The organism is Microbulbifer variabilis (assembly GCF_052467165.1).
The window spans coordinates 2,609,286-2,724,628 of the sequence record NZ_CP174301.1 but is presented as its reverse complement, the minus strand read 5'-3'; the positions used below and the strand labels follow the sequence as shown (position 1 = coordinate 2,724,628).

At 47.4% G+C, this 115,343-nt stretch carries 99 protein-coding genes, 4 pseudogenes and 1 riboswitch (1 of these 104 only partly in view); of the genes and pseudogenes, 45 read left to right on the top strand and 58 right to left on the bottom strand.

Going from position 1 to position 115,343, the window contains the following annotated elements; translation table 11 throughout:
- Window positions 1–253: 253 nt before the first annotated feature.
- Window positions 254–436, bottom strand: coding sequence for a hypothetical protein (locus tag ACJJIP_RS12060; RefSeq protein WP_444945214.1), 183 nt, complete (start codon window positions 434–436; stop codon window positions 254–256).
- A gap of 18 nt (window positions 437–454) precedes the next feature.
- Here ACJJIP_RS12060 and ACJJIP_RS12055 point away from each other — a divergent pair, with 18 nt between their 5' ends.
- The 3 genes from ACJJIP_RS12055 to ACJJIP_RS12045 all read left to right on the top strand — a co-directional run bounded on the left by ACJJIP_RS12055 (window position 455) and on the right by ACJJIP_RS12045 (window position 5,379).
- Window positions 455–1,933: an arylsulfatase gene (locus tag ACJJIP_RS12055; protein ID WP_444945213.1), complete on the top strand. Its 1,479-nt coding sequence runs from the start codon at window positions 455–457 to the stop codon at window positions 1,931–1,933.
- 34 nt (window positions 1,934–1,967) lie between these two features.
- A complete protein-coding gene (locus ACJJIP_RS12050) occupies window positions 1,968–2,294 on the top strand; it encodes a VOC family protein (RefSeq protein ID WP_444945212.1) in 327 nt (108 codons plus the stop codon).
- Between the two features lie 229 nt (window positions 2,295–2,523).
- Window positions 2,524–5,379 carry a zinc dependent phospholipase C family protein gene (locus ACJJIP_RS12045; protein ID WP_444945211.1) on the top strand — a complete coding sequence of 952 codons (2,856 nt, stop codon included), beginning with the start codon at window positions 2,524–2,526 and terminating at the stop codon, window positions 5,377–5,379.
- 458 nt (window positions 5,380–5,837) lie between these two features.
- On the opposite strand, the gene ACJJIP_RS12040 is transcribed toward ACJJIP_RS12045, so the two are convergent.
- Window positions 5,838–6,395, bottom strand: a complete 558-nt coding sequence (locus ACJJIP_RS12040; RefSeq protein WP_444945210.1) for a hypothetical protein — start codon at window positions 6,393–6,395, stop codon at window positions 5,838–5,840.
- A gap of 448 nt (window positions 6,396–6,843) precedes the next feature.
- On the opposite strand from ACJJIP_RS12040, the gene ACJJIP_RS12035 reads away from it, so the two are divergent.
- From ACJJIP_RS12035 to ACJJIP_RS12020, 4 genes are all read left to right on the top strand, one after another.
- Window positions 6,844–9,810: a DUF3857 domain-containing transglutaminase family protein gene (locus ACJJIP_RS12035; RefSeq protein ID WP_444945209.1), complete on the top strand. Its 2,967-nt coding sequence runs from the start codon at window positions 6,844–6,846 to the stop codon at window positions 9,808–9,810.
- A gap of 109 nt (window positions 9,811–9,919) precedes the next feature.
- Window positions 9,920–10,300 (top strand): SpoIIAA family protein, encoded by a 381-nt coding sequence (locus tag ACJJIP_RS12030; RefSeq protein ID WP_020415040.1) that lies wholly within the window; start codon window positions 9,920–9,922, stop codon window positions 10,298–10,300.
- A 39-nt stretch (window positions 10,301–10,339) separates the two neighbouring features.
- Window positions 10,340–10,687 (top strand): hypothetical protein, encoded by a 348-nt coding sequence (locus ACJJIP_RS12025; RefSeq protein WP_444945208.1) that lies wholly within the window; start codon window positions 10,340–10,342, stop codon window positions 10,685–10,687.
- Between the two features lie 68 nt (window positions 10,688–10,755).
- On the top strand, window positions 10,756–11,211 hold the full coding sequence (locus tag ACJJIP_RS12020; protein WP_020415042.1) for a GyrI-like domain-containing protein: 456 nt from the start codon (window positions 10,756–10,758) through the stop codon (window positions 11,209–11,211).
- Between the two features lie 20 nt (window positions 11,212–11,231).
- Here the strand turns inward: ACJJIP_RS12020 and ACJJIP_RS12015 are convergent, their stop codons facing one another.
- Complete coding sequence (locus ACJJIP_RS12015; protein WP_353375192.1) at window positions 11,232–13,202, bottom strand: DUF3604 domain-containing protein; 1,971 nt, start codon at window positions 13,200–13,202, stop codon at window positions 11,232–11,234.
- A gap of 283 nt (window positions 13,203–13,485) precedes the next feature.
- On the opposite strand from ACJJIP_RS12015, the gene ACJJIP_RS12010 reads away from it, so the two are divergent.
- Entirely contained in the window at window positions 13,486–15,165 is a 1,680-nt protein-coding gene (locus tag ACJJIP_RS12010; RefSeq protein WP_444901766.1) for an NAD-dependent malic enzyme, read from the top strand.
- 48 nt (window positions 15,166–15,213) lie between these two features.
- Here ACJJIP_RS12010 and ACJJIP_RS12005 read toward each other — a convergent pair whose 3' ends face one another.
- The gene (locus ACJJIP_RS12005; RefSeq protein ID WP_444945207.1) at window positions 15,214–16,518 is read right to left on the bottom strand and encodes a patatin-like phospholipase family protein; all 1,305 of its coding nucleotides are present in this window, start codon (window positions 16,516–16,518) and stop codon (window positions 15,214–15,216) included.
- Window positions 16,519–16,876: 358 nt separating this feature from the next.
- Between ACJJIP_RS12005 and ACJJIP_RS12000 the strand changes: the two genes are divergently transcribed.
- A complete protein-coding gene (locus tag ACJJIP_RS12000) occupies window positions 16,877–17,419 on the top strand; it encodes a hypothetical protein (RefSeq protein ID WP_444945206.1) in 543 nt (180 codons plus the stop codon).
- 378 nt (window positions 17,420–17,797) lie between these two features.
- Here ACJJIP_RS12000 and ACJJIP_RS11995 read toward each other — a convergent pair whose 3' ends face one another.
- The 3 genes from ACJJIP_RS11995 to ACJJIP_RS11985 form a co-directional block, all read right to left on the bottom strand.
- Window positions 17,798–18,526 (bottom strand): siderophore-interacting protein, encoded by a 729-nt coding sequence (locus ACJJIP_RS11995; protein WP_020415048.1) that lies wholly within the window; start codon window positions 18,524–18,526, stop codon window positions 17,798–17,800.
- 14 nt (window positions 18,527–18,540) lie between these two features.
- Window positions 18,541–18,978 (bottom strand): MarR family winged helix-turn-helix transcriptional regulator, encoded by a 438-nt coding sequence (locus tag ACJJIP_RS11990; RefSeq protein WP_020415049.1) that lies wholly within the window; start codon window positions 18,976–18,978, stop codon window positions 18,541–18,543.
- Window positions 18,979–19,206: 228 nt separating this feature from the next.
- Window positions 19,207–20,925 carry a hypothetical protein gene (locus ACJJIP_RS11985; protein WP_444945205.1) on the bottom strand — a complete coding sequence of 573 codons (1,719 nt, stop codon included), beginning with the start codon at window positions 20,923–20,925 and terminating at the stop codon, window positions 19,207–19,209.
- Between the two features lie 545 nt (window positions 20,926–21,470).
- Between ACJJIP_RS11985 and ACJJIP_RS11980 the strand changes: the two genes are divergently transcribed.
- Window positions 21,471–21,866: a hypothetical protein gene (locus ACJJIP_RS11980; RefSeq protein WP_444945204.1), complete on the top strand. Its 396-nt coding sequence runs from the start codon at window positions 21,471–21,473 to the stop codon at window positions 21,864–21,866.
- Window positions 21,867–21,890: 24 nt separating this feature from the next.
- Here ACJJIP_RS11980 and ACJJIP_RS11975 read toward each other — a convergent pair whose 3' ends face one another.
- The 7 genes from ACJJIP_RS11975 to ACJJIP_RS11945 all read right to left on the bottom strand — a co-directional run bounded on the left by ACJJIP_RS11975 (window position 21,891) and on the right by ACJJIP_RS11945 (window position 30,597).
- Complete coding sequence (locus ACJJIP_RS11975) at window positions 21,891–23,270, bottom strand: hypothetical protein (RefSeq protein WP_444945203.1); 1,380 nt, start codon at window positions 23,268–23,270, stop codon at window positions 21,891–21,893.
- 8 nt (window positions 23,271–23,278) lie between these two features.
- Window positions 23,279–23,659 carry a hypothetical protein gene (locus tag ACJJIP_RS11970; RefSeq protein ID WP_020415053.1) on the bottom strand — a complete coding sequence of 127 codons (381 nt, stop codon included), beginning with the start codon at window positions 23,657–23,659 and terminating at the stop codon, window positions 23,279–23,281.
- 13 nt (window positions 23,660–23,672) lie between these two features.
- Window positions 23,673–25,250, bottom strand: coding sequence for a hypothetical protein (locus ACJJIP_RS11965; protein ID WP_444945202.1), 1,578 nt, complete (start codon window positions 25,248–25,250; stop codon window positions 23,673–23,675).
- A 544-nt stretch (window positions 25,251–25,794) separates the two neighbouring features.
- Window positions 25,795–26,061 carry a hypothetical protein gene (locus ACJJIP_RS11960; protein ID WP_020415056.1) on the bottom strand — a complete coding sequence of 89 codons (267 nt, stop codon included), beginning with the start codon at window positions 26,059–26,061 and terminating at the stop codon, window positions 25,795–25,797.
- Between the two features lie 899 nt (window positions 26,062–26,960).
- Window positions 26,961–27,149, bottom strand: a complete 189-nt coding sequence (csrA, locus tag ACJJIP_RS11955; protein ID WP_444945201.1) for a carbon storage regulator CsrA — start codon at window positions 27,147–27,149, stop codon at window positions 26,961–26,963.
- 962 nt (window positions 27,150–28,111) lie between these two features.
- The gene (gene greB / locus ACJJIP_RS11950) at window positions 28,112–28,612 is read right to left on the bottom strand and encodes a transcription elongation factor GreB (RefSeq protein ID WP_020415058.1); all 501 of its coding nucleotides are present in this window, start codon (window positions 28,610–28,612) and stop codon (window positions 28,112–28,114) included.
- 38 nt (window positions 28,613–28,650) lie between these two features.
- Window positions 28,651–30,597 carry a S9 family peptidase gene (locus ACJJIP_RS11945; RefSeq protein WP_444945200.1) on the bottom strand — a complete coding sequence of 649 codons (1,947 nt, stop codon included), beginning with the start codon at window positions 30,595–30,597 and terminating at the stop codon, window positions 28,651–28,653.
- Window positions 30,598–30,883: 286 nt separating this feature from the next.
- Here ACJJIP_RS11945 and ACJJIP_RS11940 point away from each other — a divergent pair, with 286 nt between their 5' ends.
- On the top strand, window positions 30,884–31,738 hold the full coding sequence (locus tag ACJJIP_RS11940; RefSeq protein ID WP_020415060.1) for a beta-keto acid cleavage family enzyme: 855 nt from the start codon (window positions 30,884–30,886) through the stop codon (window positions 31,736–31,738).
- Window positions 31,739–31,919: 181 nt separating this feature from the next.
- A complete protein-coding gene (locus ACJJIP_RS11935) occupies window positions 31,920–33,392 on the top strand; it encodes an alanine/glycine:cation symporter family protein (RefSeq protein WP_020415061.1) in 1,473 nt (490 codons plus the stop codon).
- Between the two features lie 202 nt (window positions 33,393–33,594).
- Here the strand turns inward: ACJJIP_RS11935 and ACJJIP_RS11930 are convergent, their stop codons facing one another.
- Both ACJJIP_RS11930 and ACJJIP_RS11925 read right to left on the bottom strand, forming a co-directional pair.
- On the bottom strand, window positions 33,595–35,631 hold the full coding sequence (locus ACJJIP_RS11930; RefSeq protein ID WP_444945199.1) for an acyl-CoA synthetase: 2,037 nt from the start codon (window positions 35,629–35,631) through the stop codon (window positions 33,595–33,597).
- A gap of 82 nt (window positions 35,632–35,713) precedes the next feature.
- Complete coding sequence (locus ACJJIP_RS11925; protein WP_282950848.1) at window positions 35,714–36,094, bottom strand: tautomerase family protein; 381 nt, start codon at window positions 36,092–36,094, stop codon at window positions 35,714–35,716.
- Between the two features lie 665 nt (window positions 36,095–36,759).
- Here ACJJIP_RS11925 and ACJJIP_RS11920 point away from each other — a divergent pair.
- Window positions 36,760–37,191, top strand: coding sequence for a winged helix-turn-helix transcriptional regulator (locus tag ACJJIP_RS11920; RefSeq protein WP_020415065.1), 432 nt, complete (start codon window positions 36,760–36,762; stop codon window positions 37,189–37,191).
- A gap of 132 nt (window positions 37,192–37,323) precedes the next feature.
- Here ACJJIP_RS11920 and ACJJIP_RS11915 read toward each other — a convergent pair whose 3' ends face one another.
- A complete protein-coding gene (locus ACJJIP_RS11915; RefSeq protein ID WP_444945198.1) occupies window positions 37,324–37,698 on the bottom strand; it encodes a SirB2 family protein in 375 nt (124 codons plus the stop codon).
- Between the two features lie 340 nt (window positions 37,699–38,038).
- Window positions 38,039–39,457 (bottom strand): CAP domain-containing protein, encoded by a 1,419-nt coding sequence (locus tag ACJJIP_RS11910; protein WP_444945197.1) that lies wholly within the window; start codon window positions 39,455–39,457, stop codon window positions 38,039–38,041.
- Window positions 39,458–39,730: 273 nt separating this feature from the next.
- Here ACJJIP_RS11910 and ACJJIP_RS11905 point away from each other — a divergent pair, with 273 nt between their 5' ends.
- Window positions 39,731–39,868, top strand: coding sequence for a winged helix-turn-helix transcriptional regulator (locus tag ACJJIP_RS11905; RefSeq protein ID WP_169337142.1), 138 nt, complete (start codon window positions 39,731–39,733; stop codon window positions 39,866–39,868).
- A 428-nt stretch (window positions 39,869–40,296) separates the two neighbouring features.
- On the opposite strand, the gene ACJJIP_RS11900 is transcribed toward ACJJIP_RS11905, so the two are convergent.
- Window positions 40,297–41,322: an alpha/beta fold hydrolase gene (locus ACJJIP_RS11900; protein WP_444945196.1), complete on the bottom strand. Its 1,026-nt coding sequence runs from the start codon at window positions 41,320–41,322 to the stop codon at window positions 40,297–40,299.
- A gap of 291 nt (window positions 41,323–41,613) precedes the next feature.
- Window positions 41,614–41,778, bottom strand: coding sequence for a serine hydrolase (locus ACJJIP_RS11895; RefSeq protein WP_444945195.1), 165 nt, complete (start codon window positions 41,776–41,778; stop codon window positions 41,614–41,616).
- 355 nt (window positions 41,779–42,133) lie between these two features.
- On the opposite strand from ACJJIP_RS11895, the gene ACJJIP_RS11890 reads away from it, so the two are divergent.
- From ACJJIP_RS11890 to ACJJIP_RS11880, 3 genes are all read left to right on the top strand, one after another.
- On the top strand, window positions 42,134–43,141 hold the full coding sequence (locus ACJJIP_RS11890; RefSeq protein WP_444945194.1) for a zinc-dependent alcohol dehydrogenase family protein: 1,008 nt from the start codon (window positions 42,134–42,136) through the stop codon (window positions 43,139–43,141).
- A gap of 358 nt (window positions 43,142–43,499) precedes the next feature.
- A complete protein-coding gene (locus tag ACJJIP_RS11885) occupies window positions 43,500–44,441 on the top strand; it encodes an antibiotic biosynthesis monooxygenase (protein ID WP_020415072.1) in 942 nt (313 codons plus the stop codon).
- A gap of 126 nt (window positions 44,442–44,567) precedes the next feature.
- Window positions 44,568–45,518, top strand: a complete 951-nt coding sequence (locus ACJJIP_RS11880; protein ID WP_444945193.1) for a DUF5996 family protein — start codon at window positions 44,568–44,570, stop codon at window positions 45,516–45,518.
- Between the two features lie 165 nt (window positions 45,519–45,683).
- On the opposite strand, the pseudogene ACJJIP_RS11875 reads toward ACJJIP_RS11880, so the two are convergent.
- From ACJJIP_RS11875 to ACJJIP_RS11860, 4 genes and pseudogenes are all read right to left on the bottom strand, one after another.
- Window positions 45,684–46,416, bottom strand: a pseudogene (locus ACJJIP_RS11875) (IS3 family transposase); the annotation flags it as partial.
- 303 nt (window positions 46,417–46,719) lie between these two features.
- Window positions 46,720–47,421, bottom strand: coding sequence for a hypothetical protein (locus ACJJIP_RS11870; RefSeq protein ID WP_444945192.1), 702 nt, complete (start codon window positions 47,419–47,421; stop codon window positions 46,720–46,722).
- A gap of 24 nt (window positions 47,422–47,445) precedes the next feature.
- On the bottom strand, window positions 47,446–48,123 hold the full coding sequence (locus tag ACJJIP_RS11865) for a hypothetical protein (protein WP_444945191.1): 678 nt from the start codon (window positions 48,121–48,123) through the stop codon (window positions 47,446–47,448).
- Window positions 48,124–48,755: 632 nt separating this feature from the next.
- Window positions 48,756–48,845: a transposase gene (locus ACJJIP_RS11860; RefSeq protein ID WP_169337143.1), complete on the bottom strand. Its 90-nt coding sequence runs from the start codon at window positions 48,843–48,845 to the stop codon at window positions 48,756–48,758.
- Between ACJJIP_RS11860 and ACJJIP_RS11855 the strand changes: the two genes are divergently transcribed.
- Entirely contained in the window at window positions 48,810–48,959 is a 150-nt protein-coding gene (locus ACJJIP_RS11855) for a hypothetical protein (protein ID WP_444946944.1), read from the top strand. The genes ACJJIP_RS11860 and ACJJIP_RS11855 overlap by 36 nt on opposite strands.
- On the opposite strand, the gene ACJJIP_RS11850 is transcribed toward ACJJIP_RS11855, so the two are convergent.
- The 17 genes and pseudogenes from ACJJIP_RS11850 to ACJJIP_RS11770 all read right to left on the bottom strand — a co-directional run bounded on the left by ACJJIP_RS11850 (window position 48,900) and on the right by ACJJIP_RS11770 (window position 62,714).
- Entirely contained in the window at window positions 48,900–49,055 is a 156-nt protein-coding gene (locus ACJJIP_RS11850) for a hypothetical protein (protein WP_157533701.1), read from the bottom strand. The genes ACJJIP_RS11855 and ACJJIP_RS11850 overlap by 60 nt on opposite strands.
- A gap of 22 nt (window positions 49,056–49,077) precedes the next feature.
- Window positions 49,078–49,683, bottom strand: a complete 606-nt coding sequence (locus tag ACJJIP_RS11845; RefSeq protein WP_282950838.1) for a hypothetical protein — start codon at window positions 49,681–49,683, stop codon at window positions 49,078–49,080.
- A 483-nt stretch (window positions 49,684–50,166) separates the two neighbouring features.
- Entirely contained in the window at window positions 50,167–50,658 is a 492-nt protein-coding gene (locus ACJJIP_RS11840; protein WP_444945190.1) for an IS66 family transposase, read from the bottom strand.
- Window positions 50,645–51,262: pseudogene (locus ACJJIP_RS11835) on the bottom strand (IS66 family transposase). The gene ACJJIP_RS11840 and the pseudogene ACJJIP_RS11835 overlap by 14 nt, the downstream one beginning before the upstream one ends.
- Window positions 51,263–51,578: 316 nt before the next feature.
- Window positions 51,579–51,833 (bottom strand): annotated as a pseudogene (gene tnpB, locus ACJJIP_RS11830) (IS66 family insertion sequence element accessory protein TnpB); the annotation flags it as partial.
- A gap of 206 nt (window positions 51,834–52,039) precedes the next feature.
- Window positions 52,040–52,159, bottom strand: a pseudogene (gene tnpA / locus ACJJIP_RS11825) (IS66 family insertion sequence element accessory protein TnpA); the annotation flags it as partial.
- A gap of 156 nt (window positions 52,160–52,315) precedes the next feature.
- Complete coding sequence (locus ACJJIP_RS11820) at window positions 52,316–53,239, bottom strand: haloalkane dehalogenase (protein WP_444945189.1); 924 nt, start codon at window positions 53,237–53,239, stop codon at window positions 52,316–52,318.
- Window positions 53,240–53,514: 275 nt separating this feature from the next.
- Complete coding sequence (locus ACJJIP_RS11815; RefSeq protein WP_444945188.1) at window positions 53,515–54,231, bottom strand: hypothetical protein; 717 nt, start codon at window positions 54,229–54,231, stop codon at window positions 53,515–53,517.
- A gap of 33 nt (window positions 54,232–54,264) precedes the next feature.
- Window positions 54,265–54,927, bottom strand: coding sequence for a class I SAM-dependent methyltransferase (locus ACJJIP_RS11810; RefSeq protein WP_282950834.1), 663 nt, complete (start codon window positions 54,925–54,927; stop codon window positions 54,265–54,267).
- Window positions 54,928–55,324: 397 nt separating this feature from the next.
- Window positions 55,325–55,768 carry a YtoQ family protein gene (locus ACJJIP_RS11805; RefSeq protein WP_020415087.1) on the bottom strand — a complete coding sequence of 148 codons (444 nt, stop codon included), beginning with the start codon at window positions 55,766–55,768 and terminating at the stop codon, window positions 55,325–55,327.
- Between the two features lie 186 nt (window positions 55,769–55,954).
- Complete coding sequence (locus tag ACJJIP_RS11800) at window positions 55,955–56,410, bottom strand: nuclear transport factor 2 family protein (RefSeq protein ID WP_282950833.1); 456 nt, start codon at window positions 56,408–56,410, stop codon at window positions 55,955–55,957.
- Between the two features lie 102 nt (window positions 56,411–56,512).
- On the bottom strand, window positions 56,513–57,391 hold the full coding sequence (locus tag ACJJIP_RS11795) for a choline kinase family protein (RefSeq protein ID WP_353375214.1): 879 nt from the start codon (window positions 57,389–57,391) through the stop codon (window positions 56,513–56,515).
- 28 nt (window positions 57,392–57,419) lie between these two features.
- Window positions 57,420–58,085 carry a nicotinamide riboside transporter PnuC gene (gene pnuC, locus ACJJIP_RS11790; protein WP_353375215.1) on the bottom strand — a complete coding sequence of 222 codons (666 nt, stop codon included), beginning with the start codon at window positions 58,083–58,085 and terminating at the stop codon, window positions 57,420–57,422.
- A complete protein-coding gene (locus tag ACJJIP_RS11785) occupies window positions 58,078–58,341 on the bottom strand; it encodes a hypothetical protein (protein WP_444945187.1) in 264 nt (87 codons plus the stop codon). Before ACJJIP_RS11785 ends, pnuC begins: the two co-directional genes overlap by 8 nt.
- 60 nt (window positions 58,342–58,401) lie before the next feature.
- Complete coding sequence (locus ACJJIP_RS11780; RefSeq protein ID WP_444945186.1) at window positions 58,402–60,573, bottom strand: TonB-dependent receptor; 2,172 nt, start codon at window positions 60,571–60,573, stop codon at window positions 58,402–58,404.
- Window positions 60,574–60,630: 57 nt separating this feature from the next.
- A riboswitch (TPP riboswitch) is annotated at window positions 60,631–60,746 on the bottom strand.
- A 190-nt stretch (window positions 60,747–60,936) separates the two neighbouring features.
- Window positions 60,937–61,941, bottom strand: coding sequence for an MBL fold metallo-hydrolase (locus tag ACJJIP_RS11775; RefSeq protein WP_444945185.1), 1,005 nt, complete (start codon window positions 61,939–61,941; stop codon window positions 60,937–60,939).
- Window positions 61,942–62,000: 59 nt separating this feature from the next.
- Entirely contained in the window at window positions 62,001–62,714 is a 714-nt protein-coding gene (locus tag ACJJIP_RS11770) for an HD domain-containing protein (RefSeq protein ID WP_282950827.1), read from the bottom strand.
- A gap of 86 nt (window positions 62,715–62,800) precedes the next feature.
- On the opposite strand from ACJJIP_RS11770, the gene ACJJIP_RS11765 reads away from it, so the two are divergent.
- Window positions 62,801–63,394: a TetR/AcrR family transcriptional regulator gene (locus ACJJIP_RS11765; protein WP_444945184.1), complete on the top strand. Its 594-nt coding sequence runs from the start codon at window positions 62,801–62,803 to the stop codon at window positions 63,392–63,394.
- A gap of 1,322 nt (window positions 63,395–64,716) precedes the next feature.
- Window positions 64,717–65,850: an alpha/beta fold hydrolase gene (locus ACJJIP_RS11760; RefSeq protein ID WP_444945183.1), complete on the top strand. Its 1,134-nt coding sequence runs from the start codon at window positions 64,717–64,719 to the stop codon at window positions 65,848–65,850.
- A 184-nt stretch (window positions 65,851–66,034) separates the two neighbouring features.
- On the opposite strand, the gene ACJJIP_RS11755 is transcribed toward ACJJIP_RS11760, so the two are convergent.
- Window positions 66,035–66,367 carry a hypothetical protein gene (locus ACJJIP_RS11755; protein ID WP_020415097.1) on the bottom strand — a complete coding sequence of 111 codons (333 nt, stop codon included), beginning with the start codon at window positions 66,365–66,367 and terminating at the stop codon, window positions 66,035–66,037.
- 854 nt (window positions 66,368–67,221) lie between these two features.
- On the opposite strand from ACJJIP_RS11755, the gene ACJJIP_RS11750 reads away from it, so the two are divergent.
- Both ACJJIP_RS11750 and ACJJIP_RS11745 read left to right on the top strand, forming a co-directional pair.
- Window positions 67,222–68,124 carry a helix-turn-helix transcriptional regulator gene (locus tag ACJJIP_RS11750; RefSeq protein WP_353375221.1) on the top strand — a complete coding sequence of 301 codons (903 nt, stop codon included), beginning with the start codon at window positions 67,222–67,224 and terminating at the stop codon, window positions 68,122–68,124.
- Window positions 68,125–68,725: 601 nt separating this feature from the next.
- Window positions 68,726–70,495, top strand: coding sequence for a DUF885 domain-containing protein (locus ACJJIP_RS11745; protein ID WP_444945182.1), 1,770 nt, complete (start codon window positions 68,726–68,728; stop codon window positions 70,493–70,495).
- An 84-nt stretch (window positions 70,496–70,579) separates the two neighbouring features.
- On the opposite strand, the gene ACJJIP_RS11740 is transcribed toward ACJJIP_RS11745, so the two are convergent.
- From ACJJIP_RS11740 to ACJJIP_RS11715, 6 genes are all read right to left on the bottom strand, one after another.
- Window positions 70,580–71,743, bottom strand: coding sequence for an acyl-CoA dehydrogenase family protein (locus ACJJIP_RS11740; protein ID WP_252085684.1), 1,164 nt, complete (start codon window positions 71,741–71,743; stop codon window positions 70,580–70,582).
- Window positions 71,744–71,754: 11 nt separating this feature from the next.
- Window positions 71,755–73,794 carry an acetyl/propionyl/methylcrotonyl-CoA carboxylase subunit alpha gene (locus tag ACJJIP_RS11735; protein ID WP_444945181.1) on the bottom strand — a complete coding sequence of 680 codons (2,040 nt, stop codon included), beginning with the start codon at window positions 73,792–73,794 and terminating at the stop codon, window positions 71,755–71,757.
- Window positions 73,794–74,597, bottom strand: coding sequence for an enoyl-CoA hydratase/isomerase family protein (locus ACJJIP_RS11730; RefSeq protein WP_020415103.1), 804 nt, complete (start codon window positions 74,595–74,597; stop codon window positions 73,794–73,796). Before ACJJIP_RS11730 ends, ACJJIP_RS11735 begins: the two co-directional genes overlap by 1 nt.
- A 9-nt stretch (window positions 74,598–74,606) precedes the next feature.
- Window positions 74,607–75,773, bottom strand: coding sequence for an acyl-CoA dehydrogenase family protein (locus ACJJIP_RS11725; protein ID WP_444945180.1), 1,167 nt, complete (start codon window positions 75,771–75,773; stop codon window positions 74,607–74,609).
- Between the two features lie 81 nt (window positions 75,774–75,854).
- Complete coding sequence (locus tag ACJJIP_RS11720) at window positions 75,855–77,462, bottom strand: acyl-CoA carboxylase subunit beta (protein ID WP_444945179.1); 1,608 nt, start codon at window positions 77,460–77,462, stop codon at window positions 75,855–75,857.
- Window positions 77,462–78,355 carry an SDR family oxidoreductase gene (locus ACJJIP_RS11715; protein ID WP_444945178.1) on the bottom strand — a complete coding sequence of 298 codons (894 nt, stop codon included), beginning with the start codon at window positions 78,353–78,355 and terminating at the stop codon, window positions 77,462–77,464. Before ACJJIP_RS11715 ends, ACJJIP_RS11720 begins: the two co-directional genes overlap by 1 nt.
- Window positions 78,356–78,559: 204 nt before the next feature.
- Between ACJJIP_RS11715 and ACJJIP_RS11710 the strand changes: the two genes are divergently transcribed.
- Window positions 78,560–79,204: a TetR/AcrR family transcriptional regulator gene (locus ACJJIP_RS11710; protein ID WP_282950821.1), complete on the top strand. Its 645-nt coding sequence runs from the start codon at window positions 78,560–78,562 to the stop codon at window positions 79,202–79,204.
- A 180-nt stretch (window positions 79,205–79,384) separates the two neighbouring features.
- Entirely contained in the window at window positions 79,385–81,886 is a 2,502-nt protein-coding gene (locus ACJJIP_RS11705) for a hypothetical protein (RefSeq protein WP_444945177.1), read from the top strand.
- Here ACJJIP_RS11705 and yciH read toward each other — a convergent pair.
- A complete protein-coding gene (yciH, locus tag ACJJIP_RS11700) occupies window positions 81,883–82,206 on the bottom strand; it encodes a stress response translation initiation inhibitor YciH (protein WP_353375230.1) in 324 nt (107 codons plus the stop codon). The two genes, ACJJIP_RS11705 and yciH, sit on opposite strands and share 4 nt — an antisense overlap.
- A 187-nt stretch (window positions 82,207–82,393) precedes the next feature.
- Between yciH and ACJJIP_RS11695 the strand changes: the two genes are divergently transcribed.
- Window positions 82,394–83,227, top strand: a complete 834-nt coding sequence (locus ACJJIP_RS11695) for an ion transporter (protein WP_282950818.1) — start codon at window positions 82,394–82,396, stop codon at window positions 83,225–83,227.
- Window positions 83,228–83,360: 133 nt separating this feature from the next.
- Here the strand turns inward: ACJJIP_RS11695 and ACJJIP_RS11690 are convergent, their stop codons facing one another.
- Window positions 83,361–83,825 (bottom strand): PaaI family thioesterase, encoded by a 465-nt coding sequence (locus ACJJIP_RS11690; protein WP_353375231.1) that lies wholly within the window; start codon window positions 83,823–83,825, stop codon window positions 83,361–83,363.
- A gap of 110 nt (window positions 83,826–83,935) precedes the next feature.
- On the opposite strand from ACJJIP_RS11690, the gene ACJJIP_RS11685 reads away from it, so the two are divergent.
- From ACJJIP_RS11685 to ACJJIP_RS11640, 10 genes are all read left to right on the top strand, one after another.
- The gene (locus tag ACJJIP_RS11685; protein WP_020415112.1) at window positions 83,936–85,078 is read left to right on the top strand and encodes a serine hydrolase domain-containing protein; all 1,143 of its coding nucleotides are present in this window, start codon (window positions 83,936–83,938) and stop codon (window positions 85,076–85,078) included.
- Window positions 85,078–85,305: a SlyX family protein gene (locus ACJJIP_RS11680; RefSeq protein WP_444945176.1), complete on the top strand. Its 228-nt coding sequence runs from the start codon at window positions 85,078–85,080 to the stop codon at window positions 85,303–85,305. Before ACJJIP_RS11685 ends, ACJJIP_RS11680 begins: the two co-directional genes overlap by 1 nt.
- A 569-nt stretch (window positions 85,306–85,874) precedes the next feature.
- Window positions 85,875–86,522 (top strand): YiaD family glycine zipper/OmpA-like lipoprotein, encoded by a 648-nt coding sequence (locus ACJJIP_RS11675; RefSeq protein ID WP_020415114.1) that lies wholly within the window; start codon window positions 85,875–85,877, stop codon window positions 86,520–86,522.
- Between the two features lie 388 nt (window positions 86,523–86,910).
- On the top strand, window positions 86,911–87,996 hold the full coding sequence (locus ACJJIP_RS11670; protein ID WP_444945175.1) for a PQQ-dependent sugar dehydrogenase: 1,086 nt from the start codon (window positions 86,911–86,913) through the stop codon (window positions 87,994–87,996).
- Between the two features lie 345 nt (window positions 87,997–88,341).
- Window positions 88,342–88,806 (top strand): hypothetical protein, encoded by a 465-nt coding sequence (locus ACJJIP_RS11665; RefSeq protein WP_020415116.1) that lies wholly within the window; start codon window positions 88,342–88,344, stop codon window positions 88,804–88,806.
- Window positions 88,807–89,161: 355 nt separating this feature from the next.
- Entirely contained in the window at window positions 89,162–89,710 is a 549-nt protein-coding gene (locus tag ACJJIP_RS11660) for a hypothetical protein (RefSeq protein ID WP_444945174.1), read from the top strand.
- A 73-nt stretch (window positions 89,711–89,783) separates the two neighbouring features.
- On the top strand, window positions 89,784–90,152 hold the full coding sequence (locus tag ACJJIP_RS11655; protein ID WP_020415118.1) for a SpoIIAA family protein: 369 nt from the start codon (window positions 89,784–89,786) through the stop codon (window positions 90,150–90,152).
- Window positions 90,153–90,187: 35 nt separating this feature from the next.
- On the top strand, window positions 90,188–90,991 hold the full coding sequence (locus ACJJIP_RS11650; protein ID WP_020415119.1) for a class I SAM-dependent methyltransferase: 804 nt from the start codon (window positions 90,188–90,190) through the stop codon (window positions 90,989–90,991).
- A gap of 297 nt (window positions 90,992–91,288) precedes the next feature.
- Window positions 91,289–92,662: a glutamate decarboxylase gene (gene gad, locus ACJJIP_RS11645; RefSeq protein ID WP_353375235.1), complete on the top strand. Its 1,374-nt coding sequence runs from the start codon at window positions 91,289–91,291 to the stop codon at window positions 92,660–92,662.
- 719 nt (window positions 92,663–93,381) lie between these two features.
- Entirely contained in the window at window positions 93,382–94,125 is a 744-nt protein-coding gene (locus ACJJIP_RS11640; RefSeq protein ID WP_020415122.1) for a sporulation protein, read from the top strand.
- A 135-nt stretch (window positions 94,126–94,260) separates the two neighbouring features.
- On the opposite strand, the gene ACJJIP_RS11635 is transcribed toward ACJJIP_RS11640, so the two are convergent.
- On the bottom strand, window positions 94,261–94,995 hold the full coding sequence (locus ACJJIP_RS11635; RefSeq protein WP_444945173.1) for an SDR family oxidoreductase: 735 nt from the start codon (window positions 94,993–94,995) through the stop codon (window positions 94,261–94,263).
- Window positions 94,996–95,109: 114 nt separating this feature from the next.
- Here ACJJIP_RS11635 and ACJJIP_RS11630 point away from each other — a divergent pair, with 114 nt between their 5' ends.
- On the top strand, window positions 95,110–95,724 hold the full coding sequence (locus ACJJIP_RS11630) for a TetR/AcrR family transcriptional regulator (protein WP_444945172.1): 615 nt from the start codon (window positions 95,110–95,112) through the stop codon (window positions 95,722–95,724).
- Window positions 95,725–95,771: 47 nt separating this feature from the next.
- Here ACJJIP_RS11630 and ACJJIP_RS11625 read toward each other — a convergent pair whose 3' ends face one another.
- From ACJJIP_RS11625 to metH, 4 genes are all read right to left on the bottom strand, one after another.
- Entirely contained in the window at window positions 95,772–96,320 is a 549-nt protein-coding gene (locus tag ACJJIP_RS11625) for a DUF934 domain-containing protein (protein ID WP_444945171.1), read from the bottom strand.
- Entirely contained in the window at window positions 96,304–97,965 is a 1,662-nt protein-coding gene (locus tag ACJJIP_RS11620) for a nitrite/sulfite reductase (RefSeq protein WP_444945170.1), read from the bottom strand. Before ACJJIP_RS11620 ends, ACJJIP_RS11625 begins: the two co-directional genes overlap by 17 nt.
- A 510-nt stretch (window positions 97,966–98,475) precedes the next feature.
- Window positions 98,476–98,697 (bottom strand): DUF2970 domain-containing protein, encoded by a 222-nt coding sequence (locus tag ACJJIP_RS11615; RefSeq protein WP_020415128.1) that lies wholly within the window; start codon window positions 98,695–98,697, stop codon window positions 98,476–98,478.
- 4 nt (window positions 98,698–98,701) lie between these two features.
- Window positions 98,702–102,397: a methionine synthase gene (metH, locus tag ACJJIP_RS11610; protein ID WP_444945169.1), complete on the bottom strand. Its 3,696-nt coding sequence runs from the start codon at window positions 102,395–102,397 to the stop codon at window positions 98,702–98,704.
- A 393-nt stretch (window positions 102,398–102,790) separates the two neighbouring features.
- Between metH and ACJJIP_RS11605 the strand changes: the two genes are divergently transcribed.
- From ACJJIP_RS11605 to ACJJIP_RS11565, 9 genes are all read left to right on the top strand, one after another.
- Window positions 102,791–103,471, top strand: a complete 681-nt coding sequence (locus ACJJIP_RS11605; RefSeq protein WP_020415130.1) for a type 1 glutamine amidotransferase domain-containing protein — start codon at window positions 102,791–102,793, stop codon at window positions 103,469–103,471.
- A 118-nt stretch (window positions 103,472–103,589) separates the two neighbouring features.
- Entirely contained in the window at window positions 103,590–104,180 is a 591-nt protein-coding gene (gene nfuA, locus ACJJIP_RS11600) for a Fe-S biogenesis protein NfuA (RefSeq protein WP_020415131.1), read from the top strand.
- Between the two features lie 230 nt (window positions 104,181–104,410).
- On the top strand, window positions 104,411–105,268 hold the full coding sequence (locus ACJJIP_RS11595; protein WP_020415132.1) for a patatin-like phospholipase family protein: 858 nt from the start codon (window positions 104,411–104,413) through the stop codon (window positions 105,266–105,268).
- Window positions 105,269–105,298: 30 nt separating this feature from the next.
- Window positions 105,299–106,183, top strand: a complete 885-nt coding sequence (locus tag ACJJIP_RS11590) for a patatin-like phospholipase family protein (RefSeq protein WP_353375239.1) — start codon at window positions 105,299–105,301, stop codon at window positions 106,181–106,183.
- Window positions 106,176–107,051: a patatin-like phospholipase family protein gene (locus ACJJIP_RS11585; RefSeq protein WP_020415134.1), complete on the top strand. Its 876-nt coding sequence runs from the start codon at window positions 106,176–106,178 to the stop codon at window positions 107,049–107,051. The genes ACJJIP_RS11590 and ACJJIP_RS11585 overlap by 8 nt, the downstream gene beginning before the upstream one ends.
- Window positions 107,052–107,170: 119 nt before the next feature.
- Window positions 107,171–108,061 (top strand): patatin-like phospholipase family protein, encoded by an 891-nt coding sequence (locus ACJJIP_RS11580; RefSeq protein ID WP_444945168.1) that lies wholly within the window; start codon window positions 107,171–107,173, stop codon window positions 108,059–108,061.
- A 2-nt stretch (window positions 108,062–108,063) separates the two neighbouring features.
- Window positions 108,064–108,936 (top strand): patatin-like phospholipase family protein, encoded by an 873-nt coding sequence (locus ACJJIP_RS11575; RefSeq protein WP_444945167.1) that lies wholly within the window; start codon window positions 108,064–108,066, stop codon window positions 108,934–108,936.
- Between the two features lie 225 nt (window positions 108,937–109,161).
- On the top strand, window positions 109,162–110,037 hold the full coding sequence (locus tag ACJJIP_RS11570) for a patatin-like phospholipase family protein (protein ID WP_444945166.1): 876 nt from the start codon (window positions 109,162–109,164) through the stop codon (window positions 110,035–110,037).
- Complete coding sequence (locus ACJJIP_RS11565) at window positions 110,021–110,455, top strand: nuclear transport factor 2 family protein (protein ID WP_282950799.1); 435 nt, start codon at window positions 110,021–110,023, stop codon at window positions 110,453–110,455. Before ACJJIP_RS11570 ends, ACJJIP_RS11565 begins: the two co-directional genes overlap by 17 nt.
- 78 nt (window positions 110,456–110,533) lie before the next feature.
- Here the strand turns inward: ACJJIP_RS11565 and ACJJIP_RS11560 are convergent, their stop codons facing one another.
- From ACJJIP_RS11560 to ACJJIP_RS11550, 3 genes are all read right to left on the bottom strand, one after another.
- Window positions 110,534–111,544 (bottom strand): endo alpha-1,4 polygalactosaminidase, encoded by a 1,011-nt coding sequence (locus ACJJIP_RS11560; protein ID WP_040629218.1) that lies wholly within the window; start codon window positions 111,542–111,544, stop codon window positions 110,534–110,536.
- 213 nt (window positions 111,545–111,757) lie between these two features.
- On the bottom strand, window positions 111,758–114,322 hold the full coding sequence (gene hrpB / locus ACJJIP_RS11555) for an ATP-dependent helicase HrpB (protein WP_444945165.1): 2,565 nt from the start codon (window positions 114,320–114,322) through the stop codon (window positions 111,758–111,760).
- Window positions 114,323–114,423: 101 nt separating this feature from the next.
- A protein-coding gene (locus ACJJIP_RS11550) for an MFS transporter (protein WP_444945164.1) crosses the window boundary here: on the bottom strand, window positions 114,424–115,343 show its 3' portion. 652 nt of this gene lie beyond the right edge of the window; 920 of the gene's 1,572 nt are visible here — the last part of the coding sequence; its start codon lies beyond the right edge, outside the window; it ends in the stop codon at window positions 114,424–114,426.

Sequence of the window (115,343 nt, the reverse complement as noted above, 5' to 3'; positions counted from 1 at the left end):
TCAAATCTTTCGCCAGGGAAGCATATCGAGCAGTGTTGGTATAGCAGGCACCAATGGGTAAAGACTTGTCTAATCTTGCTGTATTACCCCTCAAAGAAAGTGCAAGATTTGAACTCTGGCACCAATAACAGGGGTCATATTCTGGATATCAGGCAAGGTACTTTTGTTTTGATATGAGCCCGCAAAGCGAGTGATGAGGTCCGTCATGTATTCACTTTTCCTGCTGTCGCGACGAGTAGCAGTGGCTATTGGTTTACTTTGCTGTCTTCAGTGGCAAGTTAATGCTCAGCCTCAGCCTCAGCCTCAGCCTCAGCCTCAGCCTCAGCCTCAGCCTCAGCCTCAGCCTCAGCCTCAGCCTCAGCCTCAGCCCCAACTCGGAGAACAAGAGCAACTTGAAAAACAACCGGAGAGCCCTGCTCAAGCTCAGTCCCAGCAAGGTAAACCCCAACCTCAAATGCCAGAAAAACCAAATATCCTGGTGATCTGGGGAGATGATATCGGTATCTGGAATATCAGCTTTAACAGTCGCGGCATGATGGGGTACGCGACCCCAAATATCGATCGGTTGGCAGTTGAAGGGTTGTCATTTACCGATTACTACGGCCAGCAATCTTGTACTGCTGGGCGTGCAGCTTTCCTGGCAGGCAACGTTCCGGTGCGAACTGGAATGACCAAAGTAGGACTCCCGGGAGCCAAAGAGGGATGGCAAAAGAGTGATGCGACAATCGCTACGGTGATGAAAAGCCTTGGATATGTTACAGGGCAGTTCGGCAAGAATCACCAAGGTGACCTGGATGAGCACCTGCCGACTAATCACGGCTTTGACGAATTTTTTGGAAATCTCTATCACCTCAATGCGGAGGAAGAGCCGGAAAATCGTGACTATCCCAAAGATCCAGAGTTCCGCAAAAAGTTTGGTCCTCGTGGAGTCATAAAGTCCTTCGCTAGGGGCACTATTGAAGATACCGGCCCACTGACCAAGAAACGGATGGAAACCATTGATGATGAGACTCTTGCTGCGGCCATAGACTTTATCGAGCGTGCTCACCAGGACGGAAAGCCATTCTTTGTGTGGTGGAATGCCACCCGAATGCACTTTCGCACTCATGTACGGGAGGAGCATACAAATCTGGCGGGCCCGAACAGTAATGAATATATGGACGGTATGGTGGAGCACGATATCCTGGTAGGGAAGTTACTCAGCCTGCTGGATCACCTGCAAATTGCCGATAATACCATCGTGTTCTATTCAACCGATAACGGTCCTCATTTCAATACATGGCCTGATGCAGCGACTACCCCCTTCCGCAGTGAAAAGAACTCAAACTGGGAGGGGGCCTATCGGGTCCCTGCCTTTGTACGCTGGCCGGGTAAATTCCCGGCAGGAACCACATTAACCGGTATTGTTTCACATGAAGACTGGTTGCCTACTCTGGCTGCTGCAGGTGGAAATCCCAATATTAAAGAGCAATTAAAGTCAGGGGTGGAGCTGGAAGGTCGGCAATATCGAAACTATGTCGATGGTTACAATATGATGGATTACTTCACCGGCAAGGCAAAGCTATCACCTCGCAAGGAATTTATCTATGTGAACGACGATGGACAGATAGTAGCCATGCGTTATGAACCCTGGAAGGCCATTTTCCTGGAAAACCGCGGAAAGGGTTTTGAAGTCTGGCGTGAACCTTTTACGGAATTGCGGGTTCCTCTTCTATTTAACCTGCGTCAGGACCCTTTCGAAAAAGCGCAGCATAACTCCAATACCTATAACGATTGGTTTATTGACAGAGCTTTTGTGCTGGTGCCGATGCAGCAGCTCGCTGCCAAATTCTTACAAACGATGAAGGAGTACCCTCCCAGTCAAGTACCGGGGTCTTTTAACCTGGATAAAGTACAAAAGCAACTCGAAGCGGGTGCCGCAGGAAGTAACTGACTTTTCCGAAAACACTCTGGCTAAAGAGCAAAGTATGAAAAAACTACATATAGCACTGTCCACTGATAGAATTGAGGAAACAGTACAAGATTATAGTACTCGCCTAAACTGCGCCCCATGCTCTTATGTTGCTGGTGAATATGCTTTATGGCGCACCGACTCACTGAACCTATCTGTCCGCAAAGACCCAAAGTGCAGACCTGGGACTCTTAGGCACTTGGGATGGGAAGATCCGGCTGCAACCGCTTTTACCCAAGAAAAGGATGTTAATGGTATCACTTGGGAGCACTTTAATGCTCAACAGCAGGCGGATGAAATTAATAATGCCTGGAGTAGTGCTAATTATCATCCAAACAAGTAATTAATTCACGAATTTGATTAGTATTTAAATTATATTAAGAATGTTGAAAATTTAAACCAAATTATTGCTGAATGTCTAATTAAACAGACCTACCCTATAAGTCTGTGTAAAATTTGTTCGCCTTATAAATTTTGTAGGCTATGGATAAAGGATGAACAGTTAATCTTTAACTATATATAAGATCTTAAGCTTGATACAATCCTTCTTTTATCATTAAGAAGTATATCGGATGTTTGCTAGAAAAAAGGGGATAGGGGGGCAGTTTGCCTGCCTTCTTTTGGGGTTGTTGGCAACTAATCAGAGCTGGGCTTTTAAGTTAAAGAGTCATGTATTTGTTGGTCAACAAGTAATCAATGATCTTGCTGATGATGGCAAGCTGACTTTTGAAATCAATAATAATTACTATGATATCGATGTTCCAGATGATGTTTCTTCAGCGATCCTGAAGAATCAGTCCGCTTATCTGCTTGGCAATATAGGGCCTGATGCTTCTCCCGATTTTGTAGTTGGGCAGACCAGCGTTCACCCTGGAGCACTGGATAAAAATGAGGCTGGTGATGCGATAGTTCAAGAGGATAGCACGCGTTATAACACAGACGATTGGCTAAAGTACTTGCTGACCCAGAAGGACACCTCTAATATAGGAAAAGCTTATATCTATGGATACCTCGGGCATGCCTCAGCGGATGTATTCGCTCACACCTATGTAAACCAGTACTCGGGTGATATTTTTGCTATTTTTGATGGTGAAAGTTTAAATGAAAAGCGCCATATAGCTCTTGAATCTTACATTGATTCTAGGGTGCCTGTGTTACGCGACTATCTGGGTAAAGCACTTGGTGAGCCCCACCAGAGAATTGACTTGAATGATGATGAACTGTTCGAGTTTCTTCGAGACAAGCTTATTTATGCGGATATCCCTACGGATCAATACGGGAAAAACCCGATGGCTTCTCACTTGGCTTCGATTTCGAAGTTTAGAGAACAGCTCTATCGGCAGGCAACAGATGCTGATGGCTATTGGCACGCCATTGATGTTTGGGTAGTTCAGTACTTGATCGAATATTATACTGGTTATAATGTGCCAGAATCACTTGCCAGTGATCTTGTAGATATTGGCAATGACCTTATCGATGAGGCCAATGTCGCAGTAGATAAGCTTCAGTCGATCAATAATAAAATCCTTAGTTATAAGCGGGACTTTGATGATTTTGGATTTTATTCGGTAACTTCTGCGCTGGATAAAGTTCAGTCTTCTCACTCTAATCTAACCAATAAGAAGCAAGAGCTTGAAAAGGCTTTATTAGACTGGCGTAGTGAGGTGGCTATTAATGGCTGCGAATTCGCAATTAAATCAATTGATCCCACTGGCTTGGTTGATAAGGCAATTGATCTTGATCCAATTGCTAATATGTTGGGCGTCGATAGTTTAGAGGACTTAATAAAGTTAGCTACGGATCCTGGAAGCTGGTTTAATGGTGATGGAGAGGATCATTGGTATCAAGATGCTCGAGGAATATCAGCGTATCAACTTCACTCTGATTTCTATTTAAATGAATGGGCTAATGACTTAAAAAATGAGATAGATAATATAGAGTTGACGCATCCAAGCGCCCAAGTGAGAAAGAAAAAGTATTTAAATCATTATAATTTTATGGTTGATGGTGTTACAAATGTTTTGGGGTTGGCGCGAAAGAATACTCAGGCACCATTTATTCCTATTGCAACAAGTAACATTTTTATCCCTATTGTCAATGATAAAAAATATGATTGGAGGGTTCGCCTAAGTATCGATCACAATGTTGTAGATCATTTTTGGGTTCGTGAGGCGGAATCAGAAAAAATGATAATCAGTATGCAGGCTGATAAGCTCATCTCAGATGATGTAGGTGTTTGCGAAAACCTGTCAAAGATGGTTTATTCGGCTGACTATGCAGCCCTTGATGCCATTCATAAACTTGAGGATGAAGTTAATGATTTGGCCGAAAAGAATATTAAGGACGTTAAGGCCGCTTACGAAAAAATGAAGGAGGCTGAGGATCACTTGTATGCGATTCAAGATGCTGCGGTGGATTTGATGCAGCTTCTGAATAGCAATATGAGTCCAATTCAATCAATATTCGAGATGTGGCAGTCGAGTGTTGATGTTGCAATGACAGAATATACTCGTACTACGGCTACCATGATGGTAAATACCATGAATAAAAATGCCAGTAGCGTGGATCCTTTGTCGGATTGGGTGTCGTGCTATGGTCCTACCTTCATCGGTGTACCGTCCCAGGCCTGTGATATCTGGAAGAACACCAGTGGTATGATCGATGCGCTCTCAGATGTTTTAGATATTCTTGAGAATGCTCCAATACCTGGAACCTTGGTTGATGCCAGAGAAGAGCTCCGAAAGGCAATTGATGGGTTAAAGGGGGAGGTAAAGGAGTATGCGATTGAAGAGGTGGAAGATGTGCTGCCCACCGAATTCAAGGAGTTACTCGACCTGCTTGATGCACCCATGACCGATACTGCGCTGAATACCTGGTATTCGAAAAATGAATCCAATACTCAGCATTTGGTTAAAATCCCAGATATGGCTTATCGAGTCACAGCAGAGATGCGCCTGGATGGTAATGGCGACTACAGTGTGAGTGAGTATCCGGTAGTAGCAAATGCCATTACTTTGGCGAAGCTAGCCTTGCTGGATACGGAGGGGCTGAAAGCATTAGCCAGGACTCAAGGTTTGAGCGAGTCTATTTTTAATGGGTTAAGCGCTGATAATCTTGTTGCTGGTGCCTTCAAAAGCATCGACGGTAATCATCAATGGATGTTGTGTGCACCACCGTTACCAAGATCTATTGGGAGTGAAGACAAATACCGTTTCTTTGATAACTTCTCTACATCATCAGGTTTTGTGCTATGGAAAGACTGGCGTGCAAAAAATGATTTGTTTGATGGTTTGTTTAAGGGACCGTTAACCGCTGGAGTAACCAATCCTACTGTGATAGGTTTTGATTGGATTCTTGATGCCGGCTCTTCTTACAGAACACTGAATGAGAGCTTCCCATATCCAGATCGTCAATGCGCCATGCCCTAATAAGGTTGACCTATTTTGTACCACCTTATTGGTGGGCCGAGGAGCGTAGGATAGAAAGGCCCCTAAGAGAATTTTTCTAATGGGGCCTTTCTATTAAATCTTATCTATTTTATTTAGGCAGGAATTGCCTGCCTAAATACCTTTAAAATTTTTTTCAAAAAGTACATTTATTTTCTTGTTAGCTCTAAGTGTATTGATAATCAGATCGATATAATTGGTTTGGCGCTAATTGCTAATAAAGTTTAGGAGCACTCTTATGTGAGTAATAGATGGGCAAAATTAGTAGTTTTTGAAGTGGTGCCAATTATCACTCTGACAAGTAGTGATTGTTGGCATTGAGTGCTAAATACGCAATAAATTCTATAATCCCTGCGCATTCAACTGACTTAGACTGCGAGACAAAATGTCCGCCCGGCAAACTGATAATCTCCAAGGACTCAAATAGAAAACTCAAAGTTTTAATTAACCTCTTTGACTACTAAATAGTCATTCACAGGGCGGATATAAACCGCAGCTATGCTGAATTTTCGAATTGGTGTGTCTATTTCTGTAATATTTGTAAATCGTTGTTTTAGTATATCTGTATTCGTTTGCTTCAATGACTGAAAAAGCTGCTGAAATTTTTCGTCTGTGTCATAACCATTGAAGCCTGAGAAGTTGACTATCAATCGGCTTACGAAATTGGGTTTCATAATCCAAACTGGCAGCCATTTAGAAAATCTGGATATGGCTGATGGTGGTGAGACAAAGCTAACAATAAAGACAATCTCTTTTACTCTATTCTCTGTTAATTGACATGGCTCATAGGCTAACCTGCCGGAATAGAACTCCGTAACCAGGAAAAGGATTTCTTCCTTTGTCAATTTTTCTAGTGATACTGCTTGTTCTGAGTAGTCTTGCCCTTCTAATTCTGGGAGAGAAATTGCCTCGTAATTTAGTGTCTTGGGGAGTGCTTTTATCAGGTCGTTAAATAAGATGTCAGTGCCATCCAGGCCAGGTAGAAATACAAGTTTCAAAGTCACCACCTCAGAATACTGAACTGTTTTTACCGATAGAAATATGTCTGGGCATTTCAGTTTAGGGTTGCTACTTATTAATAGGGATGCTTGTGTGCATATATAATCTGGATATATTCAATTTTTGAATAATTATTACAGTTGTGGGTGGTTTCGAGAAGTTAAAAAGTATATTTTTTAACTTAGAGATGATAAATTACGTGTCATTTGTTTTATTGCAAACATAAGAGGTCGACCATGTTGTTTAAGGTTTTTTCCGTATTCGATTGGAAATCGATAATACTTTAATCGAAGATGTCAACTTAAGTGGGTGGTATTTGGTATTTTAGTTCCAGGTGAGGCAGTATTTCAGGCTGCTTTTGAGTGGTAGTGAGAACAATAACTTTGAGTTGGTAGTAGATTTGTTGTCGTTTTTGTTGGTGAGTATTTTTACACTTTAAAAAGAAAGATGAATATTAGAATTGTTTCGTTAGTAAAAGTGGTTTTAATTGGTTGTTTGTTGAGTGGGGCTGGAAAAATTTGGGCTGAGGAGGAAGTTGCAACCTCACCTGTACCAGAATGGGTAACAAATGTAGTTATTCCTGAAGTAAGTAAGACTCCAAATGGCAAAATTCAGAATGGAGTTCATTACTTGCTGTTAGATACACAAGTTAAAGTGGGTGAGGAGAAGGCGCCGGATTATTTCTTCCGGATGGCTGAAAACATTATTAATCAAGAGGGAGTAGATGAGAGTTCGCAGATTAGCATTAACTATGATCCTGTCTATCAAAAAGTAGTTCTGCACTCTATTAATGTTATACGAAATGGAGAAGTGTTAAATAAAATCAATACAGCGCGTATGGATTACATACAGCGTGAAGAAGAAATGAGTGAATTGATTTATAGTGGCCAAATAACATTAAATATTCTTCTGGATGACATTAGGGTAGGGGATGTTGTAGAGTATAGCTATACTCGCTCGGGAATGAACCCTGTCTATCAAGGGCTATTTGCTTATAGTTTCAATCTTAACTGGTCTGTTCCATTAGAAAGTCATTTTCTTCGCATACTTTGGGAAAAGCCAAATCCTCTCCAGTACTCGATCGTAAATAGTGATTTAGAATTAAAACGACGGAATCTAGGTGATGCCAATGAGTTTATTTTACAGGATAGTAAAATTGACCCTTTGAAGTCTGATGATGATACCCCCTCCTGGTTTAGTCCATGGGGGGCTGTTTACTTTAGTGAGTCTGAGACATGGGAAGATGTTGGTATTTGGGGGAGAGGGTTGTATGAGGATGTATATCATATTAATGAAGATATCTCGAAGCTAGCAGATAATATAAAATCAAACTCATCAGATAAGGGTTCCCAGATATCGGCTGCACTAAAGTTTGTTCAGGATGAGGTGCGTTATTTAGGAATAGAGTTGGGGGAAAATTCGCATAAGCCCAGATTGGCGAGTGAGACATTAAGAAACCGCTATGGTGACTGTAAAGATAAAACCGTACTATTTCTTACTCTACTAAAAGAGTTAGGAGTTATAGGTTATCCTGCGTTAGTTAATACGGAGTCAAAGTTAAAGAATAAAATCCCTAGTGTCAGATCCTTTGATCATGTCATTACCTATTTTGAGTTTGAGGGTAAAGAGTACTGGGTAGACCCGACTAGAAGCTATCAGCATGGTGCTTTAGATACAATCCACCAACCAGACTATGGAAAAGCACTCGTACTAAGACCTGGCGTCGATAACTTAACAGAAATGCACCCGACTTTTGCAAAATTTGGTGTGTTTGTAAAGGATGAGTTCAATATTCCTACTGAAGGCTCTGTAGCATTTAAGTCAAAGACTGTTAATTATGGATGGAATGCTGAAAGACAAAGGCGAGGTTTGGCGAGTAATGGGCGAGACTCAATTCAGAATGGATATCTGGAATTTTTTGAAGGCTATTATCCTGGTATTGAAGTTGAAACTATAGTTGAATTTGAAGATGATCTTGAGAGGAATATTTTTTCTTATACCGAGCAATATAGGATTGAAGAGTTCTGGGAGAATAAGCCTGAAAGAGAGCGGTATGAAGTTGATTTTTATGCAAATATTGTCAGTTCGGCGATTTCAAAATATGATGATAGGAATAGGCGGCACCCTCTAGAATTATTGTATCCGGAGCTAATCGAGCAGATCATCGAAGTCAACTTTGAAGGGGATGATTGGTCCTTTGATAATGAGTTTTTTGAGGAAGATAACAAATTTTTCCACTTCAAGAATACCGTTGATTATCAGGAAGCCACTAAAAAACTGAGGTTAGAGTATTCATACCAAAGCAAGATTGATCATGTTAAGGCTGAAGATTACAAGTCTTACATTGAGGCAATTGAAAGGGTAGAAAATCACTTGAGCTATGGTGTCTACAAACGGTATACAAATTCTTCTATAGTAAATGAGGGCGAAGGGGGGTTGGTGTCTCAGTTGTCTGTCGCCACATTTATTTATATATATGCATCTTTCTATGTGCTGCTTATTTTTATGTGGCGTTATGAAAGATGGAAAAATCCAGTTAAACAAGACGCGATTTATTACCCAGTTTCTCTAGGTAAGTTGATAGCGATGTGGATTTTTACTTTTGGATTATTTGGTGTCTATTGGTTCTATAGGAATTTTAAGTATATTCGGGTACAGGAGAACAGCGCAATCATGCCGGTTGCCAGAGGGATATTTAACGAATTTTGGTATTTCCCCCTTTGGAACAATCTAAAAGAGGATAGCGTAAACCGTTTTGGTGTTTCTCACTTGCCTGGTAAAAAATTGGCAATCCTATTGGCTATAATCTTTCTAGTCTCGTCGATTTTAGGACATATTACAGATTACGTCTTGCTATCCTTGCTGATAAGTGCATTAGCTATATTGCCTCTAGCAAATTATATGATTTTTGTTAATGGTGCCAAATCATCTGCAGAGATAAATAATTCCCGTTGGGGTATTAGGCATGTTCTATTGATTTTACTTGGCCTACCTCTATATGTGATTCAAATAGGAGGCGAAGTTGGGTTGACTCCGAGCGAAGCGGTAATAGATGGCAGCGAAATTTCGGCTGATAACATTAAGTTTATGCAAAGACAGGGGATAATAAAACCAAAAGATGAAGTTGAATATTTTTATAGTGATGCCCTTTTATTTGTGAGAGATGATGGGAACGGCTTCACTCAACGTCATGTATTTTCTTATTGGAAAGAGGAAGGGGTATTACAGAAAGAAGTGGCGACTTATGACAAAGTAGAAGATATCCAGGTTGAATGGGGGGGCTTGGAGGATAATACCACGGTCACCATCCTTAGGAAGGATGGTAGTGACTTCATCCTCTATGTTTCTGGCGTAGATGGTAGGGATAAACTATTTGTCAATGCCCTGAAAGCACAATGGCAGTCTATTCAGTAATTATTTTTTAACGAAAAGGTGGTAGATAGCTTTAAGTTTAAGAGGCTGGCCGCTATCTATCCCGGTTTAAGGGTTCGGACATTGCTGACCTCAAATTAGGAATAAACAAATGATTACAACCATTGATATCGGTATACCTAATGCCCTTGCATTCAAAATATCTGGAGATATTACTGAAAGTGATATTTCTGAGGCATTTGACCAGATGAAAGCCCTTGGGGAGAAATATGAAAAGATCACAATTTACGAAGAAATAGAGTCATTCGATGGCCTGGAGTTTTCGGCAGTTGTAGAGAAGTTCAAGTACCTATTTGAGGTTGGCATCTCAAATATATGTGCCGTGGCGATTTTGACTGATAAAGAGTGGCTTAAGAAAGTTGTAGGTGTTGAGGATAAGCTGTTTCGAGGTATTGATATGAAGTGCTTTTCTCCAAACCAGCACACAGATGCGGTACATTTTTTAATGCAGTATGCACCTACTGATGATTAATTTATAGCTTAGTTTTCATTCTTGTAAGACGGTGAGTTTATGTCAGAGGCATTAGAATTGGCAAAATATTACTTTGACCTTTCAAATCAGAGTAATTTTGTCGAGATAGAAAATCTATTTGATCAGTCTTCCACATTCTGTGCGCGAGATGGCGCACTCTATCTGGGTGTGAAAGATATTATGGTGATGCAAAGGGTCCATCATGGCTCTTATAGCAAGTTAGAATGGATTGTAAATATAGTGGAGGAGGTTAAACCCGGCATTATTCGTTTTGATTTTGACTTTGAGGGCACTACTCAAGAGGGTGAAACTGTCAAAATGTCTGGCGTAGAGTTTGTAATTGTCGATAGGGGAATCATTCGACATATAGATGTTCGAAGCCAGTAAGATTGCGATCTACTGAGGTTCACGGTAGGTTGTTATGCTAACGATATTAATAATGAGGATAATCCGGAATGGCTATGGTTGTTGAGCAGATTGAAGGTTTTGATCTTGTGGGGCTTAGTACAAGAACCAAGAATGCCAATGAGGCAGATCCGGGCACTGCAAAGATTACCCCCCTTTGGGATAAGTTTGGCGCAGAAGCCGCACCAAAATTGCGTGGCACTCCCAAGGTGTATGGTGTGTATACCAACTATGAGTCAGACCACACGGGCTTGTTTGATGTCTTTGCCTGCTCCGACATGCTTTCTACGGAGATGTCAGAAGACTTTAAAACAGTTCATATAGAGCCAGGCAAGTACCTTGTATTTGGCGCACAGGGTGAGATGCCCCAGGCAGTTATCGATCTCTGGGGGGAAGTGTGGGGTCATTTCTCAGCACCGGACTGCCCTCATGAGCGAGCTTACACTACTGATTTTGAGCACTATGCAAGCCCTAACGAAGTTAAGATTGCTATTTCTATCAAATAGTAATGCAATCTTTTCGATGCTTACTGCGGCGAGTACCAGATTGGTGAGCTGAAGGCGCGCCCTTGCTGAATGAGGGGCACCTTCTCGTCCATATCAATGCCAAAACGCACCTTATCGTAGAGCGTCCAGCGAGGTGTCGGTATTTCAAGGGCGCGCAGATAGTAGACAGCGCTTTGCTTGGGGTTAAACTCCGGGTCTTTGAAAAGCCCAATCAGCTGGGGTTCGCCAATAGTGTTCGAGTATTTGGCTGTGTCCAGATCAACGGTGTTGCCTACAGGTGGAATCTTACCGGCACTGTCTATTTTGCGCCCACCGGACCACTTTACATTAAAGATCTTTTCCCTGGTGAGCCCGTTGTCATCCAGCCAACCTTTAATGATTTGTACTCGGTCTAAGTTAGCTCCTTGAGGGTCTTTCAATACAGCTACAAGAAAGGTCGCTTTTTGCTCCTCGGTGGCGGGAGGCAGCTTTTGCCCCATCGGTACCCCTTTTTTATAGCCATTCGCCACTATGTCTCCTTTGATATCTGCATCCGTATAGTCATAACCGCCAAAGAAGCGCACGGAAATCCGGGGACCTGTGGTGGCGAAGGTCTCCTTGCGGTTCATTGCATCCCAGATGGCTTCGCGGGTATTCTCTCTAGCCCATACACCAGTGATGCCCGAAGCGGCTTGCTCCCATCCAAAGTACTCGCCACCAACCCCTTTCAATAAGGGAAAGGCCCAGCGTTGTTTATTACTGGGTTCCAGGGTTTTGAACTTGCCGTAGAAATTATCCTGATCAGGAGTGGAGAGGCCTGTGTGAGTGTCTGTACCTGCATTGGCACCGTATTGAAAAGGGTTGGTGCCCAGGGCTTTCTCCAAGCGCAGTCCGGATTTGAGAGCCTCGCGCCAATACTCGTACTGTAAGGCACCGGGAGGTTTGGGTTTCAGGATTAGGTTACCGCGGTCCCAAAGGTCCCAATTAGCGAATTCATCCTCGGGAGAAAGGGCAGGGTGAGACTCACTCTGCCCTTTTACCTGAACAAGTTCATAGAGTGGCTCATAGCGCGCACGAAGCCGAGCCCACTCTGGAGTTAGGGGAGAGCCGTCAAACTGCTTCTCGATAAACATGCGCCCATTGGACATATTGCCGTTGTGTGGAATCGCTAATACTCGCCCACCAGTTTTATCCTCATAAGCCTTCATCCATTCCCAGAGTTTTACCGGGTTCTGGGTGTCGAAAGTAGTCAATGGCATCAGTGATTTGGTGCGATCGGCTCCATCGCGAAATATGACGTTGCGATGCAGGTTATCACCGCCATCGGCATTGACCGTCCACTCGAAAGCAATAAAAGTAGTGAACTCACCGGGTTTGTAATAGCGCTCTGCGGCGTCAACGGTTCTCTCCCAAGCGGTACGCATCCACTTGGGATCCATTACCTGTTTGGGGAGTTTGCCTTGGGACTGGAGAACAATGACCTCGCTCTTGGCATTATTGGTGGCTTCCTCGCTGCCGGAGGCGAGAGCATCGTGCCAGCGTTTAAGGGTGGGGTCGGACATCATCTCCGGGTTGCCAGCGACTATCTCACTAATAACGCCCATGCCGTCGGAGTGATCGGTGATCATAAACCAATCATAAGGTCGGTTTAATTTTGCTTTGAGTCCGCTGTTGGAAGTAACTTCCTTTCCCAGCGCAAACTGATAAGCATCGTCCGGGGTGAGTATTGCGCCGTCCAACCCCGCGTCGACAGACCAGCCAGTATGGACATGTGTATCGCCAAAATAGACATTGCGTGCGATACGTTTGTCAGAACTTTCCTGGGCCTCTATCTCTGCTTTGATCTCCGGTGCCATGGCGGTAAGCACCTCACGCTGATTTTTTTCCTGTGAGACTTGTTCGTTCTTTTTATTAGGTTGCTCCTCAACCTCACCATTATTTTTTCCGCAGCTATATAGGCCTGACGCGACTGACAGGGCGATCAGAATACTTTGCAGTTTTTTTATTTGCATGCCGGGCGCTCCATTGCCTGGGCAGAAAATGAGTGGCGCCGATATTGATTTCGGTACCGCCTCCTTAGGTGAAAATACAGCTAGCATAGTTGAGCGGCGTTTTTTTAGGGGCGGGTAGGCCGAAGGGTGGGTCTTGTTATATCGCGGAACAATGGATAGTCTTCCATGCCCCACTGGATTGGCAGGTTTGCGCACAATCCTGACCCGCATTAGTTAATTTAGTCAGATTGCAAAAGCTGAGCGCAATTTACTCCATCTGCCGTATCAGACTTAAAGCAGGTTTATGAGCAACAACGAAAAGCGTCCACTCTATATCCCCCACGCCGGTCCCTCCCTGTTGGAGATGCCACTGTTGAATAAAGGTAGTGCCTTCACTTTAGAGGAGAGACTTGAATTCAACCTGGCCGGGCTTCTGCCAAATAATGTCGAAACGATTGAGGAGCAGGCTCGGCGCGCTTATCTACAGTACCAGCAATGTAAGACGGGGCTGGACAAGCACATATATCTGCGAGGGATTCAGGACGATAATGAAACCCTGTTCTTTTACCTGATTGAGCATCATATTGATGAGATGCTGCCGATCATCTATACGCCCACCGTAGGGGCAGCCTGTGAGGAATTTTCTAACATTTACCGCAATCATCGCGGTCTGTTTGTCTCTTACCCAGACCGTGAATATATTGATGATATTTTGCGAAGCGCTACCAAGGAAAACGTCAAGGTTATCGTAGTGACCGATGGTGAGCGTATCCTCGGTCTTGGCGATCAGGGTATTGGTGGAATGGGTATTCCTATCGGAAAACTATCCCTGTACACCGCCTGTGGTGGTATCAGCCCGGCTTATACACTTCCCGTCACCCTGGATGTTGGCACCAATAATCGCACCCTCCTCGGCGACCCCATGTATATGGGCTGGCGTCATGAGCGCATTTCCCAAGAGGAATATGATGAGTTCTTAGAGCAGTTTATTGAGGCGGTAAAGCGTCGCTGGCCCAAGGTGCTGGTACAGTTTGAGGATTTTGCCCAGACCAATGCCATGCCACTGTTGCAACGCTACAGGGATCAAATCTGCTGTTTCAATGATGATATCCAAGGCACTGCCGCTGTCACTCTGGGGACCATTCTGGCCGCCTGCAAAACCTGGCAGGAGCCATTAACGGCCCAGCGGGTTCTGATTGTGGGTGCCGGTTCCGCCGGTTGTGGAATTGCCGAGCAGGTGGTGTCCGCCATGGTGCAGGCTGGCCTTAGCGATGCAGATGCGCGCTCGCGCATTTTTATGTTCGATCGCTATGGGTTGGTAACCTCTGATATGAAGGGGCTACACGATTTCCAGGCTGCACTGGCCCAGTCTCCGGATATCTTGGATGGGGCAGCCGAATCAGACCTGCAAAGCCTGATTAGCAAGGTAAAGCCGAGTATTCTTATTGGCGTATCCGGACAGGGTGGTTTATTTAACCAGCAGGTGATTGAGGCATTACAGAAGGGCCATGAGCGCCCGCTGGTGATGCCGCTGTCAAACCCCACCTCCCGCGCTGAAGCGACCCCTACAGAAATATATACCTGGACCAAGGGAGAGGCGCTGGTGGCTACCGGCAGCCCATTTGCCGCAGTGGAAATTGATGGGCATCACCACCCGGTGGCCCAATGCAATAATGTGTATATCTTCCCGGGTATTGGCCTTGGGGTGATTGCCGCGAATGCCACACGGGTTACCGACGGCATGTTGATGGCAGCCTCCAATGCTCTGGCAGAGCAGGCGCCAGTGGTGAAGCAGGGGGAGGGCGCGTTATTGCCACAATTGGATGATATTCGAGAGGTGAGCATTGATATCGCCAGGGCTGTGGCTGCCCAGGCACAGCTCGATGGAGTTGCGCCCAAAGTGAGCCATGAGCATCTGGAGAAATCTCTCAAGCGTAACTTTTGGCAGGCCGACTATCGCAGTTACCGCCGTCGTTCTTTCTGACCACTTAATAACAGCCCTGGCCGGGTAGTTCTACCCGGCTTTCTTCTTTTAAGCCAGTTGCTCCCCTGAGAAGAAGACTTCCGGTTGGCGCAGAACCAGATAATCCTCCCATTGGAAACCGCTGCTTAAGAACTCAATCGCAGCTCTAACGCCCGATAAGAACAAGTGCTCACAGTGTTTTCCTGGCATTGCGAAGTCCAGCCAGTGGGGGTGCTCACCGCTGGTCATCGGTTCTATAGCGATCTCTTTTACCAGTGTGTGGTACTCCGCATTCAGGCTTGCCCGCACATGGTTGTCGAGCATATTACGGCAGGTATTGATTAGCCCCATGGCAAAGCGCCCCACCTTGTCAGACCTGGGCTGGTAGTGGTCCACCTCCAGCTTGATACCAAAAGTGGGTAGCTTGGGAGTACCGACTGGCTTGTGGAAGATATCAAAGGGGAAGTTGGATACCAGGCCGCCATCAACAAACTGAATCTCTTTAGGGAAACCATTTTTAAAGAACAGCCGGGGATCGCCAATCCCTTTTATACTGCGCCAGTTCTCAGCCACTGAACTGCATTCATCCAGCTGGGGAATATCCTTCACAGTGTAAGGTTTGAAAAAGCCCGGCACAGACATGGAAGCCCGGACGAACTCGGCGGGATTCACCGCATCCGGGTTACTAAAATAGAGCGGTGCCTTGGCTGGGAATACGGCTCGTGTTTCAGTGGTAATATCCGCCGCAACCAAAGCGACTTCTGCATTGCCTACTATAGGATCGGGCTCCCCCCGGTAGTGAAGGGTGGGAAACTGATTGATACGCTGGTTGAGTTGTGCCGTATTGGTAATGCCCAGCTGGCGCAGTTCCTCTTGTAGCCATTGGGTAAAAGCATCGCCAGGATTGAGGCCTTTTTCTCGCAACAGTTGCTTGCAGGTTCGTAGAGAATCGAACGGATGCAGGGCCAGGCTACTAAAAAGCCCTTTGCCTTTAAGCAGGCGTTGTACTGTTTTGCGCGCAAAACGTTCGCCGTCTTCAAAGCTGGCAAAGTCCGCCTTAGCCATAATATCCAGTAACTTTGCACTCTTACATGAGCCCGGTGTGCCGGCAGCGGCTAAAAACAGCGCATTGATGGCACCTGCAGAAGTGCCCGCAACCTTGCGAAAGCGTATGCCAGCCTTCTCAAGGATATAGGTGTAGCCCACCAGGGCAATGCCAAGCATGCCACCGCCTTCCATTACCAGATCCACATACTGGAGCCCATCGGCATCCTGTACATCGCTAAAGGATTTACCTTCGATCGATTTCCGCGAATTTTGCCAAAGGGTATCCGCTTGGGAGATAGCACTGGTCACCCACGCTGTTTTACTCATTTGATCTTTCCCTGAAGTGGCGGTCGATTCCATACGAAAGTTAAAAATATTATCGGTTAAAAGAGTGGGGCAGGGTATCACCCAGAATCAAATTCGCCATAGCATCGAGCTTGTTTTTCGTGCCTTCCCACCGGGGCACTACTTGATTCATTTGTGGGCAATTTTTTGGAAAGTTGTTTTTAGTGATGGTGATTCAGCCGTTGGTCGACGTCAAGGGTAATTATGCTACCTTGGCTAAATAGCGACTGATAACTGGTCGTAACCCTTGGCGACTAGAAGTTATCTCAAACAATACTTATTGGTGATATGCAACTTGACGGTTTTATTGTTACTTTCAGGTCATATTTGAGGTCATTGAATGTTTCGATGGGTGATGTATTTAGCCGCATGTGTATTTCCTTTATTGGCTACTGCTGTGGGCTTGGCTGATGAAGCGCAAAATAAAGGAAAGTATCTTGGGGCCTTTAATGATCCGGTGGCTTATTGTCGAGTTGTGGTCAACGCAGATAACCCGGAAGAACCCTATATAGGCCCCGCAAAACCGCAGATGGTGTTAACGGGTATTTACCTGGCGGCTGGTATTTCTGCGGGCGCCCCGAGGGATTGGGTTGCGGGGGGCACCTTTTGGCGTTGTATGGATGGCGGAGTCTATGCGTGTTTTATCGGTGCCAATCTTCCCTGCAAGGAAAAGGCGAATACTTCGAAGGAGCCGAGTGAAGCGATTACTGCTTACTGTAAGAGCAACCCTGTATCTAAATCTATACCGGCAGTTGTAACTGGGCGGGTGACTATCTATGAATGGCACTGTGAGAATAGCGTTCCAGAAATTACCCGACAGGCGTTGCAAGTAGATAAGCGGGGCTTTATCGCGAATTACTGGTATCGGATGGATAGACCGTGATAAATAGATATCATCGATAGAGTGGCTTGTCTTATGCAAATTGAGAGCCACTGCCACCGAGGTGGAAAAAATGCAAAGCCATTGTGAAATGCGGCCAAACTATTTTGGCGCTCAAATAATTGGTGCCAGTGCCCAATAAGGCTTCAACGGTGGGGTGTTACTCCACGCTGCTCTTGAGGCCTTAAAAACCCACTAACCCCATTTCTTACCTGAAAATGGATTTGTTACTAGTGGATCGGAGAAAGAAAACGTTGGACCCGGGGCACGCTGTGAATACATCCCTGTGCGCTCGTAATCGGTATTCATGTTTTAAACGCTTCCTGTTCTTTCACTCTGCTTTTTTAGTAAGAAACAAGCCCACTAATTTCACTCTTAGATCTACTCGTTATCCAGTTTTTTTGCGAGTTTATGGCCTTCATCGGAGTCCCCAAGTTTCCAATAGCTGGAGATATAAATATGGGTTTTGGGGATTTCTTTTTCCTGCTTAAAGAATTTCCGTAACTGACGCATGCTATTAAATTCGCAAGCGGCCCAGACGGCGGCTTGACCTTGGGGCCAAGGCAGTGCCTGAATTTTAGGCAGGAGCATCTCTCCGGTGGGGAGGGGATTTACCACCCAGTGCAGTTGCAGGTTTTTTGGGTGTTTGAGTAGCTGAATATCAGATTCGCTTTGGACCTCTATCACCGCATATCCACTGGCCTCATCAGGTAATTGGGCCAGGTTAACGCTGATAGCGGGTAGGGCGGTCATATCTCCGACAAGCAGAAACCAGTCGGCCTCAAGGTTAACCAGCTTCTTAGGGCCTGGTCCTCCTATCTGAATACAGTCTCCAGGTTGTGCATTGGCCGCCCAATTTGAGGCCGGTCCTTGATTTTCATGCAAAGCGAAGTCGATATCGATTTCTGTCTGCCGTTGGTGCCTGATGGTATAGCTTCTCATTAGCGGGCGTTTACCTTCGCCCTTAGGGAAAACCAGTTTTACATAGGCACTTTCCTGGTCACTGGGAAAGGATTCAAACCCATCGCCGCCCAGAGTGATACGTAACATATGTTTTGAGATTTTTGTGGAGCGCAAAACGACCAGCTCTCGTGTGCGTTTTTCAGCCATAGTATTTAGGCTCCTTAATCTGAAGTAGAGTGTTCGGTCAGGTTCTCGATCATAACGCTGGCGATATGGGCAAAAGTTTTTAGTTCTTTTTCGCTCAGGTTGTGGGTCATTGCAGCGATAACTTCTGTTTCCAGGTTATTCACTTTTTCAAGAATTTTTTTTCCTGCTGCTGTGGGGGTAAGGAATTGACTACGGCGATCATCGGGGTTATCGGTTTTATTGATGAGTGCGGAATGAACCAACTCATTGAGTACCCGTGTAATTTGGGCCTTGTCCTGATTCATTCGCAGAGCGATTGACCGCGCGGTACTCTGCGGATATTTGCCTATTCCCTTGAGCACGCGAATATGATTTACCGGGAGGTCAATTTCTTGCTCCTGAATACGGGCTCGCAGCTGTCTTTTGTAGGCGTGGATCAGCTGGTGCAGGATTTCATTGGCTGGGTAGCTCACAGTGATACCGCATTAGATTGATTGACTTTGTCAACTTTATTTTAAATGGTTGATAGTGTCAACTAATCTGAATGGCATCGCGTTAGAGTCGAGAGAGGATTTTCCGTAGAAGGCAAAATTAGGGGGTGAAGTTCGCAGCAAGCCCGAGCCTTAGGGAGTAATATTTGCAAACTTAAAATCGGATAAAGAGGAGGGGGAACCCCTCCCCAGTAACAGTAGGAATCGCGTTTACCAGGTTAAGCTGATATCGGTTCCATCAAACTTTACGTCTGAGTCGTACACATATTTCAATGTGCCTTTCCAGAAGGAGCCGTGCCATTCCCAGTCGGCATCGTAGCTGACTTCATTAATCACCTTTTGGCTAAAGGCTTCAAAGCTACCGTAGCGCTCCTGGCTACCCATGATCACTACCCAGGTTTGTTCGTTCCAGTCGCAGGTAACGGTATTGGAGTCACCATTGCCACAAGGATAACGCACAGCGATATAGCCGTCGTCTTCCTTGCCGAACTTCCAGTTGCCGCTGCGCTTTTCCTCTTCAAACCCTTCCGGCCACTGCAGGGCTACGTTGGAGCCGCCGGAGTGGAACAGCTCAATTTCCGGGTAGGGGTTGTATTGTATTACGGCGACATTGTTTACCTGCTTAATCTTGGGCAGGTGGTCGTTTTGCATGGTGCTATTGCCATCGCCAACCTTCGCCCAGACTGATTGGGTGCCGGTGGTGGCGATCCAGGGGGTCTGCTGGTAGCCCTGACGACCACCCCAGTAGTTCTGAATGGAGTGCATCATCACACCACCATCCTTATACATGGAGAAGTTGGCACCGGAGAGCACCGAGCTGCGGCTGAAAACAGCTCCGGCCTTAGCGGCAGCGGGGGCAGCCGCTTCTGAAAGACCCAGGAATTGGTCAAAGGCCTTTAGCCCTTCATACCCTTCAAGCTGATATCTACTGGCGAACCAAGCGGTATCAGCGGCTACGTCGGGGTGGAAGTAGGCTCCCTGGCTCCAGTAGAAGGGCACACGTTCTTCGCGGGGGAAGTCGGCATAGAGACTGTTTCTGGCATCGCCGAGAGAGTGGCCTACCGAGTAATTCATATTCAGGTTTTTACCGAAATACTCAAAGACCTCATCGGTGATCTCCAGGCCAGAGGTAGCCAGCATTACACCTGCGGGGCTTGGTGTTCTTACTGACTCTTTGCCCAGGCCCGTTAACAGGTAGATGATGCGGTTGATGTTACCGCCGGAACCGTTCCTGCGATAGCCATCGTTACTGCGGCCTGCGGCTGAAAAAAGGATGCCCTGGTCGTTAGTGACCAGCAAGATGTCCTGTAGCAAGCGTTGCGCAGCTCCTGTGGCCAGTGTGCGGATTTCTGCATCTTCAGAGAAATCGACGAGGTTAAGTAGCGCCGATAAGGTGTAGGGGTAATAGACCGGGGAGTAAAACTCGTAGAAACCGTACTGGTTTTTGACTTCCAGGTAGCGCTTTAGGCGCTTATAAGTTCTGTCATCTGCAAAGGCACCGTACTTTTCCTGCAAAAGGTACTGGGCAGAGGTGTACATGATCATGTGGTTTTCAGAGGCAAAGACATGATCCCCAGTGCCGCCTTCCTTAAACCAGAAATGGTATCCATCCAGGGCGGCAAATAGTTCGTCTTTAATTTCCGGGCGGAAAAACAGAATGCGGATCAGCCTGGTGAGGGTGAAATCTGAATTTTTTTGTCCACCATTGCGCAAGACATCCAGGTTTTTGTTCAGTGCCTCCCAGTTGAGCTCATCGCCAGTGTATGCCTGCAGGACTACAGCGGTATCATTGGTGGAAGAAACCCCCTCTTCAATATATTGCAGTTGCCTATTTTGATAGGCGCTCTCATCAAAAGACTGCGCACTTGCAGAATGTATCGCCAATCCTAATAAAATCGGGTACAGCATTCCTACTACTGGTACTTTCATCAGTACTTGTTCCTATTTAGATGTTGATTTTTGGCGTTAAACACCATAAATGTACCACTTATGTATTACAGGAATTTATTGGACTAAACGATAGGTATTTTCTGTCGGCTTGGGTTGCGATTTCGACCACTTAGGCTCTTGGTTCTCACTTTTTAAAAATTTTCGTGGTCAGTTTTTTGGTCGTCTTAATTATTTATTTTTTATGTCATGCAGATGAATTTTTTTTAGCTGCTAATTGGTACAAAGTGGTATTCAAGATAAATTTGTTTTCTCGGGTAAGATAATGAGTAACCTTTTATTCGCTACGGTTTTAATTGTCAGTTTAGGTCTGGGATGAACAGCTTCGGGAAGGGAATGATTAGTTTAATAATCACTTCTTATTGGCGCCAGTTTAGTTTGTAATTGCTGTGCCAACCGATTTGGCATTTGGTGAAAAGTGCTCAGGTTTATAAGGTGGCAAAGCCTGGGGGATTAAAAATTTGCTATTTTGAGAAGAATGTTTTTACAAATAGCGATGTTCGCTTTCATGCATTCGAGAATAAAAAATGAAAAAATTACTAATCTTCTTTGCGGCTGGTTGTTTGGGCGCTGTAGCCAATAGTGTTGTGGTATGGCTGTTTGGGGACTTTGGAATAACCCCATTTCTTGGTGTGTCTATTACCCCAACTTTATCCGCTGAATGGCTCTATCCCAGGGTAGTTTGGGGGGGTATTTGGGGGCTTTTTTTTATTCTTCCCTTCTTGTCATCGAAGTTGTTGTTAAAAGGCAGCATCCTGAGCTTGCTCCCCACTGCGTTCCAGCTTTTTGTGGTTTTTCCTGTGATGGCTGGAAAAGGTATGGCTGGGCTTGAATTGGGTGCACTTACCCCGGTTTTTGTATTGTTTTTTAACTGGATATGGGGAGTTGTTACAGCGCTCACAATAAAATGGGCTCAATCATAAAGCCGATATATCTGGTTGCTGGGCTTAATTGACAAGTATTCTTTTAGCTGCGCCAAGGCCGCGACTGGTTGTCGTAGAGGGTCCATTAATCCAGTGATCAATAATCTGATGGGCAAAATCACGCCTCTGTGGCCCACTGCTGCCCTTGGTAAGTTCTCCTAGAACCCAGTGATTGTGTGCGATCCAGGTATCCCTGGCGACTGGGCGAATACTCTGGTCTGCCTCACAAAATAGCGGTAGGGATATGGTCAGGTCGCTGGTTTGGCGCAGGGTCTTTGAAGAGATACCTGGGTTTCCAAGTGTATTCCACCAGCGCCGGGCCGTATCCGGGTCGTGGCCAAATTTTTGCTTAAAAGATTTCGTAAATGGGCTGAGAAACGGCCAGCTACCGCCTTCCAAAATACGTTCAACTATCTCTTTAGTGCTTGCCCGATCACCGAAGTTCTCCGGGTCATAAAGTACGCGGTCTTTAGCGGCGGCATGGATAGGGCTGGTGGCGTCGGCGGTAACTATCGTTTCTGTAGGCAGGGCTGCTGCGGCAATGGGCAGCAAAGATGGAGCGCCAAGGCCCAGGCAGTGAAATCTTTGCAAACGCGTGTTGCGGTCTTGGTAGCCATCTGCAATACCTTTAAGTACTTGTGCCAGGCGCACGTAACGCCGTGGGACCGGACGGGCCAATTTGAAGGATGCCGTACCACTAACGTAAAAATCCGTTGCATTAAGGTCACCGCAAATACCCGCGAGCCCCATAGCTGCGGATGTTACTCCAGCTTCTGCGGCGAGTTGTCCGGCGTCGCGGGCCGTGTTGTAGTCCATCGCACTCAGTACCGCATATATCGCAAGCCCCTGGCAGAGTGGGTTTTCCGCTACTTTTTGCCAAAGCCTTAAGCTGCGACGGTTGCGTGAGGCAATGCGCTCCACTGTCCAGCCTGTGATCTCCCGTTCCAGGTCCAAGGCCACCAGGCAGGTGCTGGCGAAGTCTTCCTGGGCGATAAGGTCGGTGGGATTCATCAGCAGCTGACGTTCGATCAGCTGGAGGGTATCGATAGACTCGGATCGTCCAGTGCAGTCGGCAAGTACGGATTCTGCCAGTGCATCGGCTTTTTTACGTAGGCTTGGCGGGACCTCGCGACCGCGGGGGAGATGACCGAGCTTTCGGCGTAGAGTTTTGACCTCGCGGGTGATTTCCCTGGCTTTTTCAGAGAATTTCGCAATGACAGAATCGATTAACTGCTTTGTGCCGTTATCGGCAAAGAGTGGCAGGCCCCTGTTGCGCACCTCAACAGCCAGACGCAGGTTTGGGTTTGTAATACGATGGGCTGATAGCAAGTAGCCATCGGCTGAAATGAGATGACTGGCGAAGGCATCCAGAGTTTGACGGCGTAAGTTGGCAATAAAGTGCATCGAAGCAACTACCTGAGCGGTGCTCCCCCATGGAGCGCATGTGAGCAGGATTTCCACTCATCAAGCAGTCCATGCATGTCTTCCAGTTCCACTTCGAGTTCGAGCGCAACCTGCTCAAATATATCCCACGCGGCAAAAACATCGGGGTGAGTTTCGATACACTCGGCCACGGCATGATCCATTGGCTCGATAGGCATATCCATCTCATCTTTTTGATGCAGGTTGGGAAGGCTGGGAATGGCCGTCTCGAGACATTCAGCGCGCACAGACTCTTTGGCGGCGTGCCACTCGGCCTTTGCCAACTGCGCCATCGCCAGCAGTACCTCTAATTCCAGCAATTTGATTTCAACACTTTCCTGTTCCGACAAGCAGCCGTCATCCGGTGGCATGGTGCTTCTCCTGTTAACGTATCAGAGGGGTAAAGAGCAGCTCTGCAGCGCCCTGGGAAGTTTCATCGCTACTATCAGGGCTTTGAACTCCAAGGGACCAATAGAGATTTGCATTGCTCCGCCATGGCTGGAACCAACGGCTTGCCAGCCTCATAAATGCGATGTCAAAGCTGTTTTCGCCGATATCGGCAAGTGCGAGAGCGTCTACCTCTACACCAGGTCTCCCGCTTAACAGGCTTGAGCTTTTTCTGAATATGCCGCTGAGCCTACAAAAGGCCCCTTTGGTAACGCCGGCATGCGGTAAGTGAGAGAAGCGCACCACGGCATTTGCCTCGGCATCGCTGGAGGGGTCATGCAACTTAATGTGGCTTAATAGCATGCCGCCTTCCTGAGGAGGAGAGGTGACATTTTTTACGAAACCACGAACTTCAATAAACTCTCCGTCCAAGTGGTTACTGAGTTTGGCCAGCTCCACATTCTTACCATTGGGAAGTGCGGTACTAAACGACATTGAGGCAATATTCTTCTGCAGTTCCTTAATATCTTTTGGTATTTCCAAACCGCTCGTACTCGCGGCAAGTCTGTAGCAGGCCACATGGCTGGCAATGGCCTTGCGAGTAAGAAAGTGGGCATCAACGGCGATATCCCCAACCCGCTCAGCCAAGCCGCCGCTACCTCTCCCCAAGAGTTCTTGGATGACGTTATGCATAGCCGCCTGCGCTCCTATGAGTGCGGGCAAGTTCCGTTCTATTTCCCCTGCGAATAACAAGGAAATGTTTGTGATATTTTCCGGGTTGCCTATCAATACTGCGCTGTAAATCTGCTTTTGCCACCCCTCTATAAAATCTGTAAATTCCCTGGTGATGGCTTTAACTTCGCCTATGTCATCCGTTGAGAACCCAGGTTTATGCTCTCCTGTCGACACAGCGTTATTAAATTGTGCATGCACTAAAGCCAACAGGCCGCGACACAGGCACATCATTACCGCATCGGCACCACTTTCCAGGCCTGGGTTCAGGGGTTTATCTGTATTGGGCAGGTAAGCGTTCAGGAGGCTGATATTTTCCGTGTCGCCACTCGCCAGGCCTTCCATTGATGCCTGAATATCGGCCCTTATTCCTATGTCGGCCAACCTTGTACGCAATCGCTCCACAATACTGTTGGGGACTTCCGAGCCCACCATTTCTTCGGCTTTTGCCAAGAGTCTATCCAGGCGGCTATCGATATCCATTTGTTGAAGGCCATCTTCAAGGTTGGTCGCAAATTGGTCCCTGCTTTCACTGATAGCAATACCTCGTAATACGTATAGGAACTCCAGACCCATTCGATGATCGATTTGATTTAGTTCGGAAGCATTATCTGCGCGGCTTTGTAAATTGCGAAACTCTGCATATCCAAGCCCCAGGCATAGGCGAGCTTGCTGCTCAAGCTGGTTCCAAGAGAAAGTAAGAAGTGTTTTTTGAACAGCTATTGCTTCCCGAAATAATCTTTGGAGAGCGGGATTTTGAACCTTGTAAGCTGGCAGTAAATTAAACTGAGATCTTAGCAGGGATAAATAAGTCTTGCTGGGGTGCACATTGGGCTGTGGCATCCAGGTCTCCTTACGTCACAAACGGGGTTAGTTTCTCAGTCAAGAGAAGTAATAATAGTTAATCGTAAGGTTTCTGCCTCAAGCGTTCATCGCTTGAATAGTTTTCTTTTGAGCGCTTTTAAATCAAGGTGAACAATCGCTTAGCTATTATCTGTTGATAATAAACCTTGCTAAAGATCTGTTTTTGCGCCTTTGATGAACCATTGCCGTTCTAGCTTTTTAAGGGGGGTTTTGATTAACCATTTTATTAGGCAGGCGTTAATAGAGATGCCGAATACGGAAGTAATTTATTGCGATCTAAAAGCGCTTTGACTGTTCCGGCCTCTGTACCATCAGTTGACATAAGCAGAGTATCGGCACTCTGCTTAATTGGTTTGACCACAACGGTAAAGCAATAGTTAAAGATTAAAAAACAACAACTCAGGCGCCTGGAGAGTAAATTGAGAATAAGTCGGCTGATATCTTTCTTCCAGCCAGTATAAAAAATAACCACATATATTTGCTTGGTAATTGCACTATTTGTATAAACTTTAATAAGCTTGTTTTAGCTTGAACCTGAAGGCACCTTCTCTTCGATAGTTTCAATCGGCATCCAACCTAAGTACTGGTGCGCATTTTCGTAATGGTCCATTCCTACTTCCCAGGCAATAAGGGTGGCGCCCTCTGACTCTGTGGCAACTTTCCAAATTACCCTGACTAACCCACGATTTGTGGCATTTTCCGCTGTAGGAAGACAGTCTTGACAGCTAATCCATTGAGGTAACTTACTGTTCTGGCTGGGTTTACCAGCAAGGGAGATTTGGTTACTCAAAAGAAAGTTCCTCACCAAACAAATTTGAATTGTAAATAGTCTTATTGTTGCTTATTGAGGTGCCAATAAAGGTATCGATATACCCGCGGTATTGTTCACCTGACGGCAATCATAGCATATTTGATAGTGAGACTTGCTGGTCAACTATAGGCCTACGCAGCAATAATTTGGCTTCAAATGTGAACTGGTTAAATGAATTTTTTTATTTAGCAGGGTGTCTATTAACCTTCAGCCCATAAAAGTAGTTTTTTCTTTTAATTTTTCATAACCCTCAGGCCGGCCTGATTCTTATTGTTGCGTAGATTTAGGGTTGCCTGTGAGGCTATGAGATCATGTGATTATACTAACACTGTTTAATATTTTGGTGAGTTTCATAAGGGCTGTATTGTATTTTTTGGCAATTGTATAGACCAAAATATATTTTTTATTAAGAGTGCTGGCAGGTTCTATAATAGTTAATAGATAGGTTGTTATTAAAATTGTTGCGTATCTTGGGAATTCCTTACTCTAAAAGATCAGTAACCACCGCATGATAGGTGCTAATAATTTTGGCCCATGCTGATGTTATAGTATTTCAAGGATTTCTTCTTCGGAAATTGGTTGGGGTTTAATTAGATCTTGTCATCGGGCCAGAAGGGGCATGATCTCTTGAGAAAAACCGATACTTTACCAATATGAATATCTCGGATAAATTTTTAGTCGCGGCAATTATTGGTGCTGAAAGATTTAAATACTGAATTCTATGCAGGGATTTCTCAGAAAAATCCTAGGCACCTAGTGTTTGATAGAAAGTAAAAGCGGAGACTTACAATGCTCTCCCGAAAGACCAGTATATATGATCCCCGTATCGCCCTAATGGGCGATAAACTTTTTTAAACTGTATATAGACCATCTGATTCTCAGCGATTTCTATTTGTCTCTATCCGTTTCTTTTTGATCCGCAGATAAATTTCTTCGCGGTGAACGGAAATGGATTTGGGAGCATCCACTCCTACCTTTACCTGATCACCCTTCACTTCAAATACTGTGATCGAGACTTTTGTTCCAATTCTGATGTTTTCGCCAATTCGGCGGGTTAAAATTAACATGGTCATTCCCTGCTGAACTTAAACGATGGGTAGGCTTTCCACGTTGGGAAGGCTTAAAAAGTAATGTGTGAAGGGAATGTGGGGTGGTGCACGAGAACGGTAGGCGTAGAAGAAGAAAAGGCGGGCGCAACGCTCCCAGAGCCTGGGGAATCGCTCCAAGCTACTGAATGTTCTCCACTTTATTGAAGACGAGTGGGTTTCTAGCGTATTATCCATTCAGCCATTTTGATAGTTGGGTTATCAATTTGGTCAGCTGGCCCCTGGTGTTGACGCACCTTGGGTCAGCGCCTTTTACTTACTCTTACATCACGCTAGCGTTCTCCTTTGAAGGGTGGGGTTTCTAGGAAAATCTTAAGGCTTCTGACTCTCTGAGGCTTTTTAGATTATTGCCCACAGAGGTTTGCTAAATAAGCGCCTAAATCCTGATAAATATCCACCAATTCTACGCAGCTTTGACACTAAAACAAACTTAATAAAATCCAATAAGATTATTTTCGTGCCTATATTTGCCTGTTTATACTTGGATGTATTTTTATTCTTGATTGATTTAGGTGGCTTTCCGTACCGGTTCTCATCTTATAAATTGAATAATCCCTCCGCTTTTCCAGGTGCTCACTGATTGGTGAGATGAAATTCAGGGAAAAGTGTTCGGAGAAGTTATGGAGAAGTAGGTGGAGCCTTCAGGGCAGGCCGATAACTGCTTATTGTAGGCTTATCCCCGGTTTACTTTGGGTTTATTGTTTCTGGTGGGGTTAGCCTTTTTGGGGGTGTCCCGGCGTAGACAGGTGTGTGAGGAGTAGAAGGCCGTTTATAAATTCAGGAATAGGGTGGTTTATTTTTTAATTTGGACTGAAATAGAGCTTGATGTATTTTTTTATAGACAGTGAGTGAGCAGGAATAAAAGGGAAGGGATAGGTGGCCAGTGGCACTTACTTTCCCTCCTCAACAAATATGTAGAAGCGTTACTCTTCGTAACGGATTTCAGTGATATAGTAAGTCTGCCATTCTTCTCCTTGACGAATTTCTATCTCATCGTCGAGCTTTCGCCCCAGTAGGCTGCGTGCAACTGGGGAGTCCATTGAGATCAGGCCTGCTTTCACATCAAACTCATCTGGGCCGACGATTCGATAGCTAACAGCTTCGCCGTCCTCATCCTCAAGCGTCACCCAGGCCCCAAAAAATACTTTTTCTTTATCTTCTGGTACCCGATCTACTACGGTGATTTCCTCCAGGCGTTTAGTGAGAAAGCGCACGCGGCTGTCGATTTCACGCAGTCGTTTCTTGCCATAGATATAATCTGCGTTTTCGGAGCGGTCCCCTAACTTGGCTGCGTCACTGACAGCCTGGGTGACCCTGGGCCGTTCTTCCTCCCAGAGGTGTTTTACTTCGGCGCGCATTCGCTGCGCGCCCTCTGCGGTGATATAGCGGGAGCCGCGCGGACGCGGCGGTCTCCATCTTCCCATAGGTTTACTGGATGCCTCTTAACTGTAGGGATGCGCTGCTAAAGGTTTTCAATGGTGATTCCTGGGCCGGCTTCTGCCAGCGGAAACTTGAATATACGACTATAGAACTCGAGTTCGCCTTCAAGTGCCATCTTGATGCTGTCGCCACTCCTGAATCCGTGTCCTTCATTGGTGAAGGTGATATAAGAAACGGGAATGCCACGCTCTTTGAGGGCTTTTACCATGGTTTCTGCCTGGTTGGGCGGTACTACCTTATCTTCCATACCCTGAAAGAAGATTACCGGGCAGCTCAGCTGCTCCACATGATTGATGGGAGAGCGCTCATAATAAATATGCTCGGCAGATGGCCAGGGGCCCACCAGTTTATCCAGGTAGCGGGATTCAAATTTGTGTGTGTCTTTGGCAAGGCTGCTCAATTCACCGATGCCATAATGGCTGGCGCCGGCCTTAAAGGTGTCGTGATAGGTGAGTGCGGCGAGTACTGTATAACCGCCAGCACTGCCGCCTTTAATTAACAGCCGTTCAGGATCTGCCAGACCTCGGTCAACCAGGTACTCGGCACCTGCACAGACGTCCTCGACATCATAAATTCCCCATTTATCGGTGAGGCGATCTCGATATTCACGCCCATATCCTGTGCTGCCGGAATAGTTTACATCCAGAATGGCAAAGCCGCGGCTGGTCCAATATTGCACTTTTAAGTTGAGGCCTGCTGAAGTGGCACCTGTGGGGCCGCCATGGCTAAATACAATCAGTGGGGGCTTATCGCCTTCGGGGGCTGAGTAGCTGGGGTTGTGTGGAGGATAGTAAAAGCCATGGACGTCGCGGTCGTTTACCGTAAAGGTAATTGCCTGGGCGTTGGAGAAGAGATTGGTTGGCAAGGTGCGGCTGTTACTGCTGGCTATAGGTTCTAAAGTGCGCATAGCTGAGTCAAAAGTGACAACCGCTGGAAAACTGTCGGTGCCAGCGGCAATCATAATGGCTTTGCCATCTTCACAGTGCAGGCTTTCAATATCGCAATAGGGCTGTTCGATAGTGTGGTGCTTACCGGTGCGGGTATTCAGGGTGGCCAGATACCAGCGGCCGTTCTCTGTGTAAGTACACAGAATTTCTTCCTCGCTGATAAAACCGTAGGTAGACATGCCGAATACCCATTGGGGTGTGGCGAATTCTGCATTTTTTTCCCACAGGGGAGTTTCTTGCCCCAGCTGGTACAGGTTCCACCAGTTGTTGCGGTCAGAAACATAAACCAGCTCCCCCTGTGGGGACCATTGCGGTTGAAATATGGATTCGTTCTGCCCGCCGGCCACTTGCGTGACTCCGGTAACTACCCCTTGTGTATTCAAGTCGGCAAGGCACAGTTCGGTGGCATCCCAGGGGAGGTTGGGGTGATGCCAGCGCAGGAAGCTCAGCTTGCTGCCGTCGGCATTCAGGGCCGGGTTTGAATAAAAATCAGCACCTTCCTGTAATACTTCGGGAGTTGTATCCAGTGGTTTTTGCAGGTCGATCGCAATGATACGAGCACGCGCTTCAGCGCCTTGCTCGTGGCCGCTGTCGTCTTCCTCGATACAGATCAGGCGGTTTCTTTTTTTATCCAGAATTAAGTCTGCGTAGCGCGAGCTATTTTCTGGAGTAATGGCTTCGGGCAGGGTGCTGTCGAGTTTCATGCGGTAGATACGCTGGTCTTCCGCTAACACAAAGTAGAGCGTATCCCTACTCACCAGGTAGCTGCCGCCACCGTATTCGTGGGCTTTGGAGCGCACACTCACAGGGGCGGGAGTGAGGTCCTTGCGGCCATCTTTTGGGCAGTATTGCACCAGGACATTGCGGCCTTTCTCTAATGGTCGCGACTCCAGCCAGTAATAGCGCCCATCTACCAGAGTGGCTTCCCCTAGGCGCACACTGCCCTCTACAAGAAGTTCAGCGCTGATTGCAGATTTCCAGCTGCCATAGGGGGCGGTAATTGTCATGGGGACCTCGCTCATTGGTTAGTTATTTCCTTATTTGGTTTCTTGCATTCTGCCGGCCCTGTAAAGAGGGCACAAGGTGCCTTTCTAAGGGCAGATGCCTGTGATAGGCTGCAATAACCAAGCAAGCGCTTGGTGTGATCAATAACAATGATCAACTGATTTTTAGGGATACTGCCTTGAAGATCTTGTACCTAGTGACGGTGCAGATACTTCGAGAAAGGCAATCAATGGATTTTGAATAGATCCTTCGACTTGCCAGGTTGACCGCGGCCCAAATAAAGATAATTCAGGAGAGCCTGCGATGTCTGATGAAGTTGTAATTACTTGCGCCCTGACAGGGGTGCTCACCAACCCCCAGCAGCACCCGGTTCCGGTTACCCCAAAGGAAATGGCAATCTCTGCGCGGGAAGCCTTTGATGCCGGTGCTTCGGTTATGCATGTACATTTTCGTGCCCAGGAGCCGGGTAAGGGGCATCTGCCCAGCTGGGACCCGCAAGTGGCATTGGAAATAGCCGATGCAATTCGCGAAAAGTGTCCCGGTGTTATTTTAAATTTTTCCACTGGCACTATAGGCAGGGACCAGCGAGGCCCATTGGAGTGTGTACGCGCCGGCAAACCGGAAATTGCTGCCTGTAATGCTGGCAGCCTGAATTACCTGAAGGCGCGCTCTAATGGCACCTGGGCCTGGCCGCCCATGGTTTTTGATAACCCGGTAGACAAGGTGGAGGAGCTACTGGAAGTTTGCCGTGAGACAGGTACCCGGCCAGAGTTTGAGTGTTTTGATCTCGGTATTGTGCGCTCGGTGGGCATGTATGCAGATGTAGGTATGGTGGATAAGCCCAATTACAATCTGGTGATGGGGGTGGCTTCGGGAATGCCCGCAGACCCGGAACTGCTGGAGCTTATGCCGAAATATATGAAGCCAAATAGCCTGTGGCAGAGTACGGTGATCGGGCGTGAGGAAATCTGGCCCGTGCATCGCAAAACAGCGGAGCTGGGCGGGAACCTGCGCTCAGGGGTGGAAGATACCTTTTACCTGCCTGGAGGGGAGCGTACTAGCGGTAATGGCCAGCTGATTGAGGCGCTGGCTGTTATTGCGGAGGAGCGTGGCCGTAAAGTGGTATCTCCAGAGCGAGCGCGGGAAATTTTCTGTTAAGACCTTCCTATTTATGGTGATGCCGTGGCGGGTGAATTTTATGCTGCGGCAGGCCTTTCCTCTTTATTCCTTTGACTCCTGCTGAAAATCAATCTGCCTGGGGACTGCTAGTCTTATTACCAGCCTGGGTGTCGCCGGTACCATGGGTGAATAAAAAGTAAGCCGTCAAAGGGAGTGGTGGATGCAAGCGCTTCTGGACCAATTAATCAGGGTGATTGACTGGGCCAACCTGTTTCTATGGGGGGGAGTTGCCGGCATTTGGTGGTTGGGAATTTTGATCATGGCCTTATTGCCGGCCGGCCTCTACTTTTCCATTCGTACCCGCTTTATCCAGTTCAGGCACTTTGGCCATATGGTGAAGGTTATGGTGCGCGGTATCCATAAAGAGCATCCCGGTTCAATTTCTGCTTTTCAGGCATTTGCCACCAGTGCTGCGGCCCGTATTGGTACCGGGAGCCTTGCGGGCGTTGCGGTTGCCATTACTGCTGGGGGGCCGGGTGCCGTATTCTGGATGTGGATGGTGGGCTGGCTGGGGATGGCGACCAGTATGGTTGAAAATACCCTTGCTCAGGTTTACAAGGAAAAAGGGGAGCAGCCGGGAACGTTCCGCGGTGGGCCTGCTTACTACATCGAAAAGGGGCTCGGGCCAAACTGGAGGTGGTTATCAGTCACCTTTTCTATATTCCTGTTGATGTGTTACGGCTTTATTTTCAACTCAGTGCAGTCAAATGCCATGGCCCAGGCAATCAACGATGCCTGGGGAATTAACCCGCTGTTAGTAGGGTTTGTGGTGGCCTTGGTTGCGGCGATTATTGTGTTTGGTGGTATACGCTCTATCGCAAGCTTTGCGGGAATTGTAGTGCCCTTTATGGCGATCGCCTATCTGTTAGTGGCTCTGGCAATCTTGATCGTCAATATTGCCGAGTTACCAAAAGTACTCGCTACTATTTTGAAAAGTGCTTTCGGACTGACTGAGGCTGGCGCAGGTGTACTGGGGGCAGTGGTTTCCAATGGTATTAAGCGAGGACTATTTGCCAATGAGGCCGGGTTGGGGTCTTCGCCAAATGTTGGTGCTGCCGCCGATGTAAAGCATCCATTGGTGCAGGGTTATGTGCAAATGGCTTCGGTATTCCTGGATACTATTGTAATTTGTAGCTGTACGGCGGCGATTATTCTGGTTGCCGATGTTTATATGGTGGGGAATGTTGAAGGAGTAAAGCTGGCCCAGGACTCGTTAGCTAGTGAGGTGGGCTCCTGGGGAAGCGGATTTATTGCCTTTGCGCTGCTGTTCTTTGCGTTCACTTCGATTATTGGTAATTACTATTATGGTGAAACCAATATTTTTTATCTTTACCACACGCGCACCTCTATATTCTGTTATCGCATTGTTTTCCTGATATTTATCCTCTTTGGTGCCTGGGTTTCCTTCAGCGGCAGTGCTGAGAATTTTACCTTGCTTTGGCGCATGGCTGATGTGTCAATGGGATTTATGGCTTCGACAAATATCCTGGCTATTATTTTGCTTTCAGGCATTGCATTCAAAGTTCTAGCGGACTATGAAGAGCAATTAAATCGAGGAATTAAGGAGCCAGTTTTTGATGCCAGCAAGTATGATATTAAAGGGATTGACCATGAGGTGTGGGATAGAAAATAAGAATTTACATTATTAACATCTGTAAAAGATTTATATCCAGTAGAAATGATAATAACCACAAAAAATAAAGTAAATAATTTTGCTCAATATCATTGATAGTTCTTACTGGATAAGCAAAACCCTATTCCAATATTTCTAAATTCTATTTTAGTGAGTGGAAAGAGGGGCTATCTATTGAAAGTCCCTCCATTTTATTGGGATGTTAGACAATTTCGTATTTAAATGTATATGGAGCGAGCTGTTCAGAGAGATGGTTCTGGAGGTTTGAATTTCCCCGAGTGGAGACCCTGGCAATAGTTCCAAGTATTTTATCCTGCTCTACTTTTACCTCAGTATCAGCAGTGACAATATCTGTATCCTGGTTGAGCTGCCTGATAATACCCTCAACACATAAGCGGATTTCTTCCATCTCTAATGCAGGTTTGAAGATCTTGCCAACTGCAGTAGTGGGGAGCGCTGTGCGCAGTACAATTTTCTTTGGAATAGCTGCGCGTTCAGTAATGTTCTCCCTGGCGTAACTGGTAATTTCTTCCAGTAGGGTTTGGGCAGAGGAATTCATTACAATCTCATTCTCTTGGGTTGTGAGAGAATCGACGGCATCATCGGATAACATGACATAGGCGACGGGAATTTCTCCCGCATAAGCATCAGGAGTGCCTACCGCTGCCGCCATGGCAACAGATGGGTGCTGACAAAGGATTTCTTCGATCAGCTTGGGTTCAATATTATGCCCGCCGCGCACAATTAATTCCTTCTTGCGGCCGGTGAGCCAAAAGTACCCATCTTCATCCTGCCTGCCCAGGTCTCCGGTATTTAACCAGCGGCGCCCCTGGTCATCGTGGACCCAAATCCCCCTGTTGTGCTCAGGATTGAGATACCCATTAAATACATTGTCACCGTAAATAATCAGGCTCCCGATTTCATTTGTCCGGCTATAACGGGTGAAATTCCCTTGTTCATCCAGCTGCGCACTTTGAATCATTTGCTGCGGTAAACGTAGCCCTATAGAACCGACCTTTTTGGTTCCATATGGGGGAGTGATGCTGCTGGCACAGGTGCCCTCCGTTAAGCCATACCCCTCGACAATCTGTACACCAGTTATTCGCTCAAAAGCATTAAATACTTCTACGGGCATAGGGGCTGCACCGCACAGGGCCATCTGCAGAGAGGATATATCGCATTGATTTACTGGCTGTTGGAGTAGGGCGGAATAAACTGTAGGTACAGCGCTAAAACTATTCACTCGATATAGCTCGATGATCCTCCAAAAATTGGTAAACACACCTTCTCCCCTGTAGCCTTGGGGAGTCATTAATACAACTTCACAGCCATTGATAAAGGCTGCAAGTCCAGTCACTATTGCTGCATTTACATGAAACAACGGCAGTCCGCAAAGAATCACCTTTCCTGGATTCATAATATCGCCTGCGACAAGGCTAATACTTTTCGCGTTGGCTAATTCATTACCGTGGGTATGTGTTGCAATTTTGGGTAAGCCTGTTGTACCTCCGGTACAAAAAAGGGAGGCAATATCATCACTATTAATGCTGCGTTTGAAATTCAAACGGTTGGAATTCTGTTTTTTTATGGCCGCTTGAAATTGTATTCGTTGTTTTCCCTCCAGCGACTGCAATTGTCTGCGGTATTGATATTGTATGATTTTAGCTGCAAAACCTTTAAACCCGCGGGCGTGATAGGCGGGATCTACATGGAGAATGCTTTTAACTCCCGGCAGGTCGGTCAAAATACTCTCAATTTTTTCGAAAAGATCGGTGCCGGGGAAAGGGCTCAGGGTGACAATTGCTTTTGCTTGGCTATGCTGCAACAGCTCTTTTATCTGTTTGGCTTCCAGCAAGGGATTGATTGCCAATACTCTGGCTGATGCTTCTGCCCCCCATAAAACATAGTGTGTTTCGGGCAGGTTTGGCAGTATGTAGGCTACTGTATCGGTTTCTTCAATACCAATACTTCTAAATAAGTTAGCTGTTTGAATGATGCGCTCGGCCAGCACTTGATAGCTGATTTTTACCGGTTTTTCATAATCATGCCCAGTGAGAAAGAAAGAAACTGCAGTTTGCTGAGAGTAGCGTTCACAGGATGCCATTAATGCATCAAAGGTGTTGCCAGTAAACTTTTCCGAGATCTCTTTAAGGTGAGTAAAATCATAGCCTTCTGGTTGCTTGTCTGTTCCAAGGTAGGCTTCCAGAGCCTCGATGTCTTTCAAGGTTGAGGTGGACATAGTATGACTCCCTGTCTGCGGGCTAGCGCCTGGCAGTATTGTGTTATTCATTATTCTGGGGTGTGTGAAAGTCAGCTCAGACCTAGCCCAGTTGTCGGGCAAGCCACTCTTGCTCTTGCCCGGGCTCCGGCATCACAGCGCCTCCCTCGATAACCCAGCTTGCGGGAACATCAACAAGGTCTACCGAGCAGCGAGAGCGGGGGCAGCACAAAATCTGGGAAGCTGAGTTAACAAAGGCACTGGCCAACTCTGACTTGATTTTATCGCTACGGCCTGAGCGAATGGAACCCAGGATATGGACAATGTTTCTTGAGCGCAGGTGAACGCCTCGGCTGAATACAACTTGTACGAATTGTGCAGGTGCGCCGGTAATGGAGCAGTGCGCTTCGGTAATTGCGGATACCAATGCCTGTTGATCAGAGTCCAATAGTGGCCGTTTAGTGGAAATTGTGTATAGGGGCATTTTTATCTCCTATAAGTTGATGTGTGTTTTGAATTGCCCCGAGGCGCTTTTGGATTTCACTAAGCGTATTAGTGTCTTGCCAATAAATGCTAATTGCCTTAGCGGAGACATGCGCTTGCGATTTGTGCTTAGGAATTCTTTGCTGAGCGAATGGTCCGGGGCTGTAATGACGACCTCGTATGTATCTCTTCCTGTTACTGAACACCACTGGTCAAGCAGCCTGTATAAAAATGAGTGCCGTAAAGTATTGGTAGTTCCATCGGGTAGGGGGGCCATAAAGGTGGCCGCTGACGATTGCTTACCCTCCATAAATGCCTGATTAACTGGCACTTCCATCCATACAACCCTGGGTGCTACACGTGGGTTCATATGATCCTGATAAGCCAGATTAATGGTGAACTCCAGCTTCTGTTTTTCGTGGTTAGTTAAGGTCCCCTCGATAAAAGAGCACAAAACAATAGGTTTGAATCGCATTATCTGTCCATTAGGTTGCATTATGGAACTTATTAAGCGTCAATAAGTTCTAAAATGCAACTATTTGTTAATAGTGAAAGCGTATCAAGCAATAACTTTTAGTTATATCTGAGCCTATTGAGAGGTTCGGGAGAGTTTTGTAATGAAACTTCCTATGAGACTATGGCGCCCTGGGCTACTACAGGACTGTTATGAGAGAGAAGAAACCCGCTGTTCAATGTGCGATCGAAGAGGCGCTTTCTGTAATTGGGGATCGCTGGAGTCTGCTTATTGTTCGCGACGTACTGAGAGGGGTGAACCGGTTTGACTCACTGCAGGAGAGCCTGCAAATTTCCAGAAATATTCTTACCCAAAGATTAAATACCCTGGAAGAAGCTGGCATTCTGGTTAAGATCCCAATCAAACCCGGAGCGCGCCGCATGCTCTATAACGCAACCCCGAAGTGCTTTGCGCTGGTTCCTACTTTGGTTTCTCTGATCGACTGGAGTGCCCGCTGGTCTGAAAAGCCAGATACACGGTGGGCCCGTGTCATTGATAAAAGGACTGGGGAGCCTGTGACAGTGGATTTGGTTGGAAATGATGGTGAGCCGGTTTCCCTGTTGGACTTGGACTTAACGTACTAGGGGCTGTTCTCGCCAGGTCGGTTGCGGGTAACCTGATTGAACTGGTTGATAATTGCCACTGCTTCTACTGCATAGCATGGGGTTACAAGATTGCTATCTGCCGGGAGACGTGTACCCGGCAGGAAAGATTATTTAGAGGGAAGGCTTGTTTATTGCCAAATAGAAAATTAAAGCGGCCTGCACTACTGCCAGAACAATCGCAATAATACGGGTACGCTGCGTAGAAGACTGCTTTAAAGCAAAAAAACCGGCGATTATATAACCAAATACCAAGGCTATTTTCACCGCAAGCCAATGGTAAATGGCTGGATTCCAGCTGCCGATTACTACCAGTGCGATAGCCGCACTTAGCAGAACAGTGTCATTCACATGGGGTATCCAGCGCAATGGAGTTTGCCGCCATGCAGTATTTCTGCTGAGATCCAGGCTGCTACGTAGTAGAAAGAGAGTGATACTCAGAACTGCGGCAAAAACATGGGTATGTTTTATCAGGGTATAACTAACCATCGATAAGGCTACTTCATTTTCCCGAGGGTAACGTCCGGAAATTGTAATTTGGAACGTGCCTGTTGAATGAGCACACGCTAGTGATAGCAGATGGTAACGAGTAAACAGTCGACCCTGCAACTGGATTAGGGGCTTAAGTAAGCTCCGATTATACGGAACTTCGATACAAGGTAGCGATACGAAACGCTTACTCTGTTTAATACGAGGCACTTTTCGGGCCAAAGGAGGTACTGACTATTATGGGATATGAGTCGCAGTAGTCCAGACTTGGCCTGACAGAACATCTTTTGAAAAACCGATAACTGTCAGCTCAGGTATGAACTACTACATTTAAGGTATCCTAATCTAAGGAAACCTTAATAACTGAAAATTCAGAACTATTCTCTGCTAGATCAATGGCTTGAATATAGTAATCAATTTCAGAAATACCTTCGGGGATATTTTCATCAATAAACTCGGGTTTCCAGGTTCGACCTACGTAACCATTTAAATTTGGAAGCTGCCTATATATTGCATAATGGCCGATTCCATAATCATCCTGTGAATTCTCCCATTTAAAGTGTACAGCGCCGTTCAAAATTTCATAAGTGATGCCTGTTACATCAGAAGGCGGGGTAATGTCATCACTTTTATTACAAAGCTTTTCATATCGACCTAATCCATCGTGGCATTGATCAGGTTTGTCTTGAATTTGGCCGCTTGACAAAAATTCACTGCTCTTGCCTCCAACACACAAATTTTCATGGCATTGGTTGGTATCAAAATTTGCCCTGCATTTAGAGCATAATCCTAAATAGCCCTCATTAAATGGTTTTTTAGATGCATCCCTTTCTGGCCAATATGTGCACACAACCTGTATGGCGCCATCTTCATAGTTTGGGTTCCCAGTACCAGCTATTCCGGTATTGCAGTTGGCGACAGCGCAACCGATATATCGAGTTTCATTATTACAAACTTGAGCCCAATGACCACAATGTTCACCATAACAAGCATTGGTTTCCCAATCATAACTAGTATTTTCGTAATACCAATCAAACACTGCACCTTTCCAAGTTGAAATGTCGTAGTTGGAAGCAGGAGGGTTGTGTGTAAAGAGAGCAATATTTTCTGTGGCATATTTTCCACCTGCCAAACTCTCACTATTGTAGGAGGTTAAATGTCTAACAGAGTCATAGGCATCTCGAATACCTTGAGGCCCCCCGTAATGACCATTGTAACAACTGAGCGCTCGTTGTTTGGCCATTTCTTCAAGCGCAGGGTCCCAAAAAACTTTGATCATGTCTGAGGCTGACTCTGGTCCGTTCATTCCGCTACCTTCTCCACTAGCACACTTAGAGCGGTAGTCATTATGTGCATCCAGTAAAGCCTGTTTTTCTAACTGCGATAACTCATGAATGTAGTTATCGTCTCTCGGGTCAGGTTCTGGCTCTGGCTCTGGTTCTGGTTCTGGTTCTGGTTCTGGTTCTGGTTCTGGTTCTGGTTCTGGTTCTGGTTCTGGTTCTGGCTCTGGCTGTGGCTCTGGGTTAGTAGGGTTGTCTAAATCAGGAGTGGACTCACCACCCCCACCTCCACAGGCAGCAAGAAGCACACAAGCTAGTAAAAGGGGAGTGATCTTCTTTATGTTGAGTGAAATCGAAAATATTTTGGTTGAAATTTTCACAGGAATATCCATCCATACCACCCTTGGCGTTACAGGCTTAATTAAAAGGCCTTGGTAAATTCGATATATGATTTGCTTCTGCGTATTTTTTGAGGTCATGTAAAGACCCCTCTGTGGAAGAGCACAAAACAGTGGGTTTGGATCGCATCATCTGTCTCATGGGTTGCATTTTGGAACTAATTTAATGATCATAAGTTCCAAAATGCAACTAAAATTATTGAAAGTGGAAGGTATATCACAATATTTTTTTGGTTTTATATGGATCAATTGGGGAGACACAGGAAACTTTTGTAATGAAACTTCCTCTGAGGCTATGGCGCCCTGGGTTATCACAGGACTGTTGCGAGAGAGAAGAAATCCGCTTTTCAATGTGTGATTGAAGAGGCGCTTTCTGTAATTGGGGATCGCTGGAGTCTGCTTATTGTCTGTGATGCATTAAGAGGAGTAAATCGGTTTGATTCATTGCAAGAGACCCTGCAAGGTTCCAGAAATATTCTTACCCAAAGATGATATACCCTGGAAGAAGCTGACATTCTGGTTAAGATCCCAATCAAGCCCGGAGCGCACCGCTTGCTCTATATAACGCAACCCAGAAATGCTTTGCGCTGGTTCCTACTTTGGTTTCTCTGATCGACTGGAGTGAAAGGTCAAATACACAGTGGTCCCTTGTAATTGATGAAAGGATGGGGGAGCCTGTGACAGTGGATTTGGCTGGAAAAGATGATAAGCCGGTTACCCTGTTGGATCAGGACTTAAAGTGCTGGGGCCGTTACAGCCAGGTCGGTTGCGGGTGATCTGGTTGAATCCTATATTGTATTCAGACCTAAGGCTGCTATTAAGGGAGCTAAACTATTTCTGTACGGTACTTCACGAATTGAAACAGCAAATTCGGTCCATTCATAATTGAAGAAACAGCTGTAACTTTGTTTTCCGTTGTATCAATTGTTGGTGTCCAGGAATTCTAGAACCTCCTCCATCCATGTCTCCACATATACCGGCGCCATGGCATGCCCCATACCATCCACCCACAGCGTTTTTACATTTGGAATACGCGCAGCATATTTTTTGGCATGAGCGATATTCAAGAGTGGATCTTTATCGCCATGGATAACAAGTACAGGGACTTCCAGTTTTTCAAGACGCTGCAATCGTGAACCCGAGAGAGAGATAGCAGTGGCCTGTTGAGTGGGTAGTTGGGGGTCAAATCCCTTCCTGTGACGTAACTCGTAAAGAGTGGTGCGAGTGATATGCTCTACGTCAAAGCCCCCCTGTCCCTGGAGAAAGTGATAGGTGCTGGCCATAAGCCTAACCATGCCTTCCTCTGAGCCACTTAGCCCGTAGCGCAGGAATAACCGAAGCACACTGTATTTAAATGCGTGCTCCACGGGGAGTTCGGGATCATTTACGTAGCCTGAAGACATAATTGAACTGAGGCTTCTCAGGCGGGCAGGGTGATGCAGAGCCATTTCCTGGGCAATCATTCCGCCCATAGAGGCCCCCATCACATGGGCCTGCTGAATTCCCAGGGTATTCATAACCTCAATATTATCCTGCATCATGTCGCTGAGATCATAAGCGGTCTCTTTACTCCAGTTATGAACGCGGCTGGAAGCACCGCAACCACGGTTGTCTGTGAGTAACACTTGGTAGCCCGCGGCGAGCAGGGGTTCATAGACTTTGGGTGGCCAATATAATGAAGAGGAGCCCAGTCCATTGATTAATAGAACAGTCCCACGGACAGGTTGTTCCGCAGGGGCTTTGAGTTGATACCAGATATTGATGTCCCCGGAGCGTACGAAGCCGCTGTCGTCTGACGCCAGAGGGGGCAGTGGTTGGTTTAGGGTTCGTTGCAGGCGTTGCTCTATATCTTCGGGAAGCGGGGGAACAGTAATGACCCAAACGACGCAGGAGAGGCCTAAAAGTAATAACAGTGTGCCCACTGTTAAAGCGGTTTTTTTGATCAACGTAATCCTCCTGAGAGCACCTATCCGGTGCTGCTGTAAAGATAAATTACAAGGAGTATTGGTTGCTAGCTTCGCATAAGTAAGTCACCGGTGTCACTCAATCCTTACGACATTTGTCATTTATTTTTTCAACGACAGGACAGCGAATGGACTGCTAGCACTATTTATTTCTGTGCTATTGGAAATGTCATCGCACTTTTAGTGGGTTTGTTTAAGTTTGTACCGCACTGGTGCCCGCTAGACTGGCAACATCCTAATAAATCAGGTCAATTAGATCTGAGCCATCAAAGCCTAGTAGCCTTGAGGGTGGGGCCTGGATAAAAGGTTAGTTACCTGAGTGTGATCCATTTGCAGAGGTCCAAAGATATTTTCGTTCAAATATTCTACAAAGGATTTCTTGGTAACCTGTTCGAAAACAGCAGATTGGATATCGTGTCCACTATTGCTGAAATTCAAGGTGGGATGGGCTTTAGCAGTACTTTTACTGAGTCAGTATGTCCCAATGAATCATTATTTTATCTCACCTATTGAAAATTGTGAGGCTAATTCTCTGTTCAATAAGTTCTCGTTTTACATTTCGGCAAGAATTTAGAGGTATGGGGTTGATAGGCAAATATTAACCTTTTTAATGTGAACAATGTTTATGCACTCTCTGGGATTCCAATTATGTAGAGTAGCTCTAGCTTTCTCTTATTCACAGTCTCGATATCCTTGAACAATTGGCATTAGTAAGTAGACTGCCAACAGGCTTGGTGATAGCCATCACCCTGAACCACCAGAGAAAATATCAGTAAAAAAAGGATACGGCGACATGCTGAAAGCGGAATATCGTGAACGTGGCCCAGTGCCACAGGATGTAATTGAAGCTGTTTCATTTGATGTGCCCGAATTAGAGGATGGCCAGGTTCTGTTGGAAATGCTGGCTGCGCCAATCAACCCCTCTGATGTCCTCACTTTAACTGGGCAATATGGCATGCTGCCGCCGTTACCGGCTATTGGCGGCAACGAGGGTATTGCGAAAGTGATTAAGCAAGGACCTAATGTGAGTGGCCCTGCAATTGGCCAGACTGTTCTTCTGCCGGTGGGAAGTGGTACCTGGGCTACGCATATGGTTGCAGATGCCAAAGGACTAATCCCGCTGCCCAATGATGTAGATCCTGTGCAGCTATCCATGATCACCATCAACCCACCTACTGCTTATCTTTTGTTGAGCGAGTTTGTTGACCTCAAAGAAGGGGACTGGGTGATCCAGAACGCCGCCAATTCTGGTGTGGGGTCTTATCTCACCTCATTGGCGAAGCTCCGGGGTCTTAAAGTAGTGAATGTTGTACGCCGGGCCTCCCTGGTGGAGCCATTACTTGCTGCGGGGGCAGATGTGGTATTGGTAGACGGCGAGGTTGATGGAAAGAGCCTTGCGCAAAGAGTGGAAGCTGCCACCGATGGGGCTAAGATCCAGTTGGGAATTGATGCTGTTGGCGGGATGGCGACCGCCCGCCTGGGTGAGACGCTTTGTGAAGGTGCTACGTTGGTGAACTATGGTGCTCTCAGTGGTGAGCCTTGCCTGCTGGCTCCAGGCATTATTATATTCAAAGATATCACCGTGAGGGGCTTCTGGCTGGCCAAGTGGTTTGCTACCGCCTCTCCGGAGCGACAGAAAGAAGTGTTTGGAACTATTACTGGGCTAGTGGCAGAAGGAAAATTATCCGCTCCTGTTCATGAGACCTATCCAGTCAAGGATATCAAAGAGGCCGTAAGAGTTGCGGCGGCGGGAGAACGCAATGGTAAGGTGCTCTTAGTGGGGGAGAATCTACCCAATTAAATTTTAATAAAAGACCAGCGTGAGTCTGCAGATCACAAACGCCACAGATTTCTTGTGGCGTTTATTTACGAGATGATTTTTTTTGTTTAAGAGACATACTTATCTAGAACAGCTTTACGATGAATGTAAGACGTCCGGCTGTATACATTTAAGGCTTCTTGGCCGTTAGAGGACTCTTATCGCATGGCCCTTTAGCCTTGGCAATATTGCCCATTTTGCTTACCCTTACCCTTGCGTCACAATTCCTTGAGCTGAATAAGTTTATCGATTATTGAATAATGGGCACCTGCTTAGACGACAGGTACCCGGAAAGTTGTGATTTACCCCGTACTTCCTTGAATATCTTGGTAACTGGTTGGTGGCCAACTTTAAATCGAATGCCAGCGTAATCCTGTCCCAAAAGGTTCCTGCCTGCAGAAACTGTGACTACTGCCTATGGCATGAAAAGTTTTCTGATATAGCTCTTCATTGTGATGGGCTTATTGAAGCAAGCCTGATTGAGCCTATCGTAGGTGTTCAAGAAGAGTGGGTCCAACTATTTCAGTTCGAGGCTGTGGAACAGTTAAATATTTTTTTAAAGAAAGCTGACTTACGATCAGTCTTGTCTGCCTGTGAAGAGGAGTTTGGAGCAAAAATACAGCAGCAAGTGATTGTTAATACCAAGCAGATGACTGTTCCAGCCACTATTGTGGTCTTTGAGCGTGTTAAACCTGACCGTATTCGGGGCTATAAAAAGTGGCTTGGGAAGATTGGGGAGGCTGCAGAAAGTCATCCAGGATTTCTTGGAAGAGAACTTCTAAAACCCATTAAGGGGTTACAGGATGACTGGGTAATTATTATTCGATTTGATTCCGAGGAAAACCTCAATCTTTGGTTGTCATCTCCCATCCACAAAGTGCTTATGGAGGAAGCAGAGTCTTTTCTAGAGCGCGTACAATATAAAAAAATTGGGAGAGGTTTTGAGGATTGGCTTGCCCATGCCAGAGGTATAAAAAATAGTGCGTTGCCTCCCCAATGGAAAATGGCGATGCTCATTATTCTCGCGCTCTACCCAATTATTATGCTGATCTCAATTTGGATTCTGCCTTTAATGGAAAATTGGAAGTCAGCAATGTCACTTTTTGTTTCTAGTCTTATTAGTGTTTCAGTCCTGACTTGGGTGGCAATGCCGATTGTGACGAGGGTATTTAGTTTTTGGCTCTCTGGAGGGGAAGAGGTAAAGACAAAAACGACGATTATAGGGGCGTCTATCGTAGTCTTACTTTATTTGATGGCAATCCTTCTATTTGTATCGTTGTAAGAAGTGACAATACTCAAGCATATCTATTGTCCATGAAATCTACCTGGTTCTGCCAATATTCTCTGCCGGGTCTATAAAGTAACTTCAGAACTAAGATAAAACTTGGATTTTCAAGAGGACAAATTCGTGAAGAATCCTGTCAATCGCTCCAAAAGCACGGATTGGCCCGACATTTCATTTGCGCAATGGTCAGAAACGGCATCAACTTTACATATGTGGACCCAAATAGTAGGAAAAATTCGCTTGGTGCAGACCCCATGGACCAATCATTCCTGGCATGTGCCACTGTATGTAACAGCAAAGGGGTTGGATACTTCGCTGATTCCATACAATGGTAAGGCTTTTACTATAGAGTTTGACTTCGTCGACCATCAATTATTGATTATAGTCTCAGACGGTAATAGCCGCTCTATACCTTTGAAACCGCAATCTGTTGCTGCTTTTTATCGAAAGATAATGCACTCAATGAAAGACCTTGGACTTCCAGTAGCAATTTTTACCACCCCTAGTGAAGTCGCTGATGGAGTCCCCTTTGAAGAGGATGAAAAGCACTGCCATTATGATCGGGAATATGCCACTCGCTTCTGGCGGGCCCTGGTACAGATGGATCGAGTGTTTAAGGAATTCCGCTCTCGGTTTATTGGTAAGTGCAGCCCTGTTCATTTTTTCTGGGGAAGTTTTGATATGGCAGTAACCCGCTTCTCAGGAAGGGAAGCTCCGCCACATCCGGGTGGAGTACCTCATTTTCCCGACTGGGCTGCTCGTGAGGCCTACTCCCATGAGGTGAGTAGTGCAGGTTTTTGGCCCGGGGGAGGTGGTGTTGAAAGTGCATCTTTTTATTCTTATTGCTACCCTGCGCCAGAAAATTATTCTGCTCAGAAGGTGAAGCCTGCCTCTGCCTTTTATTCGGAAAAGCTGGGAGAGTTCATACTTTCATATGATGAGGTCAGGAATGCGAGTTCACCAGATGAATTGTTATTGGAATTTCTACAAAGTACCTATGAGGCAGCAGCTAACAGTGCTGCCTGGGATAGAAATGTGCTGGAAAAGGACTTTACACTTGAAATAAATGGGTGATTATTCCGGATTGTAGGCTGTGTTGATTTGGACTCACTGGAATATCACAGCATCTCCAGATGCTTGATTAGCGGAAGCAAGTCAATGCGCCGCTTAATAGCTGCCGAGAGTGCTATAGCCACTACACCAGTGTGATTGGCTTTTCATGGCAATACCGGTGAAAAGCAGAATGGTAGCCAGGTAACACCAGCTCGAACCAGCCCAGATATAGGTGATATCACCACACCAAACTTGATTGGGTTTTTCTACATTAAATCGACGATCAAATTTATTCGGTATATCTAAATGCTCGACTGTTGCTTTCTTATATCTATGGGCCAGGTTACTTACAAACCAAGCCGGCCTCATACATTAGCCTTCGGGCTTTAAAGCGTCCGATTGGAATTCCCTGCTCATAAAGTAAACCTACGATTGTACGACTACCTGCAGAGCTACGGCTGCGCTGAAAGAGCTCACTGATTTTGGAGCGAAGCTGCATTCTGGGCGTATCAACGACATCCTTCCGTTTCCTGTATTCGTAGTAGCATGATCGAGGTATTCCAAACGCTTTACAGACCTGTTCTACGGACTCATGCTCACTTAATCGGTCTATCAGCGCGTACAATTCATCTCGTCGGACATCAAAAGAGCGGTAACCTTTTTTAGTATCTCTTTCTCCCTTTCTAGGCGATTGATACGGACTTCAAGCTCCTGAATTTCCTGTTGCTCAGTGGTAAGTGCACTATTTACAGGTGCGTTACCCCCACGCTCTGACTCTAGCTGCTTCATCCAACGGCGGGGCCGTTGTACCAACATCCAGTGAGTGGGCCGATTCAGCTATTGAGTAACCTTGATCTACTACCAAACGAGCAGCATCTAATTTAAATTCAGGAGAAAAGGATCGACGTTGTCTACTCATTGAACGCCTCTATTTTCGGTGGCAACTTTACCACCTAAATTGGTGTCCGGGTTTAGTAAACCACTACAGACTACTTGCTGGTTTATATACGGCCTAAGCGCAAAACCCATAAGACACCCTCAATACATGCTCGGCTATCAATGGGCTTTGGGCCTCCCCTTCCTACGTTTTAGCTGGGGAATGCAGGGTTCAAATTTCCACTGGTCGTCGGTCAACTCTGACTTGAATCGGCTCACAACCACCCGTCTTTTTACTCTATGAGTGTGCGAGAATAGCCGATTGCAAGTTATGAAACAGCCTCTATTAATCTTCACTGATATTACACGGATCGACATGAAGATTCCATAAATCATAAACCCCTTGGGCTTGATCGAAGTCAATTAAATTAGGCCCCTGATCAAAATGGGTAATTGCGACAAAGGTGCGCAGGTTGGTTTCGATAGTGAACTCTCCGCCGCATTGACTGTTATCAAGATGTTGCTTGATATCAACCATTTGGTTGTCGAACGAATCGCTATAGGGGTAATCAGAGAATTCATGTCCTTCATAGATTGCTGAATCATTGACAGAAAAATACTGATCTGGAAATTCATGCCTTACCTGTGATAGCAAAAATCCATACTTTGTAATTACAAATGAGCCAGCAGCTGAAAACCCCGCATTCGTAAGCTGAGATTGATTGTCAACGACAATTTTATATTTGAGGTAGCAATTTTTTTCATCAAAATATTTTTCATTAGCATAATCGGCGTCGGATATGGCTGCTTGCATTTCTTTATTGGTGAAATCAATCCTTATCAAATCACCTTCGCCCGGAGCTCTTTGTTTTATCTCTATATTGCTATTTACGCAATCGCCCTCCTGGGCAATCAGTTCAATATTGTAGGGGTCTGAACCCCTTTGGTTATATTGATTGTCGTATGCTACGCTGGCATTCACGGCCCCTGAATTAAAACAGATCAGCGATATTACAAGTGTTACATACATTATATAGGCTTTAAGCATAATAAGTCTCCGTCTATTAATACATCAGGATTGTAAAGGTGGGGTGGGGTCGCATTCTTCAAAAGTCATTCTTGAGTGATCCACAAAAGCTTCGTTTATTTGAATAAAACCCGGTGAGTCGGGGGCATATTGAAACTCTGAATATATACTAGCCTCAATAGAGACAGGTTTGCCGCAATCGTCCTCATCTGGACTATCGCTTGGTGGATGTTTGGTTGCTAGAGTGACATCCAAGTCAAATGATTCTTCTCGTATTTCATTCTCTGGAGCTATCACGATAAGTTGTTCAGATTGGCTGAGCGAACTGTTGTTGTATCTAAGCCTGACCCGAGCTGCAGCAATCGAACTACTTTTAACGAGGTAGTTTCCTTTGACACTAAACTGCAATGACTTCAGACGAATGTTGTTTTTTGTAGGTAAGATCAAGACAAAGAAGTCTAATTCACAACTTTTCTTATCAGTAACTCCAACACTCTTTAATTCGTCAGTGAAGTTTACGTGCATATAGGGGAATCCCTCTGCATCGTTATCAATGACGATATCAGTAAACTGACAATCAAACTGTTGGTTTTGCAGTATTACTGCATAATTTACGTCTTTCAATGCTTCTTGTGCATTCGGTACGGATGTAAAACACAATATTGCAATAAAGGCGATCAATTTTTTCGGCGATAGTCGGTGCCGGTTAGTATTCTTCAACATACCAAATCCTTCTTTTCAAATAAGCTTCTAGTAAATCGCTGAATAATATATGTCTCTATTGTTAAACTTTGTCTTCGGCTTTCAGTCCAAAGCATGATGACGTGGCGGTATAGGTTACTTACCGCTACTCATAGCAATTAGCCTAATTTTTACACCTTATCTATTTAAGGTGATTCTTAGAATTGTGTGAATAATTGAGTTGTCATATCCAGCTTTCTATAGACAAAAGGATGCTATTTCTAAAACTCTCGAATGATCAGAAGCTCCTCTCTCTGGATTTTATACCTTGGATTTTCGAATTCAGCCCCTTCGCAACACCGTTACTAATTGGATCCTAAAAGTAGGTCAGCAGGTTGGACAAGTGCCATTTCAGAATTTGTGCAACCTTATTTATCGGATTCATTCCCCTGCGTATCGCCCAGCTTTACCAGCGTTCAAAGAACCTCTCGGTTGTAATTCTGCTCATACATTGCCAAAAATTGCGAAATAGGTCTATGATCAAACAGGTGCGCGCTACTTCCAGGACAGGGTCCTTTAAATGCATAATTTTTTTCCGTCAATTTTTCGCTTACACTACTCGGAGTTGGTCAACAAAAAATATTTACTTCTAGATAAACGCTTGTCACCTTTTTTCAGTAAATCCCCCTGCTCGCTTGATCAACTGCCTTGTTGAGGTGCAGGCGAATATGAAAGCGGTCGAGGACAATGGTCGCACCGGGCAAACAGTGGCCAACATCACTGCAAAAAGCCTTCCACTGTATCCAATTCACTTCTACCTACTCACCGGCGATATCAAGATCGACATCACTCATATTCCATTCAGATTGAACACCTAAGAGTTGCGAGTAGTGGTCTTCAATCTGAATGGGCTGCTTATCCTGATGTAACTGGCAGTTTCGATGAATACATGACCAATTATATTGGATTTTCACACTATTCTACGAAGAACCTCATTTAAAAACATGGAACACAGACAACTGTTGCTAACTTAAAGGTGCCATTACCTTGGTCGAGGTTTGTGATAGCTGGAGAAGCATCGCTAACTGGTCGGTAAGTTATTTCACTATACAGATCAGTCTCTACGAAAACTGATTGACCACACTGGCCTAAACCTGAAGTTGTAGTTGCGATAACATTGTCAAAACTGTCGCTTTTTATTTCTCCGGCACCAAACCAGGATTTTTGGTCTGAAAAAGTTTGGTTTTGATTGTTAACACGATTTCTCACTCTGGCTGCATTGATGGAATTAGGGCTAGTGAGATAGTTGCCAGCTGTTGAGAACTCGATTGCTGCAATCTTGTACCCTGGGAATGGAGTTATTTTATAGTCGACCTCACAAGATTTTTTTATGGTTGTTTGGCTAGTTCCACCTGCAAGAAGTGCCTGCATTTCATTCTGGAGAAAATCAAGCCTTATCACATTAGCTCCAGGGGGAGAGGTAATTGGTGTGTTCGCACAATCGAACTGTTGTTGAACCACATTAACAGAGAAGTTATTTGCATAAGAGGCGGCAGATGCCGTCGCTAAAATAGACAGCGAAAAAATAGTTAAAGCTTTCATAGTTTTCCCTTTGATAGGTTTGGCCATTTATCCTTAATAGTGCCTAATGAAAAGATAAGGATTATTAAAGATACAAAGCTACTTTGTAGCGTTAGTTAATATTTGTGACTTGAAGTAATTAATATAAATGAATGACTAACAATTAGGAAGAGGTAAATGTAAGGAAAGGCACAAGAATGCGGTCTGGCTATAAATCACATGCCATAGTCTTTTAGCAGTTATTATTTGTTCAATATTAATGCTGTAACAAATATAAATAAAATAAGTTTCATCTCAGTGATATTTGCGGAGTGGCCTTAATGGGAATGGTTTCATCAAGAAATGCCCCCTAGTCAATAATTCACAGATGTAGCAAAAAACTATTTTAAATAAACGTCACCGATCCAAGTCTTTTGTGTACACATAATGTTCATTATGTGACGTAATCAGATACTCCAGGCTGCATTTAGGCTGGGTATATTCATAGCGTTTGAAAATTAGGTTTTACAAAGAGTCATTTTTTTTGCCAATGGATACATTCAAGTTAGGCCCCTGAAGGCCCAGCCAGAAAACCCCAAAAATGAGTATCGGAAATCGATAAAGATGGTAAGGGCAAGGCTGTGGATCTTGGAAGTGCGAATCAAACTGAAGTGCAGAGCATAGTGCTCTAGCGTCATTGACCGAAGATGCCAACAGGAATTTTTTACGTGCCATCACAAAGGGTTTGATTTCCGGCTCTGTTAGATTGTTATCGATTTCCAAGTGATCATCGCTGAGGAATTCACAAAGCCCATTCCAGTATTTCAGACAGTAATTTACTGCATTACCCTGAGGGAATTTGAATAGCACTTGTAAATGGTGCTTATCCAGCCAGCACTTAAAGGAGGTCATGATGGGTTTGGATTCTTGCTGTCGTAATTCATGCCTTTGTTTCGATGATAGATGGTTGTCTTTGGCTTTCCTTTTAACCCGATAGAGCTTCTTATAAAACTGCATTGCCCGTTTTGCCAGTCCATCCCCCCTGCGCTGCTCTCGCTATGGATTTGAGTTTTCGACGGGCATGTGCATTGTAATGATTTGGGTTTACAGCTGTCTGCTCAAATAACAACTCAAAAAATGGATCAGCATCACAATGCAGCGTGCCTTTAAAGCCGACAAATCCGTCATTTACATCATTATTGTGATCCGAGACATTATATTCATAGAGGATAGCTTCCTTTCCCGGAGGACCGCCTCGGAAACAGTAGGCATAAGATTTTCGGCTTGCTGGCCGGCCAGGTTCATTAAGAACTTGGAGTGATGTGGCATTCAAAGCCCCAATATCCTAGCCAATGACGTCATCTTTTAGCAAATTGATCAGTGGTTGTAGGGGAGTAGCACAATCGATAACAGTATGAGCCATGGTTTGATGGGTGAAACTAAAGCCGGCATGGGTCTCAAACTGTTTTTCCAGGTGATAGAACGGCTGACGATCATCAAGGTTGCTGGCTATGAGGTGGGCTAGAACGGATTCGGTAAACTTATTCTTAGGTAGGATATGCTTTGGCTTGGGAGCAATAACTATTTGGCCTGCACAGCCTTTGGGACAGGTAACCTTCACCGACAACTCGACAATCACCTCATATATTGGGGATATGTAGTTCAAGCGCTCATGACGTTCGTAATAAACGAGATTCTTTTGGCAGCCACATGCACAGGTTTTATCCTGTTCTGAGGCGGGGATTACCACCTCTTTTCTTGGCAGTTGCTCGGCAAAGATTTTCTTTGTTTTTTTATGACGCTTGTGTGTCGCAATACTAACCACATCGTCCTGGTCTTTGTCGCCATCAGCCTCGTTTTCCTCTACAGAACCTTCATCCCGAACTTCTGTACTGTTGAATAGTAACCCCTGGGGATCTTCAGGGTCTTCTTATTGCTTAGAGCGTCGACCAAAGAGAGAGCGCTATAGTTATTTGAATTGAAATAATAGCTGACTGTAAGCCTTTCCAAATCTCATTTCGCTTATAAAGGAGCCAAAATCTATTATCTTCACAATAGAGCATACGAATTTTATCGGCCTTTTTATTGCGAAAGACAAAGAGCTGACCGGGTGTCGGATCTTTGTGTAACGTATCAGCCACCAACAGCACGATACCATCAATCTGATTGAGAAAATCGATCGGCTGACGGTAAAACCAGACTTGGTGTTAAACAGCAGCCACATCGTATTTACAGGTCCATAAGGCCAGGAGTTTGCGCCAACAACATCGGACTGTTGATCACCAGCTTTATGCCATTGGGGAGCTCTAATACACCCAGGTTTCCCGTAGTGGCTGTAGGGGCTTGATATCCACGGGAACAAAGTCGGGGATATCAGACACAGGCGTTTGTCAGATAGTTTGCGGTACCAGTAGGGGAACTGGCTGTAGTTTAGGTTGTGCTTACGGGTATAAGCGCGCTTGGATTGAGAGCTTTTCTCGTAGGCGCTGACATGACTTTGCCACTGCTGCTGATGCATGGGGCTTCCCACCGAAGTTGATGGAGGGGGCATCATGCCAGTCTGCCAAAGCAAGTTGAATAATGTGGTTCATGTACCGCTTACCGATTACTTTTAGAATGTTTAGATGATAAGAAACCGGGCTCTGTATAAGCCCGGCAGCTGCAATCAAACATTTTAGTTTGTAGTTACTGGTGAAGAAAGTTTAAAGTGGGCGAGGGCCCTTTCAGCAATCTCCTTGCCATACTCCTGCACAAAATGGCCGGCCTCTTCAATCTTGAGTGGTTCCGGGCAGTTTTTGATGGTACTCCTTAGCATTTCCATTACATTTTCACCGAGCACAGCGTCTCTCATTCCAATCGCCATAAAACTATCCCCGTCCCAGTCCTTGGACCAGAATTTCCGAGCTCTAAGCCCAAGTTCTACACCCTCCATGCCGGGATCGACCGGTACAATCGATGGGAAGCGACGCACCCCGGCTTTGTACCTGTTGTCGGGATAGGGGGCATCATAAGCCACTATATCGAAGAGGTTGACTTCAGATCGGGCATCGCTTGCTATCAACCCGCCAACAGGGATTTCTGGCACTCCGACTGAGAAGTTGCGCCAATGGTAGAATCCCTCCGAGGCTCCATCTCCCGCTGCTATAGCAGTATTCATTACCAATAATCGGGTAAACCTGCCTGGCATATCCATAGGGAGTGTGAGCCCTAGAAGCCCTCCCCAATCCTGGCAAACCAAAGTGATGTTCCTCAGATCGAGGTATTCAATCAGGCGCATCAAGCTATTGCGGTGAAAGTTAAAGGTGTAAGTATCTTCGTTTATCGGCTTATCAGACCGCCCAAACCCGAAGAGGTCTGGTGCAATAACCCTATGCCCAGCTTCGACAAATACTGGAATCATTTTCCGATAAAGATAGCTCCAGCTGGGTTCTCCGTGCAGGCACAGAAAAGTTGTTTCTGCCGCTGGCTCTCCTGCATCAATGTAAGCCATACGCATGGCATCGAAGCCTTCGAGACTGTCGATATAATTTGGTTGATAGGGAAATCCGGGCAGCAGGGAAAAACGCTCTTCGGGTGTTCTTAATCGCTCAATAGACATGGGTAACCCTCTTTTGCGTGAAAAGTAGGCAAGCGACTTTGCCTTATGTTGTTATCGACTGGACCCTTTACAGCAGAATACACAACTGTAGTGAAATATATCGGTTAATCAACCGGGCATTAAGGGTCTATTTGCTCGCGAGGCCTGGCAAGATCTTTAAGGTAAAGATACTTGACTAAGTTATTGGGTACGAGACCAGGTAACCTTTAGCCCAAACTGGAAATAGGGCGTATTGGGACAGATGCCAGCGGTTAAGCATAATTCTTTGAGGGTTGTTAAGAGTCGATATTGATAAAGATTACACGATTATCAGACTCAATTCTGAGTAGGGCTTTGTCTTCAAAAAAAAGTGGGCTCTTCTTGGTAGTGCTGTAATTAGGGTTAAATTGTTTCTTTATAAACTTTACCTGATTGTTTGTTTCCCAGCTGACAGATGATGGCCCCCAGGACTCAGGCCTTATACTGTAAACAGGTGTCAGGCCATTCACAGTTAAAAGATAGAGCTCTAGAAGGTTTTCATTGAAGCCAGCATCCAGGTCTTGCTCCACTGTCAGGATATATTGCCCATTTGGAGAGGTGAGAGGATAGCCTTCCAGGGAGTATTCGACACCATTCTTTAAACTTAAAAGAATATAGTCACTGGATTCCCATAACTGTCTATATATCAATAAGTAACTATCAGCCACGAACTCGAGAGCCGAATAGGTATACTTTTCTCCTGGGGGATTTTCTTCATGGGAGTCCTGATAAGTTTTGGTTGTGCCATTTTTCAGGGTTACTATTAAAGAAAAAAGTTTGTTACGTTTGATAAGGCCCGTATTTTCAAGCAGCTTACTTTCTATAGAGCGCGCGCAGTTATGAGAATTATGAATATTGGGGCAATCAAACTTACCTTCTATTGCACTGAAGTGGACTGCAAAACTTAAGCTGGGAGTTATTACTGTAGATAGGAAGCCCAAAATAATAAGTAGCTTTTGTAGTTGACTTATCATAAGGGCTTCCTCTGCCGCTAGAGAATACTTTAATTAGATTTTTCCTTTAGCGCTAAATAGCGCCACACAGCCTTTTACTTCTATTTGATACTCTTTGAACTTGCTTTCGAGGTAAGTTTCGAGGTCTTCCTGGCAATCCTCGGTATTGGAAAAAATTCCCTTTTTATTGTAGATGGCCATTAATTTCTTTGCTGCAGTGTTCCTGGGTACACCTTTTGATAAAATCGTGGAACCAAATACAACTCCGGATTCAGAAAGTAGTGCACTAACGTGGTCTAAGGCTGATAGTTTTTCTGGCAGTTTTCCTGGGAGACAATGGAATAAATAGTTCAGAGAAATGGAATCAAATTTTTCAGTGACTAAGTCAATTTTATCCAGCACATTACAGCGAAACTGAAGTGGGCTGTACCGTGCAACTCTAGCAGCAGAAACATCCAGACTATTTTGGTTCAAATCCATCAATCCCAGCCGTACATCACCGGAGGGGAAGGTGCACTTATCGAGGAAATATCCTGTTCCAACACCGACATCCAAGTGGTTTGACGTTATGTGCTGGTTGAAGTGCTTGAGAATGCCTGGAGTGGGACATTGCCAAATAAAGCGGTTGGATAGCCCTAGAACCCAAAGATCGTACAGCCAGAGTACGGGTTTGGAGTAAACGGCTTGTCCCTGCTCAACTTCTTTTGTAACGGCCATGTACATCTCCTGCAAGTCTGACTGGAAGTTAACTATTGGTCTAATTTTGAACACTATAGTAGCACTTTTTCAGCATAAAGCTGAAGTTGATACCCGTGTAGTGAGTGGTGGTTCTAACTGTCAGGCTTTTGGTTAGCGGTATAAAGCAGCTCTTCACCATGAAAGCTAAACTCTTGCAGGTATAAACGAATGTGCCTTTTTTGTGAGAGAGTTTGGTATATACAGACTTTAATTGAATAATGCCTAAATAGTTTTTGGTTCCATTTAAGTTGGTTAGGCAAGTGAAGAACCGAATAAATAATTACAATGAGTATGAACTAGAAAAATAAAGCTGCCTGGCCTTCCATTGTAAATAGAGTTGAGAAGAGCAGCCCTATATCCAGCTGCCCTTAAGCCATTAAGCTTGAGTGGTTAAATACTTAAGAATATCCACAACCTGGTCCGGTGTTTGCGCCCAGGCTTGAGCAGCACCATCAACTTCTTTTAATGCATGTACCAGTGATTCATCATGTAGAGTGATATAGGATTTACCAAGCGCTGCGCAGTATCCAGCATCGAACGCTGCATTCCATTGTTTATATTTTTCACCAAAGCGGATAACAGCCAGGTCACAATTTTCTATGTGGTGTTTAATCCGTATCGCGTTGACCTTGGCAGACTTATGATCTCGCCAGAAGGAGTTATCTTCCACGCCAAGGCCATCGCCAGCTGCATCACTGGCATCGTGATTGGTCACCGCAGAGGAGAAAGAGATTTCCAGTCCCTGCTTATTGCAGCCTTCGATTATCTGGGTTCTCCAGTCAGAGTGGATTTCTCCAGAGAGATATACTTTCAGTTTCATAGTTTAGTTACCTGATAGTGGTAAACAATAGAGTTTGATGCTTAGGAAATGATTTTACAATATGATTTTGACTTGAAAGGAGGGGACTACTGATTGAGTTAAATAGGATGTATCAATGCGTCATTAGCGCTGAAGTATAAGACCAAAATCCCTTTTGGCTCTTACTTATTGGTGGTTAAGGTAGCCTTATGGCTTAAACACTACATTTTCTGGTACTTTTCCAGACGGCAGTCTTGTAGAGTGCAATTGAGAGAGGAGCCACTTTCCTTGCACTTTCTTTAGAATAGCGCTTTCGAGCCAGTAAACATCCTGGCTCTTGTTCTTTGCAGCAAAATTGGCCTTATTCCAATAGTTGATTGTGACTAGATCTGGCCTCTCATCAAAGTCAATAATGCTAAAGTAATTGGTTCTAACAGTATCTGACGGCTTTGCCACCTTAATTAGATCTTCAATCGTCCATACTTCACCATGTTCGAGCAAGAGAAAAGACTCAGTTACGGTGCCTCTCATACGCTCATGGTCTACATCTGATAGGTAATTTAGAAGGTTCTCGATAGTTTTGAATGCTTCAGGCTTCTCTTGCGCCTGTGCGTTACCGATTGTCAAAACAAACAACATCAATGTAAAAACAATTTTTTGCATAAGTTATATTCCTGGTTCTTAGAAGTTAATTTTTAGTAACGGGAGTGTTGATTTTACAATATTTGCTCCATCAAGTGCCTAAATTCCTTAAGGTGAGCGAAGCTATATATGTAAGGCGGGTTCCGATCGGAGCAGGCTCTTGCTGATACTGTCTATTTTTTCAGCAAAAAAATTGTTTTTTGGGATCTCAGAGCCCCACTGTACAGCATACCAGAGTAAGCTTAGATATTTGTACATTCTGCGCCAATGGTATAGGCGTTGCCAATGTTCTCGGGCCGGATTACGCCTAAGATACAGCTCGAGTAGGGATTGTTGCTGAATTCTGCTGAGCTGATGTTCCTCTATGATCACGGCGAGGTCATAGAAGCGATCGCCCATAGCCGCGTACTCCCAATCAATGGCATAAAGCCGCCTGGCCTTTCCAGCGATGAGGTTTCCAGTGCTTAGATCATTATGGCAAAGAGAGAACCCATCACCTAGCTGTTCCGCGGCAGCAATATGGGAAGGGATTTTTTGGTGAAGCTGTACTAGAGTCGGGTAGAAATCTGCTTGTTTATCAATCGAGCTCCAATATTGGTCAGCTTTATAGGATATATCCAAATGGGCATCAATTTCGGGGAGGCTGTGGATTCCATCAAGTAAATTGGCAACCTGTTCCAGAGCATCGGCATCATTTTTATTCCAAGGTCGCCCTTCAATAAAGCGGGTAACTTGGTATTGATATGCTGGGTCACTGTAGACTAAAGGAGCGCATAGCCCGGCGCTACTTGCTCTTACAAGGACGTTGGTTTCTGTTTGTCGGTTTAAATCTAGAGCACCACTGTATTGTGAATTGATACGTAGAATTAATAGCTCTTGGTTTGTCTTGAGTAGAAATGTTTGGTTCGTTTGCCCTCCTGTGAGCTGTCTGACCACAGTGGGTCTGGATTGGCTCCATAGGGGCCAGTCCTGGGGCAGCATATCATCTAGGGGGTTACTCATGACTATGGGGCGCTCGTTTCAAGACCAGTTAAATAAGAGTGGCTGCTCTATCAGTTACTGCTTCGCTCGCAGATATTTCAGACTGCCTTTCCTTTCTATAAATGGCATGCCACTGGAAAAAGCCGATGATTACTAATATTACATAAAGTGAAAACAAGGCAGCCGTGGGGTATAGGCCTCTGTCCAGGTAAAGGTAAATTGAGGCACCATCAACCACAATCCAGTAAATCCAGTTCTCTAAGACTTTTCGAGTGACCATATAAGTTGTAACTATGGCCCCTAAAGTAGTAAAAGAGTCCAGGTAGGGCAGGGCGGCATTGGTTGTATTCTCCAGAATATAGCCAAGCAACAAGGTGAGCCCGCTGACGCTTGTCAGTACAAGAAGGTGGGTTTTAAGTGGCCAACGATGAATTTTGAGATCTTGTTGTTTATCTCGATGACTACGCCATTGCCACCAACCAAAAACAGCCATTACCAGGTAAAATACCTGCAGGGCCGATTCCATCAGCAGGCTGACGTCCCAAAATAAAAAAAGGTAAATGGCTGTGCTGGCAAAAGCGGCGTACCAACAGCTGATCTTCTCACGCATTGCAAGCAGTAGGTAGGATAGGGCCAATACAACTGCAGCAATTTCCCAGGTGGACATCGCGTTGATAGAAGCTGAAATAGCGCTAGTGAAATCTTGATCAAGCATCTGATGCCGCCGGTGAAAGATCCCCGTCTATAAATTTGCAAACAAAGATGACACGGCCAAACTGCTCATAGGATCTGCGCAATTCTAACTTGAGTACATCCATTAGCAAATCGTAGTCCCCAAAAACCTGAGTACTCATAGTATTGGTAATTACCTTGAGTTCTGGATATTTATTGAGTCGATCAATAAATGCTTGGATGCCGGGGATATACTCATCCTTCAGTGGGTACATACTGATTTCTACTGAGAGCCTCACAACGCCTCCTATTGAAAGCAAAAGTTGGGGTGGTATAGACCACCCCCAATGATACAACTATTAGAAAGTATAAGTACCGCTTATACCGGCGATACGAGGCTCGCCAAATTGATAATAGGCTTCTGGCGCATAGCCATTGGCAGGGTTGTTACCATATTGGTTGCTAAAATAGAAACCCCTGGTGTAATAGTCTTCATCAGTTAAGTTTCTGCCCCATAAGGACAGATCCCAATTATCACCCTGGTATGTCAGCCGGGCATTGACTAATTCATAGGCATTAGATTTTTCATTGTGGCTATTGGAGAAGTAGAACTCGTCCTTTCCTTCCAGCTCTAAGCGCAGAACTAAGTTGGGCAGGAGAGAAATTTCGCTGCCAGTGAAAAATTGATAGCTTGGCGCATGGGCTACGTCTCGACCATCCAGGTTTACAGGTGCTCCCTGGGAGTCATCTCTTGCGTCGACATGAGAGCCGGTTATAAAGTTTTCAAACTCCGCATTTAGCCAGCCTGCAGAGGCAAAGATGCGCAGGGAATCTGTAGCAAAGTAGTTAAACTCTACTTCCAGCCCGGAAGTTTTACCTCCCGCGGCATTGGCCAGGTAGTCGTGAAAGGAAACTTCATCTTCATTAAATATGAAGACGGATTGTTTTGCCTGGATATCATTGCGATCCTGGTAGAAAGCAGCCAACTGGGCATGCAAGCGGTTGTCGAACCAATTGCCTTTAATACCTATTTCGTAGTTAAGCATATGCTCAGTATCAAAATCGAAGAAATTAGGGCTAATTTCTACATTTCTCACTGATTCAGAGATGATTACACCATTGATACCGCCGGCCTTGTATCCTCGGGATACCGTCGCATACGCCATAGTATTTTCGGAGTAGTGATACTCCAGAGTGATATTGCCACCCCAGAGGTCCTCGCTGATATCCCTGGCAGTGAACAGGGAATCTGTGTAATCAGCACTTCGCTTCTCCAGGCGGAGCCCTGTCACCAGATTTAAGCTGGCGGTCAATTCAGTATTAAGTTGGCCATAAATCGCTGTGTTTCTTGTGTCAAACTCACTGGAAAAGTATTCAACATCAGCCCCAAACTCCTCATTAGAGGTTTTGGTGCGTAATAAATCCTCACGTTCTATACGCTCATATATACCTACAACCCAGCTGCTACGGCCAGAAAAGAGTTTGGATACATCAGTAGAAAGCAAGCGCAAGTCTAGGCTGATGTTATCTTTGTCGCGATGGTAATTGTCTTTTTGGCTGTATTCCCATGGGTGAAAGCCTTGATAACTCCAGTCTTCGTCGTAACCGTATTCTGTGTCTGAATCTGCGAGGCTCAGCGTGGCATCCAAGTGGAATAGCTCACTCCCTGACCACTGTGCGGCTAGGGCTCCGGCCCAGGTTTCCTGTCGATCCGAGCCTGGTTCGTCAGACAGTGTTTCACGGGTGTTGTATAAGGAGAAGGCATCATAGCCGTTGTCAACATTCACATAGAGCAGAGAGAGGCCAAAATTCAGGTTGTCACTAGGCGTGTAGGCCAGCTTACTTCTTAGCACTGATTCATCAATATTGTTGGTATTATCACTGCCCAGGAATGCATTCTCTGTATAGCCATCGGATTTTTGCCTATTGGCAGCGATTCGATAACCAAGTTGATCGGCTAATGGGCCGCTGGAAATTACAGAAATATTGCGTCCATTGTATTCACTTACCTCGGCAGATACTTTTGCCATGGGTTCAGTGGTAGGAGCGGCGCTGGTCATATTGATCAGACCCGCCAGGGCGTTGGCACCATACGCAGTGCCTTGGGGCCCGCGAAGAATCTCTACTTGATCGATATCCAGGGTGCTGGCAGCGAGCCCGAGGCCGGTGAAGTCAATACCATCGATAACCAGGCCAACAGAGGGGTTCACAGGGTCTATAAATTGGCTGCGCTCGCCAATACCGCGAATTTGGATGAAGCGGCCCCGTGATGCACCGGAAGAGAAATTTACATTTGGTGCCATATTCAGGATCTGATCCAGATTGCTCGCACCCCGGGCCTTGATTGTATCGGCATTAACCACTGTCGCGCTGGTAGCCAAGTCCAACAGGTTGGTATTGCGTAATTGGGCAGTGACTACGACCTCTTCAATCCCTGCTTCCCTCGATTCAGCAACTGCCAGCCCCGCAGACAAGCTGGCTACAATGCTAACAGACCAGGCAATGGGGTGGGCTTTGAACAGATTCTTCATGGTTCTCTCTCGAATCAACACAAGTGAAAGAGACCCGGAGCGCGACGTGAGGAGGCGTTTGGTGAGGTTACCTATCCCTACGCCGGTATTAACCGGATCAGGTTCAAGGGTTTGCCCGGAAGAATCAAAAGTCCTCTGGGCATCTCAGGCCAAGGCCACCCCTTAGGTTCGCGGGCGCGATGATAGCAGAAGTTGAGGGAGGAAAGGGGTCTAAGTGTAATATTCAAGATGTCAAAATCTATATCTAATGTGTCACCCCTTCCGTATGCTAATCACAGTATATAATCCTTTCCTCAACTCCATGACGTGAAGGAACTTAAGAAGGAGAGATCTGCAAGTAAAGGTACTATATACATTCTGTATCTAGTAACCTAAGTAGGTGCCTCCCACTTGTCCTGCAAAGTGCGGAATAAACATGGCGTCAAAGCCATGCCAGTCACCGTATTTACTTTGTAGCTCAGGGTAAACTATATCAAAAATGGCTCGTAATTTTTTCCCTTGATCAGGTTCATAATTAATTTTAGACATCTCACGTTCTACGGTTTTACGAAAATCTACCATCATATTTCTATAGTGAATTAAATCTCTTCTATCTCCTTCGTTAAAGTGGCTGGGAATATAAATTTTTGCATTTAATTCAATCAGGCGATCGAGGGCCCGTATGTAACCGGGGAAATACCAGTCGGGCAGACCAAAAGGGGGAAATGCGTTCACGAACATCATATCTGGAGCAAATACGATGTCTTCACTTTCAATATAAAATCCATACAATGTTGTTGAGTGGGATTCAGGCATATATAGGAAGTGGACAGTTTGATCTCCAAATTTTAAAGATTTATCACCATCTATTGGACTAGTTACAGGTAGGATTTTATTTAATGGGTGCTCCCAATCTTGGATTAGATGGTTAATATTATTATGTCCGACGACAATTTTGGGGCTTAGATGTGCTCCACCACGGATGTGATCCAAGTGATTATGGGAGTAGACTAACCAGCGTACGGGGTGTTCGGGAAATTGTTTTTGTAGCTCATTAGAAAGTGATTTGCTGAAATTTTCATTAAAGCAATCAAAAACCGCCAATCCGTCATTCGTCTTCAGGACCACTGCCCGGTTCATTCCCAGACGAAAACTATAAACTCGATCACTATGTTGAACAAATTTTGAAGGTAATTCTGTAAAAGGTTCAAAATAGTCGACCGGAATCGCCTGTTTCATCATGGCTTTTCGAATCTCGGATTCACAGGCGCTGACTATGAGGGCACTAAATATTAAGAGTGCTATATTTATTAAACCTTTCTGTCTGACTTTTTCCCTTTGTCTAAAGCATCTTCTGGCTGGCTTTGAGTAATTTCTTTGGTGAGGCATAGTGACTCTCCTGACAAGTTACTTTGTAATATTAATAAATAGGAGGTCTGAAAGAGTACTTAAAAAGGGGTTTCTTCTATTTTTTTTAGAAAGCCAAGTTCTACAAATGGCCTCATATAACTTTGTGGTTTTCTCCCGACTTGATCGTTGAGCATGCTTTTCATACCCTGCTTAAAATCCAGTCTGGGATACTCATTAATTACTTCAGACAAGGTTTTGGGATGAATATCACTCAACCATAACCCGGCAATATCCAGCCCTGCGGCAAAATGTAGTAGGGCAATCTCCGGGTCTTTTTTGTGCGCAATTCCAACAGAGTTGTGATGAGCGATCATCTCATGTACTAAATCAGCCTTCTCGGTAGAGATGTTATGACCAATACAAAAGGATCTTGCTGCTTGAGCTCCGTCTAGCTCAAAAGTACCACCGACATCATAGGCCGGGGTTAGTCCTATATCATGCATGATGGCACCAAGAAAGTAGACTTCTTGATCTATCACTGTCTTTACTTTGTGACTCATTGCTAAGCCGAATGCATAGCTTCTAAGGCTGTGGTTGAGGAGGAAGTCGGGGCTGCATTGAGCCACCATATCCAACGCTTTTTTACAGCTCATCGAGTCAGGAATTTGATAGACCTCTTTAGCAACATACTGAATGTGCTCCCTCTTCAGGTAGCGAATAGTGCGTGTGTAAGTTGCACTTGCACTGGATGTAACAAAGCGGCAGGCCAGACAAGGCAAAGGTGGCGGTATTTTATTCGTTGTAAGTTCCATAATATCATTTATTTTGTACCGTTTCGAACAATAAAATATGATAGGCTTTCTGCGGTGTCAACAATTATGTTCGGAGTAGTACAAAAATGAAAAAGAGAAGAGGCCGTCCACCTAAATATGATGCCACTGAGGCCCTGGAGGGCGCTCTCCAGGTATTTTGGCGCAAGGGCCTCACAGCTACTTCTTTAGATGATCTGGCTGAGTCGATGAAGATGAACAGGCCAAGTATTTACGCCGCTTTTGGTGACAAAGTATCCATTTACCGTAAAGCTTTTGCGCAGTTTGCGAATCAGCTAGGTAAAGAACTTGATGCAATATTGAATGATGGTGCTCCTTTGCAGGATGCTATGCTGCGATTCTATGGACAGGCGCTGGAAACTTATCTGCTAAAAGACGAATCGCTGGGTTGTTTTGCTACTTGCACTGCACCAGTGGAATCATTGGCTCATCCAGATGTTCAAGATGACTTGAAAATTTTGATTGCAAGAATTGATAGCCAACTGGAAAGACGACTCCTGCGCGCACAGGAGGATGGGGACTGGCCTATAGATCGAGACGTTCAACCGACAGCTAAATTGCTACATGCTGCCTTGCAAAGCTTGGCTATACGAGCAAGAGGTGGCGAGGCCCGAGAAACTCTGGTCGATTTTTACTACGCTACAGTCAAGATGCTGTGTTGATCCTAATGGGAATCACAATCAACATGTATAAATGCTCCTTATCTGGATTGTGCTTTAAGCACGGCATATGTAAGGAATATGTTCGATTTTTATTGGGCTTTCTATCTAAGGCAAAGATAAGATTGTTGTTTGCTATAGCATAAATTTTTAATCACTACCATGGAGCTATCAGCTACTTCAGTAGTTCGATATTTCGCCTTGCGAGAAGCCTAAATTGTATATATTCGAGAATAAGGAATACAAGATGGCAGGCTGTAAGTATGTGAAACTTCTCACATGAAAGAATAAATACCCAAAAAGCATCCACATGTAATATTTGATAAGCCTCATAGGTTAATACCTGTATCATGAGGGTTGATGAATTGCTGTTCGTGAGTATTTGGCTTCAAAAGAAGGAGGTTAAAGGAAAGGTTTAGGATATTTTTATTTTTGGCAGTGAAAAATTGTAAGCTTTGAATTTGCCATGTAGGTCATGGACGTGTGATTTTTAGCTTTGGTCGGTAATTTACCTCTTGATTATTAAAAGCAAGAATTAGGCTAAAATTTCATCACTTAGTAATAGCGCGAGCTGTAAGAAGATGATTTCTTTCCTGCACCACTTTCCCATTCTATGTTCAATGACTGACGGCGAGTGATTATCGGCACGCAATTAATCTGTGAGTCATGTAAGTGGCTGTTGTTTACAGATGGCCAAATGGCTTGAGAAAATGGCAGGGTGGTTTCCCAGGCTTGTTTGCCGAATTGCTATGTTTGGCGGGGTTACCACTTGATGTATTCGAAGTTGTAAACGAATTATCTCGGTTCGCTCTCGAAACTCTTCCTAATTTATCAAGGTATCACAGCAAACAAGAGTGAGTATTTCGATTATGGGTATAACAATCCGAATGCTTGGAGAGCTGGCAGTTTATCGCGATGGGGTACCGATAAGCCTTCCCCCCTCAAAAAGAACTCGTGCACTCTTGGCATTTTTAGTACTGGCAGCTCGGCCTCATCGCCGCGATCGTTTATGTGAGATATTCTGGGAGTTGCCAGATGACCCAAGGGCATCTCTAAGGTGGTCTTTGAGCAAGATTCGCCCAATTGTCAATGATTCTTGTGGGGAGCGCCTGATAGCAGATCGAGAGAGGGTCCGACTAGAGGGGGAAGATGTCCACATTGATATAAAGTCGATAGCGCTAAAGCTAGGCGATCCTGATCTTTCGGTAGAAGAGCTTCTATCTATAGATACTGCTCTTAAAGAGCCATTTCTGGACGGAATTGATTTACCGGATCAAGAATTATTCCAGCAATGGTTACTCGCGGAGCGAGAGGAAATAGGGCGATTGCGGGGTAAGGTGCTCTCCCGTTTGTCATCTCATCCTGATACATCACTTCCAGATCAACTCAAGTGGGTGCGCAGCTGGGAAGCTTTGGAGCCCTATAATACCCGCGCTGCGGCTCAGTTGTTAGTTAAACTGGAGGCACTAGGTTTTACCAAAGAAGTGGCTAATGTTCGGCCAAAATTTTTGGAGAGATTTAGAAAGGCTGGGATTGCATGGTCTCCCCAGGTTTTATCATTGGGAGAGGCTAAAGATACCAATATTGATAATCAGTATCTTGAGCGTAAGCTTCTTACACAGCAAAAAGTTGGGTTCTGCAGTGCTTCGGATGGCGTTCGTATTGCCTATGCAGCTGTTGGGGATGGTTCTCCCATTGTTAAGGCGGCTAATTGGTTAAGTCACCTTGAGTATGACTGGGATTCGCCAATTTGGAGCCCTTTGTTCCGAGAGCTTTCCTCGGATCATCAATTCATTCGCTACGATGAGCGTGGTAATGGACTCTCAGATTGGGATGTTAACAATATCTCTTTTGAGTCTTTTGTGACCGACTTAGAGACTGTCGTAGATGCATGTGGTGTCGATAAATTTACTTTGCTCGGCATATCACAGGGAGCAGCTGTATCTATTGAATATGCAGTGCGGCACCCTGAAAGGGTAAAAAGTCTTATTCTTTTTGGCGGTTATGCAGCAGGTTGGCGGACAGGGGCTACTGATGCCGTAATTAAAGAGCGAGAAGCTATAATAACCCTCACTGAGACTGGCTGGGGGCAAGATAATCCTGCATATAGACAAATTTTTTCTTCGACATTTATGCCGAGTGCAAATGCAAGTGAGCTAGCCTGGTTTAACGAATTTCAACGCTTAACCACCTCTCCTGAAAATGCCGCGCGGTTCCTCTCTGTATTTGGGGATATTGACGTTCGTAATCAGCTTAAAAAAGTAAGTGTTCCTACATTGGTCATTCATTCGATAGGGGATCAACGTATCCCGGTAAAGGTAGGTTTTGATATCGCATCAAGTATTCCAAATTGTAGATTTATTGGTTTGGATAGTGATGGCCATTTATTACTTGGGCGTGAGCCTGCTTCAAAAATATTTGTAGAAGAAGTGCGGAAGTTTATTGGCAGCTCTTATTGATATAAGCTAAAGCAAGGCAGTACCTTTAATAACCTTCAAATTATACAGGCAGGCCATACTTAATAGCGGCATATTGAGTAAATCATTTTTAATTTGTCAACTCTTTTCCAAATGTACTATGACAAGCAAAGCTTTGCCTCACTGTAAGTGATTGGAGCAGAGTTTTTGCTATTAAGTAAATTTTTTACAAAAGATAAACGGCCAGCTCTTGAGCGCTAAGATATCGGATTCCTGCTTGTGGATACTTGCGAATAAGATCTAAGGCAGCTGAGCGCGCAGAAGCCTCATCAGAGAATTTTTCTGGTAACTTTATGTTTGCAACTCGGTTTCCTGATTTGCAGCGAGTAACAATGATATATTGACCTCCCCATTTGCCCCAAAGTACTTCATCAGGATCTTCCTTGGGGGGAGGTGGAGGGGGAGTTTGTTCCTGTTCTTTAAAGGTTAATCCAGCTTCTGATTCCCAAATCATTTCAGCTAATTGGTTTAACTTCTGAGTGTAATCGTTGGTAGACATCATGCTCCTTGAGAATGATAAAGCGTATGCTGCATCAAGAAAAACTGCACAAGCTGGGAGTAAAAGGGCTCCCTAAGTAACGCAATTATAGCGTTTCGATGGAAGATATCTAGCCCTTAAAGCACTAATTGAAGTTTGGATAGGGGTTTACATTAATTAACAAATCGCTTTTGATGACTGGAGCTGCTCCAGCCTAAGGTAGTCATAGCCCTATTATTGTGATAATTAGTCTATGAAAGGATAGTGAATACTTGTGAATTTTCAGTCAGCTTGCATTATTTCCTAATAAACGGGCCAGAGCTATAAGAGCTATATAAACCTTTGATTGGTTAGGGGCGAGTCTAGAGCTGTTATATGAGCGGTGGAGCTATTTTACTTCGATGGTCATTTATGAGGCATATACTTCAAAATTTGTTATCTAAGGTCGATATTATTGACTGTAGGAATTGGGTGGTTGGTAAAACATATGACACTTGAAATTATATACTTATAGCGATAATTCCGGGTAAATTTACATTGCGGAAATCCAGACTTTATAAAGCACTCTTGAGGTGAGGTTGCCACTTTGAATGAAACTGGCTAGATCACTATCAAATTCAACGGTGGTTCAAACGGTGGTTCAAACGATATAGAGGTTCACTGGAGCTCGTTAACCACGTTGTCAAAGTCAATATCTATGCGGTTCACAGCCATATTCTCTCATATATTTGGAATATAAGTATGAGATTTATGCCAAAACAGGGAGCTGATTCCTGAAGATGCATTGGGGTCGCTGTGCAGAATATTGTAACCGCGCGACTGGTGACGAATTATTGATAGAGATTCTAGTGATTTAATAGTGTGTAGAGAGGGACATGGATATTCCAATCGGTAAGGAGCAGAATAGATTTGTTAATAGAGAGGTAGTAGTTGAATGCCGGCACTGTGGAAGCCTGTTTGAGCTAAAGATGCTGTCAGTTCCATATGGGGAATCTATTGGACTCAATTTTTCGTCACCTTTGAACTTGATTATGGTGGCGGCTGGTACTGCATTAGTTAAAGGTAATCAATCAAGCTTTGAGCTAACAGTGGGGCAGACGTGGCTGGCGAGCTCCAATAGTGACTTTCGTTTGAGTAGCGATTTAAGGGGACACAGTATTATTATAATATGCGTAGGCATTAGAGCTGCAATGATTACTAGATTCTACCAAAGATACGATAATACACTACTCCACAAAAGGAACGGGATAAATATAGACAGCTCAACACTTCCTGAAGATAAGGCGCCTATTGTTCTTCCTGGCTGTGAATTGACTCGGTTAACACTAGACTCCTTCAGACTGTTTAGCCTGTTAGGTGACGACGGTTTAAATACTCTTAAACTGGAAGAGCTACTGTTGCTTAAATTAAATAGTGATCACGGGCCAATACTTGCTGCGGAACTTCTGAATCATATAAACCCTTTACAGGAAAACTTTAGGCGATTTATGGAGGAAAACTTCACAAAAAACTGGTCTGTTGCTACCTTTGCAAAGCACATTGGTATGAGTTTAACTTCATTTAAGAATATGTTCGGGCAAGTATTTAGAGAGTCATCACCTAAGTCTTGGATTAATGAACGGCGACTCCGCTATGCGGATGCTCAATTAAGGACCACCCGTAAACGACTTATTGATATTGCCCTTGACAGTGGCTTTTCCAGTCAGTCCTATTTTACACAACTGTATAAGTTAAAATATGGTGTTTCACCACTAGGGGCGAGACAGCAGTGCGGTTAAATCTCATAATGAATGAGCATTATGGTGAGATCTTTAATTGATTGCAGCTTCTTTAATGCCGAATTAGGTACTTGCTTCCTGTTGATTACTTGAGTTGAAGTAAGGTCCTTTTTGCTGATCATTAGAATGTTAGCACTTATTGAGCTTGTCTATGCGCCCCATTGAATATATGTCAAGTAAACAGATCATGAGCTTGATGGAAAGGAATACCTCCTGTAGGGCTCAAGTGCGAGTATTAAGTATTCGTAGGCGCCATTCGATCTTGGTGCCAATAGTGCCGGTAGTCGAGTATTGGCTCGAGGTTAAGTCTCATCTATCACAGGGAAGCCTGAGTGGAGTGGGACGATTCTGTTTTTACTTGCTATTTTTTTGCGATAGTTACTTAAAGTGACTCGCTTAAGCGTAGTGGTCTTGCCAGATGTTATACCTCTGGCATCTATCTTTGAATCCTTTCCATTCACCGATACTGGGTATCAGCTATATTGAAAAAAAATCTGCTTGAATGCTTACTAGAAATTAAGTGTTAAGTGTTAAGTGTTAAGTGTTTTTAATCTGAAAGCAACTTTATTTAATTATTGATTTACAATTTGGTCTCTTCAGAATGATTAATATAAGCAGGGCAAGTTTAGGGGCGTTGGCATTTTCTTCAGCTTTGATGGGATGCACCCTAACCGAAAATAAAACCGATACGGCTGATCAGAAAGCAGTTAGTGACTCGGTATTACTCCATAAACTTGCAGATCAATATACTGATGTTTATTTAGATAACTTCCAGCCGTATGCATATTTCTCAGATATGGATCTGGACAGACATAATCTCTTCTTAAGTAATTCCCCCATAAATTCTGCTTCTATGGCTGCGGCTGAGGATAAAATACTCAAGGCTTTGGCTGAAATAGATCTAAATGGACTAAAAAGTGATCAAGAGAAGGTATTCTACTTCAAGCTGAAAGAGCGATTGGAGTCGAATGTTGGCTTAAGGGTCTGTAAGACTGAACTCTGGTCTGTTGATCATATGTTTGGCCCCCATATCATACTTGGCTTTTTGACAGAGGTTCAGCCGGTTGAAACTGCCCAAGACAGGGCAGACGCGATTGAGCGTTGGCTTGATGTGGCTCGTTATTATCAGCAAGAAATAGCTAATCTGAGTCGAGGGCTTGAGCAAGGTTACTCCGCACCCCAGAGCGTGGTGAAGCGAGTCATTCAGCAAGTTGATGGTTTGACCCAAGTACCCATTGATGAGCATCCTTTCCTGGGTTTAGCGAAGAAAGCTAAGGACCCGGAATTTGAGGCAGCATTTAAACAGGTGCTTTCAGATCACGTTATCCCCTCAATGGTGAATTATAAGAATTTTCTAGAATCCACCTATTTACCTGAAGCCAGAGCCGAGCTTGGCATCCATGCAATTCCTAATGGCCGTGAATGCTATATGGCTCAGTATCGTTCTTATACGACATTGCAGAGAACACCAGAAGAAGTTTTTGAGTTGGGTTTAAGTGCTGTCAACGCAAACAAGAGCGAAGTGGTTCGCTTAGGCAAGGAGTTCTATCAAGTAGATTCCTATTCTGAGGCAGTGGCAAGGGCCAGTGAAGATAAAACTCAGAAATTTAACAGCGCTGATGAAATGCATCAGTTTTTTGAGCGCTTGGTAGATAAGTCTAGAGATTTAACCGTAGACTTTTTCCATGAAATGCCTTTGATCGAAATGGAAGTGAAGGCCATCCCTGAACATGAGCAGGGTTCTGGTCGCAGTGCACACTATATTCCGGGCACTAAGGAGCGAAAGGCAAGATTTGGATATGACCCGACAACCTACCAGAATGAGTCATACGCTTCTGCCGAGAAGGTAACTATCCATGAAGGATACCCGGGCCATCATATGCAAATTGCTCTTGTACAGGAGCAGGAAAAGTTTCATAAAATTGAAGATGCCTTGTCTAACTCTGCTTTTGCTGAAGGTTGGGGCAGGTACTCTGAACATCTAGCGGAAGAAGCTGGGATGTATCAGTACGGGTCCACCAAAATCCTTAGGCGTGCTTGGCCTGCGCGAGGTATGGTAGCGGACACCGCAATGCATATACTCGGTTGGAGTGATGAAAAAGTTGCGGAGTTTTTGCAGGATTCTGGAGCCTCATTTGCTAAAGGCCCGAGGACTCTGATGGACCGAATGGCGGTTATGCCTGCGCAGCTTACCTCTTATGATTCTGGTGCACTTGAGATTTTCGCCTTGCGAGAACTGATGCAAAATGAACTGGGTGAGGACTTCGATATTAAGGACTTCCATGAGATTATTCTGAGAAATGGCAATGTCCCTATGGCCGTACTGAGTGAGCAGGTAAGGGACTTTATCGAAGAAAAGAAGAAAGGTTAATTTAGGATCTTTACTAATTCAGTCCCACACCCATGCGGGACTGAGTTATAAATAGGCTTAGCAAGAGGCTTTTATCCTGCTACTCTAAATTCCCATCTGCCTGGAAGCCAGATCCCGCATTATTTCTTCAGATCCGCCACCAATCGCATTCACCCGCACTTCACGATAGATACGCTCAATCCGACTGCCACGCATATAGCCTGCGCCACCTAACACCTGCATCGCTTCCCGGGCGCAGAATTCAAGGGTTTCTGTGGCTTGGACTTTGAGTAGAGCGATATCGGCTACCTTGAGCTGATGCTGTTGCTCCGCCCAGGCACAGAGGTCCAGATAGGCTTGGGTGGCATTGATGCGTTGAAGCATCTGGGCAAACTTGTGTCGAATCACCTGGTGATTGGCGAGGCGCTTTCCGAAAGTTTGACGCTCCTGAGCCCACTCAATGGCATCCTGCAAACAGACCCGGCTGAATTCTACACAAGAGGCGGCAATGCCCAGGCGTTCGCGATTGAAGTTGTGCACTATGGGTAAGAAACCTTGGTTCTCACCGCCAATTAGATTGCTCGCGGGCACGCGCACCTGATCAAAAAAGATACTGGCCGTATCAGAGCACCACCAGCCCTGCTTTTTATCGAGCAGCTGCCGGCTAACCCCTTTGGTATCCGCAGGGATTAAGAGCAGGGAGATACCGCCGAAGCCTTCTTCACCAGTGCGCACGGCAGCAGTAAACCAGTTAGCGCGCATGCCGCCGGTGATGTAGGTCTTTTCGCCGGTAACGATATAGTCATCCCCATCACGCTCTGCGCGGCACTGGAGATTGGCTACATCGGAGCCTGCGCCTGGTTCGGTAATTGCCAGGGAAATATGCTTATCACCACGTAATACCGAGGGAATAACCTGATCTTTTAGGGCCTCACTGCCATAGTGCAGTAATGGGGGCAGGGCAATGCCGTGGACCATCAGGCTGGCATACAGGCCACCAGCGCCGGGGCGGGCTAACTCCTCTGCGGCAACAATCATATGGAAGACATCGGTTTCGATGCCGCCGTAGTTTTCCGGATAACTCATCTGCAGAAGGCCAACTTCTGCGGCTTTTTTCCAAAGCTCGGCGGGTAGTTGGCCGTCTTCGTCCCATTGAGTGATGTAGGGAGTAATCTCGCGGTCGACAAAGCGGCGCAACTGGGTGCGCCATTCCTGATGGCCTTCGTCATAGAAGGGGCTTGCCATGCGGGAGGCATCAATATCGTACATGCTGATCTCCTTTAGGAAGTAGCGTCGCTGGGGATTTTGGCGGTTTCCGTGGGAGCGGCTTCGATCTGAACTAACAGCTGGCCACCGCGTACCTGGTCTCCTTCACAGGCGCCCAGTTTAATTACGGTACCGTCACGGTCTGCGCGCAGGGCGTGCTCCATTTTCATGGCTTCCATTAAGGCGATAGTGTCTCCCCGCTGAACGCTTTGATTGGGCTCAACCAATACCTGCACCAGGCAACCATCCATAGGAGCCGTGATGCGGCCACTGCCTTCGTTAAGTCTCGATTTGGCCGGGGCGTGGGTGATATCGACAAAATGAAACTGCCTGCCGTCTAACAGGACATACAGATTGCTTTGGTTGGCTAGGAACAGTCTCTTTTGACTAACGCCACCCAGCAGGAGTTCAGCACTATAAATTCCACTTTCTTTTTGTGATTTCTCAAAATGGACCGACTGAATCAGGAACTGCTGGTCGCCTACTGAGATTTGGTAAGAATGATCTACTAACACCAGCAGCTCACAGTTCAGGGTTTGCCCTGAAATTTCCAGTCGGTAGTTGATCGGCACGCTGTTGTCGCCACTGCGCCAGTCACTGCGACCGCTACGCCGATCCTGAGGGTTAGCTTGGTACAAGTGATTCAGTAATGTGGCTTGGGCTGCAATTACTGCTGGAACTGGTTCTGCGGATGTCAGCGTGCTGTTTTGGTCGAGAAAACTGGTATCGGCATCGCCAGCGATAAACTGTGATTCGGCCAGGATCTTCTGCAGGAAATGGATATTGTTTTTGGGGCCGATAAATTCCAGCCGGGTCAGGGCTTGGGTTAGCTTGCGCCGAGCTTCTTCTCGATCCTGCCCCCAGGCAATTAATTTGCCGAGCATGGGGTCGTAAAATGGCGTAATTTCACAACCATTTTTCAAAGCGTGGTCGATACGGATTCCTTGTCCCTTTGGCGCTACCCAGTGGAGTACTTTTCCGGCCTGGGGCAGGAATTGTTGTTCCGGGTCTTCGGCATACAGGCGGACTTCAATGGCGTGGCCATGCTGGGTGACTTGCTGCTGGGTGACTTGCTGCTGGGAGACGCATAGGGCTTCGCCGCGGGCCACTGCCAGTTGCCAGGCTACCAGGTCAAAACCGGTTACCATTTCTGTTACCGGGTGCTCTACTTGCAACCGGGTGTTCATTTCCAGGAAATAGAATTCGCCGCTGGGACAGAGTAGAAACTCTACGGTGCCCGCGCCTAGATAACCGCAGGCTCGCGCGGCGGCGACTGCGGCTTGCCCCATTCTTTCCCGCAGCTGGGTGTCGACCGCTGGGGAAGGGCACTCTTCGACCACTTTTTGATGGCGTCGTTGTACGGAGCAATCCCGCTCTCCCAGATGAATACAGTTGCCATGACGATCCGCAAATACCTGGATTTCGATATGGCGAGCGTTGACCAGTGCCTTTTCCAGAATTAATTCGTCGCTGCCGAATGCACTCATGGATTCACTGCGGGCGGCGCGCAACTGGGAGGCCAGTTCGCTGTCTCCGTGAGCCAGGCGCATGCCGCGCCCACCACCGCCTGCGGCGGCTTTGATCATTAACGGGAAGCCAATGCGCCGCGCCTCGGCGATCAGGGTATCGTCGTCCTGGGCACCCTGGAAGCCGGGAATACAGGGTACGCCGGCAGCGGCAACAAACTCCTTGGCTTTGCGTTTGTTGCCCATTAGTTCTATGACTTCGGCACTCGGGCCAACAAAACGCAGTTCATTCTCTTCGCAAGCGCTGGCAAATTCCGCATTCTCAGCGAGAAAGCCGTAGCCGGGGTGGACGGCGGTGGCTCGGGATTTTTTAGCCGCGTCGAGAATTTTCTGGATATCCAGATAGGACTCCGCCGAAGTCTGCCCGCCAATGGCTACGGCGATATCGGCAGTCTGTGCGTGAAGTGCATCGCAGTCCGCATCGCTGTAGACGGCGACTGTGCGATAGCCTTCCGCCCGGGCAGTTCGCATAATTCGCAGTGCGATCTCGCCGCGGTTGGCGATTAACAGGGTCTCTGTTGTCGACATCAGTGCTGCCACTCCGGTGATCGTTTTTCCAGAAATGCACGGGCGCCTTCGCGCCCTTCATGGCCTTGAATTGCGCGGGAAAACTGCTGTGCGGCGCCGTCGAGTAGTTGGCCGAGGGCAGTCTCATCGCTCACCCGCGCTGCATCCAGCAAGATCTGCTTGGTTGTTGCCAGGGCGCCGGGAGCGCAGGCATTGATCGCGCCCAGGTGTTCCTGCAGTGCGCCTTCGAGGGCTTCGGAATTATCGAGTAGCTGATGGATTAACCCAATTTCCAAGGCCTGCTGTGCATTGACTTTTGCTCCGCTGAGGGCCAGGCGTCGGGCCTGGGAGAGGCCGACCCGTGCCACGACAAAGGGAGCAATTTGTGCAGGCGGTAAACCCAGGCGGGTTTCCGGAAGGGCAAAGCGGCAACTGCGATCGGCAATGGCAATATCGGCACTGCAAGCGAGCCCAAAACCACCGCCCATTACGGCACCTTCCAATACGGCAATGACTATTAAAGGAGTGCGATTAAATCGTTCCATCAATTCACCGAAACGACGGTTTAGGTGAAAAAATACATCACTATTTCCATCGCTCGCGCCCTGTTGCGCATTGAGCATATCGGCAATATCGCCACCGGCGCAGAAGTTGTGTTCTGCACCCCGCAGTACCAACGCTCGCACCTGCGGATCTTCTTCCGCTTCTGCGAGCTTTTGCAGAAGCTCATCCACCATTTGCAAACTGATGGCGTTGCGCTGTTGTGGCCGGTTTAGGGTGAGATGGCAGGCGATGCCGATGGTCTCATTAATAATTGTCTGCATAGCCTGACCTTATGCGTTGGGTTTACGCTTGCCGGGCAGTATGCCCATCAACTTACAGATAATGCCGAGCATTACTTCATCTGCGCCGCCGCCGATAGCGGTGAGACGGCTATCCCGGTAAGCGCGGTTGATTACAGTTTCCTCGATATAGCCCATGCCACCCCAGAACTGCAGGCACTGATCGGGAATAGAGCGGGACAGGCGACCAGCCTTGAGCTTGGCCATAGAGGCGAGGGTAGTGACATCTTCACCGGCTACATAGGCTTCCACCGCGCGCCAGGTTAGAGAGCGCAGGCATTCCACTTCGGTCTGCATTTCCGCGAGGGCAAAGTGAATGGTTTGATTGTCGATCAATGGTGCTTTAAAGGCATGGCGTTCGCGCACATAGTCGATGGTGCTGCTCACGCAGTTTTCCAGGCCCTTTAAATTAAGTGCGGCGCCGGCGAGGCGCTCTTCCTGGAATTGCAGCATCTGCAGCAGGAAGCCGGCACCCTCATCGCCGATGCGGAAATGTTTGGGCACTCGCACATTGTCAAAAAAGATAGGGGCGGTTTCCGATGAGCGCATGCCTAATTTGTCGAGCTTTTCGCCGATGCGTACCCCTGGCGTTTTCGCCGGAATAATGACCAGGGATTTGTTGCTGTGGGCTTTGCCCTCACTGGTATTGACCAGGGTGCAGAAAAAGTCTGCGCAGGGGGCGTTGGTGATCCACATCTTGCTGCCGTTGATCACATAGTCGTCGCCATCGCTTTTGGCAGTGGTTTTAATTGAGGCAACATCGGAACCGGCGCCGGGTTCGGATACGGCGATTGCGCCGATCATCTCTCCGTTCACGGCGGGTATCAGGAACTGCTCTTTGAGATCCTGGCTGCCGAAGTTGGCCAGGGCAGGGGTACACATGGAGGTCTGCACGGAAATCGACAGGGGCACGCCGCCACAGTGGGCACCGCCCAGCTCCTCCAGGAAAACGGTTTCATAACTGAAGTCGAGACCCAGGCCACCGAAGTCTGTGGACTTGCTGATGCCTAGCAGACCCAGACCAGCCAGTTGTTGGAAAATTTCGCGGATAGGAAAGCGGCCGGCCTTTTCCCATTCGGCCACATTGGGGTTAATTTCCTGCTGTACAAAGTTTTGTACGGTGCGCTGCAGTTCCCGGTGTTGATCGCTAAATATCATTATTGTTTTCCCTGCTTTGAAGTGTGAACCCGGTGATGGTGTGAATGGGCAACCGCACTTCCTTGTTGCCCAGGTTTTTCGTTAAAACCTAGCTACGCCAAAGGTATTTTTGTTGAGTTTTCTCTGCTCGGCCTCATTGCAAATTTCTAGCAACATGCCTAAAAGTTTGCGCGTATCGCGGGGATCGATAATGCCGTCATCCCAGAGGCGCGCACTGCAGGCGAGAGCATCGGAATTGCCCTGCATAAATGCGCTGGTGTCGTTTTCCAATTTGTCTAATACCGCCTCATCGACATTGCCGCTGCGTTGCATTTTTTGCTCGGTGACGATGCGCATTACCTTGCCGGCCTGGGCTGCGCCCATAACGGCAGTGCGGGAATTGGGCCAGGCAAAAATAAAGCGGGGGTCGAATCCGCGGCCACACATGGCGTAGTTGCCGGCCCCATAGGAGCCACCTACGACAATGCTGAGTTTTGGTACGCTGGCATTGGCCACGGCCTGAATCATTTTGGCGCCGTGCTTGATGATGCCGTTGCGCTCCACCTCGGTACCCACCATAAACCCGGTGGTGTTATGCAAAAACAGCAGTGGCGTGCCACTCTGTTCGCACAACTGAATAAACTGCGCGGCCTTGTTGGCGCCCTTGGGGGTGATCGGGCCGTTATTCCCAATAATTCCCACAGGGAAGCCTTCGATACGAATATGGCCGCACACGGTTTGTCGATCGAATTCCGGCTTGAAATCCAGCATGGCGGAGCTGTCGGCGATACGAGCCAGTATTTCGCGCACGTCGTAGGGCTTTTTGCTGTCTGCTGGAATCAGGCCGAGCAGGTCGTCGATAGGGTGCAGTGGGTCTCGGTAATCTTTATCTACTGAATTTTTTATTGGTGAGGGTAGGGCGGCGACAATCTCTCTTGCTATGCGAATACCATCGGCGTCGTTCTCTGCTAAGTAATCGCCACTGCCGGACTCGGTACAGTGCATTTCTGCTCCGCCGAGGCTTTCCGCATCGGCAATTTCACCGGTGGCAGCTTTCAGCAGCGGCGGCCCAGCCAGGTACATGCCGGTTTGCCTGCGCACCATAACGACATAATCTGACAGGCCCGGCTGGTAGGCGCCGCCGGCAGTAGCGCCGCCGTGTACCACAGTAACTTGCGGAATACCGGCGGCGGACATTCGCGCCTGGTTGGCAAAACCCCGCCCACCGGGAGCAAAAGTGTCGCTGGCGTACATCAGATTGGCGCCACCACTTTGCGCCAGGGCGACTATTGGTAAATGATTTTCCAGAGCGATCCGCTGCATTCGCAGGGCTTTATCCATCCCGGCTGGTGAGATGGTGCCACCTTTTACGGCATAGTTATCCACTCGAACCATGCAACGTTGCCCGCTGATCTGGCCAATACCACAAATGGCTCCGCCACCAGCACCGGTACCATCCTGGTCGTCAAACAATTTATAGCCGGCGAGGGAGCACAGCTCTACAAAAGGTGCGCCGGGGTCGAGCAGTAAATTGAGGCGCTCCCTTGGCAGCAGCCAGCCCCGATCACGATAGCGGGCAGCCTTACTTTTTTCAGCTTGAACCGGACGTTGCTCAGCTTCACGAAACTGGTTGATCTGCTCGAGCATGGCAGCTTGGTTGTCATTGAACTCTGCCGAGCGGTTGTCGAGCTGGGAATCAATCGGCTGCATTAGAGCTTACCCTCCGCTTCCAGCTCTTCCACAACTTGGGGCCGGCGTTTGCGGTGGAATCCATTAAAGCGCTTGGAGTTGTTGGCGGCTTGTGGCTGCCAAAGGGGGGAGTGATGCTTGAGACTTGAGCCACCATCGATACGCAGCGTTTGTCCGGTGATATAGCTGGCGGCATCGGAAAGTAGGAAGCACACTGCCCCACTAACTTCTGCTTCTTCTCCCAATCGGTAGAGGGGAATGCTGTCTCGGAAGCCCGGTAGTAGCTCGCGCAGGAATTTGGGGTCGTAAGTATCAAAGCCGCTGGAGAGAATATAGCCTGGCGCCACGGCGTTAACTCGAACGCCAAAAGGTGCCCACTCCAATGCGGAGGTTTCGGTAATATTTTCCATGCCCGCGCGGGCGGCACCGGAATGGCCCATCATTGGCATGCCGCCGGCGTTATCTGCGGTGATATTTACGATACTGCCGCCGTGCTGTTTCATCGACTGCACAAAAACTTCTCGGGACATTAAAAAGCCACCGAGCAGGTTGCTGCGTACAACGGCATTGAAACCTCTTGTGTTGATCTGCTCAAGGGGGGAGGGGAACTGGCCACCGGCATTGTTCACCAATCCGTGAATTTGGCCCCGGGCCTGGACTATTTGCCCCACTGTCTCCTGCACTCCGTCTTCATCGCGAATATCCAGGCTGAACAAACTGCACTCGCCACAATCGTTATTGATTTCACCGGCAACCCTTTCCAGCTTGTCCAGTTTGCGCCCGATCAATACTGCATGGGCGCCGAGGCTGGCCAATTCGTGGGCGATACAGCGGCCAATACCGCTGCCGCCGCCGGTGACGATATAGGTTTGCTCGCTAAAGCTGCCTGAGCGCAGCTGGCTTTGATAGCGCATGAAAGTTTCCTTTTTTACGGCCTCACGGCTTATTCAGTTTTTATTGTTCTTGTTGGCGCTTGCGCCTGCGTGTGAGAAAACGCAGAATAGCTTAACGCTACCAAGCAAGCGCTTGGTATTCAATAGCTGGCGTCTATTTGATTTGAAATTCATTGGGCCGCTAATATTCCGGGTTAATTACCCGAAAAAATTTTGGAGAGATACGTGCGAGAGAGTGCGCAAGTGCTGGTGGAGGTGCCGACTCAACTGTCACCACAAGAATTAATTGGTACTCTGGTAGAGCAGGGTATGCTAACTGACCCTGCCTCTCCCCGCGGACGTTTACTGAATGCCGCTGCGCGTCTGTTCGAGCAAAGGGGATTTGCCCGCACCACAGTGCGTGATCTAGCTGCGGAAGTTGGCATACTTTCTGGCAGTATTTTTCACCATTTTGCCAGTAAAGAGCAGATTCTCTGCGCGGTAATGAAAGAGGTCACCATATTTGCCAGTGCTCGAATGCGTAGTGCTGCAGAGAGTGCGGGCTGTCCGCAGGAAAAGTTGCGGGCTTGCATACAGTCTGAGCTCGAGGCTATCCACGAACAAGCCGTACCAGGATTTTCCATTCTGGTAATGGAGTGGCGCAGCTTGTCTGAGGAGAGCCAGGAAGAGGTATTGCAGCTGCGCGAAGAGTATGAGCGGATCTGGTTGGATGCAATTGTTGCGGCCAAATGCCCTGGTGATGACCCGGCACTTGTGCGGCGGCTTTTAGTTGGCGCACTAAGCCACACTTATAGCTGGTTCGAACCCAGGGATAGGGGGCTGACAATTCCTGAATTGGCTGATCGGACCTTTCATATCTTTACTCCCTGACCACAGAAAAACTGCGAGGCGCACGAAAAACTGTGCACTTTGCCTCCTTTCTTGCCAATTATGTAACCTTGAATGGTTTCCTGAGAACTGGTGCGCACCCGTTTTCTCTTGAATCTTTTACCCTGCGCGCAAGATGTAAAGAATGTGACAATATGTGTCACTAGGTGACAGGAGAGGGGAATGGCGAGCCAGGAACTTTACCAGGTAGTTTCCACTGGAAGGACACTTCACGCCAAAGATTCGGATCAAGTGGTGCGGGATGCTACGAAGCTGTTTTCAATCCCAGAAGCCCAAGCTCGAAGGTTTCTATTGAAAGGGTGGGTTATCAGAGATCAGCTGGAATCTGCCCGTGCCTTGGAGTATCGCGCCGGTCTTCACAAAATTGGTTTGAGAGTGGAGGTCTGCCCTGCAGGAAAATTTGATAATCAGCAGTTAATTGCCCGTATTAAGGTAGCGCAGAGGCGCAAAGCCCAGACAGCCAAGGGGAGGTCCTTCAACAAAAATAGCATTATTGGCAGCGGCCCAGGGGTACCACCAGAGTACAGTCAGTCCCCTAAAGCTGCTGTGCAATCGGAGGGCTCAAGGACCTTAGAACCCTCAAAGGGAATAGAGCAAATTATCAGTGATAAGAAAGTTACTGTGCCCTCCGGTGTTGGCAGAGCTTTATTGGGTTTTTTGCCGGCAATAGTGCTGCCCGCTATTTTTTTGACAGTTGCTGGCCTGTGTTTGTATGGGGTCGGTTTTGCCCTCTGGCAGATTCCGCTTGCAGTATGGCAGGGCGATTTGAATGGCAGCGTTATTGTATCCAGTTTGATTGCGATTGCTGTGTGTGGTTTTCTTTTTCTGCTCCTGGCTGCGCCCTACCTGTGGTTTCCGAGAAGTGCTTGGGCCAAACTCGGTGAGATACCCCTTGATCGAGCCCAAGGTAAGGACCTTCTGCGTTTATTTGAACAGCTTTCCCGAAGAACCAGTCTGCCGAAAGTGAATGAGATTGTTCTAAGTCCCAACGCCCAGATTTTCAGCTCACCCACACTTTCCGAGGTAATACGCCAGCAATTACCACTTCATTTGGGGCTCGCCAGCGTGACGGCTCTACGTGGCAGTGAGGCCCTAGCTTTGGTGGGCCGTGGAATTGGTATCTACCAGGGGAAACTAACCGGATTATTGGCTTGGTTGGTTTTGGATGGTTTGCGCCGCCTTGAGTTAGTTCAGTGGGCTCTAGAGAACGAACGCAGTGTCCTGTGTACAAGTGGAGAGCCCAGTATTTTCCAGAAACCCTTTCATCGCATGCTGGTCATCTGTGGCCACTTTTTATTGCCTTTAGTGGAGCGTCTCGAAAACCTGCACCGATTCATTACCCGTAGTAGTGCCCGTTACCTAGAGTCACGTGCTGATCTGTGGGCGGCAGATTTGATTGGTAGTCAGGTGTTTCCGGGGTTTGCCGAAAGGTGGCACCGACTGGTGCACGCGGATTTGATTGTCTCAGAGACCGCCCGTGAGGCCGCTGCCCTGGGTCAACGATTTGAAAATATCCCTACTGCGATAGCCTGGACGTTTGAGAATCTGGACCAAGAAACCTGTAAGGCTATAGAGCTAGCCATGGGGCAGGCAAGTGATCCCTGGGATGTGTGTGAGGCGGCGGATTTAGAGCGTATTGAGGTGGTAAGCCGGCGTGACCTGGGCTCTCGTATCAAATGGGAAGTCTCTATGCCGGAGCTATTCGCCAATTTTACTGAATTGGCAATGGCCTGCACTGCTTCCAGCGCTGGGGCTGATTGCCAAGTAGTAGAAAATCGCCGCTTGCTCTGTTCCAGCCGTGAGGTAGACGAGGCAGTGCAGACTTTGGAAGAGTACTTTAATCGTCTTCCTCCGTTTTCTTTGCTGCCGTTGAGTCGACCAGCATCTAAAGAAATGCAGGAGATGGATCTGCAGGCCATTGTCGATTGGTTGCGAGGCAAGTTGGTTGATTTGGGTGAGGTGCGCGAGCGTAGCCGGATGTTGCGAACTCGTATGGCAACAATGCAGCTGGGTGCGGCAATGATTAGGAACAAGTTGCGTATCGACCCCCAGGATTACTCACTAAAAAGTGGCAGTCTTGCATCGGCTCAAGAGTTGGCTGCGCTGAAACGATCCGAATTGGAAGAGAGTGAAAAGCAGCTGCAGCATATCTATACCGCGTTTTACCAACGCTTGTGTCTGGCTCTGGTAACCATGCCGGCGAAGGAACGCCAAGAGGCGCGCAACCAACTGCGCCATCTTTCTGCATACGATTCCCTAGAGCCTCATCTGGAGCGGCTTGCCGGGTTTAGTGCCAGTTTGGGGTTATTTGCCCGGCATCTATCGCAAAACCTGTCAGAACGGGAGCTGGTGCAGAAATATCTGGCCTTGAGTGCTCGGGAATTGGATGCGACTTTCGCTACAGTAGAATCTTCTGAGTTATTGAGATCGCAGGGTCTTGGTAGTGCCCTATGTATCAAGGCTAAGCGTGAAACCCTACAGGTATTGCCGCAGCAACACCAAGAGGCATTGGCAGCTGTGCGGTCAATGGAGTCTCGTTGTAAATATGCCCGATCGGTGATTCTGGAGTATTATCAGGTACAGTTGGCAGCCTTGTTGAGACGCTGTCTGGAGCGGGAAAGGCAGCTGCAGCTGAGTCCACTTCGCCTGTTGCGAACCGTTTAACCCCCGGCCAGCTTGACCTTATAGTTCTTGGACTCGAGAAGGGTCTTGATTTCCGGGCGCTTGTCGCCTTGGATTTCAATCACACCGTCTTTCAAGGCACCACCGCAGCCACAGCGTTTCTTCAATTCTGCCAGCAGTAATTTCAATTCACGATCAGTACCTGCGATCCCGCGCACGCAGGTCACCCCTTTACCCTTGCGTCCCTTGGTCTCCCTGTGGATACGTACTATGCCATCCCCCTCATGGCGCTTTTCTGCAGAGGGTTCTTCTTTTATACGGCCGCGATCGGTGGAATAGACGAGACGATTTTCCTTGGCCATGGCTGAGGGCTCCCCGATAAACAATTGTGATTTTTGGTCGGAGCGCGATTGTGCCCGAGGTGTGGAAGAAGTCAAAGGGGACCCAGCTGACCGGCAGTGGGCCCGGTGAAAATTAGAGGCGACCAAGTTCCTCCTAAAGGTTAGAATTCCGCCGAAAATTGATAGCAGCAAGTGGTTGAGGTGATAGATGGCGTTAACAGGACGTCGAAAACTGCTCAATGAGGTGATCTTCGGTACAGATACTCCCGCCGGACGCAACTTTGATGTTTTCTTGATCTGGGCGATTTTGATCAGTGTGTCCCTGGTTTTACTGGCTTCGATTGGAGCTGTAGCGGATCGTTACGGTTCGCTGCTCATCGGTCTGGAGTGGGTCTTTACCGGGTTGTTTACCATAGAGTACTTCGCACGAATTTATTGTTCGGTGAATCGCCGTAAATATATTTTCAGCTTCTATGGAATTGTCGATCTACTCGCAATCCTGCCGAGTTATCTGGCCCTGCTCTATACCGGTGCAACCTATTTGCTGGTGATCCGCTTACTGCGGGTGCTGCGTATTTTCAGGATACTTAAGCTGGTTCGCTACCTGAGGGATGCCAATATTTTGTTGCGTGCTTTGGGGCTTGCGCGGCGAAAAATTCTGGTGTTCTACTCTAGCGTATTTGTAATGTGTATTATCTTTGGCTCCCTGATGTTTGTAGTAGAGGGGCCTGGTCATGGTTTTACCAGTATTCCCACCAGCGTGTATTGGGCAATTGTCACCATTACGACTGTAGGCTATGGGGATATTTCGCCACAGACACCACTTGGGCAGGCAATTGCGGCGATGACGATGTTGATAGGTTACTCAATCATTGCAGTTCCCACAGGGATTTTGACCGCGGAGTTGGCGGGAGAGATGAATCGCGAGCGTACCCAGCTGGCTTGCCACAACTGCAGTCGCAGCGCCCATGATCCCGATGCGGAATACTGTAAGTTTTGTGGCCACAGGCTGGAGGATACGGAGGAGGTACCTGAAGTTTGAAAATTGTCAGCTCATCAGGCCTGCCTGCTTTTTGAGCAGAGAGGGGTAGAAGCTCCGAGAGATAGGGTCACCCCTGAGTCCATGTGACCTGAGCTAAAAATTCATCAGAAAGTATTTTTCTTGTTGGGAGTGGCTACCAGTCACCTGGAACACGTACTGCCACAACCTCAGCCTTGGCGCATAAACGGCCATCGCTGGTAAGGCTACAGTGTAATACGGTTTTTTTGGGGCCGCGTCCGACAATAGAGGCTTCGAGGATTAGTGGTTTATCAATCATTGCTGGAGCCAGGTATTTGATATCGAGCTTACCGGTTGCGTACCAGATTTTCTCCCCAGTACCAACATCGCGCCCGGCCTGTACATAGCCATCAGCGATAGCCGTACAAATAGTATGGCAATCAATCACTGTGGCGATAATACCACCATTCAAATACTTTGCTGGACCAGCATTGTGAAACGGGCTGGGAGTAAACTCACAGCGGGTTTGATTCTGGCCACTCCAATAGCTCTTGATACGCAGCCCTTGGTCGTTGTCCGGGCCACAACCAAAGCAGTGGTTGCCCTGAATTTGATCCTGGATGGCGATTTCTTGAGTCATAACTGTCCCTCGCGATAGACGCGCAATACTACCGATTTGCGCCAGAGAGGGGAAGAAATTAACCTTGCGGGCTTCCAATAGAGTTACCCGAATTATCTGGACATAGATACATGGAAATATATGGCCTTTGCGCCCCTGGGTTTGAGGCACTTTATGATGCTTTCGCCAAAAATTTTCGCGAGTGTGGGGATACCGGCGCGGCCTTTGCGGTGCGCCAGCATGGAGAATTGATCTGTTCCTTATGGGCCGGTAGCGCTGATAGGGATGCCGAACGCCCTTTTACAGAAGATACTCTAGCCAATGTATTTTCTTCCAGTAAGGGCATACTCGCACTGCTTGCTATGCAACAAGTAGCTGCTGGTAACCTGGATCTGGACCGCCCTGTGGCAGACTACTGGCCGGAATTTGCCCGAGGTAAGGACAGTGTCACGGCACGCCAATTACTTTGCCACCGTAGTGGTTTGGTTGCCTTCCGTGGGCGGGTAAAGGATAGCCTGATTTATGACTGGCAAGCGGCATGTGATGAAGTGGCTCGTACTGAGCCTTGGTGGGCTCCTGGAACTCAGCAGGGCTACGCCCCTTTTTTGTACGGCTGGAGCTTGGGTGGGGTGATCGAGCGGGTAGCGCAAAAGCCCTTATTGGAACTTTATCGGGAAATGTTAGCCAAACCCCTCGATCTCGATGGGGGCTTTGGCGCTAATGGACACAAATCCCAGCGTATAGCTGATGTCAGCCCCCTCAAACAGCCGCTTCCAGAGTTGCGTGAAAATGCTATTGGTCGTGCAATAAAAGAAGATCGCAAGGGTCCGGTTTCAATGGCGTTTAGCAATCCCGTTAGCCTGATGATGGGAACCAACAGCTCCGAGTGGCGCGGAGCATTGATTCCCGCTGCCAATGGACATTTCAGTGCGCGAGACCTGGCAGCAGTGTACGGCGATCTGTCAAAGGACAACCCCGAAACTTTACCAATAGAATGGGTAAAAGAGGCTGCACGGGAGCAAAGTTGCGGCCGAGATAAAGTGCTACAGGCCGAAGTGAGTTTTGGTTGTGGTTTTATTCGCAGCAGTAACGCTGCGGATTTGCGTTTTGGTGGTCCTGAAGGCTTTGGTCATCCGGGTGCCGGTGGCAGTGTCGGATTCGCCGATCCTGAATGTGGCTTGGGATTGGGGTATGTCACAACAAGGCTGGGGCAGAGTTTGTTTATGGACCGGCGCGCGGTAGGGTTGGTGGAAACCTTATACGGGCTGCTGTGATGAGTGATGAAATTTTAAAGCTGGTTGAGCGTATTGATGAGCTGGAGAGCCGTCTCGCTTTCCAGGAGGATACTATCGCTCAACTTAATGACGTTATTGCCCGCCAGGATTTGGATATCCGGAACCTGATTGCACGCATTCGTGAGCTGGGAGAAAAGTACAGTGCGATAACTTTCGAAATGCAGGGTGGAGCAAAGCAGCAAGATGAGAAGCCGCCACATTATTAGCAGGGGATAGCTTGTAGATGTGAATGATTAAAGTCGTGCCATTGAGTTGTGGGAGTAAGCACAAATGCGTCTAAAAAAAGTTTGTCCTCTGGTGCTGGAGGTATTGACAAACTTTTCCACATGCAAACATGCTGCTGACAACTACCTGTATACACTAAAACAGCCGGTACATTAAAAATTTTGCTTTATCTAACCTGTTGTTTTTATTGGCAAAACTCAAGAGTTTAAAAAATGTGCAAAATGCTATAGGCAAGGGATTACGCCATGTGGCGCTGACCTTTGTCGATTAATGCACAGAGTTATCCACAGATTTTGTGGAAGAAGGGGGTAAACACTTCTCTAGTGGCGAAACTGCACGCTAGTGCATCGTCGTCGCAGTAATCGATGATGCGCAATGGGGACTGGTCAATAGAACTGATGATCAGTTTATCTTAGCCTTCACAATATTTCGTAGGGTCGATTCAGCCGCCGGTCAGCTAGCGTGCTGAATACTGTAGGGACTGTGCAGGAGCACTGGGCTCAGTGCATCCCAATACCCGTTTATTAAAAGTGCGTTAGGAGAACCAATAATGAAACATTGGGTAGCAATTCTTGCAATGGGCTCACTGGTGGGTTGTTCCACTTTGGACCCATACACCGGTGAGAGTAAAACCAGTAATGCCGCCAAAGGGGCAGGAATTGGCGCTGTAGCTGGTGCAATTGTCGGTGCGGCAACTGCGAGTAAGAAAGACCGTAAGAAAGGGGCTCTCACCGGGGCCTTGGGTGGCGCAGCCATTGGCGGTGGCATTGGCTATTATATGGATCGCCAGGAAATGGCTTTGCGACAGCGCCTGGAGGGCAGTGGTGTTCGTGTTCAGCGTGAGGGCGATAACATCCGTCTGATCATGCCTGGCAATATCACATTTGGTACCAACCGCTCCGATATTCGAACTGACTTTTACGATACTCTGGAATCTGTGACTGTTGTTTTACAGGAGTTTGATAAGACAGCCATCCGTGTTAGTGGCCATACTGACAGCACTGGCTCTGACGTTTACAACCAGTCCTTGAGTGAGCAGCGCGCTAATTCGGTAGCTAGCTTCTTCAGTAATAGCGGTGTTGCCTACGGTCGTGTACAGGCTGTCGGTTATGGTGAGCGTTATCCGCTGGCTAGTAATGACTCTGAATCAGGCCGCCAAGCTAACCGTCGTGTAGAGCTCGAGCTGTTGCCGCTATAAGCGGCATGAGGCTTAGTTGCCTCTAGAGTGACACTCGCAGCGCCTAACTGAATAGTCGTAGGCGCTGCGGTCCTAATTAATCCCTTTTGACCTCCTCAGTATCAATCCTCCTTTACAGATGTGGCAGGGTTGCTCTTCTACCCTTATGTTTGTTTAATCATTGACCTTACTTTCAGGCAGGGTTAGTAAACTCAGGGCTAATAGTGCCGGTAGCAAACCATAGCTGGTGGCAACAGCCATTCGTAAAGGGGGGGCGATAGGGCTTTTAAAGAGTTTCTTTTAGGTCGCTTAACTTATTCTCGCAGGTTTCTGTCTCATACAGTCTTTATTGGTTAGTCAAAAAGTGCATCTAAAGCTAAGATAGCATTTTGTCTGTTGACTGCGTCCCATGAAAAAAATACTGCTAATTAGTTTATTGCTCTCATCAGTAGTGCAAGCTGAGATTACCCTTGAACAACTAAAGGTGCCGGATGGCTTTGAACTTAGTTACTTTGCCGAAGATGTAGAGACTGCACGACAACTGGCACTTTCTGAGTCAGGTACTGTTTTTTCTGGCTCTTTCAGTGCCAAAAAGATATATGCTTTCAAAGATACAAATAACGATGGAAAAGCAGATCGGCGTTGGTTGCTCATGGAAAACTTAAGAGCGCCGACAGGGATTGCCTATAAAAATGGCGATTTGTATGTGGCCGATATTAATAAAATTATTCGTTTTCCTGAGATAGATGAAAATCTTGATAAGCCAAAATCTGAAGTGGTTTATGATCAGTTCCCGTCTGATAGGCATCACGGTTGGAAATTCTTACGTTTTGATAAAAAGGGTAATTTAATAGTTCCTGTTGGTGCGCCATGTAATATTTGTGATGCAGATAAACGCTATTCCAAGATATTTTCTTTAGATCTGGCTTCAAAGGAAACAAAAGTAATAGCTAATGGAGTGAGAAATACTGTGGGTTTTGATTTTCACCCGCAGACAAATGAGTTGTGGTTCAGTGATAATGGCAGGGATATGATGGGAGATGATATCCCGCCTTGTGAAATTAATAGGGTAAGCTACGAAGGAGAGCATTTTGGTTACCCCTATTTTCATGGCGCTGATATTGCAGACCCTGAATTTGGTCAAGATAGGAGGGTTAGTGATTATTCCGCACCAGTACTAAATTTGGGTGCCCACGTCGCACCTCTGGGAATACACTTTTACCTTGGCAATCAATTTCCTGATGATTACAGGAAAAACCTTTTGGTTGCGGAACACGGCTCCTGGAATCGAAGCAAGAAGTCGGGTTATCGTGTGATGTTAGCTACTGTAGAAGAGAATAGAATCACCAACTATAAACCTGTGATTACTGGTTTTATGCGGGATGAAACGACTTTTGGACGCCCGGTGGCCTTCCTGGAGATGCCTGATGGCAGTGTGCTGATTTCAGATGATTTTGCCCATAAGATTTATCGTTTAACTTATAGTGATCATTGAACTTCAGCTGAAGTGATTTTCTATAGAAGTATTGGGTTAGGCTGCCTGTAAAGGCGGCCAATTATCTTCAATATTTCCAGTAGCCATTAATGGGGCTCTAATTGCCTTGTCGCGTGTGCTTACTCATGTTTTGCGTGGAAGACAAGCCTTGACACTAATAGCCCGGCATGCTTCATATAATTCATTGGTTGAGATGACCGGGCTTCCCTGTCAGGTGAAACCCATGAATACTGACCGGTAAACGCTTTTTTCATAATTTTTTGCTGAAAGTTTAAAATCAAAATAGGGTTCTTCCGGGTTGTGCTATTTCTACAGTAGTGACAATACGAATAATGGAGAAAGCCTGTGTCCCGTCAAGCCACCCTAATAACGCTCTCCCTGGGATTTGTCTTAATTTTCCTCAATTTGATGCCTCATTTGGGACATGCAGAAGAAGGAGTATTGGGTGTGCCTACTACCAACCTGGAGATGCGTTTTACCGAAGCGGCGGTGGTAGCTCAGGTGGAGGTTATAGGAATTCATAGGGATGTAGACAGCGCTCTCTCAGAGCCGGGTGTCACAGCAATTTCAGGCTATGTTTATTCGGCTGTTCCTGAACAGATATGGAAGGGGGCTGTGGCAGATCAAATCACATTTCGTTTGGGGCTGGAGTTTTGCGATACCAAGCTTGAGAAAGGGGAGCGTTATTTGATCTTTGCCAGTCTGGATAGTTATGGACGGCTACAACTGCGCAGCTGCGATGCCGCAGTGGTGGAATCTGATGCAGAGGAGCTCTTAGCAGAGCTCAATGAATTCACCACCCGAGGATAGGTGCTTTAAGAGCGCCACCAGTAACTTTGTTGATCTAATTTTGTTGAATAGAACTGTTGGTTGTAAGTTGCCTGCTATTTACAGCAATCCAAACTCTCCAAGTGGAGGTTACCTCCTTGAAGTACGCCAATGCCGAGTTATTCTTATCAGTATTGGCGTCATCTTCTTTTAGTCGATATGCGTTGAATTACTTGGCGCTGGCGTCAAAAGGCCTTAGGGCCAGCTATTATTGCCGCAGGGATGCAGTGTGAGGCAAGCCTATAGTGCTCACTGCCGTGGGCCCAAAAGCCCAGGCGCTTAGCCGGCCTTGCAATAAGTGTTTTCCAGAAACCGCTTGGGGTCGAGAGGTCGACGTATGAAGAAGCTATTGATTCCATTGATCATTTTGTTACTGATCATCGGATACTTTATGTCTCGCAGTGGCGAACACAAGGCCAAAGAAGCCTATGACTCAATGGATCAGCCAAAGAGCGAGCAAATGAACGATAACTCCACGCCGTCGGGTAGCGGCAGTGGTAGTGATTCTTCTTCGCCTAACGGCACCACCACACCACCTGATGGCATGGGTAACCCCGATACCCAGGTGCCACAGGAATCCGATCAGACAGATCCCACACCTCCTGGGGGTAGCGCTTCTACTAGCTCTGGCTCAGTTCCCTCGAGCGGCGGACCAACCCCGGAGCCTGGGGAAGCAGATGCAGAGACTGCTAGTGGCAATCCTGATGATTCAACCCCACAGGAAGAGCCGAGCACGGCAAGCCCCGCTGGTGAAGCTGTTGATGAAGCCTCCAGTGAAGCCCAGCAAGCAGTAGAGGGTGCTGAAAATATGGAAAGTAATCCCGGTGATACCGACACGGGCACTGATGAGGGAGTGGAAAGTAATTCTGGCCAGCCCCAGCAATAGATAGAACAGAAAGTAGGAACTAGGAGATCGGTGAGGGTCGCCTGTTTAGGCGGCCCAAAGCTATTTTAACAGAATGATTGAGCACAAATGGTGTCAGGGACACAAAATCCTAGAAATTCGCCCCAAGGGAAAGTTTTCTGCAGAAGATTTCCATCAGCTGGCGTCACAAGTAGATCCGGTGATCAGGGAACAGGGCAGAATAGAAGGACTAATGATCGACGCAGAGGATTTTGCTGGATGGGAAAATTTCGTCGCGATGATTACTCATTTTCGTTTTGTGCACGATCACCATAAACACATACAAAAAATTGCGGTGGTGTCCGACAACCCTGTTTTAAGTTTTATGCCGCATTTGGTTTGTCATTTTATCAGCGCAGAAGTCCGCCCGTTTAACTCGAATGAGAAGTCTGAAGCTCTGGAATGGTTGGAAAATCCGGGGTAGCATCACGCACCATCTAACGATTTTTAGGAGTAGTGGTGAGTCCAGCATTGGCCATTATCGCGGCGGCCAAAGATTACCTTGCCGCTGCTGAGCAACTTTCCAACCAACTTGACCTTCCCTGCCTGGGTGTTGAAGATCCCACAGAAATTTGTGATTTTCCGCAGGTGCTACGTTGCGGTGAGCAACTACAGTTGTGCGCGACGGGAAAAAAAGCACCGGGACCAGTGGTTGTGGACTTTGTTGGTGGGGCTATGGCGCACAGGCGTAAATATGGTGGCGGTAAAGCGCAGCCAGTCGCTAAAGCTGTTGGTATACGGCCTGGTTTTCACCCCCGTGTTTTGGATGCGACCGCAGGGCTCGGACGTGATGCCTTTGTTTTGGCATCATTGGGCTGTGAAGTCCTGATGTTAGAGCGTAACCCAGTGGTGTATTTGTTGCTGCAAGATGGCTTGAGGAGGCTGCAGGAAGCTGCAGTCCTTGATCCAGAGTTGATATTGGTGGCTGAGCGATTGTCCCTTACTGATCGAAAAGACTCTTCTGCTGACTGGCTGGCACAGCAAGCGGAAGGTTCCTGGCCTGTTGTCTTCCTGGACCCAATGTTCCCGCCACGGGGCAAAAGTGCCAAAGTAAAAAAAGAGATGGTGGCTTTCCACTATTTGGTAGGAGCAGACGAAGATGCGGATGCTTTACTTGAGCCCGCGCTTAAGGCCTGTTATTACCGTACCGTGGTCAAGCGCCCGAAGCAGGCTCCGCATCTGGGTGAAAAAAAGCCCACGCTCTCGCTTGAGGGTAAGTCAGGACGTTTTGATATCTATACCAAACATGGCGTTCCTGGCTAAGCCACTTTAAGAATGTTTAGCTGGCGGCTTATGTAACCACCGGCTAAATATCGAATCAGGTAATATCATATTGCGTCTTACCCAAAAGCAGGGTGCTCTCATTTGCTAGCTCCTTTTCCTTCCTAAACAGCTGGTTGTAGCTGGTCACAGGGTCTATGTTGCCTTGGTGCCTGGTGGCATTTTGGTTTCTACTGCTATGTTGTTGCAAAACATCCATATGTAAAAACCCTCTTGGTATAAAGAGGGGGATATGCAGCGGCCTTTCATTGATGCAGATTAATGGCAAGGAGGTTGGCTATGAGAGAGAAGTCTCCGTTCGACCTGTTTTTTGATGAGTACAATGAGGATATTCCTGAAGATCACTTTCCCCGTGACAGTATTTGTGCTTATGCCGCCGAATCCATTGTAACCAGTGAAACCTGGTCTGACGCCAAACCGGCTATGAACCTGTCGTCCTTTGTCACCACCTTTACCGAGCCCGAAGCTTTTGAAGTGGCAAAAAAGCACTATCTCAAAAATTATATCGATCATGATATGTATCCCCAGCTTTTTGCTATGGAAGCACGGATGGTGCGCTGGTTGCACGAACTTTGGAATGGCCCGAAGAATGTAGAACCCTATGGTGCAGCGACAATAGGCTCTTCAGAAGCTTGTATGTTGGCGGGTCTGGCCCATAAATGGCGCTGGCGTAAGAGGCGAGAGAAAACAGGTAAAGATGGGGGCAGGCCTAACTTGGTCACAGGTGCCAATGTACAAATTGTGTGGGAAAAATTTATGCGCTATTTTGATGTAGAGCCACGCATTGCCCCGCTTAAGCCTGGACATTACCGTTTTACCAGTGAACACCTGGATACGTTAGTAGATGAGAATACAATAGCAGTGGTGGCTATTGCGGGGCAGACATTTACCGGTGAGGATGATTCCTTCCGTGCGATCCATAATTGGTTAGATAGTTATCAGGAAACTACTGGCCATGATATCCCTATGCATATTGATGCTGCATCCGGTGGATTTGTGAACCCGTTTTTATATCCGAATTACCACTGGGATTTTCGCCTGCCGAGAGTTAAATCTATCAACGCGTCCGGTCATAAATTTGGCTTAGTGCCGCCAGGTTTAGGTTGGATAATTTTTAGAGAGCGTGCTGTTTTTGATGAGGACTTGATGTTTTATGTAAACTATTTGGGTGGTGAGATGCCTACTGCCACATTGAACTTTAGTCGCAATGCCTCCACTGTTGCCTACCAGTATTACAACTTTATTCGTCTCGGTTTTAAGGGTTACCAGGATATTATGCAGCATACTTTGGATAACGCTCAGACTTTACGTAATCGTTTAGTTGAGAGTGGCTACTTTGAGATTATGAACAAGACTCAGCGTATCCCGGTAGTGGCGATGACTCTGAATAATAAGATTACCAATTTTAATGAGTATGATATTTCAGATAAGGTCCGTGAGCGGGGTTGGGTTCTGTCAGCTTATTCGATGCCGCCAAACGCCCAATCAGTAAATACCTTGCGAATAGTGGTGCGCCCACACCTTAATCTGAATGCAATACATGGCCTGGCAGATGACATCATTAACGCCTGCAACTGGTTGAAGCAACACGGCGGCAATGCCAGCCCACCGAAACTGCACGACCCTCGGAAGGTGGCGCCGAGTAAGTGTTAGTTTTCGTCTTCTGGTGAAAGTTGCTTTTAGGTGTTCTCTGTTATATAGAAAAATAACGTAAGATTTGAGATAAATTTTAATATCTGTTTCTTATAAAGATTTAAAAATAATAATCAATAATTATTCCTTCAGGTTATTGAAGCATACTCCAACATATATACATCGCTCACATTAATAGCCGTTAGACTGGGGCCCTGAATATTCGGTCTATATTATTATGGGATACAGACTATGAGTTGCAGGTACTCCGTAGTTTGGCAGTGGGCATACATGCAATTTTAGTTGAGGTGATCAAGGTAAAACTACTAAGAAATGTCCCTATGCCAAAGGTGGAATTTTTGAGGCCTTAGTGGCAAGTTGGGTTGAAAAGTGGGGCTAATCAGATCTTTGGGGCGCTTTATCGGTAGGGGGGAAGATTGACGATAAAAAATGATAATTTTAGCCCAGCGATTTTCTTCAATATATCGATCTAAGTTTAAAAATAGGGTTGATGGACGCTTCATAATATGATTTTTTTCAGTTTTGGGGGCGGGTCTTGCAATGTTAATGATTGGCAAACAGCAATAATTGAGAAATATCTCGAGTAAGGATATGCTTCAGCAGAATCGGATTATTGGGTTGCCTCTGATAATGATGTGCAATTAGGGGCTGTGACCAAGTATTTAGGCCATGTTAATACTCAGTATCAATTCTAACTTGTCAGTGTTTTGGGGAAGTTCATGTTTCAAAAGTTAAAGGCCTCTTTGGGTATTGGTGCCGCAAAGGTTGATACAGTATTGGAAAGTAGCAGCATACTTCAAGGCGGTGTCCTTAAAGGAAACATTCATATCGCCGGTGGAGACGTGGAACAACAGATTGATGCTATCAATTTGAAACTCTGTACTGAGGTGAAAATTGAAAATGATAACGGCGTTAGTTACCAGCAATTTGTCCTGGATCAAATTCAGGCTCTGGAACCATTTTTGATCAATGCTAATGAATCCAAGCAGTTACCCTTTGAGCTTAAATTGAATGACGAAACTCCGGTAACCGCACTTAACACGCGCAAGAACCAATGTCGGGTTTGGTTAGAGACCGTGTTAGATATTGATTTTGCGCTCGATCCTAAGGATAGAGATCTTCTGCAAGTACGGCCCTTACCTGTTGTCGAAAAGGTGATCGCGGCGATAGAGCAGGGTGGATTTAGCATGGTGAAAGCGGATGTCGAGAAGGGGTACCTGAGGGGAGGGAACTTTTCTTCAAAATCTGGATGTTACCAGGAGATTGAGTTTAAGAATTCAGGTCTTCTTAGTTCAAAAGAAATTGAACTTTCTTTTATTCTGGAGGGGGGAATGGTGCACTGCTTGGCAGAAGTTGATCGTAGATTTGGTCTGCGAGGCGATCAATATCGTTCTTTTACCTTGCATCGCGATGCCGATGAGAAGGAAGCTACTGCGGCTGTCCAATCAATATTGACACTGTAGTTAGTAGTGCCATCCATTCTAATTTGTTAAGACATTTGCATGCTGAAACCCGCGATGTGTTGATAATAGCAGGCGCTAGTCATTAAACATCGCGGGTTATTCGGTTATCAATGTTTAGCTAATTTTGCTTGACAATTATTCACTGAAATCTGCAGTGACAATCGTATCTGAGAATCCTTGATAGGCGGCCTCAAACATCTTAGCCATAGGGTCTGGGAATAGGTGAAAGTCCCCGTTTGCGAGGGACTCAACAATGCCTTTGGCTACAGTACTGGGAGCCTCTCCCTCCTCCAATCCTGCCTGCTTGGCCATATCGGTTTCTATTGGGCCTGGATGCACGCTGAGTACTTGTACTCCACGCTCTCCAAGTGTTTCTCGAAGGGCTTGAGTTATTGCGTAGCTTGCGGCCTTGGAGGCGGAATAGGTGCTCACCTGGGTGAAGGCACGCAGAGATACGACAGAATTCAATTGGACCAGTGCGCCGCGGTTCTTTTCCAGTTGAGGTGCAAAGGCCTTGGCAATCCTTACTAGCCCAAATAGGTTTACATTCAACTCGTGCTGCAGAGACTCTTCAACCTGCTCGCCGAGGGGTTCCGTAGGAGCTAGTACCCCGGCATTGTTGACCAGGATATCCAAGTCCTGGATTTCTTTTGCTAGTGCTTTTATTCCATTGCCATCTGTAACATCCAGTTGCACGGGGACTACCTTAGCACCGTATCTTCTAGTGAATTCGGCGGTGGTCCCGGGGTTTCGCACCGCCAGATAGACTTTTTTTGCTCCCTCCTCAATAAAGGTTTCCACAATGGATTTGCCAATACCGCGATTGGCTCCGGTGACCAGTGCAACTTTGCCTTGAACGGAAATACCCATCCTGATTCTCCTGTGAGTGGTTACTATCTTCAATATGTACCGATCGGTATGATTTGAATTGAAGTGTACTGATCGGTACAATATTGTCAAATGGTTTTTTGAAGAGACTTCACTATGGCGGGGCGCAGACTTGAGTTTGATAAGCCGAGCGCACTGGATGCTGCGATGCGAGTGTTCTGGAAGAAGGGATATGTGGGGACATCTTTAGCAGATTTAACCGGGGCTATGGGGATCAATAAGCCCAGTCTTTATTCTGCTTTTGGAAATAAAGAAGCGCTTTTCGTGCAGGCTTTACACCAATATTTAGAAAAACATGCCAAAGATCGCTTGGCTTATTTAAGTGACGATAAGCTGACGCTGACTCAGAGGATCTCTGGTTTCCTCCTTGCAACCGTCAGGGGCCAGTTGGCCGAAGAGACCCCTAAGGGCTGCTATTTGGCCCAGGGTCTGTCGGAGACTGCTGGAGAAGGGCTTCCCAAGGCAGCTATACAGGCCTTAAAAGCGGCTGATGAGGAGAATATGCGTTTGCTGGTGCGTTTCTTTCAGAGTGATGCTGACTCCCAATACTTGGGTTTAGATCGACAGGCGGAAAAGGTGGCTTTATACCTGGTGGCTCTGCTTCACGGCACTGCATCCCTGTCCCGGTCGGGCAGGAGCAAGTCTGAGTTGGAGGGTATCCTGGGATTTGTGCTGCGTGGCCTGGGAATCAATGAGGATGGGAAGCGGTGATCTGCCTCTACGCTGGATGGCAGGGGCAGATCTTACAAAATATTGCCTCAGAAGCGCCTACGGAACATTGGCAGGGGTTGATCTGTTCCTGTTTGGTAGCTGTCACCGAAATCACTTAGGGAGTCTTTTAAGCTGACAAGGGGCTGTTCACCCTCAAAAGCATAAGCGTTAAAGCCACAGCGTTGAAGGTAGGTAAGCTGATCCCGCATAAAACCACCCACAGCCCGCAATTCGCCTTTAAAGCCAAACCGCTCGCGCAGTAGGCGGCCGGCTGTGAAGCCACGGCCATCGGCGAAAGCAGGAAAATTTATAGCGATCAGTGGAAGTTCTACAGCCCCATCACCAATCAGCTCCGCGCCTTCCTCGCTATCAAGCCAGACGCCGATTTCATCATGGCGAGCCGCGAGAGCTTCTTGATGATCTTTCCACTGGCGCAAGGGCAGGATTACCTTGCCATCGGGTAAAGCAGACAGATCAAAATCTTCGCCAGCTTCAACTTGGGGTATCAGCTGCCACTCATTGGGGCTAACCTCGCCATTGAGGATCAGCTCGGCGGGATTGCCCGGCTGCGGGCCCAGTTTAGCTGGCTTTGGCATAGACTCTCTCCTTGAAGGGCTGCAGGCCGATGCGGTTATAGGTATCGATAAAGGGTTCTTCGGCTTGGCGCTGCTCAACATAAAAGTCGAGAATTTTACCAATCACTTCAGGGACTTCTGCGCGGGAAAAGCTCGGGCCCAGTACTTTGGCCAGGCTTGCCTCGTTGGAGGCGCTACCTCCAAGCTGGATTTGATAGAATTCCTCGCCCTTTTTATCGACCCCAAGAATTCCTATATGCCCCACATGGTGGTGGCCACAGGCATTCATACAGCCGGAGATATTCAGGTTCAGGTCGCCCAGGTCATATAGGTAATCCATATCGTCGAAGCGGCGTTGGATTGCTTCGGCTACGGGGATGGATTTGGCGTTGGCAAGGGAGCAGTAGTCACCACCGGGGCAGCAAATCATATCGGTCAGGGTGCCGATATTTGGGGTGGCGAAGCCATACTTACGCGCCTGCTGCCATAAATCATACAGCTTGCCTTGCTCCACATCGGCGAGTACTACATTCTGGTCGTGGGTGACACGGGCCTCACCAAAGCTGAAGTTGTCGGCGAGCTCTGCGATGGCGTCCAGTTGGCTGTCGGTTACATCACCAGGGGGTACCCCAGTGGGCTTGGTGGATAGCTTGATAGCGCGGTAACCAGGTACCCGATGCGGATAGGTATTGCGTTCCAGCCAGCGGGCAAAAGCTTTATTGCCATCCGCTTGTTGCTGTAGCGCGTCCTGCGTACTGGCGCTGTCAAACTCTTTGTATTCAGGTGATGTGAAAAAGGACTTGGCCCACCGCAAAGCTTCCTGGGTCAGCTTCTCTGCACCATCTTTAATATGCTGCCATTCCTCTTCTACCCGGCGGCCAAATTCCTCTGGGCCAAGGGCTTTTACCAGGATTTTAATGCGCGCTTTGTATTTGTTATCGCGGCGGCCCAATTGATTGTATACGCGTACAATGGCTTCCAGGTAGGACAGCAGGTCCTCTTCAGGTAGGAAGTCACGAATGGTTTCGGCAATAACCGGTGTGCGGCCCTGGCCGCCACCAACCAGCACCTGGAACCCGATTTCCTCGCCGCGCTTGATGATTTGTACGCCGATATCGTGTACGCGGATGGCGGCGCGATCCTGTTCTGAACCACTCACGGCAATCTTGAACTTGCGCGGTAGGAAGGCGAACTCAGGATGGAAGGTGGACCACTGACGGATAAGTTCGCAGTAGGGGCGTGGGTCGGCGATTTCGTCGAGGGCAATGCCGGCGTAGGGGTCTGAAGTCGTGTTGCGAATACAGTTGCCGCTGGTTTGTACAGCGTGCATTTCCACTTCGGCCAATTCGGCCAGAATAGCGGGTATATCTTCCAGCTGCGGCCAGTTGTACTGCAAGTTCTGGCGCGTGGTGAAGTGGGCATAACCCTTGTCGTAATCGCGGCTCACACGAGCGAGGCGGCGCAACTGGGTACTATTGAGCAGGCCATAAGGTACGGCAATGCGTAACATGGGGGCCAGTCGCTGAATATAGAGGCCATTTTGCAGGCGCAGCGGCAGGAATTGTTCCTCGCTTAACTCGCCAGCGAGATAACGTTCCGTCTGGCCGCGGAACTGGGCCACGCGATCGTTGATGATGGCGCGATCCCGGTCGTCGTATCGATACATAACAGCTTGATTCCATTGCCTTTGTGCGCTGATGGTGGAGAAAGGGGCGAGCCCCGGATAAATCTCCGCTGGCGCATAACATACCAGCGCTCTTATGCAATAAATAACAATATTTTCCGCTATATCTGTAACCAACGGTTATAACGGAAAAGGAATTGCTCGCATATGCCGTCTTGCGCGATAAACGGAGATTTGCTCTACTTGACTGGCCGTTCCATGCGGCTCATCTACTTTGCATAACAATAATGAGCAATCGGAGTGATTCGATGAATGAAGAAGTAGTTGTTACCCCGAAAGAAGACAATTTTGTAGACGCTATAGCCGCCGTGGCTCTAGTCGCTATTTTTGTTGCCACCTGTGTTTTCTGGGTTGCTACCCGCTAGTAACCCAATGGCCCGGAGCTAGGCATTACCGGGCCTCCTACCTTCATTTTGTTAGGATGTTAGCAAAGGCAGCGGACTAGTCCTATCGGTTTCTTTAGTCGTAGTCGCTTGATTTCTGACTACGCTCTTAGCCCATATTGCCCAGAACAGTTTTCACAATGAGTGCCAATGCCAGTACAAAAAATGTGGTGAAGAGAATACCGGCGATAACATAGTTCACCATGCTACCGCTTTGAAAATCACGCTGTCGATTCTTGTTACTCTGAACGCCGATTGCCGCGGCCAGAGTGCTGAGCACTATCTGGCCAAAACCGGGTTTACCTGCCTTTTCTTTATTATTTTCTTGCATAGGCTCACTCCTCCAGATTGGGACGTAGCCAGCGCTCCAGTTCCAGTTCGCTGACACCTTTTCGTTTGGCAAGACTTTGCAGCTGGTCCCTGCCAATTTTGCCGACATTGAAGTATTTTGCCTGGGGGTGGGCAAAGTACCAGCCACTCACTGCGGCTGCAGGCATCATGGCAAAGTGTTCAGTAAGACTGACGCCTGCATTTTGCTCCGCCTGCAGTAATTTGAATAGAGTGGCTTTTTCCGAATGATCTGGGCAGGCCGGATAGCCCGGGGCAGGGCGGATACCTTGGTAAGCCTCCTTGATCAGCTCCTCGTTGCTGAGCGTTTCATCTGCCGCATAGCCCCAATATTCTTTACGGACCAGGCGGTGTAATGTCTCGGCAAAGGATTCCGCCATACGGTCTGCCAGGGCTTTTACCATAATGGCGTTGTAATCATCATGTTTGGCTTCGTAACTCTCCGCCAGCTCATCTGCGCCGATACCGGTGGTTACTGCAAAGCCGCCCACATAATCTATTTGGCCGGATTCCAGCGGCGCAACGAAGTCCGCCAGAGAGCGGCACAGACCATCGCCGCCGCGTTTCTGTACCTGTTGGCGCATATGGTGAAGGCGGGCCAGTTCCTCGCTGCGGCTTTCGTCCTTGTAGACGATGATATCGTCGCCGACGCTATTGGCGGGCCAGAGGCCGAATACGGCACGTGCACGCAATAGTTTCTTATCGATAATCTCTTTTAACATGCGTTGGGCATTGTTGTAGAGATCGGTAGCTGCTTCTCCTACGATTTCGTCTTCAAGGATCGCTGGGAATTTACCTGCCAAATCCCAGGAGATAAAGAAGGGGGTCCAGTCCATAGTATCGAGCAATTTCTCCAAGGGGAAATTGTCGATCACGGTGAGGCCCAGCTTGTTGGGGCGTGCCGGCTGGTAGTTTTTCCAGTCGAACGCCGGTGCGGTGTCACGCGCCTCCTCGTAGGTCAGGCGGGTGTCATTGCGCTTGCGGTTGGCGGTGCGGGTGCGCACTTTCTCATATTCGGCCTGGACCTTTTCCACGAAAGCCGGGCGCAGCTCATCGGAAATCAGACTGCTGGCCACACCTACGGCGCGGGATGCATCCGCCACATACACCACTTGGTTGCGATGAAACTGGGGGTCAATTTTCACGGCGGTATGGGCTTTGGAGGTGGTGGCTCCACCGATAAGCAGGGGAATATCAAACTCCTGGCGCTCCATCTCGGCAGCTACGTGAACCATTTCATCCAGGGAGGGCGTGATTAGGCCAGACAGGCCAATAATGTCACATTCTTTGTCCCGCGCAGTTTGAAGGATGGTTTCCGCAGGGACCATAACGCCTAAATCGATTACTTCGTAATTGTTACAGGCCAGCACGACTCCCACGATATTCTTGCCGATATCGTGCACATCCCCTTTAACAGTAGCCATCAGGATGCGGCCGTTGGAGCGACTGTCCTCGGTTTTTTCCGCTTCAATATACGGTTGTAGGTAGGCTACCGCCTGTTTCATTACCCGGGCGGATTTCACAACCTGGGGCAAGAACATCTTCCCTTCACCAAACAGGTCGCCGACGATATTCATGCCATCCATCAGCGGGCCTTCGATCACATCCAGCGGGCGTGAGGAGTTGGCACGGGCCTCTTCGGTATCTTCCTCGATGTAGTTGTTTATGCCTTTTACCAGGGAGTGTGCCAGGCGTTCGTTCACGGGCAGTTGGCGCCAGCTCAGGTCCTCTTTGCGCGCAGCTCCTCCACCATCGCCTTGGTACTTGGGAGCGATTTCCAGCAGGGCCTCAGTAGCATCCGGGCTGCGGTTAAGGATTACGTCCTCGACTTTGTCTCGCAGTTCCTCTGGCAATTCGTCATAAACCGCCAGCTGGCCGGCGTTAACGATACCCATATTCAGGCCGGCTTTAATGGCGTGAAACAGGAATACGGAATGGATGGCCTCACGTACCGGGTTGTTGCCCCGGAAGGAGAAGGAAACATTGGATACGCCGCCGCTGATCTGGGCATCGGGCAGGTTTGCGCGAATCCAGCGGCAGGCTTCGATAAAGTCCACCGCGTAATTATTGTGTTCCTCTATGCCGGTGGCGACGGCGAAAATATTCGGGTCGAAAATAATATCGGTGGGATCGAAGCCGACTTCATCCACCAACACATCGTAGCTGCGCTTACAGATTTCAATTTTTCGCTCGAAGGTGTCCGCCTGGCCATCTTCATCAAAAGCCATCACCACCACAGCCGCACCATAGCGCAGGCACAGCCGGGACTTTTCGATAAACTCCTCTTTGCCTTCCTTGAGGCTGATGGAGTTCACTATGGGCTTGCCCTGAATACACTGCAGTCCGGCCTCGATCACCTCCCATTTGGAGGAATCCACCATAAATGGCACTCTGGCAATATCCGGCTCGGTAGCGGCAAGATTGAGGAACCGGCGCATAGCGGCAAATGCGTCGAGCATCGCCTCATCCATATTGAAGTCGATCACCTGTGCACCGTCTTCCACCTGTGCAGCAGCCACTTGCAAGGCGGTGTCGTAATCCTCTTCCAGGATCAGGCGCTTAAATCGGGCGGAGCCCGTGACGTTACAACGCTCGCCCACATTGACGAATAGGGCATTTTCATCGGCGACAAATGGCTCCAGGCCTGATAGACGCAGTGCGGGTTTAATTTTTGGCAATTGTCGTGGGGCCAAATCGGCCACCGCTTCGGCAATTGCGCGGATATGATCTGGAGTGGTACCGCAGCAGCCGCCGAGGATATTGATAAATCCACTGCGGGCAAATTCCGCTACGATTGCGGCGGTCTGCTCCGGGGTTTCGTCGTATTCGCCAAATTCATTGGGCAGTCCCGCGTTGGGGTGGGCGGAGACATAAGAGGCACAGGCGCCTGACAAGGCTTCCACATAAGGGCGCAATTCGGTGGCGCCCAGGGCGCAGTTAAGCCCCACAGAAATCGGTTTTGCGTGGGCAACGGAATAGTAAAAAGCTTCGGTAGTCTGGCCGGAAAGGGTGCGGCCGGAGGCATCGGTAATGGTGCCGGAAATCATAATCGGCAATTCGAAACCCAGCTCCTCAAAGAGCTGCTGCATCGCATAGATGGCTGCTTTGGCATTGAGGGTGTCAAAAATGGTTTCAATTAAGATCAGGTCACTGCCACCATCAATCAAGGCGCGGCCCGCTTCTACATAATTTTCTACCAGCTGATTAAAAGTGACATTGCGTGCGCCGGGATCATTGACGTCTGGTGAAATACTGGCGGTACGGGAAGTGGGGCCGATTACGCCGGCTACCCAGCGCGGGCGTTCTGGGGTGGAAAGTGCATCCGCTGCGCGGCGCGCAATCTCTGCGGAAGCTCGGTTGATCTCCACCACCAAGTGTTCCATATCGTAATCTGACTGGGACAGCTGGGTCGCGTTAAAAGTATTGGTTTCGATAATGTCTGCGCCGGCTTCCAGGTACTCCCGGTGGATCTTTTCAATCAGCTCCGGGCGGGTCAGGCTCAATAGATCATTATTGCCCTTCAGGTCGCGGGGGAAGTCGGCGAAACGCTCACCTCGGTAATCGGCTTCTTCCAGCTTTTCCCTTTGGATCATCGTCCCCATGGCGCCATCCAAAATCAGGATGCGCTGTGCGAGCGTGCCATTTAGTTGCTCTAGACGTTGATCACGGGACTGCTCGGACATATACCAATCCTTATGTTGTCGATGGCGTGAGAGCCATCAATCTTAGCACAGTACTTCCACCAAAAAGGGGGCGACTTAGTGTATCAATAGAGTATCCCCACAATAACCGGTATTTTTTTGCTAAATAACAGCAATTTATGTTTATGGTTGCGCTATTCATGGGTACAAAAAAGCAGGCGGCAGTGTTGTTGCGCCTTATACACTGTTAGGACCTGCTCTTTTCAATAGCATTGATTCAGCAGTTTCAGGTAGAGAATCTAAACGGGGCTAAGGGGCAGGGAATTTCACAGTGTGACTAATTGGTGCTCTAGACTTCCCACAGTTTTTCATTCTTTGATACTGATAATCGAGTGATATCCGCCAATTAACGTTTCATTTTGCTGGAGGCTACTGATGAAAATACTGATGGTACTGACTTCGCACGACCAACTGGGCAATACCGGTAAGAAGACCGGTTTTTGGTTGGAGGAGTTTGCCGCACCTTATTACATCTTTAAGGATGCGGGAGCTGAGGTGACCTTGGCGTCTCCAAAGGGCGGTCAGCCGCCACTGGACCCTAAAAGCGATGAACCGGATTTCCAGACAGCGGCAACTGAACGCTTTCACCAGGATCCGGCAGCCCGGCAAGTGCTGGCTAACACTGTGAAACTAGCTGATGTAAAAGAGCCAGATTTCGATGCAGTTTTTTATCCTGGAGGTCATGGCCCACTCTGGGATCTCGCGGAGGATCAGAAGTCTATCTCCCTTATTGAGGACTTCTTTGCTGCGAATAAGCCAATAGCTGCAGTCTGCCATGCTCCCGGTGTTTTCCGTCACACCTTGCGCCAGGATGGCAAACCGCTGGTCTCCGGTAAGAGTGTCACAGGCTTTACCAACACCGAGGAGGCTGCAGTTCAGTTGGTGGATGTGGTGCCCTTCTTGGTGGAGGATATGCTCAAAGATAAAGGGGGACACTACTCCAAGAAAGACGATTGGGCGCCCTATGTGGTGCAGGATGGCAAGTTGGTGACTGGTCAGAATCCTGCCTCATCAGAGGAAACTGCCCAGACTCTAATGGGACTGATCCTGGTTTAGGCTGGCTTTGGGAGGCGTCGAGGGACGCTCGTCACCTCCCGGCCAATACACCGGTTTCACTTGAGCGTTTCTGAGAGTAAAATACCCGACAAAGTAGCTCGGTTATTTGAGAAGGCTTATGTCAGAATTGAATGTCACCATTACCGAATCTGCGCAGGAATACCTGAAGGAACTGCTGGCCAAGCAGGACTGCGAGGGAATTGCCATTCGCATGTTTGTCTCTAACCCCGGCACACCCAGTGCCGAAACCTGCATCGCATACTGCCGCCCTGGTGAGGAAGAGGCAGATGATGTGATGATTGAGATGAATGGTCTCAAGGCATACTTCGAAGGGCGGAGTGTGCCTTACCTGGATGAGGCTCGAGTGGATTATTCATCAGACAAGATGGGCGGCCAGCTTACTATTCGTGCGCCCAACTCGCGCATGCCCAAGATTACCGATGACAGCCCCATCGAAGACCGGATCAATTACGTACTCTATAACGAAGTGAATCCCGGACTTGCTGCTCATGGTGGCCAGGTGAGTCTTGTGGAGGTTACCGAAGACAAGTTTGCTGTGCTCAAGTTTGGTGGAGGCTGTCAGGGGTGTGGCATGGTGGATATGACCTTGAAAGAGGGCGTTGAGAAAACACTGAAGGAAAAGATCCCAGAGCTTGCTGGCGTGAAAGATATTACTGACCATACCGATAAATCCCAGGCTTACTATTGATCGCAAATGCCGGGTTAGCCCGAATGGCATGATCGTCTGAGTTAAAAAGCGGCCTATAAGGTCGCTTTTTTTATTGTGCATTTTTAACTCCCATTCTCATGTTTGATGCGGCGAACGGCAGGGTGCCGCATTGCTTCCCCCTGTTTATATTTGATTTATTGACAACGCTTTTCTGTTGATGAAGTGGCGTTTTCCTTGCAGATACACTGGACTGGCGGGGAAGAAAATTTATGTTTGACCAGGTAGTGTTTGCCGGTGGCGGTGTTCGTTGTACCTGGCAAATTGGATTCTGGGATGCAGTGGCCAGTGAGATACAGCTGACCCCGAAGGTGGTTAGTGCTGTTTCCGCCGGGGCTTTGGTATCGAGCCTGATCCTTATGGGGAAATCCCTGGCAGCGGTAGATCACTTTGCCTCGGAGTTTCGTAGCAATAGTAAGAACATCCACTGGCAAAACCTGTTTAAGAGTGAGCCGGTCTTCCCTCATCACGATATTTACCGTCGAGCCATGCGTAAACTATTTGCCGGCGGCCTTAAAAAACTGCGTGCGACTGCAGACTTGCGTGTCGCGGTCGCTTATTCACCAGAGTGGCTCAAGGGGCCTTTAGCACTGCTTCTGGGGATTGGAATCGACTATTCCGATACCTATATCTCACGCAGCTTACATCCGGATGGTGCCCGGCGGATTGGCTATCGGCAGTCCTTTATTTCCGTGCACAAATGCACTGATGAGTTGGAACTGGAACGGCTAATTTTAACCTCTTCTTGTACGCCCCCTTTGACACCAAGGCAGCAATTTAGGGGCGCGGAAATTCTTGATGGTGGTGTGGTGGATAGTGTGCCGGTTGGGGGCTTGGACCCGACCCCGGGTAGGGTCCTGATTTTGCTGACCAGAAATTATCCTCAGTACCCTTGGTGTTTTACCTGCCATAGGGGTGAACAGTTGTGGACTTATGTGCAGCCCAAGCAGCCTCTGTCGATCCGGGTATGGGATTTTGCAAATCCCGAGGCTTTGAACCGGGTTTTTCACGCTGGGCGCGCAGACGGCCAAGCATTCCTGGCGATGCTACTGGCAGGAGAGCACTGTTGACGATTAGCCGCGAAAGTGGAGTTGCGCGGAATGTTTGATCAGGTGGTCTTTGCTGGTGGCGGCGGGCGCTGTACCTGGCAGATAGGGTTTTGGGAGACCGTTGCTGAAAAAATTCAATTGCGCCCCCGTGTGGTGAGTGGCGTGTCCGCAGGCGCATTGATTGCAGGCCTGATTATGATTGGCAAAGCCCCGGCAGCTGTGGACTATTTTGCCTCTGTGTTTAAGGCCAATCAAAGGAATATCTATTGGCGTAACCTGTTTCGCAAGGAGCCGGTGTTTCCCCACTATGATATTTACAGGAACGGTATCAGGGCACTTTTCTCAGAACGTTTTCCTCGCCTGAGATCTGCGGCTGAGTTGAGGGTTGCCATCTCCCGGCCGCCGAGCTGGCTTCCGGTTTCCCTGTCATTGGCTATGGGAGGGGCTATTTACTACTCAAATAAATATCTGCTGCACGGGCTTCATCCCTCCGCAGCGCGACGCCTGGGGTATCACCAGGATTTTTATCGTGTCCAGGATTGTGCTGATGTAGCCGACTTTGAGCATTTGATATTGAGCTCATCTTGTACGCCACCTTTTACTCCTCGATTACGATTCCATGGTCTGGAGGCACTGGATGGTGGGGTGGTAGACAATGTCCCGGTTGGGGGAATAGATCCGGGCAAAGGCAGGGTGCTAATCCTGCTGACACGCCGTTACCCAGGTTGTCCTGATTGGTTCATCGAGCGTAGGGGGGAGCAACTCTGGACCTATATACAGCCATCGAAGTCTCCGCCGATCAGTGTTTGGGACTTTACAAATCCGGAGGGGCTGAGAAGTACCTGTGAAATGGGCCGCCATGACGGCCGACTTTTTTTACGCAATGTACTGGCAGATCGCTGTTTTTACACTGACGTGGGGAAAAGTAATGTTTGAACAGATGGTCCTTGGTGGAGGTGGCGGTCGTTGTACCTGGCAGCTGGGTTTCTTGATGGCTATTACGCAGGAGATTGAGTTGGCACCTAAAGTGATCTGTGCTGCGTCAGGTGGAGCCATGGTGGCAAGTTTCCTGTTGATGGAAAGGTGTGAGGAGGCGGCAGATTATTTCCATTCGGTGTGCAGGAACAATCAGAGCAATATTCACTGGAATAACCTTATTTCTGACGAGCCGGTATTTCCTCATTTCTCCATTTACAAAAAAGGAGTGAACCATCTGTTTTCTGGGGGGTTCGAGCGTTTATGTGCTGCTGCTGACTTGCGAGTGAGCGTTATTCACCCACCTTCATGGTTACCGTCTCCCCTGGCTTTAGCGACAGGAATTGCGCTTGATCACCTAGAGAAGCAATTTGCACAAAGACTTCACCCAACAATGGCTTTCCGGTTTGGTTTTCGCCAAATGTTTTATGGGGCGCGGGACTGCTCCAATGTGGCCGAATTAGAGCACTTAATTTTGAGCTCCTGCTGCAACCCACCCTTATCTCCCAGGCTCTATTTCAATGGTGAAGAAGCCCTTGATGGTGGGGTTGTGGGCAATGCACCGGTTGCGGGCCTTGATGCTGTAAGAGGCCGTGTCCTGATTCTCGATGCCGGGCATTTTGCTAACTTCCCAACATTTCACAGCGTGCGTAAGGGAGGTCAGCTATGGACTTACGTTCAGCCATCCCAGGCGCTACCGATCAGCGTTTGGGAATTTAGTGATCCGGAGGCTACTCGAAAAACTCTGGAGATCGGTCGTGCTGACGGACAGGCTTTCCTGAAATACCTATCCAGCGAAGAAATAAAAATCCTTTGGGGTTGGGATTAATGTGACTGCGGATCGCATTTGGCAGATAAGTATTGAAAAGGGGAATTGTCAGTACTTGGTTTGGAAAAGTAGTGATTTAGAGGCCTAGGAAGAGCCGTAAAGTTTAAAGGACGTACTCCATGTTTGATCAAGTGGTTTTTGCCGGTGGCGGTGGTCGTTGCATCTGGCAGATTGGCTTTTGGGAGTCGATCGTTGATGAAGTCCAGTTATCACCGAGAGTAGTGAGTGCAGTATCAGCAGGGGGACTTGTTGCCGGGCTGCTACTGATCAACCGTGGGCAGGATGCGGTGCAATACGTTCGCTCTGTATTCAGTGTTAATCGTAAAAACGCTTACTGGAAAAATTTATTTCGTGATGAAGCGGTATTTCCCCAATACGCTATCTGTCGCAATGGGATTCGAGAGCTGTTTGATAATGGCCTGGAAGACTTGAGAACGGTAGCGGAATTGCGTCTCGCAGTTACCCGTCCACCGGCGTGGATGGTTGGTCCATTGGCACTGACCCTTGGCGCCGTAATTTATTACACAGATAAAGGTTTCCCGCGCAGCCTGCATTCCACTTCCGCCACGCGCCTGGGATTTAGGCAGACGTTTTATCGCGCCCAGGATTGCTCTGATATGGATGAGTTTGAGCACTTGATTCTCAGCTCATCCTGTACCCCTCCGTTTACGCCGCGTCTGCAGTTGAATGGGGCTGAAATACTGGATGGTGGCGTAGTGGACAATGTGCCAGTTGCCGGATTGGATGCTGGGCAGGGCAGGGCAGGGCAGGGCAGGGTTCTGATACTCCTGACAAATAGATTTCCAGGTTATCCAGACAGCTTTACCCAGCGCCAGGGTGTGCAGCTGTGGACCTATGTGCAACCTTCCAGGGTTTTACCGATCAAGGTCTGGGACTTCACCAACCCTGAGGCCGTTACCGCGACTCTGAATATTGGACGCGCCGATGGCAGGGCGTTGCTGACTCAGCTCAAATCGATTGCCCCTGAAACGAGAGTGCAGGCTTTGTAAGCGTGTTCAACCAGGTAGTCTTTGGTGGGGGTGGCGGACGCTGCTGTTGGCAGGTTGGTTTTTGGCAGGCTATCGAGGATGAGATTAACCTGGCACCACAAGTAGTCAGTGCAGTATCTGCCGGCGCACTTATGGCTAGCTTGGTATTAATGGGGCGTGGTCAGGAAGCGGAAGATTACTTCCTATCTGTAACCCAACAGAATCAGAGGAATGTGTACTGGAGTAACCTGCTGCGTAAGCCACCAGTTTTTCCCCATTATGAGATATACCGGCGTGGTGTCCGCGAGCTATTTGACGGAGGTTTCGACAAGTTATGCGCTGCTACCGACTTAAGGGTGGCAGTGACGTTACGGCCTCGCTGGATGCCCCCAGTCTGTGCCCTGGCGGCGGGCGGCACCCTCTACTACATCAACAAATACCTGCTGCGCAGCTTGCACCCCAAGCTGCCATCCAGGCTTGGCTTTCGACAGGTGTTCTACCGGGTGAGGGACTGTGCGAATGAGGCAGAACTTGAACACCTCATTCTCAGTTCCTCGTGTACCCCGCCGATTACCCCAAGGCTACGGATGGATGGTGCGCAAGTGCTGGACGGGGGCGTGGTGGACAATGCTCCAATTGATGGCTTGGAAGCTTATAAAGGGTTGGTGCTGATACTACCGACCCGCCGCCCCCCCCGTTTGCCCCACTGGTTCAGTCGGCGTGTCCAAGGGCAAACATGGGTTTATGTGCAGCCCTCTCGCCGGCTTCCCATTAAGTCCTGGGATTTCACCAACCCTGAGGCATTGACAGAAACATTTGAGATTGGCCGGGTCGATGGCAGGGCATTTCTTGCCGAAATAGTGGCCAAGGGGGGGCGATTTGGATTTGGCAATTAATGGACTTGCCACAGGAATACCATTGTCATTAATGCCCAGCATGATTGAGCGTATTGGGCAGGCCCATTGGTTGCGCTAAGCTGCTGATTCTATTAGCTTATGCAATTAGTTGCATATGGGTATGTGTGGCGGTTGCCTGCTGTAGTTACTCGATTATTGCAGGCAGGCTAAAAGGAATATGGGCTTGGAGCTGATCAAAAGCCCAGTGCAGAAGGTAAAGGATTTATGTTTGATCAGGTGGTTTTTGCTGGCGGTGGCGGGCGCTGTACATGGCAGATTGGTTTCTGGGAGTCAGTTGCCGGTGAAATAGGTCTTGTCCCGAAGACTGTGACTGCGGTGTCCGCCGGAGGCCTTATGGCGAGCCTAATCTTGATGGGGCGCACAGAAGAAGCCCGGGAGCACTTCTGGTCGGCATTTGCTGCCAATGATAAGAATGCTTATTGGGGCAACTTATTTAAAAAGGAATCAGTATTTCCCCAGTATGGAATCTATCGCAATGCCATGTGGGAGCTATTCCGCGAGGGCATGAGCACACTTAAAACTGCGGCGGAGCTACGTATTGCAGTAACTCATCCGCCACGGTTGCTCTCAGGGGGAATGGCATTGGGTGTTGGAGCCCTGGCTTACTATGCCGACAAGCACTTGTTGCGGAGCTTGCACCCTAAGGTTGCTCTGGGGCTTGGGTTTAAGCAGGGATTTTATAAGGCGCAGGACTGCACAAGTGTGGAAGAGCTGGCGGAGTTGATCCTTTGTTCCTCTTGTACACCGCCTTTTACTCCACAAATGCGCTTGCGCGGTGCGACGGTGCTTGATGGCGGAGTGGTAGACAATATACCGGTAGCGGGACTGGATCAGGAAGAGGGTCGAGTATTGATTCTGCTGAGTCGCCGTTATTCCCGTTACCCGGACAGATTTACCCGGCGACAGGGAGATCAACTGTGGACCTACGTGCAGCCCTCACAACCACCTTTTATCAGAGTTTGGGATTACACGAATCCCGAGCTGGCGCAAAAGACTTACGAGCTCGGCTTTGCCGATGGCCGGAATTTTTTACACAAGCACAAGCTTGAACGGGAGATAGTTGATGAACAATTCCAATAATTCGATAACGGAGTCAATCGCCTTGTGGCATGAGATGGTAGAAGCGCGAGACTTCACCAGGCTCCCTACTATTGTTGCAGATGATGCGATTTTTCGCTCTCCGGCTTTCTTCAAGCCCTACCACAGCTCAGCGGCGGTTTGCCTTATTCTCAATACTGTGATGCAAGTGTTTGAGAGCTTTGAATACGACCGCAGCTTTACCACTGAGTCCGGCCGTGACCTGGCCCTGGAATTCAAGGCTTCTATTGGTGAAAAAAGCCTCAAAGGCTTGGATATCATTCGCTTTGATGAGAGCGGCAAGATTGTAGAGTTTGAGGTGATGATTCGCCCACTCAACGCCCTGCAAAAGCTGGCGGAGGAGATGTCAGGGCGCCTTTCCCAATATGTGACACAGTACAAAGATAGCCAGCTGGCTTAATACTCGTCCTTATGGCACAAGCACCTGGCAATCAATCTGGGCTCTGCGCCCAGTTGCCTGCCAGGAGTGAGCGATGATTTAATTTCCTTCCTCGGTATCCAGGGAGTCGAAATAATCATATACGTCGATACCATCCATATAGGCGCCGTCGAAACCTGCATCCACAATTTTGTAAATGTAGGAGTCATTGTTACCGTAAATGATATTCTGCCAGCCCTCCTTCCAGTACTCTACATAATAGTTTCCTGATTCCCCTGGTACTTCTTCCAGTAGCCAGCTGGGTGGGTTGGTGGGCCATGAGGGGTCCCAGTAATAACGGTTATCCTGGGCTTCACCAATATTTATATAGGCAATTAGCAGCCTGCGCCCCCCATTATTTTTAACCTTGAGCTGCTCAATTTGCTCTTCAGTGTATTCTTCGCCATTAAAGAAAAAGTCGATAACTAGCAGGTCGTAATCGGTTTCGGATAACTTGTCGACGAATTCCTGGCGTGTGGAAGAGATCCGTGGATTGGTGATATTAAGGAAATTTTTGACATTCTCCAGCTCATCAATGTTGTTACTGTTTACATTGAAGGGCTCTTCAGGGTAGGGCGGAATATCGTCCAGGTCCGTATCGTCAGCGACGAAGGAGACGTAGCCGGCTTCTTCATTCTCTTGATTGGATTCGTCAATATTGCGCTCGGTATAGGCGAAATCGGTCACAAGGATTTCGCGGCCTTTATCCTTGGCTAAGTTGAGATAGTCCTGCAAGCGAGCGCTTTCGGTGCTGCTGGTGGGTTGGTCTACATCACCATTTTGCCCAAAGAAGACCGCTTCCTGGGCGATGCCATCGGTAGAGTTTACATAGGCGTTATCTACTGGGCCATTGGTCTTGGTATTGGTGGTGATCAGTTCAATACCATTTTGTGGGACAATAATAAAGTCGTCCCGGTTAATACCCTTGGCATAGTCACTAATATCCTCTACCAGATATCGCATCTCTTGATCGTAATCCACGTAGACAGGGATTACGAAGTCGGGAAGGTCGTCAAAGCTACAACCGAGAAGAAGAAATGGGCTAAGAAGGAAGGGAAGCGTCCGGTGCAAAATTCATCTCCGAAGACGTTTATTAGTGAGGTAAGGTTGTCTTGCTAATTTTTACCTATTGGCAGGGAAATGAAGACTAAGTTCCATTGAGTTTAACATTTTCCACTGACCAATCACATGCAGGCACAGATTGACAATGGGCGACTCTGCTGCTGTGTGGAAGTGCTGGATCTAAAATCCTAGCTGATCAAGCCTGAATATTGGCTTAATGGCTCACTGCGCATCCATTCTTTTCTTGGTTTTGCTAGTTGCTATTGCTGTGAGGGGATCGTCTGGCCAATAGTGCTTTTGGTACTTGATACGTAACTCTTTCTTTACCTCTTGATAGGTGTTGGCCCAGAAGTTGGCGAGATCGCGGGTTATTTGGACCGGACGTTTTGCCGGTGACAGCAGGTGGATCATCAAGGGGAATCGGCCGTCCAAAATAGCAGGCGTTTGTGCCATGCCAAATAATTCCTGCAAGCGCACAGCCAATACCGGGGGTGATCCTTCATAGTTGATTTGAATGCGCGACCCGCTGGGCACCGTGAAATGGCTGGGTGCCAATTCTTCCAGCCGCTTTTGGTGTGGCCAGGTTAGTTGACCGAGTAAAATGGTAAACAGGTTCAGTTGTTTGAGTTGCTCTAACTTATTAAAGCCCTGGAGATGGGGTAGTAACCAGTCTTCAAGGTGAGCTAAAAGCGCTGCATCGCTCCAGTCGGGTAGGGGAGTGTCGCTCAGAAGATCTGGCCCCAGCTCACACTGGCGTAGAAACTCCACCCGACTGCGTAACTGAGAAGCATCTTTGCCCCAAGGAAGTAGTGCCAAGCCTTTCTTTCTAATGGCACCCAGAAGAGCGCAACTCAGCAAGCCTTCGGGAACATCCCTGGCCGCTTGTTGCTTTAGTACCAAGCTTCCTAAAGTGATACGAGTCACTGCCTCCGCACGTCCGGAAGACTCATTCCAGTCAACACTTGTCTGCTGTTTTATCAGATCGTCAAAGCAACCTCTAAGAGAGGTTTCCGAAATAGGTGCGGCCAACTGGATTCGGGCATCACGTCCTTTCCCATCGAGTTCCGCAATTACAAGATAATCGCAAAGGGCCAGTGCATCATCATGAGTGAAATGTGCCCCCCTGCCATTGGCGAGCAGGAAGCGCCTACTGCCATCTCGGCGGCTTATGGCGATTCTATCTGGATAGGAGAGCCCCAGGAGGACGCCAGCATGGTCGACACTATCAATTGATAGTGTGCTCACCGGTTGGTTGGACGTGAGTTTATCCAGCTGAGTGCGCCAGGCCCGTGACTGCTGCCGAATTCTCTGGATAGACCCTTGATCCACTTCTCGACCTTTGGACCGTTCCTGTAGGACCTCAATGCGCTTGCTTATATCCCTGTCCCAGCGGGCCTCACCGCGGAAGATATCCCGTTCGGATAGAAGAGCTGCCATCAGGCAGGCCTGCTGTTGCAATCCCCATTTAAAACTGTGGATCATCATATGGGCAAGACGGGGATGGCAGCCGAGGGATAGCAGGGTGCTGCCGTGGCGAGTAATGCGCAGTTTACTGTCGAGTGCTCCCAACTGCTGGAGTAACTCTTGAGCCTGTGCCATAGGTCCAGGAGGAGGGGGGGCCAGCCATAGGAGCTCTTCAGCATCAGTAACTCCCCACTGGGCCAGCTCCAAAGCAACTGGAGCCAAATCACTGCGAAGTATCTCTGGAGTATTCTTCGTACTCAGGGCGTTCTGACGCTCTTTGCTCCATAAGCGCAGGCAGTGACCTGCACTGAGTCGGCCGGCACGACCACTACGTTGAATAGCCGATGCCTGAGATATACGGCTGGTGATCAAGCGATTCATCCCGGTGTTGGGGTCAAAGCGCGATTCACGCATTAATCCCGAATCCACCACGCTATGAACCCCCTCGATTGTCAGGCTTGTCTCGGCAACATTAGTGGCCAATACAATTTTACGCATGCCGGGTTTTGCTGGTGCAATGGCTTGATCTTGTTGCTCCCTGGTCAGGTCGCCATATAGCGGAACTATTATGATATCGCTGAACTTGTGGGGTTCCTCAGCGAAGCGCTCTCCCAGCGTTGCTTCGATCTGTCGTATTTCCCCCACACCGGGCAGGAACGCTAGCAGGCTGCCAGTATCATTACTGATGCATTCCAGAATTTTGCGGGTCATCAGCTGGGGAAGTTGACGTTCATCTTCCAGTTCTTCACGCCTATCGAGGTATTCAACACTGACGGGGTAGCTTCTTCCCTCACTGGCCACCACTGGTGCCTGACCCAGAATTTCAGCGACAGCATCGGTCTCTAGGGTTGCGGACATTACGAGCAACTTAAGGTCTTCCCGCAGATACTCCTGGGATTGTAGGCACAGTGCCAGTGACAGATCCGCTTGTAAGCTTCGCTCGTGAAACTCATCAAAGATCACCAAGGCAGTTTTGCTTAGCTCAGGATCAGATTGCAGAAGACGGGTAAGAATGCCTTCGGTAACCACCAGAATACGGGTTCGCCCGCTGGTTCTGCGCTCCCCCCGTACCTGGTATCCCACTGTTTCACCGGCCTTTTCACCAAGCTGGGAAGCCATTCGGGCAGCTGCTGTGCGTGCAGCGAGTCTGCGGGGCTCCAACATGATGATGTTCTTACCCCTCAGCCAGACACTATCCAGTAGAGCCAAAGGGACAACAGTAGTTTTACCTGCACCTGGTGGCGCTTGCAGCACCACATTGCTGTGTGTTTCCAGTGCTTCAAGTAACTCTGGTAGGACGGAATGTATAGGTAACTCTGGCATAGCAGAGAATTATAGTGGATTCAGGATTAAGAAGGTATGGGGTTTCTTCGCTTGTGCAAAGGGCTAGTTTTCTACGATAGAGTGTTAATTGCTGCTGAAGGCTACAAATAGGGTTCATCTTTATACAGAAATTGGGTTGTATTTTTAAAAAGTAAGCTTGCAAGGATTCCGATAAGGGATAGGCAAAGAAAAGCAATCATTACCGCGTGAAACCCGGAATGAAAAGATGTTTGACCCCATTCCAACACTTGAGAGTGTACCGAAGGATCAGGAAAGAGCTTTGTTATTTTTTTCAGAGGTTGTGCACCCGTTATAAAAGGAAGTATTTCCAGAGTACTTACTTTGTGCTCATTGGAGAGAGCTTCTTTTGAGATTTTCGAGAAAGTTCTAACACTTGCAGCGCTTAGTATTGCTCCTGTAAATGCTATTCCTGCAGCATACCAAAGGTATGTATTAGAGATGAACAATCCGTAGGCTGCACCCTTCTCTTTTTTTGGTGCGCATTGAACCGCTGCAAGGTTAGTTGAAGAATACATTATTCCGGTAGTAACCCCCATAAAAACCATTCCGATTATTAAGTAATACCAGGATAGTTTGTCGGGCATCAAAGTAAGTGATAGGACACCAGTTAAGCAGGTAAATTGTGCGATAACAATAGGGGGGATAGGGTTGAATCTATTGTTAAATATCCCTGTTAAGATTGAAGAGAAGCATAAGAAAATTGTCATTGTCAAAATAATAAGTCCGACTTTGGCGGCGTCGTACCCAAGTATGTTTTCCAGGTATAAAGGTAAAATAAACAAGAAAGATCCAAATATCATTTGGAAGCATGCTCGAGTTATAAGTAACCCCAGGAATAGCTTGTTGTGTAGCAGTTTTAAGTTGATCAATGGTTGAGGAATAGTTCGCTGCCAAAGAAGTACAGAAGTTAGAATTCCTATAGATGTTACGATGGGTAGAATAAATTGAAGACTTCTGATTCCTGTGTGAGGCACGATATTGAGTGAAAATAATATCAAAA

Bases quoted from the DNA above. Each gene is read 5' to 3' on its own strand.
- ACJJIP_RS12055 (WP_444945213.1), top strand. From the start codon at position 455: ATGCCAGAAAAACCAAATATCCTGGTGATCTGGGGAGATGATATCGGT.
- ACJJIP_RS12050 (WP_444945212.1), top strand. From the start codon at position 1,968: ATGAAAAAACTACATATAGCACTGTCCACTGATAGAATTGAGGAAACA.
- ACJJIP_RS12045 (WP_444945211.1), top strand. From the start codon at position 2,524: ATGTTTGCTAGAAAAAAGGGGATAGGGGGGCAGTTTGCCTGCCTTCTT.
- ACJJIP_RS12035 (WP_444945209.1), top strand. From the start codon at position 6,844: ATGAATATTAGAATTGTTTCGTTAGTAAAAGTGGTTTTAATTGGTTGT.
- ACJJIP_RS12030 (WP_020415040.1), top strand. From the start codon at position 9,920: ATGATTACAACCATTGATATCGGTATACCTAATGCCCTTGCATTCAAA.
- ACJJIP_RS12025 (WP_444945208.1), top strand. From the start codon at position 10,340: ATGTCAGAGGCATTAGAATTGGCAAAATATTACTTTGACCTTTCAAAT.
- ACJJIP_RS12020 (WP_020415042.1), top strand. From the start codon at position 10,756: ATGGCTATGGTTGTTGAGCAGATTGAAGGTTTTGATCTTGTGGGGCTT.
- ACJJIP_RS12015 (WP_353375192.1), bottom strand. From the start codon at position 13,202: ATGCAAATAAAAAAACTGCAAAGTATTCTGATCGCCCTGTCAGTCGCG.
- ACJJIP_RS12010 (WP_444901766.1), top strand. From the start codon at position 13,486: ATGAGCAACAACGAAAAGCGTCCACTCTATATCCCCCACGCCGGTCCC.
- ACJJIP_RS12005 (WP_444945207.1), bottom strand. From the start codon at position 16,518: ATGAGTAAAACAGCGTGGGTGACCAGTGCTATCTCCCAAGCGGATACC.
- ACJJIP_RS12000 (WP_444945206.1), top strand. From the start codon at position 16,877: ATGTTTCGATGGGTGATGTATTTAGCCGCATGTGTATTTCCTTTATTG.
- ACJJIP_RS11995 (WP_020415048.1), bottom strand. From the start codon at position 18,526: ATGGCTGAAAAACGCACACGAGAGCTGGTCGTTTTGCGCTCCACAAAA.
- ACJJIP_RS11985 (WP_444945205.1), bottom strand. From the start codon at position 20,925: ATGAAAGTACCAGTAGTAGGAATGCTGTACCCGATTTTATTAGGATTG.
- ACJJIP_RS11980 (WP_444945204.1), top strand. From the start codon at position 21,471: ATGAAAAAATTACTAATCTTCTTTGCGGCTGGTTGTTTGGGCGCTGTA.
- ACJJIP_RS11975 (WP_444945203.1), bottom strand. From the start codon at position 23,270: ATGCACTTTATTGCCAACTTACGCCGTCAAACTCTGGATGCCTTCGCC.
- ACJJIP_RS11970 (WP_020415053.1), bottom strand. From the start codon at position 23,659: ATGCCACCGGATGACGGCTGCTTGTCGGAACAGGAAAGTGTTGAAATC.
- ACJJIP_RS11965 (WP_444945202.1), bottom strand. From the start codon at position 25,250: ATGCCACAGCCCAATGTGCACCCCAGCAAGACTTATTTATCCCTGCTA.
- csrA (WP_444945201.1), bottom strand. From the start codon at position 27,149: ATGTTAATTTTAACCCGCCGAATTGGCGAAAACATCAGAATTGGAACA.
- greB (WP_020415058.1), bottom strand. From the start codon at position 28,612: ATGGGAAGATGGAGACCGCCGCGTCCGCGCGGCTCCCGCTATATCACC.
- ACJJIP_RS11945 (WP_444945200.1), bottom strand. From the start codon at position 30,597: ATGAGCGAGGTCCCCATGACAATTACCGCCCCCTATGGCAGCTGGAAA.
- ACJJIP_RS11940 (WP_020415060.1), top strand. From the start codon at position 30,884: ATGTCTGATGAAGTTGTAATTACTTGCGCCCTGACAGGGGTGCTCACC.
- ACJJIP_RS11935 (WP_020415061.1), top strand. From the start codon at position 31,920: ATGCAAGCGCTTCTGGACCAATTAATCAGGGTGATTGACTGGGCCAAC.
- ACJJIP_RS11930 (WP_444945199.1), bottom strand. From the start codon at position 35,631: ATGTCCACCTCAACCTTGAAAGACATCGAGGCTCTGGAAGCCTACCTT.
- ACJJIP_RS11925 (WP_282950848.1), bottom strand. From the start codon at position 36,094: ATGCCCCTATACACAATTTCCACTAAACGGCCACTATTGGACTCTGAT.
- ACJJIP_RS11920 (WP_020415065.1), top strand. From the start codon at position 36,760: ATGAGAGAGAAGAAACCCGCTGTTCAATGTGCGATCGAAGAGGCGCTT.
- ACJJIP_RS11915 (WP_444945198.1), bottom strand. From the start codon at position 37,698: ATGGTTAGTTATACCCTGATAAAACATACCCATGTTTTTGCCGCAGTT.
- ACJJIP_RS11910 (WP_444945197.1), bottom strand. From the start codon at position 39,457: ATGACCTCAAAAAATACGCAGAAGCAAATCATATATCGAATTTACCAA.
- ACJJIP_RS11890 (WP_444945194.1), top strand. From the start codon at position 42,134: ATGCTGAAAGCGGAATATCGTGAACGTGGCCCAGTGCCACAGGATGTA.
- ACJJIP_RS11870 (WP_444945192.1), bottom strand. From the start codon at position 47,421: ATGCTTAAAGCCTATATAATGTATGTAACACTTGTAATATCGCTGATC.
- ACJJIP_RS11865 (WP_444945191.1), bottom strand. From the start codon at position 48,123: ATGTTGAAGAATACTAACCGGCACCGACTATCGCCGAAAAAATTGATC.
- ACJJIP_RS11855 (WP_444946944.1), top strand. From the start codon at position 48,810: ATGAAAGCGGTCGAGGACAATGGTCGCACCGGGCAAACAGTGGCCAAC.
- ACJJIP_RS11845 (WP_282950838.1), bottom strand. From the start codon at position 49,683: ATGAAAGCTTTAACTATTTTTTCGCTGTCTATTTTAGCGACGGCATCT.
- ACJJIP_RS11840 (WP_444945190.1), bottom strand. From the start codon at position 50,658: ATGCAGTTTTATAAGAAGCTCTATCGGGTTAAAAGGAAAGCCAAAGAC.
- ACJJIP_RS11820 (WP_444945189.1), bottom strand. From the start codon at position 53,239: ATGTCTATTGAGCGATTAAGAACACCCGAAGAGCGTTTTTCCCTGCTG.
- ACJJIP_RS11815 (WP_444945188.1), bottom strand. From the start codon at position 54,231: ATGATAAGTCAACTACAAAAGCTACTTATTATTTTGGGCTTCCTATCT.
- ACJJIP_RS11810 (WP_282950834.1), bottom strand. From the start codon at position 54,927: ATGGCCGTTACAAAAGAAGTTGAGCAGGGACAAGCCGTTTACTCCAAA.
- ACJJIP_RS11805 (WP_020415087.1), bottom strand. From the start codon at position 55,768: ATGAAACTGAAAGTATATCTCTCTGGAGAAATCCACTCTGACTGGAGA.
- ACJJIP_RS11800 (WP_282950833.1), bottom strand. From the start codon at position 56,410: ATGCAAAAAATTGTTTTTACATTGATGTTGTTTGTTTTGACAATCGGT.
- ACJJIP_RS11795 (WP_353375214.1), bottom strand. From the start codon at position 57,391: ATGAGTAACCCCCTAGATGATATGCTGCCCCAGGACTGGCCCCTATGG.
- pnuC (WP_353375215.1), bottom strand. From the start codon at position 58,085: ATGCTTGATCAAGATTTCACTAGCGCTATTTCAGCTTCTATCAACGCG.
- ACJJIP_RS11780 (WP_444945186.1), bottom strand. From the start codon at position 60,573: ATGAAGAATCTGTTCAAAGCCCACCCCATTGCCTGGTCTGTTAGCATT.
- ACJJIP_RS11775 (WP_444945185.1), bottom strand. From the start codon at position 61,941: ATGCCTCACCAAAGAAATTACTCAAAGCCAGCCAGAAGATGCTTTAGA.
- ACJJIP_RS11770 (WP_282950827.1), bottom strand. From the start codon at position 62,714: ATGGAACTTACAACGAATAAAATACCGCCACCTTTGCCTTGTCTGGCC.
- ACJJIP_RS11765 (WP_444945184.1), top strand. From the start codon at position 62,801: ATGAAAAAGAGAAGAGGCCGTCCACCTAAATATGATGCCACTGAGGCC.
- ACJJIP_RS11755 (WP_020415097.1), bottom strand. From the start codon at position 66,367: ATGTCTACCAACGATTACACTCAGAAGTTAAACCAATTAGCTGAAATG.
- ACJJIP_RS11750 (WP_353375221.1), top strand. From the start codon at position 67,222: ATGGATATTCCAATCGGTAAGGAGCAGAATAGATTTGTTAATAGAGAG.
- ACJJIP_RS11745 (WP_444945182.1), top strand. From the start codon at position 68,726: ATGATTAATATAAGCAGGGCAAGTTTAGGGGCGTTGGCATTTTCTTCA.
- ACJJIP_RS11740 (WP_252085684.1), bottom strand. From the start codon at position 71,743: ATGTACGATATTGATGCCTCCCGCATGGCAAGCCCCTTCTATGACGAA.
- ACJJIP_RS11735 (WP_444945181.1), bottom strand. From the start codon at position 73,794: ATGTCGACAACAGAGACCCTGTTAATCGCCAACCGCGGCGAGATCGCA.
- ACJJIP_RS11730 (WP_020415103.1), bottom strand. From the start codon at position 74,597: ATGCAGACAATTATTAATGAGACCATCGGCATCGCCTGCCATCTCACC.
- ACJJIP_RS11725 (WP_444945180.1), bottom strand. From the start codon at position 75,773: ATGATATTTAGCGATCAACACCGGGAACTGCAGCGCACCGTACAAAAC.
- ACJJIP_RS11720 (WP_444945179.1), bottom strand. From the start codon at position 77,462: ATGCAGCCGATTGATTCCCAGCTCGACAACCGCTCGGCAGAGTTCAAT.
- ACJJIP_RS11715 (WP_444945178.1), bottom strand. From the start codon at position 78,355: ATGCGCTATCAAAGCCAGCTGCGCTCAGGCAGCTTTAGCGAGCAAACC.
- ACJJIP_RS11705 (WP_444945177.1), top strand. From the start codon at position 79,385: ATGGCGAGCCAGGAACTTTACCAGGTAGTTTCCACTGGAAGGACACTT.
- yciH (WP_353375230.1), bottom strand. From the start codon at position 82,206: ATGGCCAAGGAAAATCGTCTCGTCTATTCCACCGATCGCGGCCGTATA.
- ACJJIP_RS11695 (WP_282950818.1), top strand. From the start codon at position 82,394: ATGGCGTTAACAGGACGTCGAAAACTGCTCAATGAGGTGATCTTCGGT.
- ACJJIP_RS11690 (WP_353375231.1), bottom strand. From the start codon at position 83,825: ATGACTCAAGAAATCGCCATCCAGGATCAAATTCAGGGCAACCACTGC.
- ACJJIP_RS11685 (WP_020415112.1), top strand. From the start codon at position 83,936: ATGGAAATATATGGCCTTTGCGCCCCTGGGTTTGAGGCACTTTATGAT.
- ACJJIP_RS11680 (WP_444945176.1), top strand. From the start codon at position 85,078: ATGAGTGATGAAATTTTAAAGCTGGTTGAGCGTATTGATGAGCTGGAG.
- ACJJIP_RS11675 (WP_020415114.1), top strand. From the start codon at position 85,875: ATGAAACATTGGGTAGCAATTCTTGCAATGGGCTCACTGGTGGGTTGT.
- ACJJIP_RS11670 (WP_444945175.1), top strand. From the start codon at position 86,911: ATGAAAAAAATACTGCTAATTAGTTTATTGCTCTCATCAGTAGTGCAA.
- ACJJIP_RS11660 (WP_444945174.1), top strand. From the start codon at position 89,162: ATGAAGAAGCTATTGATTCCATTGATCATTTTGTTACTGATCATCGGA.
- ACJJIP_RS11655 (WP_020415118.1), top strand. From the start codon at position 89,784: ATGATTGAGCACAAATGGTGTCAGGGACACAAAATCCTAGAAATTCGC.
- gad (WP_353375235.1), top strand. From the start codon at position 91,289: ATGAGAGAGAAGTCTCCGTTCGACCTGTTTTTTGATGAGTACAATGAG.
- ACJJIP_RS11640 (WP_020415122.1), top strand. From the start codon at position 93,382: ATGTTTCAAAAGTTAAAGGCCTCTTTGGGTATTGGTGCCGCAAAGGTT.
- ACJJIP_RS11635 (WP_444945173.1), bottom strand. From the start codon at position 94,995: ATGGGTATTTCCGTTCAAGGCAAAGTTGCACTGGTCACCGGAGCCAAT.
- ACJJIP_RS11630 (WP_444945172.1), top strand. From the start codon at position 95,110: ATGGCGGGGCGCAGACTTGAGTTTGATAAGCCGAGCGCACTGGATGCT.
- ACJJIP_RS11625 (WP_444945171.1), bottom strand. From the start codon at position 96,320: ATGCCAAAGCCAGCTAAACTGGGCCCGCAGCCGGGCAATCCCGCCGAG.
- ACJJIP_RS11620 (WP_444945170.1), bottom strand. From the start codon at position 97,965: ATGTATCGATACGACGACCGGGATCGCGCCATCATCAACGATCGCGTG.
- ACJJIP_RS11615 (WP_020415128.1), bottom strand. From the start codon at position 98,697: ATGCAAGAAAATAATAAAGAAAAGGCAGGTAAACCCGGTTTTGGCCAG.
- metH (WP_444945169.1), bottom strand. From the start codon at position 102,397: ATGTCCGAGCAGTCCCGTGATCAACGTCTAGAGCAACTAAATGGCACG.
- ACJJIP_RS11605 (WP_020415130.1), top strand. From the start codon at position 102,791: ATGAAAATACTGATGGTACTGACTTCGCACGACCAACTGGGCAATACC.
- nfuA (WP_020415131.1), top strand. From the start codon at position 103,590: ATGTCAGAATTGAATGTCACCATTACCGAATCTGCGCAGGAATACCTG.
- ACJJIP_RS11595 (WP_020415132.1), top strand. From the start codon at position 104,411: ATGTTTGACCAGGTAGTGTTTGCCGGTGGCGGTGTTCGTTGTACCTGG.
- ACJJIP_RS11590 (WP_353375239.1), top strand. From the start codon at position 105,299: ATGTTTGATCAGGTGGTCTTTGCTGGTGGCGGCGGGCGCTGTACCTGG.
- ACJJIP_RS11585 (WP_020415134.1), top strand. From the start codon at position 106,176: ATGTTTGAACAGATGGTCCTTGGTGGAGGTGGCGGTCGTTGTACCTGG.
- ACJJIP_RS11580 (WP_444945168.1), top strand. From the start codon at position 107,171: ATGTTTGATCAAGTGGTTTTTGCCGGTGGCGGTGGTCGTTGCATCTGG.
- ACJJIP_RS11570 (WP_444945166.1), top strand. From the start codon at position 109,162: ATGTTTGATCAGGTGGTTTTTGCTGGCGGTGGCGGGCGCTGTACATGG.
- ACJJIP_RS11565 (WP_282950799.1), top strand. From the start codon at position 110,021: ATGAACAATTCCAATAATTCGATAACGGAGTCAATCGCCTTGTGGCAT.
- hrpB (WP_444945165.1), bottom strand. From the start codon at position 114,322: ATGCCAGAGTTACCTATACATTCCGTCCTACCAGAGTTACTTGAAGCA.